Annotated in this window: 108 protein-coding genes, 1 tRNA gene, 1 other RNA gene and 3 pseudogenes (1 of these 113 cut by a window edge); 44 read left to right on the top strand and 69 right to left on the bottom strand. The window is 64.5% G+C overall.

Annotated features, from left to right (window positions below; translation table 11 throughout):
• The 7 genes from ACVILL_RS18120 to ACVILL_RS18090 form a co-directional block, all read right to left on the bottom strand.
• On the bottom strand, positions 1 to 300 hold the beginning of the coding sequence (locus tag ACVILL_RS18120; protein ID WP_456730298.1) for a WD40 repeat domain-containing protein. The gene continues 720 nt to the left of window position 1, outside the view; 300 of the gene's 1,020 nt are visible here — the first part of the coding sequence; its start codon is at positions 298 to 300; its stop codon lies off the left edge, out of view.
• The gene (locus tag ACVILL_RS18115) at positions 300 to 1,355 is read right to left on the bottom strand and encodes a CobW family GTP-binding protein (protein WP_456730297.1); all 1,056 of its coding nucleotides are present in this window, start codon (positions 1,353 to 1,355) and stop codon (positions 300 to 302) included. The genes ACVILL_RS18120 and ACVILL_RS18115 overlap by 1 nt, the downstream gene beginning before the upstream one ends.
• Before the next feature lie 54 nt (positions 1,356 to 1,409).
• The gene (locus ACVILL_RS18110) at positions 1,410 to 2,282 is read right to left on the bottom strand and encodes a metal ABC transporter substrate-binding protein (protein ID WP_456730296.1); all 873 of its coding nucleotides are present in this window, start codon (positions 2,280 to 2,282) and stop codon (positions 1,410 to 1,412) included.
• A gap of 5 nt (positions 2,283 to 2,287) precedes the next feature.
• The gene (locus ACVILL_RS18105) at positions 2,288 to 3,157 is read right to left on the bottom strand and encodes a metal ABC transporter permease (protein WP_456730295.1); all 870 of its coding nucleotides are present in this window, start codon (positions 3,155 to 3,157) and stop codon (positions 2,288 to 2,290) included.
• A gap of 5 nt (positions 3,158 to 3,162) precedes the next feature.
• Complete coding sequence (locus ACVILL_RS18100; protein ID WP_456730294.1) at positions 3,163 to 3,918, bottom strand: metal ABC transporter ATP-binding protein; 756 nt, start codon at positions 3,916 to 3,918, stop codon at positions 3,163 to 3,165.
• 4 nt (positions 3,919 to 3,922) lie between these two features.
• Positions 3,923 to 4,108, bottom strand: a complete 186-nt coding sequence (locus tag ACVILL_RS18095) for a hypothetical protein (RefSeq protein WP_456730293.1) — start codon at positions 4,106 to 4,108, stop codon at positions 3,923 to 3,925.
• Between the two features lie 717 nt (positions 4,109 to 4,825).
• Entirely contained in the window at positions 4,826 to 5,743 is a 918-nt protein-coding gene (locus ACVILL_RS18090; RefSeq protein WP_456730292.1) for a LysR family transcriptional regulator, read from the bottom strand.
• Between the two features lie 165 nt (positions 5,744 to 5,908).
• Between ACVILL_RS18090 and ACVILL_RS18085 the strand changes: the two genes are divergently transcribed.
• Together ACVILL_RS18085 and ACVILL_RS18080 are read left to right on the top strand one after the other, a co-directional pair.
• Positions 5,909 to 7,222: an MFS transporter gene (locus tag ACVILL_RS18085; RefSeq protein ID WP_456730291.1), complete on the top strand. Its 1,314-nt coding sequence runs from the start codon at positions 5,909 to 5,911 to the stop codon at positions 7,220 to 7,222.
• 21 nt (positions 7,223 to 7,243) lie between these two features.
• On the top strand, positions 7,244 to 8,317 hold the full coding sequence (locus ACVILL_RS18080) for a tartrate dehydrogenase (protein WP_456730290.1): 1,074 nt from the start codon (positions 7,244 to 7,246) through the stop codon (positions 8,315 to 8,317).
• 235 nt (positions 8,318 to 8,552) lie between these two features.
• Here ACVILL_RS18080 and ACVILL_RS18075 read toward each other — a convergent pair whose 3' ends face one another.
• From ACVILL_RS18075 to ACVILL_RS18030, 10 genes are all read right to left on the bottom strand, one after another.
• Positions 8,553 to 9,311, bottom strand: coding sequence for a serine O-acetyltransferase (locus ACVILL_RS18075; RefSeq protein ID WP_456730289.1), 759 nt, complete (start codon positions 9,309 to 9,311; stop codon positions 8,553 to 8,555).
• 148 nt (positions 9,312 to 9,459) lie between these two features.
• Positions 9,460 to 9,951: a DUF2852 domain-containing protein gene (locus ACVILL_RS18070; protein WP_021080144.1), complete on the bottom strand. Its 492-nt coding sequence runs from the start codon at positions 9,949 to 9,951 to the stop codon at positions 9,460 to 9,462.
• A gap of 130 nt (positions 9,952 to 10,081) precedes the next feature.
• Positions 10,082 to 10,795 carry a TetR/AcrR family transcriptional regulator gene (locus tag ACVILL_RS18065; RefSeq protein WP_456730288.1) on the bottom strand — a complete coding sequence of 238 codons (714 nt, stop codon included), beginning with the start codon at positions 10,793 to 10,795 and terminating at the stop codon, positions 10,082 to 10,084.
• Positions 10,796 to 10,900: 105 nt separating this feature from the next.
• On the bottom strand, positions 10,901 to 11,434 hold the full coding sequence (locus tag ACVILL_RS18060) for a dihydrofolate reductase family protein (RefSeq protein WP_456730287.1): 534 nt from the start codon (positions 11,432 to 11,434) through the stop codon (positions 10,901 to 10,903).
• Positions 11,435 to 11,627: 193 nt separating this feature from the next.
• Positions 11,628 to 11,993, bottom strand: a complete 366-nt coding sequence (locus ACVILL_RS18055) for a hypothetical protein (RefSeq protein ID WP_456730286.1) — start codon at positions 11,991 to 11,993, stop codon at positions 11,628 to 11,630.
• 138 nt (positions 11,994 to 12,131) lie between these two features.
• Positions 12,132 to 12,557, bottom strand: coding sequence for a YciI family protein (locus ACVILL_RS18050; RefSeq protein WP_456730285.1), 426 nt, complete (start codon positions 12,555 to 12,557; stop codon positions 12,132 to 12,134).
• A 155-nt stretch (positions 12,558 to 12,712) separates the two neighbouring features.
• The gene (locus tag ACVILL_RS18045; protein WP_456730284.1) at positions 12,713 to 13,129 is read right to left on the bottom strand and encodes a YciI family protein; all 417 of its coding nucleotides are present in this window, start codon (positions 13,127 to 13,129) and stop codon (positions 12,713 to 12,715) included.
• Positions 13,130 to 13,246: 117 nt separating this feature from the next.
• Positions 13,247 to 14,455, bottom strand: coding sequence for a serine hydrolase domain-containing protein (locus tag ACVILL_RS18040; protein ID WP_456730283.1), 1,209 nt, complete (start codon positions 14,453 to 14,455; stop codon positions 13,247 to 13,249).
• Positions 14,456 to 14,535: 80 nt separating this feature from the next.
• The gene (locus ACVILL_RS18035; protein ID WP_456730282.1) at positions 14,536 to 14,907 is read right to left on the bottom strand and encodes a nuclear transport factor 2 family protein; all 372 of its coding nucleotides are present in this window, start codon (positions 14,905 to 14,907) and stop codon (positions 14,536 to 14,538) included.
• Between the two features lie 143 nt (positions 14,908 to 15,050).
• Positions 15,051 to 15,704, bottom strand: a complete 654-nt coding sequence (locus ACVILL_RS18030) for a glutathione S-transferase family protein (protein ID WP_456730281.1) — start codon at positions 15,702 to 15,704, stop codon at positions 15,051 to 15,053.
• A 499-nt stretch (positions 15,705 to 16,203) separates the two neighbouring features.
• Here ACVILL_RS18030 and ACVILL_RS18025 point away from each other — a divergent pair.
• Positions 16,204 to 16,869, top strand: a pseudogene (locus tag ACVILL_RS18025) (methyl-accepting chemotaxis protein); the annotation flags it as partial.
• Positions 16,870 to 17,135: 266 nt separating this feature from the next.
• A complete protein-coding gene (locus ACVILL_RS18020) occupies positions 17,136 to 17,924 on the top strand; it encodes an SDR family NAD(P)-dependent oxidoreductase (RefSeq protein WP_456730280.1) in 789 nt (262 codons plus the stop codon).
• Between the two features lie 264 nt (positions 17,925 to 18,188).
• Here the strand turns inward: ACVILL_RS18020 and ACVILL_RS18015 are convergent, their stop codons facing one another.
• Positions 18,189 to 18,758, bottom strand: a complete 570-nt coding sequence (locus tag ACVILL_RS18015; protein ID WP_456730279.1) for a histidine phosphatase family protein — start codon at positions 18,756 to 18,758, stop codon at positions 18,189 to 18,191.
• A 6-nt stretch (positions 18,759 to 18,764) separates the two neighbouring features.
• Positions 18,765 to 19,517, bottom strand: a complete 753-nt coding sequence (gene cobS, locus ACVILL_RS18010; protein ID WP_456730278.1) for an adenosylcobinamide-GDP ribazoletransferase — start codon at positions 19,515 to 19,517, stop codon at positions 18,765 to 18,767.
• 153 nt (positions 19,518 to 19,670) lie between these two features.
• Between cobS and cobT the strand changes: the two genes are divergently transcribed.
• The 3 genes from cobT (at position 19,671) to ACVILL_RS17995 (ending at position 21,685) form a co-directional block, all read left to right on the top strand.
• Positions 19,671 to 20,684 (top strand): nicotinate-nucleotide--dimethylbenzimidazole phosphoribosyltransferase, encoded by a 1,014-nt coding sequence (cobT, locus tag ACVILL_RS18005; RefSeq protein ID WP_456730277.1) that lies wholly within the window; start codon positions 19,671 to 19,673, stop codon positions 20,682 to 20,684.
• A 174-nt stretch (positions 20,685 to 20,858) separates the two neighbouring features.
• The gene (locus tag ACVILL_RS18000) at positions 20,859 to 21,149 is read left to right on the top strand and encodes a hypothetical protein (protein ID WP_016842535.1); all 291 of its coding nucleotides are present in this window, start codon (positions 20,859 to 20,861) and stop codon (positions 21,147 to 21,149) included.
• 113 nt (positions 21,150 to 21,262) lie between these two features.
• A complete protein-coding gene (locus tag ACVILL_RS17995; protein ID WP_456730276.1) occupies positions 21,263 to 21,685 on the top strand; it encodes a hypothetical protein in 423 nt (140 codons plus the stop codon).
• A 220-nt stretch (positions 21,686 to 21,905) separates the two neighbouring features.
• On the opposite strand, the gene ACVILL_RS17990 is transcribed toward ACVILL_RS17995, so the two are convergent.
• The 6 genes from ACVILL_RS17990 to ACVILL_RS17965 form a co-directional block, all read right to left on the bottom strand.
• Entirely contained in the window at positions 21,906 to 22,316 is a 411-nt protein-coding gene (locus ACVILL_RS17990; protein WP_456730275.1) for a VOC family protein, read from the bottom strand.
• A 117-nt stretch (positions 22,317 to 22,433) separates the two neighbouring features.
• Positions 22,434 to 22,970 (bottom strand): SRPBCC family protein, encoded by a 537-nt coding sequence (locus tag ACVILL_RS17985; protein ID WP_456730274.1) that lies wholly within the window; start codon positions 22,968 to 22,970, stop codon positions 22,434 to 22,436.
• 31 nt (positions 22,971 to 23,001) lie between these two features.
• Complete coding sequence (locus tag ACVILL_RS17980; RefSeq protein ID WP_456730273.1) at positions 23,002 to 23,412, bottom strand: DoxX family protein; 411 nt, start codon at positions 23,410 to 23,412, stop codon at positions 23,002 to 23,004.
• 360 nt (positions 23,413 to 23,772) lie between these two features.
• A complete protein-coding gene (locus ACVILL_RS17975; RefSeq protein ID WP_456730272.1) occupies positions 23,773 to 25,050 on the bottom strand; it encodes an RNA polymerase sigma factor in 1,278 nt (425 codons plus the stop codon).
• The gene (locus ACVILL_RS17970; RefSeq protein WP_456730271.1) at positions 25,047 to 25,415 is read right to left on the bottom strand and encodes a YciI family protein; all 369 of its coding nucleotides are present in this window, start codon (positions 25,413 to 25,415) and stop codon (positions 25,047 to 25,049) included. Before ACVILL_RS17970 ends, ACVILL_RS17975 begins: the two co-directional genes overlap by 4 nt.
• Positions 25,416 to 25,602: 187 nt before the next feature.
• Positions 25,603 to 25,884: a hypothetical protein gene (locus ACVILL_RS17965; RefSeq protein WP_456730270.1), complete on the bottom strand. Its 282-nt coding sequence runs from the start codon at positions 25,882 to 25,884 to the stop codon at positions 25,603 to 25,605.
• 87 nt (positions 25,885 to 25,971) lie between these two features.
• On the opposite strand from ACVILL_RS17965, the gene ACVILL_RS17960 reads away from it, so the two are divergent.
• Entirely contained in the window at positions 25,972 to 26,937 is a 966-nt protein-coding gene (locus ACVILL_RS17960; protein ID WP_456730269.1) for a 2-hydroxyacid dehydrogenase, read from the top strand.
• Between the two features lie 157 nt (positions 26,938 to 27,094).
• Here the strand turns inward: ACVILL_RS17960 and ACVILL_RS17955 are convergent, their stop codons facing one another.
• From ACVILL_RS17955 to ACVILL_RS17940, 4 genes are all read right to left on the bottom strand, one after another.
• The gene (locus tag ACVILL_RS17955) at positions 27,095 to 27,574 is read right to left on the bottom strand and encodes an SRPBCC domain-containing protein (protein WP_456730268.1); all 480 of its coding nucleotides are present in this window, start codon (positions 27,572 to 27,574) and stop codon (positions 27,095 to 27,097) included.
• Positions 27,567 to 27,971, bottom strand: a complete 405-nt coding sequence (locus tag ACVILL_RS17950) for an ArsR/SmtB family transcription factor (protein ID WP_456730267.1) — start codon at positions 27,969 to 27,971, stop codon at positions 27,567 to 27,569. The genes ACVILL_RS17955 and ACVILL_RS17950 overlap by 8 nt, the downstream gene beginning before the upstream one ends.
• A 99-nt stretch (positions 27,972 to 28,070) precedes the next feature.
• Positions 28,071 to 28,718 (bottom strand): dihydrofolate reductase family protein, encoded by a 648-nt coding sequence (locus ACVILL_RS17945; RefSeq protein ID WP_456730266.1) that lies wholly within the window; start codon positions 28,716 to 28,718, stop codon positions 28,071 to 28,073.
• A 90-nt stretch (positions 28,719 to 28,808) separates the two neighbouring features.
• Positions 28,809 to 29,468, bottom strand: a complete 660-nt coding sequence (locus ACVILL_RS17940) for a TetR/AcrR family transcriptional regulator (protein WP_456730265.1) — start codon at positions 29,466 to 29,468, stop codon at positions 28,809 to 28,811.
• 94 nt (positions 29,469 to 29,562) lie between these two features.
• Here ACVILL_RS17940 and ACVILL_RS17935 point away from each other — a divergent pair, with 94 nt between their 5' ends.
• The gene (locus tag ACVILL_RS17935) at positions 29,563 to 30,207 is read left to right on the top strand and encodes a glutathione binding-like protein (RefSeq protein ID WP_456730264.1); all 645 of its coding nucleotides are present in this window, start codon (positions 29,563 to 29,565) and stop codon (positions 30,205 to 30,207) included.
• A 141-nt stretch (positions 30,208 to 30,348) separates the two neighbouring features.
• Here the strand turns inward: ACVILL_RS17935 and ACVILL_RS17930 are convergent, their stop codons facing one another.
• From ACVILL_RS17930 to ACVILL_RS17900, 7 genes are all read right to left on the bottom strand, one after another.
• Positions 30,349 to 30,816, bottom strand: a complete 468-nt coding sequence (locus ACVILL_RS17930) for a nuclear transport factor 2 family protein (protein WP_456730263.1) — start codon at positions 30,814 to 30,816, stop codon at positions 30,349 to 30,351.
• A gap of 196 nt (positions 30,817 to 31,012) precedes the next feature.
• Positions 31,013 to 31,462 (bottom strand): tol-pal system-associated acyl-CoA thioesterase, encoded by a 450-nt coding sequence (ybgC, locus tag ACVILL_RS17925; protein ID WP_456730262.1) that lies wholly within the window; start codon positions 31,460 to 31,462, stop codon positions 31,013 to 31,015.
• Between the two features lie 121 nt (positions 31,463 to 31,583).
• Positions 31,584 to 32,501, bottom strand: coding sequence for a metallophosphoesterase (locus ACVILL_RS17920; protein ID WP_456730261.1), 918 nt, complete (start codon positions 32,499 to 32,501; stop codon positions 31,584 to 31,586).
• Between the two features lie 171 nt (positions 32,502 to 32,672).
• Positions 32,673 to 33,722, bottom strand: coding sequence for a Holliday junction branch migration DNA helicase RuvB (gene ruvB / locus ACVILL_RS17915; RefSeq protein ID WP_456730260.1), 1,050 nt, complete (start codon positions 33,720 to 33,722; stop codon positions 32,673 to 32,675).
• Entirely contained in the window at positions 33,719 to 34,336 is a 618-nt protein-coding gene (gene ruvA, locus ACVILL_RS17910; protein WP_456730259.1) for a Holliday junction branch migration protein RuvA, read from the bottom strand. The genes ruvB and ruvA overlap by 4 nt, the downstream gene beginning before the upstream one ends.
• Positions 34,337 to 34,622: 286 nt before the next feature.
• Complete coding sequence (gene ruvC, locus ACVILL_RS17905; protein WP_456730258.1) at positions 34,623 to 35,150, bottom strand: crossover junction endodeoxyribonuclease RuvC; 528 nt, start codon at positions 35,148 to 35,150, stop codon at positions 34,623 to 34,625.
• A gap of 171 nt (positions 35,151 to 35,321) precedes the next feature.
• Positions 35,322 to 36,068 (bottom strand): YebC/PmpR family DNA-binding transcriptional regulator, encoded by a 747-nt coding sequence (locus tag ACVILL_RS17900; protein WP_028332817.1) that lies wholly within the window; start codon positions 36,066 to 36,068, stop codon positions 35,322 to 35,324.
• 213 nt (positions 36,069 to 36,281) lie between these two features.
• Between ACVILL_RS17900 and ACVILL_RS17895 the strand changes: the two genes are divergently transcribed.
• Together ACVILL_RS17895 and ACVILL_RS17890 are read left to right on the top strand one after the other, a co-directional pair.
• Positions 36,282 to 38,036: a methyl-accepting chemotaxis protein gene (locus ACVILL_RS17895; RefSeq protein ID WP_456730257.1), complete on the top strand. Its 1,755-nt coding sequence runs from the start codon at positions 36,282 to 36,284 to the stop codon at positions 38,034 to 38,036.
• Positions 38,037 to 38,139: 103 nt separating this feature from the next.
• Positions 38,140 to 39,564 carry a methyl-accepting chemotaxis protein gene (locus tag ACVILL_RS17890; protein WP_456730256.1) on the top strand — a complete coding sequence of 475 codons (1,425 nt, stop codon included), beginning with the start codon at positions 38,140 to 38,142 and terminating at the stop codon, positions 39,562 to 39,564.
• Positions 39,565 to 39,663: 99 nt separating this feature from the next.
• Here ACVILL_RS17890 and ACVILL_RS17885 read toward each other — a convergent pair whose 3' ends face one another.
• The 5 genes and pseudogenes from ACVILL_RS17885 to ACVILL_RS17865 all read right to left on the bottom strand — a co-directional run bounded on the left by ACVILL_RS17885 (position 39,664) and on the right by ACVILL_RS17865 (position 42,388).
• Entirely contained in the window at positions 39,664 to 40,488 is an 825-nt protein-coding gene (locus ACVILL_RS17885; protein WP_456730255.1) for a TIGR00282 family metallophosphoesterase, read from the bottom strand.
• Positions 40,489 to 40,490: 2 nt separating this feature from the next.
• Positions 40,491 to 41,070, bottom strand: a pseudogene (locus ACVILL_RS17880) (5-formyltetrahydrofolate cyclo-ligase).
• Positions 41,071 to 41,239: 169 nt separating this feature from the next.
• A non-coding RNA gene (gene ssrS / locus ACVILL_RS17875) (6S RNA) lies at positions 41,240 to 41,400 on the bottom strand.
• 287 nt (positions 41,401 to 41,687) lie between these two features.
• Positions 41,688 to 42,071, bottom strand: coding sequence for a cell division protein ZapA (locus tag ACVILL_RS17870; RefSeq protein ID WP_456730254.1), 384 nt, complete (start codon positions 42,069 to 42,071; stop codon positions 41,688 to 41,690).
• Positions 42,068 to 42,388: a DUF4164 domain-containing protein gene (locus ACVILL_RS17865; RefSeq protein WP_223966784.1), complete on the bottom strand. Its 321-nt coding sequence runs from the start codon at positions 42,386 to 42,388 to the stop codon at positions 42,068 to 42,070. The genes ACVILL_RS17870 and ACVILL_RS17865 overlap by 4 nt, the downstream gene beginning before the upstream one ends.
• A 335-nt stretch (positions 42,389 to 42,723) precedes the next feature.
• Here ACVILL_RS17865 and tkt point away from each other — a divergent pair, with 335 nt between their 5' ends.
• The 8 genes from tkt (at position 42,724) to ACVILL_RS17825 (ending at position 52,391) form a co-directional block, all read left to right on the top strand.
• Positions 42,724 to 44,706, top strand: coding sequence for a transketolase (tkt, locus tag ACVILL_RS17860; protein ID WP_456730253.1), 1,983 nt, complete (start codon positions 42,724 to 42,726; stop codon positions 44,704 to 44,706).
• A gap of 160 nt (positions 44,707 to 44,866) precedes the next feature.
• A complete protein-coding gene (gap, locus tag ACVILL_RS17855) occupies positions 44,867 to 45,874 on the top strand; it encodes a type I glyceraldehyde-3-phosphate dehydrogenase (protein ID WP_456730252.1) in 1,008 nt (335 codons plus the stop codon).
• A gap of 143 nt (positions 45,875 to 46,017) precedes the next feature.
• Positions 46,018 to 47,214 (top strand): phosphoglycerate kinase, encoded by a 1,197-nt coding sequence (locus tag ACVILL_RS17850; protein ID WP_456730251.1) that lies wholly within the window; start codon positions 46,018 to 46,020, stop codon positions 47,212 to 47,214.
• Positions 47,215 to 47,256: 42 nt separating this feature from the next.
• Complete coding sequence (fba, locus tag ACVILL_RS17845; protein WP_456730250.1) at positions 47,257 to 48,324, top strand: class II fructose-bisphosphate aldolase; 1,068 nt, start codon at positions 47,257 to 47,259, stop codon at positions 48,322 to 48,324.
• Between the two features lie 235 nt (positions 48,325 to 48,559).
• Complete coding sequence (locus tag ACVILL_RS17840) at positions 48,560 to 49,585, top strand: class I fructose-bisphosphate aldolase (protein ID WP_456730249.1); 1,026 nt, start codon at positions 48,560 to 48,562, stop codon at positions 49,583 to 49,585.
• The gene (locus tag ACVILL_RS17835) at positions 49,586 to 50,275 is read left to right on the top strand and encodes a thiamine phosphate synthase (RefSeq protein ID WP_456730248.1); all 690 of its coding nucleotides are present in this window, start codon (positions 49,586 to 49,588) and stop codon (positions 50,273 to 50,275) included.
• Positions 50,276 to 50,282: 7 nt separating this feature from the next.
• Entirely contained in the window at positions 50,283 to 51,371 is a 1,089-nt protein-coding gene (locus ACVILL_RS17830) for a tetratricopeptide repeat protein (protein WP_456730247.1), read from the top strand.
• A 225-nt stretch (positions 51,372 to 51,596) separates the two neighbouring features.
• Entirely contained in the window at positions 51,597 to 52,391 is a 795-nt protein-coding gene (locus ACVILL_RS17825; protein ID WP_456730246.1) for an inositol monophosphatase family protein, read from the top strand.
• A gap of 14 nt (positions 52,392 to 52,405) precedes the next feature.
• Here the strand turns inward: ACVILL_RS17825 and ACVILL_RS17820 are convergent, their stop codons facing one another.
• From ACVILL_RS17820 to ACVILL_RS17810, 3 genes are all read right to left on the bottom strand, one after another.
• Complete coding sequence (locus ACVILL_RS17820) at positions 52,406 to 53,545, bottom strand: AAA family ATPase (RefSeq protein WP_456730245.1); 1,140 nt, start codon at positions 53,543 to 53,545, stop codon at positions 52,406 to 52,408.
• A gap of 110 nt (positions 53,546 to 53,655) precedes the next feature.
• Positions 53,656 to 56,808, bottom strand: a complete 3,153-nt coding sequence (locus ACVILL_RS17815; protein WP_456730244.1) for a multidrug efflux RND transporter permease subunit — start codon at positions 56,806 to 56,808, stop codon at positions 53,656 to 53,658.
• A 6-nt stretch (positions 56,809 to 56,814) separates the two neighbouring features.
• Complete coding sequence (locus ACVILL_RS17810; RefSeq protein WP_456730243.1) at positions 56,815 to 58,020, bottom strand: efflux RND transporter periplasmic adaptor subunit; 1,206 nt, start codon at positions 58,018 to 58,020, stop codon at positions 56,815 to 56,817.
• Positions 58,021 to 58,557: 537 nt separating this feature from the next.
• On the opposite strand from ACVILL_RS17810, the pseudogene ACVILL_RS17805 reads away from it, so the two are divergent.
• Together ACVILL_RS17805 and ACVILL_RS17800 are read left to right on the top strand one after the other, a co-directional pair.
• Positions 58,558 to 59,545, top strand: a pseudogene (locus ACVILL_RS17805) (flagellar motor protein MotA).
• Positions 59,546 to 59,687: 142 nt separating this feature from the next.
• Entirely contained in the window at positions 59,688 to 60,716 is a 1,029-nt protein-coding gene (locus ACVILL_RS17800; RefSeq protein WP_456730242.1) for a peptidoglycan -binding protein, read from the top strand.
• A 356-nt stretch (positions 60,717 to 61,072) separates the two neighbouring features.
• Here the strand turns inward: ACVILL_RS17800 and ACVILL_RS17795 are convergent, their stop codons facing one another.
• A complete protein-coding gene (locus ACVILL_RS17795; protein ID WP_456730241.1) occupies positions 61,073 to 62,065 on the bottom strand; it encodes an aldo/keto reductase in 993 nt (330 codons plus the stop codon).
• Positions 62,066 to 62,174: 109 nt separating this feature from the next.
• Here ACVILL_RS17795 and ACVILL_RS17790 point away from each other — a divergent pair, with 109 nt between their 5' ends.
• The 4 genes from ACVILL_RS17790 (at position 62,175) to ACVILL_RS17775 (ending at position 65,773) form a co-directional block, all read left to right on the top strand.
• Positions 62,175 to 63,068 carry a LysR family transcriptional regulator gene (locus ACVILL_RS17790; RefSeq protein WP_456730240.1) on the top strand — a complete coding sequence of 298 codons (894 nt, stop codon included), beginning with the start codon at positions 62,175 to 62,177 and terminating at the stop codon, positions 63,066 to 63,068.
• A gap of 219 nt (positions 63,069 to 63,287) precedes the next feature.
• Positions 63,288 to 63,557, top strand: a complete 270-nt coding sequence (locus ACVILL_RS17785; protein ID WP_456730239.1) for a hypothetical protein — start codon at positions 63,288 to 63,290, stop codon at positions 63,555 to 63,557.
• A gap of 335 nt (positions 63,558 to 63,892) precedes the next feature.
• Positions 63,893 to 64,180 (top strand): hypothetical protein, encoded by a 288-nt coding sequence (locus tag ACVILL_RS17780; protein WP_456730238.1) that lies wholly within the window; start codon positions 63,893 to 63,895, stop codon positions 64,178 to 64,180.
• A 6-nt stretch (positions 64,181 to 64,186) separates the two neighbouring features.
• Positions 64,187 to 65,773, top strand: a complete 1,587-nt coding sequence (locus ACVILL_RS17775; RefSeq protein ID WP_456730237.1) for a hypothetical protein — start codon at positions 64,187 to 64,189, stop codon at positions 65,771 to 65,773.
• 57 nt (positions 65,774 to 65,830) lie between these two features.
• On the opposite strand, the gene ACVILL_RS17770 is transcribed toward ACVILL_RS17775, so the two are convergent.
• Positions 65,831 to 66,151, bottom strand: coding sequence for a PilZ domain-containing protein (locus ACVILL_RS17770; protein WP_456730236.1), 321 nt, complete (start codon positions 66,149 to 66,151; stop codon positions 65,831 to 65,833).
• Between the two features lie 321 nt (positions 66,152 to 66,472).
• Here ACVILL_RS17770 and ACVILL_RS17765 point away from each other — a divergent pair, with 321 nt between their 5' ends.
• From ACVILL_RS17765 to ACVILL_RS17755, 3 genes are all read left to right on the top strand, one after another.
• A complete protein-coding gene (locus tag ACVILL_RS17765) occupies positions 66,473 to 67,993 on the top strand; it encodes an AMP-binding protein (protein ID WP_456730235.1) in 1,521 nt (506 codons plus the stop codon).
• Between the two features lie 145 nt (positions 67,994 to 68,138).
• Positions 68,139 to 69,110, top strand: coding sequence for a S1C family serine protease (locus tag ACVILL_RS17760; RefSeq protein ID WP_456730234.1), 972 nt, complete (start codon positions 68,139 to 68,141; stop codon positions 69,108 to 69,110).
• Between the two features lie 112 nt (positions 69,111 to 69,222).
• Entirely contained in the window at positions 69,223 to 70,305 is a 1,083-nt protein-coding gene (locus ACVILL_RS17755) for a carboxylesterase family protein (RefSeq protein WP_456730233.1), read from the top strand.
• A 141-nt stretch (positions 70,306 to 70,446) separates the two neighbouring features.
• On the opposite strand, the gene ACVILL_RS17750 is transcribed toward ACVILL_RS17755, so the two are convergent.
• Complete coding sequence (locus tag ACVILL_RS17750; RefSeq protein ID WP_456730232.1) at positions 70,447 to 71,346, bottom strand: SDR family oxidoreductase; 900 nt, start codon at positions 71,344 to 71,346, stop codon at positions 70,447 to 70,449.
• A gap of 57 nt (positions 71,347 to 71,403) precedes the next feature.
• Positions 71,404 to 72,144, bottom strand: coding sequence for an SDR family oxidoreductase (locus ACVILL_RS17745; RefSeq protein WP_456730231.1), 741 nt, complete (start codon positions 72,142 to 72,144; stop codon positions 71,404 to 71,406).
• A gap of 119 nt (positions 72,145 to 72,263) precedes the next feature.
• On the opposite strand from ACVILL_RS17745, the gene ACVILL_RS17740 reads away from it, so the two are divergent.
• Positions 72,264 to 73,151: a LysR family transcriptional regulator gene (locus ACVILL_RS17740; protein ID WP_456734289.1), complete on the top strand. Its 888-nt coding sequence runs from the start codon at positions 72,264 to 72,266 to the stop codon at positions 73,149 to 73,151.
• A gap of 62 nt (positions 73,152 to 73,213) precedes the next feature.
• On the top strand, positions 73,214 to 73,420 hold the full coding sequence (locus ACVILL_RS17735) for a hypothetical protein (RefSeq protein WP_456730230.1): 207 nt from the start codon (positions 73,214 to 73,216) through the stop codon (positions 73,418 to 73,420).
• A 9-nt stretch (positions 73,421 to 73,429) separates the two neighbouring features.
• Here the strand turns inward: ACVILL_RS17735 and ACVILL_RS17730 are convergent, their stop codons facing one another.
• Both ACVILL_RS17730 and ACVILL_RS17725 read right to left on the bottom strand, forming a co-directional pair.
• Positions 73,430 to 73,732 (bottom strand): AzlD domain-containing protein, encoded by a 303-nt coding sequence (locus tag ACVILL_RS17730; RefSeq protein ID WP_456730229.1) that lies wholly within the window; start codon positions 73,730 to 73,732, stop codon positions 73,430 to 73,432.
• Positions 73,725 to 74,402: an AzlC family ABC transporter permease gene (locus tag ACVILL_RS17725; protein ID WP_456730228.1), complete on the bottom strand. Its 678-nt coding sequence runs from the start codon at positions 74,400 to 74,402 to the stop codon at positions 73,725 to 73,727. The genes ACVILL_RS17730 and ACVILL_RS17725 overlap by 8 nt, the downstream gene beginning before the upstream one ends.
• Before the next feature lie 74 nt (positions 74,403 to 74,476).
• Between ACVILL_RS17725 and ACVILL_RS17720 the strand changes: the two genes are divergently transcribed.
• Complete coding sequence (locus ACVILL_RS17720) at positions 74,477 to 75,088, top strand: CGNR zinc finger domain-containing protein (protein ID WP_456730227.1); 612 nt, start codon at positions 74,477 to 74,479, stop codon at positions 75,086 to 75,088.
• Positions 75,089 to 75,123: 35 nt separating this feature from the next.
• Here the strand turns inward: ACVILL_RS17720 and ACVILL_RS17715 are convergent, their stop codons facing one another.
• The 6 genes from ACVILL_RS17715 to ACVILL_RS17690 all read right to left on the bottom strand — a co-directional run bounded on the left by ACVILL_RS17715 (position 75,124) and on the right by ACVILL_RS17690 (position 78,924).
• A complete protein-coding gene (locus ACVILL_RS17715; protein ID WP_456730226.1) occupies positions 75,124 to 75,801 on the bottom strand; it encodes a DsbA family protein in 678 nt (225 codons plus the stop codon).
• A gap of 36 nt (positions 75,802 to 75,837) precedes the next feature.
• Positions 75,838 to 76,575, bottom strand: coding sequence for a sulfite exporter TauE/SafE family protein (locus tag ACVILL_RS17710; protein ID WP_456734288.1), 738 nt, complete (start codon positions 76,573 to 76,575; stop codon positions 75,838 to 75,840).
• A gap of 134 nt (positions 76,576 to 76,709) precedes the next feature.
• A complete protein-coding gene (locus ACVILL_RS17705) occupies positions 76,710 to 77,432 on the bottom strand; it encodes an LrgB family protein (RefSeq protein WP_456730225.1) in 723 nt (240 codons plus the stop codon).
• Positions 77,429 to 77,815, bottom strand: coding sequence for a CidA/LrgA family protein (locus ACVILL_RS17700; RefSeq protein ID WP_456730224.1), 387 nt, complete (start codon positions 77,813 to 77,815; stop codon positions 77,429 to 77,431). Before ACVILL_RS17700 ends, ACVILL_RS17705 begins: the two co-directional genes overlap by 4 nt.
• Positions 77,816 to 78,037: 222 nt before the next feature.
• Positions 78,038 to 78,484 (bottom strand): PaaI family thioesterase, encoded by a 447-nt coding sequence (locus ACVILL_RS17695; RefSeq protein ID WP_456730223.1) that lies wholly within the window; start codon positions 78,482 to 78,484, stop codon positions 78,038 to 78,040.
• 5 nt (positions 78,485 to 78,489) lie between these two features.
• Entirely contained in the window at positions 78,490 to 78,924 is a 435-nt protein-coding gene (locus ACVILL_RS17690; RefSeq protein WP_018269668.1) for an acyl-CoA thioesterase, read from the bottom strand.
• 178 nt (positions 78,925 to 79,102) lie between these two features.
• Here ACVILL_RS17690 and ACVILL_RS17685 point away from each other — a divergent pair, with 178 nt between their 5' ends.
• Complete coding sequence (locus tag ACVILL_RS17685) at positions 79,103 to 79,660, top strand: TetR/AcrR family transcriptional regulator (protein WP_456730222.1); 558 nt, start codon at positions 79,103 to 79,105, stop codon at positions 79,658 to 79,660.
• A gap of 50 nt (positions 79,661 to 79,710) precedes the next feature.
• Here ACVILL_RS17685 and ACVILL_RS17680 read toward each other — a convergent pair whose 3' ends face one another.
• The gene (locus ACVILL_RS17680) at positions 79,711 to 80,202 is read right to left on the bottom strand and encodes a hypothetical protein (RefSeq protein ID WP_456730221.1); all 492 of its coding nucleotides are present in this window, start codon (positions 80,200 to 80,202) and stop codon (positions 79,711 to 79,713) included.
• A gap of 179 nt (positions 80,203 to 80,381) precedes the next feature.
• Between ACVILL_RS17680 and ACVILL_RS17675 the strand changes: the two genes are divergently transcribed.
• On the top strand, positions 80,382 to 80,675 hold the full coding sequence (locus ACVILL_RS17675) for a PsiF family protein (protein WP_456730220.1): 294 nt from the start codon (positions 80,382 to 80,384) through the stop codon (positions 80,673 to 80,675).
• Between the two features lie 165 nt (positions 80,676 to 80,840).
• Positions 80,841 to 81,926, top strand: coding sequence for an AbrB family transcriptional regulator (locus ACVILL_RS17670; protein WP_456730219.1), 1,086 nt, complete (start codon positions 80,841 to 80,843; stop codon positions 81,924 to 81,926).
• 171 nt (positions 81,927 to 82,097) lie between these two features.
• Here ACVILL_RS17670 and ACVILL_RS17665 read toward each other — a convergent pair whose 3' ends face one another.
• Positions 82,098 to 82,670 (bottom strand): disulfide bond formation protein B, encoded by a 573-nt coding sequence (locus ACVILL_RS17665; protein ID WP_456730218.1) that lies wholly within the window; start codon positions 82,668 to 82,670, stop codon positions 82,098 to 82,100.
• Positions 82,671 to 82,777: 107 nt separating this feature from the next.
• Complete coding sequence (locus ACVILL_RS17660; RefSeq protein ID WP_456730217.1) at positions 82,778 to 82,966, bottom strand: hypothetical protein; 189 nt, start codon at positions 82,964 to 82,966, stop codon at positions 82,778 to 82,780.
• Between the two features lie 92 nt (positions 82,967 to 83,058).
• Here ACVILL_RS17660 and ACVILL_RS17655 point away from each other — a divergent pair.
• The 5 genes from ACVILL_RS17655 (at position 83,059) to ACVILL_RS17635 (ending at position 88,603) form a co-directional block, all read left to right on the top strand.
• A tRNA-Leu gene (locus tag ACVILL_RS17655) sits at positions 83,059 to 83,143 on the top strand.
• Positions 83,144 to 83,951: 808 nt separating this feature from the next.
• Positions 83,952 to 84,407, top strand: coding sequence for a DUF3788 domain-containing protein (locus ACVILL_RS17650; RefSeq protein WP_456730216.1), 456 nt, complete (start codon positions 83,952 to 83,954; stop codon positions 84,405 to 84,407).
• A gap of 230 nt (positions 84,408 to 84,637) precedes the next feature.
• Positions 84,638 to 85,093, top strand: coding sequence for a (2Fe-2S)-binding protein (locus ACVILL_RS17645; RefSeq protein ID WP_456730215.1), 456 nt, complete (start codon positions 84,638 to 84,640; stop codon positions 85,091 to 85,093).
• A gap of 4 nt (positions 85,094 to 85,097) precedes the next feature.
• On the top strand, positions 85,098 to 87,305 hold the full coding sequence (locus tag ACVILL_RS17640) for a molybdopterin cofactor-binding domain-containing protein (protein ID WP_456730214.1): 2,208 nt from the start codon (positions 85,098 to 85,100) through the stop codon (positions 87,303 to 87,305).
• 386 nt (positions 87,306 to 87,691) lie between these two features.
• Complete coding sequence (locus ACVILL_RS17635; RefSeq protein WP_456730213.1) at positions 87,692 to 88,603, top strand: helix-turn-helix transcriptional regulator; 912 nt, start codon at positions 87,692 to 87,694, stop codon at positions 88,601 to 88,603.
• Between the two features lie 164 nt (positions 88,604 to 88,767).
• Here the strand turns inward: ACVILL_RS17635 and ACVILL_RS17630 are convergent, their stop codons facing one another.
• The 4 genes from ACVILL_RS17630 to ACVILL_RS17615 form a co-directional block, all read right to left on the bottom strand.
• On the bottom strand, positions 88,768 to 90,363 hold the full coding sequence (locus tag ACVILL_RS17630; protein ID WP_456730212.1) for a GMC family oxidoreductase: 1,596 nt from the start codon (positions 90,361 to 90,363) through the stop codon (positions 88,768 to 88,770).
• Between the two features lie 258 nt (positions 90,364 to 90,621).
• The gene (locus ACVILL_RS17625) at positions 90,622 to 90,906 is read right to left on the bottom strand and encodes a hypothetical protein (protein ID WP_456730211.1); all 285 of its coding nucleotides are present in this window, start codon (positions 90,904 to 90,906) and stop codon (positions 90,622 to 90,624) included.
• 615 nt (positions 90,907 to 91,521) lie between these two features.
• Positions 91,522 to 92,412, bottom strand: coding sequence for a LysR family transcriptional regulator (locus ACVILL_RS17620; RefSeq protein ID WP_456730210.1), 891 nt, complete (start codon positions 92,410 to 92,412; stop codon positions 91,522 to 91,524).
• Positions 92,413 to 92,695: 283 nt separating this feature from the next.
• Positions 92,696 to 93,331, bottom strand: coding sequence for a response regulator transcription factor (locus ACVILL_RS17615; RefSeq protein WP_456730209.1), 636 nt, complete (start codon positions 93,329 to 93,331; stop codon positions 92,696 to 92,698).
• Positions 93,332 to 93,552: 221 nt separating this feature from the next.
• Between ACVILL_RS17615 and ACVILL_RS17610 the strand changes: the two genes are divergently transcribed.
• Positions 93,553 to 93,945, top strand: coding sequence for a response regulator transcription factor (locus tag ACVILL_RS17610; protein WP_456730208.1), 393 nt, complete (start codon positions 93,553 to 93,555; stop codon positions 93,943 to 93,945).
• Here ACVILL_RS17610 and ACVILL_RS17605 read toward each other — a convergent pair.
• The 3 genes from ACVILL_RS17605 to ACVILL_RS17595 form a co-directional block, all read right to left on the bottom strand.
• Positions 93,940 to 99,756, bottom strand: coding sequence for an AAA family ATPase (locus ACVILL_RS17605; RefSeq protein ID WP_456734287.1), 5,817 nt, complete (start codon positions 99,754 to 99,756; stop codon positions 93,940 to 93,942). The two genes, ACVILL_RS17610 and ACVILL_RS17605, sit on opposite strands and share 6 nt — an antisense overlap.
• A gap of 329 nt (positions 99,757 to 100,085) precedes the next feature.
• Positions 100,086 to 103,259, bottom strand: a complete 3,174-nt coding sequence (locus ACVILL_RS17600) for an efflux RND transporter permease subunit (RefSeq protein ID WP_456730207.1) — start codon at positions 103,257 to 103,259, stop codon at positions 100,086 to 100,088.
• Positions 103,256 to 104,497 (bottom strand): efflux RND transporter periplasmic adaptor subunit, encoded by a 1,242-nt coding sequence (locus tag ACVILL_RS17595; RefSeq protein WP_456734286.1) that lies wholly within the window; start codon positions 104,495 to 104,497, stop codon positions 103,256 to 103,258. Before ACVILL_RS17595 ends, ACVILL_RS17600 begins: the two co-directional genes overlap by 4 nt.
• A gap of 989 nt (positions 104,498 to 105,486) precedes the next feature.
• Between ACVILL_RS17595 and ACVILL_RS17590 the strand changes: the two genes are divergently transcribed.
• From ACVILL_RS17590 to ACVILL_RS17575, 4 genes are all read left to right on the top strand, one after another.
• Entirely contained in the window at positions 105,487 to 105,978 is a 492-nt protein-coding gene (locus ACVILL_RS17590; RefSeq protein WP_456730206.1) for an OsmC family protein, read from the top strand.
• 388 nt (positions 105,979 to 106,366) lie between these two features.
• A complete protein-coding gene (locus ACVILL_RS17585; protein ID WP_456730205.1) occupies positions 106,367 to 107,284 on the top strand; it encodes an NADP-dependent oxidoreductase in 918 nt (305 codons plus the stop codon).
• 185 nt (positions 107,285 to 107,469) lie between these two features.
• The gene (locus ACVILL_RS17580; protein ID WP_456730204.1) at positions 107,470 to 108,087 is read left to right on the top strand and encodes a nitroreductase family protein; all 618 of its coding nucleotides are present in this window, start codon (positions 107,470 to 107,472) and stop codon (positions 108,085 to 108,087) included.
• Between the two features lie 34 nt (positions 108,088 to 108,121).
• Positions 108,122 to 108,667 carry a carboxymuconolactone decarboxylase family protein gene (locus tag ACVILL_RS17575; RefSeq protein ID WP_456730203.1) on the top strand — a complete coding sequence of 182 codons (546 nt, stop codon included), beginning with the start codon at positions 108,122 to 108,124 and terminating at the stop codon, positions 108,665 to 108,667.
• Between the two features lie 215 nt (positions 108,668 to 108,882).
• Here ACVILL_RS17575 and egtD read toward each other — a convergent pair whose 3' ends face one another.
• From egtD to ACVILL_RS17560, 3 genes are all read right to left on the bottom strand, one after another.
• Positions 108,883 to 109,836 carry an L-histidine N(alpha)-methyltransferase gene (gene egtD, locus ACVILL_RS17570; protein WP_456730202.1) on the bottom strand — a complete coding sequence of 318 codons (954 nt, stop codon included), beginning with the start codon at positions 109,834 to 109,836 and terminating at the stop codon, positions 108,883 to 108,885.
• Positions 109,837 to 109,929: 93 nt separating this feature from the next.
• On the bottom strand, positions 109,930 to 110,343 hold the full coding sequence (locus ACVILL_RS17565; protein ID WP_456734285.1) for a cupin domain-containing protein: 414 nt from the start codon (positions 110,341 to 110,343) through the stop codon (positions 109,930 to 109,932).
• Positions 110,344 to 110,434: 91 nt separating this feature from the next.
• Positions 110,435 to 111,871: an MFS transporter gene (locus tag ACVILL_RS17560; RefSeq protein WP_456730201.1), complete on the bottom strand. Its 1,437-nt coding sequence runs from the start codon at positions 111,869 to 111,871 to the stop codon at positions 110,435 to 110,437.
• Between the last annotated feature and the right edge of the window lie 87 nt (positions 111,872 to 111,958).

Genomic DNA, 111,958 nt, shown 5'->3' with positions numbered 1-111,958 from the left:
GGTCGCGACCGTCGAGGTCTCGCCCTTGGCATCGATTGCGATCAGCTTGCCATCGTCACCGCCGGTGACGAGCCGCTTGCCGTCGGACGCCGCACACAGGATGGCGCCGAAATGCGTCTCGGTGCGTGTGATCTCGCCGTCGGCGGTCGCAATCGCGACACTCTCCTCGGCACCGACGAAGAAGGCACGCTCACCGAGGAAATGCACCGAGCCAACGGCCGCGCCGAGCGGAAGCGGCTTGACGCGGTCGGTGATCGACACGATGGAAGACGGGGCCTCGCCCGGATCGAACTCTTTCATCACGGGGTGATGCACTGCTCGAAGCCGTCGCGGATCGCCTGCTCCGGCAATTCGCGACCGATGAACACGACGCGGCTCTCGCGCTTCTCGCCGTCCTTCCATTTGCGCTGGTGGTCACCCTCCAGCATCATGTGGACGCCCTGGAACACGTAGCGATCGTCATCGCCGGTGAAGGCGAGGATGCCCTTCGAGCGCAGAATCTTCTGGCCCTCGGTGGCGACGAGGTTCTGCAGCCAGGGCATGAACTTGGTCGGATCGAGCGGCTTCTCCGAGCGCAGCGACAGCGATTGCATGTCCTCGTCGTGGTAATGCTTCAGGCCATGGCCTTGGCCGTGATCATGATGGTGGTGGTGATCATGATCATGGTGGTGATGATCGTGGTCATGATCGTGATCGTCGCCGGCCTCGAGGAAATCGGGCTCGATCTCCAGGATGCGGTCGAGGTCGAACGCGCCGCGCTCCAGCACGTCCGTCAGCCCGACCTGGCAGCGCTCCGTGCGGTGCAGCTTGGCATAGGGATTGATGCCGCGGATGCGCGCTTCGACCTCGGCGAGCTCCGGCTTAGAGACGAGGTCGGTCTTGTTCAGCACGATGACGTCGGCGAACGCGATCTGGTTCTTGGCCTCCGGCGCGTCCTTGAGGCGATCGCTCAGCCACTTGGCATCGGCGACCGTCACGACGGCGTCGAGCCGGGCATTCTTCTGCACGTCCTCGTCGACGAAGAAGGTCTGCGCGACCGGCGCCGGATCGGCAAGCCCGGTGGTCTCGACGATGATGGCGTCGAACTTGCCCTTGCGCTTCATCAAGCCGTCCATGATGCGGACGAGGTCGCCGCGCACCGTGCAGCAGACACAGCCATTGTTCATTTCGAACACTTCCTCGTCAGCGCCGATGATGAGGTCGTTGTCGATGCCGATCTCGCCGAATTCGTTGACGATGACGGCGTATTTCTTGCCGTGGTTTTCCGACAGGATACGGTTCAGCAGCGTGGTCTTGCCGGCGCCGAGATAGCCCGTCAGCACGGTCACAGGAATTTTTTGCGAAGCTTCAGCCATAACAACTCCGAGGAACTTGAAAGGCGCTCAATCCCCGGCAAGGAGGCCCTTGCCCTAGTCGGCGAGCGCGCTGGTCAGGGCCTTTATATTGTGCCTGACCATATCAATGTAAGTGGGTGCTGCGCCCTTTTCGCCCGTCAGACTGTCCGAATACAGGGTGCCGCCGACCCGGGCACCGGTCTCGGCCGCGATCCGCTCGATCAGGCGGGGATCGCTGATATTTTCGAGAAAAACTGCCGGAATTTTCGCGATCTTGATCTGGGCAATGATGGCGGCGATATCGCGCGCGCTGGGCTCGGAATCCGTCGACACGCTGAGCGGCGAGAAGAACGTGACCCCGTAGGCATCGGCGAAATAGCCGAACGCATTGTGGGTCGAGATCACCTTGCGCCGCGCCTCCGGCACCTTCGCCACCGCATCGTGCACCTCGCGGTCGAGCGCCTCGAGCTTGGCCAGATAGGCATCGGCATTGGCCTTGAAGACGCCTGCACGGTCAGGGGCCACGGCGATCAACCCGTCGCGAATGTTGACGACGTAGATCTTCGCATTGGCCACGGACTGCCAGGCATGCGGATCGTCGTGGCCGCCCATTTTCCGTGGCATGATACCCTTGGTTGCCACTGCGACCGGCGCCTTGCTGCCGGAGGCCTGCAGCAGCCGCGACATCCAGCCCTCGAAGCCGAGGCCGTTGACGACCAGGAGTTGGGCATCGGCGACCTTCTTGGCGTCCGCCGGCGTCGGTGCGTAGACATGCGCGTCGCCGCCGGGCCCGACCAGCGCCGTCACATCGACGTTGTCGCCGCCGACATTGCGCACCATGTCGGCGAGAATCGAGAAGCTCGCTACGACATTGATGCGATCGGCGGCGCGCGCCGGTCCGCTCGCCAGCACCAGCGCCAGACCAATCAACCCAAACAATCGCCGCATCGTCGTCATGCCTCGAGATGGCGGCCGGGAAACAGCTGCCGCACCAAGCCGCTGACATTGCCGAACAAGAGCGACACAATATAGAGCCCGGCCGCGATCAGGATGATCGCGGGGCCGGATGGAATCCGGGTCTGGTACGACAGCACCAGCCCGGCATAGCCCGACAGCATTGCGCTCGCGACCGCAATGCAGATCATCGTGGTGATGTCGCGCGACCAGAACCGCGCGATGCCCGCGGGCAGGATCATCAGCCCGACGCCGAGCAGCGTGCCGAGCGCATGGAAGCCGTTGACGAGATTGACCACGACCAGCGCGAGGAACGCGAGATGCGCCGGCGCGCCGGCCCGGCTCACGGTGCGCAGGAACACCGGATCGACGCATTCGATCACCAGCGGGCGGTAGATCACCGCGAGCACCAGCAGCGTGATGGTGGCGTTGACGGCGATCACCAGCAGCGTCTGGTCGTCCATCGCCAGGATGTTGCCGAACAAAACGTGCAGCAGGTCGATATTGGTGCCCTTGATCGACACGATGGTGACGCCGAGCGCGAGCGAAACCAGGTAGAAGGTCGCCAGTGAGGCGTCCTCCTTCAGCTCGGTGGTGCGGGCGACGAGGCCCGCGAGCAGCGCCACGGCAAAGCCCGCGATCAGGCCGCCGGTCGTCATCGCGAACAGATTGAGCCCGGACAGCAGGAAGCCGATCGCGGCCCCCGGCAGGATCGCATGTGCCATGGCGTCGCCGACCAGGCTCATCCGCCGCAGCATCAGGAACACGCCGATCGGCGCACCGCCGAGCGACAGCGCGATGACGGCCGCGAGCGCGCGACGCATGAACTCGAATTCGGTGAAGGGCGTGATCAACGCGTCGGTCAGCATCGGCGTCAGGCGGCCCGTGAGCGCGGATCGGCGGCGCAGGCCCCGGCGCTGTCGTCGAACGCCTCGCACATCCGCATCGCCACCATCAGATTGTCCGCCGTCAGCGTCTCTGCGGTCGGTCCCCATTCGACGGGACCGCGCGCCAGCAGCAGCGTTTCCGGGAAGTTGTTGCGGACCATGTCGAGGTCGTGCAGCGCAGCCAGCACGGTGCGCCCCTCGCCGTTCCAGCGCTTCACCAGATCAAGCAAATCGGCGGTGGTCTTGGCGTCGATGGCGTTGAAGGGTTCGTCGAGCACGATCAGGCGGGCGTCCTGCAGCAGCACGCGCGCGAACAGCATGCGCTGGGTCTGGCCGCCGGACAGTGTGCCGATCGGTCGGTTCTCGAAGCCGTTGAGGCCGACCGCGGCGAGCGCCGCCAGGATCTTCTCGCGCGCCGCCTTGCCGATGCCGCCGAAGAAGCCGGTCGAGCGCCACAGCCCGGTGCCGACGAAATCGAACACCGAGATCGGGAAGGTCCGGTCGATGTCGGCCGACTGCGGCAGATAGGCGATGTCGCGGTGTTCGAGCCCGTCGAGATCGATCTCGCCCGACAGCGGCTTGAGCACGCCGGCGATGCCGCGGAGCAGCGTCGACTTGCCGGCGCCGTTCGGGCCGATCACGGCCAGCAGCGCGCCGGCCTCGACCGCGCCATTGAGATGATGCACCGCCGGGTGACGGTCGTAGCCGAGGGTGACGTCGCGGAAAGTGACGAGCGCGCCCATTGGCTTACCTCATCGCCAACCAGACGACGGCCCACAGGCAGGCACTGACCGCGAGTGCGGCGGTGAGCCGGGCCGGCACGGTCATGCGCAGGATCGACCAAGGCGCCGCCTGCGCCGGGTGCGCTGATGTGCCGTGGCTATGGGCGTGGCCGTGGTGGTGGGTATGGTTGTGGGAATGCGTCTGTGCCATGGGGAAGTTGTTATATTATAACATAACGCGAGTCTACAAACGGGGAACTCATGGCCGGTCCGCAAAACCGGGAGAGATTTGAGCAGCACGGCGCCGCATCCCCCGGGATGGAACCACCGCTCATCAGCGGGGGTATTTGGATGGCGCACGGGCCTGCCCTGGATCGTGCCGCCGGCCGACCGGAGCGGCCGGAGGGCGACTGGTGCGCAGCTCACTCCGAGGTCGTCCCGGCGAAAGCCAGGACCCATAACCACCGCATTGGATCGTGAACGGGATCGTGGCCCCAGCATCGCGCAACAATGCGCAGTTGGGGTAATGGGTCCTGGCTTTCGCCAGGACGACGACGGCGGGCGCCTTTCGAGTCAAGATGCCAAACAGGCGGGTGTCATCACCCTCGCATGCGGGTGATCAGAGTCGCCCGAGTTCTGTCCATTCGTCGTCCCGGCGCAGGCCGGGACCTATACGCCGCGGCGGATGTTGTTGAGGGGACTCGTCGCTCAAGTGTCGGCCACCGATCAGCATTGGTGATTATGGGTCCCGGCCCCCGTGCGCAATTGCGCACTAGGCCGGGACGACACTGATTTTGTTGCGCGGCCGGTGAATCACGACTTTGCATTCTCTCGACGACCAATCGCCCGAGCTTTGCATTTCGTTCCATCCTCTGCCTTGCAGAGGACACAGGGAAAGCCGACGCGTCGCGTTGCGCAACGAAGCGCCTCACACCTCCCGCGCGTAGCTCTTCAGCCTCGCCTCCAGCACCGCGATCACCTGGTCGCGGACCGGGTCGCGGGAGCCTTTCAGCCAGGCGGCGGCGAGCGGCAGGCGGCCGGCGCTACTGCCGCGCTTGAGCCGCAGCGGAACGAACCGCACGCCGGGGATCGCCATCCGCGCGGTCCAGCGCGGCACGATGGCAACCCCGAGCCTTGCTGCGACCATGTTGACGATGGTCTGCTTCTCGTCGGCGATCTCCTGGATGCGCGGCGTCAGTCCGGCCTCGTCGAACAGTTTTGTCGTGAGATCGTGGCTGTGCGGCCGCGAGCGGCGCTCCGGCACGATCAGGGGCTGATCCGCGATATCCGGCAGCACGATCTGCTTGCGCCGCGCCAGCGCATGCTTGTGCGACAGCGCCACCACGGCGGTTTCCTGCAACAGCGGAAAGAACTCGATGCGGCGGTCGGGCCGCTCCGGCGGCCGGACGAACGCGAGATCGAGCGCGCCCGACAACAGCTTCGGCAGCAGCCGGATGGTCTTCTCCTCGAGCAGCTGCACGGCGACATCAGGATAGGCATTACGGACGTCGCGCAAAAGCGGCGGCAGCAGGCCGGCCGCGGCGCTGTCGATCGCGCCGATCCGGAAGCGCCGCACCTGCGGCTTGCGCAGCCGGCGGCGAAAGCCGTTCTCGATCGCCTCGGCGCGGCCGAGCAGCGCGCGTCCCTCGCGCAGCAGCACAGCCCCATCCTCGGTCAGCGACACCGCGCGCGTGGTGCGCGCGAACAGCCGCACCCCGAGATCCTCCTCCAGCAGCTTGATGTGGCGGCCCAGCGCCGACGGCATCATCTGCAGACGCTGCGCGGCGCGGCCGAAATGCAGTTCCTCGGCAGCCGCCACGAAGCAGCGAAGCTGGTGCAGTTCCAAGACGTGTTCCTGTGCGTTCCGGTCCGCCGTTTGGCAGTCACCGTGATTATATCATTTTTTTGTATAAACCGGCGCACCTTGAAGCGGAAGGGCGCGGCCTTCTAGGCTTTCCGCTGGTGCGGCGAAACGCGCCGTCCCAACAACAAGACGAACCGGGGAAAGCCCATGGAAAGCGAGCTTGGCACGCGCGTGTTGCGCAAGATCTCACTGCGCATCGTGCCGTTCATCATGCTGCTGTACTTCGTGGCCTTCATCGACCGCGTCAATATCGGCTTTGCCGCGCTGACCATGAACAAGGACATCGGCCTGTCGCCGACGGTCTACGGCTTCGGCGCCGGTATCTTCTTCTGGGGCTACTTCCTGTTCGAGGTGCCCTCCAACATCATCCTGCACAAGGTCGGCGCGCGGATCTGGATCGCGCGGGTGATGATCACCTGGGGTATCGTTTCGGCGGCGATGGCGCTGGTGCAGGGCGCGACCAGCTTCTACGTGCTGCGCTTCCTGCTCGGCGCGGCGGAAGCCGGCTTCTTCCCCGGCATCATCCTCTATCTGTCGTACTGGTTCCCGGCGCGGCAGCGCGCCGCAGTCACCGCGCTGTTCATGGCGGCAGCGCCGCTCTCGACCGTGCTCGGCTCGCCGGTGTCGGGCGCGCTGCTGGAGATGGACGGAATGCTCGGCTTCAAGGGCTGGCAATGGCTGTTCGTGCTCGAGGCCGTGCCCGCCGTGTTGCTCGGCTTCGTCGTGCTCGGCTTCCTGACCGATCGGCCGGAACAGGCCCGATGGCTTGCCGACGACGAGCGCGCCTGGCTGGTCAAGAGCATGAAGGCCGAGAACGACGGCAAGGCCGCGACCGCGAGCCACAGCATCTGGCGCGGACTTGCGGATCCGCGCGTGCTGGCGCTGGCGCTGGTCTATTTCGGCACCTCGGCGGGACTCTATACACTCGGCGTGTGGGCGCCGCAGATCATCAAGCAGTTCGGCCTGTCGTCGCTCCAGGTCGGCTTCCTCAACGCGGTGCCGGCGACGATCGCCGTGGCCGCGATGATCCTGTGGGCACGCCATTCCGATCGCACCGGTGAGCGCACCTGGCACGTGGTGCTGGCCTGCCTGATGGCCGCGGCGGGACTTGCGCTTGCCGGGATGTGGACCGGGCTTGTTGCCGTGATTGCGGCGCTGACGCTGGTCAATATCGGCGTATCCTCGTCGAAGCCGCCGCTGTGGAGCATGCCGACCATGTTCCTGTCGGGCTCGGCCGCCGCGGCCGGGATCGCCACCATCAACTCGATCGGCAATCTCGGCGGCTTCGTCGGGCCTGCGATGATCGGCTGGATCAAGGAACGCACCGGCAGTTTCGAGGGCGGCCTCTATTTCGTCGCCGGCCTCCTGGTGCTCTCGGCCGTGCTCACGCTGCTGCTGTCGCGCGCGCAAGGCGCGCCCGCACAATCCGAGCCGCAACCCAATCCCATGCGAACCCGCTAATCACTGATCCGGAGACAATTCATGCGTACCCATTCCATCGCCGCCATCCCCGCCGACGGCATCGGCCCCGAAGTGATCTCCGCGGGTGTCCGCGTGCTCGAGGCGCTGGCCAAGCGCTCAGGCGACATCAGCTTCAACGTCAAGACCTTCGACTGGGGCTCGGACTATTACAAGAAGCACGGCGTGATGATGCCGGCCGACGGCTTGGCTGAACTGAAGAAGTTCGACGCGATCTATTTCGGTGCGGTCGGCGCGCCCGACGTGCCCGACCACATCACGCTGTGGGGCCTGCGGTTGCCGATCTGCCAGGGTTTTGACCAGTACGCCAATGTGCGGCCGACCAAAATCCTGCCCGGCGTCGCCTCGCCGCTGCGCAATGTCGGCGTCGGCGATCTCGACTGGGTGATCGTGCGCGAGAACTCCGAGGGAGAATATGCCGGGATGGGCGGCCGCGCCCACAAGGGCCTGCCGGAGGAAGTCGGCACCGAAGTGGCTGTCTTCACCCGCGTCGGCGTGACGCGGATCATGCGCTACGCGTTCCAGCTCGCGCAGTCGCGGCCGCGCAAATTCCTCACCGTGGTGACCAAGTCGAACGCGCAGCGCCACGGCATGGTGATGTGGGACGAGATCGCCGCCGAAGTGGCGAAGGAATTCCCCGACGTGACCTGGGACAAGATGCTGGTCGACGCCATGACGGTGCGGATGACGCTCAATCCGAAGAGCCTCGACACCATCGTCGCGACCAACCTGCACGCCGACATCCTGTCCGATCTCGCCGGCGCGCTGGCTGGCAGCCTCGGCGTGGCACCGACCGGCAACATCGATCCGCAGCACCGCTATCCCTCGATGTTCGAGCCGATCCACGGCTCGGCCTTCGACATCACCGGCAAGGGAATCGCCAACCCGGTCGCGACCTTCTGGACGGGCGCGCAGATGCTGGAGCATCTCGGCGAAAAGGACGCCGCCGCGCGCCTGATGGCGGCAGTCGAAAGGGTGTGCGCGGCCGGCGTGCTGACGCCCGATGTCGGCGGCAAGGCGACGACCAAGGAAGTGACGGACGCAGTGATCGACGCGATCCATGGATCGAATGTGTGAGGGGCGGTAGCTCTCTCATCATGCAGTGAGGCGAGCACACTAGCAGGGCTCCCTCCCCCCTTGCGGGGGAGGGTTGGGGAGAGGGGTACCGCTTGCTCCGCCCTCCATTAGAAACGGCGATGCACGCTACGCAGGTTGATGCAGCGATATCGCACCTCGTCTATCTCGCCCCGGGGCCACCCCTCACCCCACCCTCTCCCACAAGGGGAGAGGGAGCCTGAGAGGCGTGCTCGCCTTACGCAGACACTCCCGCCTCCGCGCAATTGGTCAGCCGCGCCGGCACACCGACGGCGGTGCAGCCGGCCGGCACGTCCGACGTGACCAACGCGCCGGCGCCGATCTTGGCGAAGTCGCCGATCGAGAGATTTCCGATCACGGTGGCGCCAGCGGCGAGCAGCACGCCGTGGCCGATCTTCGGCGCACGGCGCGGATCATCCTGGTGCCGCGCAATGGTGACGTTCTGCAAAATCGTGACCTCGTCGCCGATTTCGGCCAACGCGCCGATGATGATACCGGTGCCGTGATCGAGGAAGACAGCCGCTCCGATCCGGGCCGACGGATGAATGCTGATCTGCAACTGATCCGCCGCAGCACTCTGCATCAACAGCGCGAGGTCGGGGCGATCGTGGCGCCAGAGCCAGTTCGAGATGCGCCAGGCCTGCAGCGCGACGTAGCCCTTGAAGTTCAGGAGCGGCGGCAGGAAACCCGTGATCGCCGGGTCGCGGCGGACGATCGCCGTGAGATCGGTGGCCGCGGCATCGATCAGGGCGGGCTCGGCCGCGTAGGCCTCGCGGGCGGTCCGCATGAACTGGGCGCGGTCGGACTCCGCGCGGCAGATAGCCCGGCCGATCAGGAAGGCGAGCGCGCCGCCGAGGTCGCCCTGATCGAGGATGAAGGCAGCCGACGCCTCGAGAAAGCGATCGGCAGCGATCGCGGCTTCCGCTTCGCGCCGGATCGCAAGCCAGAGATCGCCGGCCGTCATTGATCCCGCCATGGTCACCTCATCGTCCGACCCCTGACGATAGTGTGTGCATCACCAACGCAAAATGCAAACCGCCCGCTTGCTCATCGCAAACGGGCGGCTCAGGGCCATCAGGTTCTATGGGGGCACATCGCCTGAAGGCTAGCTGTACCTCGCGTGATCAGCTCTGCGGCGGCTGGTCGTTCGGCGGGGTCGGACGGGTCTTGTGCTGCGCCATGAAGGCGTCGAACTCTTCCTTGTCCTTGGCGTGGCGCAGGCGATCGAGGAAGTTCTTGAACTCGACCTGCTCCTCCTCGAGCCGGCGCAGCGTATCCTGGCGGTACTCGTCGAAGGCGCGGTTGCCGCTGGAGGGCGGGCCGAAGCCGCCGAACGGGAAGCCGCGGCGCTCCATGCGGCTCTTCATCCGCTCCATCTTGTCCTGCATGCGCTCCATCTTGTTCTGCCAGCGATCCATGTCGTTGTGACTCCAACAGGCCATTTTTCTGCTCCCGAGTGTGAAAAAGAGAAGGGCGAGACCGATCGGCCACCAGATCATGAAGCCAAGGATGATCCCGGCGATCTTCAGGGGATGCCACGGCGTCGCGTAGAAGTACGGGCGGTAGGGTTCTTCGACGGGGCCGCGCCAGCGATTGACATCAGCGGTGTAGGCCATTTCCTTCTCCATCACGGCATCACGCCGTTGTGAATGTAAATAACATTTACATAGGTAGCCCATCCCTTGGGAAAGTCAAGCAGCGCGGATGACGCACCCGTCGGATTATTTTTGGCCTGGCCGTTGAACCTTATTTCGGCTTGCCCCACGGGCCGGACTTCTCGCCGGCCAGTTTTTCGTCGGCGGCCGCGGTTCCAGGCCGCTGGTCGGTCCGGAAGCCGAGGCCGCGCAGATAGATCAGCACCTCGGCCTCGAGCAGATCCTCCGGCGACATCGGCAGCTTGCGCCGCGCGGCATCGCCGCGGCCGAACAGCGAGGCGACGCCGTGCGACATCGCCCAGATGTGCAGCGCCATCATCATCGCCGGCGGACGCGGCATGCCGGGTGGCGCCAGTGCCGCGAGCCGCTCGGCGGCGGCGCGGATGATCGCGAATGCGCGCTCGCTCGCGGCCATCAGGGTCGGATTCGAGTCGACCGGCAGGCCGGATTCGAACATCGCGGAATAGAACGCGGGCTCCTCGCGCGCGAAGGCGAGATAAGCCTTGCCGACCCGCTCGAACGCCGTGACGGTATCGGGACGGCCGTCGTCCCAGGCCTGCGTCAACAGCGATTCGAATTGCTCGAAGCCGCGCTGCGCGATGCTGGCGATCAATTCGTCACGGTCGCGGAAATGCCGGTACGGCGCGGCGGGGCTGACGCCGGCCATGCGCGCGGCATCGGCGAAGGTGAAGCCGGCCGGCCCTTTCTTCGAAATCAGGTCGAGGGCTGCCTGCAGCAACGCCTCTTTGAGATTGCCGTGATGATAGCCGCGCTCGGCGCGGCCTTGGTCCTTGCGCCAGCTCATGTGAACGGCTTTTACATGAGCCGGCGGTAAAGGTCACTAGCGCGAGGGTAGCAGGTCAATCAAGATTAACGGACCAAGTCCAAGCCGTCAGCCGACGCTGCATGGCTAGGCGGGGACGTAGGTCAACCTGATCGTGTTCTCGCCCAGCCGGTCGCTCGCCAGCAGGCGGAGCGGCGCGCGAGGGGCGGCGAAGAAGGGCTTGCCGCGACCGAGCACGACGGGACGGAGGTAAATTTGATACTCATCAATCAGGCCGAGCTCGGTCAGACCTCCCGCGAGCTCCGGTCCGGCGACTTCGATCTCTCCGTCGAGCCGGGCCTTCAAGTCGCGCACCGCCGCCGCTAGGTCGCCCGCGACCAGGGTCGCGTTGGGTCCGACCGACGTCAGCGAGCGCGACACGACCCATTTTGGCTGGCTCCGCCACGCGGCCGCGTAATCGCGCTCCTCCGCATTCCAATCGGGGAGATCGTCGTCCCAGTAGCGCATCACCTCGTACATGCGGCGGCCGTACAACATGCCGGTCACGCTGCGCACCTGCTCGATGAAATGACGAAACAGCCCAGGTTCTGGCGGCATTGGCTGGTCATGATCGACATAGCCGTCGAGCGACTGGTTCAATCCAAAGACGAGCTTGGCCATCGCGCGAGAACTCCACCTCAGGTTTTTCAAATCTGCCTGCGCCGGCCGACCTTGCGGCGACGTCGCTCTCGGGGCCGGGATGGCGGCTCTCCCCGCATCCGCGGAGAGAGCCGCCACCGGGCGCCACGCGCCACCTCTTCCGCGAGCGGAAGAGGCTCAGGGATTCTGCGACGATGTCCTGGCGTCCCGGCGCCTAACGCCCCGGGATCGGCAGCACCGGCATGATCTCGACGGCCTCGCCGGGGAAGATCGAGAAATGCGGGTGGTTCTCGAACAGCTTGGCCGCCGCCTCATGCGAGGGCGCGCGCACCACGGTGAAGCCGGTCATCAGATTGGCGATGTCGGCGGTGCCGCCGGCGCCGACCTTCTTGGTCTTGCCGAGCGGTCCGCCCATCTCGACGATCACGTCCTGGTGCCTCTCGACCCAGGCGCCCCAGGCGGCCATACCCTGCTGCTCCTTGGCGCGCCGCTCAGTCTCGGGCATCGCGTTCCAGGCTGCCATCCGCGAACCGGTCTTGCCGCCGCCGAGATAGACGGCGAGGAAGGTGTTGGTGCTCATCTTGCGTCTCCGTTGTGGTGGTTGGGTTGATCGTCGGTGCGTGGGGCGATGACGCCGTGCGGCGGCATCGCGTGTTGTCCTTTGTTTGCGCATGATCTTCTCGGAAAACCGCTTCACACTTTTCCGGATCATGCTGCGTCAGCGCAGCGCCTTGCCCCAACCGCCCTGCGGATGCTCGAAGGTCGCGGCGGCCTGTTGCACCTCCTCGGAGAAATCGGCCATCTCCTGCACCTGGCGGATCTCGATCATCTCGTTCGCGGTGGCCGGGCACTTCTTGGCCCACTCGACCGCCTCGGCGCGCGAGGCGACCTCGATCATCCAGAAGCCGCCGATCACTTCCTTGGCCTCGGTGAACGGACCGTCGATCACGACGGGGACGCCGGTGTCGAACTTGACGCGCGCACCTGAAGCCGGCGGATGCAGGCCCTCCAGCGTAATCAGGACGCCGGCATCCTTCAGCGCCTGATTGTATCGCATCATCGCGGCGACCCGTTCGGGGTCGAGCTCGAGCTTGGCTGGCGCGGCCTCGTAGCCGAGCGGGATCATCAGCATCATGAAACGCATTGGTCGGATCTCCTTATCTGTTGAAGCACTCGCAATCTTCACCCTCGTCATTCCCCGATGCGTCACCAGACACAGGCCCGGAATCCATGACTTGCGACGGCGGTCATGTATTCCGCGCTCAGCGCCTGCGCGATATCGCGGAATGACGTCGAGTGTCATTTCCTGCCTGCCTGCGCGCGGAGGCGCTCTTCCTGCTCGCGCAGCTCGGGCGTCAGCGCCTCGCCGAAATCCTCGGCCGCAAACACCTGGCGGATCTCGATCTCCGAGCCGCCGTTGAACGGCGCGCGCTTCATCCAGTCGATCGCTTCATCGAGCGACTTGGTCTCGATCAGCCAGAAGCCGCAGACCAGATCGCCCGTCAGGCCAAACGGTCCGCGCGACACGGTGCCCTGCCCGCCGGCGTATTTGACCCGCGCGCCCTTGCTGGTCGGATGCAGCCCCTCGCCGGCCTGCATCACGCCGGCCTTGACCATCTCCTCGTTGAACTTGCCCATCGCGGCGAGCAGCTCGGTGCTCGGCATCACACCGGCCTCGGTATCCTTGCTCGCCTTCACGATCACCATGAACTTCATCGTCCTGCTCCGTTGTCTCTGGGCCGATCTCAGCACCGGCACTCGGTTGAAAGACGATGGAGGATTTGCGCGACCGACACGGGCATTGAAATTATTTCCGAGGTCATTGACACCGCGCTAGTCGTCGATCGCCTGATAGGCGAGCGTCCAGAAATCGGTGAACACCGGAAGCGGCTGCGGTGAATCCATCATGCGCTGGGTCAACAGGATTCCGGTCATCGCCTCGCGCGGGTCGGAATACCAGGAGGTGCCGTAGCCGCCGTCCCAGCCGTAGCGGCCGGGCACGTGGCTGAGATCGTCGCGCGCGGTGAACACCGACAGACCGAAACCCCAGCCGCGGCCGGCGCCGAGCAGGAATTCGGATCCCCGCTTTTCGTCCGGCACGAGCTGATCCGAGGTCATCAGCTCCACCGAGGGACGCGACAGGATGCGCTCGGTACCGAGCCGCCCGCCATTGAGCATCATCTGGGCGAAGGCGTTGAAATCGTCCGCGGTCGAGACCAGCCCGGCGCCGCCATTCTCGAATAGCGGCGGCGCGGCATATTTGCCGGTCGCGGGTTCGTCGAACACGTTCAGCGTGCGGGTCGCGGGATCGCCGGCATAGCAGGTCGCAAACCGCGCCAGCTTGTGTTGCGGCACGTGGAAAGCCGTATCCTTCATGCCGAGCGGCCCGAAGATCCGCTGCTGCAGGAACTCCGCGAACGTGGTTCCGGCGACACGCGCGATCAGCACGCCGAGGATCAGGCTCCCCGTATTGTAGAGCCAGCGTTCGCCCGGCTGATAGGCCAGCGGCAGCGTGCCGTAGCGGCGCATCAACTCGTCCGGCGGAAATTGTGGAAACACCGGCCCGGGCGCGAAGCCGGCATCCGCGATCGCCATCTGGATCGGATAGCGTGCCGGATACATCGGGATCATGCCGAGCCCGAGGCGGAAGGTGAGCAGATCGCGCAGCGTGATCGCGCGCCGCGCCGGCACCGTGTCATCGACCTCGGCTTCGATGCTGCGCAACACCTTGCGGTCGGCGAGTTCGGGCAGCCAGCGATCGAGGGGATCGTCGAGCCTGAGCCGGCATTCCTCGACCAGGATCATCGCGGCGACCGCCGTCACCGGTTTGGTCATCGAGGCGATGCGGAAGATGGTGTCGCGCTGCATCGGCGGCCCGCCCACCGCCATGCGTCCCAGCACATCGGCATGGATCTCGCCGCGACGGCTGACCAGCGCCACGAGGCCGGGCACGTCGCCATCGTCGATACGGCGCGCCAGCACCTCGCGCATGCGGCCGAGCCGCGCCGGCGACAGCCCACTGCTCTCACTTGTGACCGACATTGTCAGGGTTTCCTTTGCAGAGTTCATGCTTACCAACGACGACGCCCGGACGAGCGCGCGATCGGTATCGCGAGGCTGACCTAGCGCTCCTGCCTGACGAGTTCGCCGTCCTGATACGACGGGCCGAAATAGACGTCGACGCGCGACACCTTGTCGCCGTCGAACACGAAGAATTCGGTGTTGCGAAAGCTCTTGCCGTCTTTGGCGACGCAACGATAGGTGACGAAGGCCTCAGCTCCGTCGACCATGATGCGCTCGATCTCGTGGCGGCCGATCCAGCCTGAGTCTCGCCAGCACTCGGCGAAATAGCGCGGCTTGTCGATGTTCTCGCCATAGGGCGTCGAGAAGCGGAAATCTTCCGCGAACGCCGCCTCGACGCTCGCGCGGTCATTGGCGAGATAGGCGGTGAAGAGGGAGCGGATGATCTCCGCCCTGTTGCCAGCTGCAGCCATGTCGTCTCCACATGCATCGCCCGGGCCTCCGGAGCGCCAATTGCTCCAGAACCCGGGCCTCAGGTGGAAGACGAATGGAACGGCGCGAAAGCGACATCGCGCCGTCATTTATTTTTCGGGACGGGCCGAACCAGGGTTCCCGGTCAGGACTCCCTGGGGAACATGCCGAAATAGGGCTCGGCCTCCTTGAGGACGCGGGCAAAGGACCGCCGTGCCTTCAGCCGCTCGAGATAGGCCGCCAGACGAGGATGGCCCTCTCCGAACGGCTCGACCTTGTCGCCGTAGAACAGCGCCGGCGCGGCGGAGCAATCGGCCAGCGAGAAGCGCTCGCCCATCATCCAGCCGCCATGGGCGAGATACTGATCGAGGATCACATAGGAGGTACGGATCTGCGTCCGCGCCTCGGCGACGCCATGCGGATCCTTCTTGTCGGCGGGCCGCAGCCGGTCGCCGACGACCTTCTGCATCGGCAGATGGACGTAGAGATCGAGGAAGCGATCGCGCAGCCGGGTCTGCAGCGCGAGCTCCGGGTCGTCAGGAATCAACCTGACGGCACCAGGATAGTGGCGGTCGAGATATTCGATGACGATGCTCGATTCAGGCACCGTCTCGCCGCGCGTCTCGTCGCGAAGCACCGGAAAGCGGCCGATCGGCCAGAGCGCGAGCAGCGCCGCACGCTCGGCGGGATCGCCGAGATTGACCATGTTCGGCGTGAATGGCGCGCCGTTCTCGTAAAGCGCGATCAGCGCCTTCCAGCAGAACGAGGACAGCGGGTGGTAATGCAGTGTGAGCGACATCAGAACTCCATCATGGAACCAGTGCCCCGAGGACGACGCGCAGACCGCCGTGCCGACATCTCGTGTGAGGATTATTTTGCCGTCGCGCCGGCGTGGAGGGCCGGCATCGACGCGGCGCGCATTCGTCGTGGATGCGCATCGAAGTGCAAAATCGATTCGTGAAACCGTCGGCAATATCAGACTTCGTAATAGGCCTATCAGCGTTGCTGAAGAGCACGCGTTCGGATCATCCGAATCAGACGAAAGTCGTCATCGATTTCCGCACGTAAGATTAGGTGAACATCGCATATCGACTAAGGAGGATAACGTGCACATCAAAAAATTCCTTGGCAAGTTGAGATAGATGTGCGCGCGGTGCAGTGCGTTATGCAGTCCGTGCCAAGCACGCGAGGCGCAGGCTTTACCGATGCTAAACGGCTCGCTGCAACCTTTCCGTGAGTTGCCACGATCCGCTTTTCCCCTCATCCCGTTTCATTGTTCGAACCTTCACGGACCCCTGATCGCCAAGGGCGGCCGCGAGATCTGGATCCAGGCCTCCTACAACCCGATCCTCGATCTCACGGCAAGCCCTACAAGGTGGTGAAATACGCCACCGACATCACCGCACAGGCGATCGGCCGCAAGAAGGCCGACAGCGCGCGCGGCCTGATCGAGGCGGTCGCCGCCGGCAGCGAGGAGATGAGCGCCTCGATCCGCGAGATCTCGGAGACCATGACCAAGTCGAAGCAGAACGCCGCGGTCGCCACCGGCCGCGTCGAGGCTGCCGACGGCCAGGCGCAGAAGCTCAACGCCGCAGCGCAGGCGATGAGCGGCATCGTCGAGATGATCTCGAGCATCACCGGGCAGATCAACCTGCTCGCGCTCAACGCCACGATCGAATCGGCGCGTGCCGGCGAAGCGGGCCGCGGCTTCGCGGTGGTGGCCTCCGAGGTGAAGAGCCTCGCCAACCAGGCCAAGCAGGCGACCGACACGATCTCCTCGGAGATCGAATGCGCTGAACTCGATCGCCGCCGCAGTGGCAAGCTCGCTGTCCGAGATCAAGGCTGCGATCGCCGGCGTCAACGAATACATCACCTCCACCGCCGCCGCGGTCGAGGAGCAGAGCATCGTGACGCAGGACATGTCGACCAACATGCAGCGCGCATCCGCCGAGTTGGCGGCGTAAGTCGCGGTGCGATCCTCGAAGGATGGCGGCCCGGGCTGGGGGCCGCGCATCCTTCGAGACGCGCCTTGCTACCAAGTTGAAAGAGCGTAACGGAACCACTGCCTCCCGTCATTGCGAGCGAAGCGAAGCAATCCACCTCGTCACACCGGGAGAGAGGTCGATTGCTTCGTCGCTATCGCTCCTCGCAATGACGGGGAGCTGGTTGACATCACGAGGTAAAGGTCGCAGACGGTCGGGACTTCCTGCCCGAACCGATGGACCTGCCGATGACATCCTCTGCACAGAAAGTCGCACTCGTGACCGGCGCCGCGCGCGGCATCGGGCTTGCAGCAGCGAAGCGCTTTCTCGCTGACGGCTGGCGCGTCGCGCTGCTCGACATCGAGGGGGCGCTGCTGGAGGGCGCTGTTGCGGCGCTGAAGCAGCCCGACGACACGCTGGCGCTGACCTGCGACGTATCGGATGCCGCTGCCGTGGCCAAAGCGATCACGGCGATCACGAACCGCTTCAGCCGGCTCGACGCGCTGGTCAACAATGCCGGCATTGCCGTGTTCACGCCGGTGCTGGAGACGTCGGACGCCGACTGGAGCCGGATCATGGCCGTCAACCTCACCGGCCCGTTCCTGTTCACCAAGGCGGCTGCGCCCTTGATGCGCGAGCATGGCGGCGGCGCGATCGTCAACATCACCTCGATCTCGGCGGTGCGCGCCTCGACGCTGCGCTCGGCCTACGGCACCAGCAAGGCCGGCCTCGCCCACCTCACCAAACAGCTCGCGGTCGAGCTCGCCTCGCTCGGCATCCGCGTCAACGGCGTGGCGCCCGGCCCGGTCGAGACCGCGATGGCCAAGGCGGTCCACACGCCGGAGATCCGCGCCGACTATCACGATGCGATCCCGCTCAACCGCTACGGGCTCGAGGAAGAGCTGGCGGAAGTGATCTTCTTCCTGTGCTCGGATCGCGCGAGCTACATCACCGGACAGATCCTCGCCGTCGACGGCGGCTTCGACGCCGCCGGCATCGGCCTGCCGACCCTGCGCGGCCAGCGGCGGAATGGGTGAGACTTCCATACAATAGGACACACCATCACCGTCACCCCCGCGCAAAGGCTTCGCCTTTGCGCGGGGGTGACGGGGCGCGCAGCTCTATCCGCGTCATTGCGAGCGAAGCGAAGCAATCCATCGCGCGGCATACGCGGAAGCATGGATTGCTTCGTCGCTTCAGCGCAAAATTGCTTTGCAATTTTGTCGCGAGCTCCTCGCAATGACGGGGTGAATAGCTTCACAAGCTCTCAGGATGACGGAATTTCCAGTGCCGTAGAGCGACTAGCGTCCATTCACCGCGACGACACGCCAAGCATTCTCGAGCCTGTCGATCCGCGTCAGCGACAGCGGGTCGATGACGAAGCGCAGCGCCAGTTCCGGCGCGAGTTCGAGCGCGATCGCGAGAATGGCGCGGATGGTGCCGGAGTGCACCACCAGCACGACATCGCCGGCCGGCAGGCGTGCCAGCCCCGCCCGCGCACGTGCGATCTGGTCGGCAAAGCTTTCGCCGCCCGGCGGCCGGTTGGTGCCCGGCGAATTCCAGAACGCGCGATAGGCTGCCGGGCCGAGCTCTTGCTCGATCTCGCTATGACGACGTCCGGTCCAGTCGCCGAAATCCTGCTCGCGGAATGCGTCGTCCTCCGTTGCCGCGAGGCCAAGCCGTGCCGCGGTCTCGCAGGTGCGCCGCGCCGGACTGCAGATCACGTGAGCGCCGCCCGGCAGCCGCGCTTGCAGTCCCGCGAAAGCCGCAGCATCGCCGAGGTCCGCGGGCGCATCGGGTGCGTGGATCACGCCGCGCGGTCCGTCTACCCGTGCGTGGCGGATCAGCCAAAGACGTGTCTCGTCATCCATCGTCGCTCATCCGAACCGCGCCGCCAGCAGCACCAGGATCGCGGTCTCCGCGACCTGTTCGGCGCCGCCGAGCACATCGCCGGTCTGGCCTCCGATCTGCCGCTTTGCCAGCAGTGCCATGACCAATCCGCTCGCGCCGGCCGCGATCGCAGCGAGCAATGCGCTGGCAAAGGGCAACGCCAGCAACGCGACCCCGAGCGCAATGGCGATCGCGACCGCTGCGATTGTTGCGTCAGGCTTTCCGGCATTGGCCGCCAGCCCATCGCTGCGCGCGTAAGGCAGGCTGATCGCGATCCACGGCAGCACGCCGCGGCCGAGCGCATGCGCGGCAATCAGGCACTGCACCACAAGGCCGTCGGGGATCGCCGCGAGCGCCGCAAGCTTGGTGGCGAAGCTCACCAGCAGCGCCAGCGCGCCATAGGTGCCGAGCCGACTGTCGCGCATGATCTCGAGCTTGGCCGCGACATCGCGGCCGCCGCCGAACCCGTCGGCGACATCGGCGAGCCCGTCCTCATGCAGCGCGCCGGTCAACAGCGCAGCCCCGCCGAGCGCGAGCGCCGCCGCGGCGAGATCCGGCACACCGATCGCCCGCAGCAGCAGGCAGAACAGGCCGATCGCAGCCCCGATGCCGGCCCCGACCAGCGGGAACAGCCGCTGCGCCCGCGCAAAACTCTCCGGTCGCGCACCGTCCGGATGCGGCATCGGCAGGCGGGTCAGAAAGGCGGTGGCGGTCCTGAGATCGTCGAGCCATTGATTCATGGTGAAGGCCTGGAAATTGGGCTAAAGCGCAACGAGATCGGACTCAATCTCATCGCGCTTTAGCTTCTTGTTTGCGCATGATCCATTCGGAAAACCGCTTCACAGTTTTCCGGATCATGCTTTAGTTTGCGGCCCGCTCGATGAGGGAATCGCATGCAGTTCAGTACTCTAGACGACATCCGCAGCTTTTGTCGCGACCTGCCAGAGGGCGACGAGGCCAGTGCTGCTGCCGCCACACAGCGCCAGCAGAACCTGACCAAGCCGCCGGGCAGCCTCGGCCGGCTGGAGGACGTCGCGATCTGGCTGGCGCGCTGGCAGCAGCGCGAGATCCCCCGGCTCGACCAGGTCACGATCGCGGTGTTCGCCGGCAATCACGGCATTGCCGAGCGCGGCGTCTCCGCCTTCCCGTCCGAGGTCACCGCGCAGATGGTGGCGAACTTCGCCGCCGGCGGTGCCGCGATCAACCAGATCGCAAAGCTCGCCGGCGCCGAGCTGCGTGTCGAGCCGCTCGAACTGGCACGGCCGACGCGCGATTTCACGATGGCGCCGGCGATGGACGGCGCCGATTTCCTCGTCGCCCTCGACACCGGCTGGCGCGCGGTGCCCGAGCAATGCGATCTGCTCGTGGTCGGCGAGATGGGCATCGCCAACACCACGGTGGCCGCGACGCTGTGCGCGGCATTGATGGGCGGGCGTGGTGCGCGCTGGGCCGGCCGCGGCACCGGCGTCGACGATGCCGGCCTGCTGCGCAAGCGCACCACGATCGATACCGCACTCAAGATGCATCGCAACCTGCTCGACGATCCGCTCGCCGTCGCGGTCGCACTCGGCGGGCGCGAGCTCGCGGCCATCGCGGGCGCTGTGCTGGCTGCGCGTGCACGATCGATCCCGGTGCTGCTCGACGGCTTCGTCGCGACGTCTGCGGTGCTGCCGCTGGCGCGACTTGCCCCCGACGGCCTCGCACATTGCCGCGCCGGGCATGTGTCGGCCGAGCTTGGCCACCGTGAACTGTTGCGGGAACTCGCGCTCGCCCCCCTGCTCGATCTCGAGATGCGGCTCGGCGAAGCGTCCGGCGCAGGGGTCGCGATCCTGCTGCTGCGCGCCGCGCTCGCCTGTCACGGCGGCATGGCGACCTTTGCCGAGGCCGGCGTCTCCGGCGCAGGCTGAGGCCAAAGGCCAACCGCACGGTTCCCCAAAAAGCCGGTGCATAGCCGTGGACATGGGCCGCAATCTTCGCGTGCGCAGCATGACCTGTGCGCGCCGGAGGCCTAACCTGTGCGTCGGTGAGGCGCCGGCCGGCGTCTCGACCAGCGCAACCAGATTCCGGGGAGAAATCACGTCATGTCGGGAGTCCTCATCAATCTGATCATTCAAGTCATCAGCGGAGCCGTCGGCGGCAATGTCGCCGCCGGAGCGGCCAAGAACATTGATCTCGGCACGCTCGGAAACACCATCGCGGGTGCGATCGGCGGCGGCGCCGGCGGACAGCTTCTCGGCATGCTGATCCCGCTGCTCGCCAATTCAGGTGCCACGCCTGACATCGGCAGCATCATCGGACAGGTGGCCGGCGGCGGCGTGGCTGGCGCGGTGCTGACGGCGATCGTGGGCGCGCTCAAGAACCGGGCAGCCTGAGCCGATCTGTAAAGGCGCGGGGGCATCGGTCTTGACGATGCCCCATTCCGGCGCGAGCCTGTGACCTCGGATGCGGCGGGACCCTGATCGCATCGGCGGCAGGAATTGCGCTCATGAAGATACTTGTCGCGGCGACAGCTCTCTGTGCAACGGTCGGCTGTGCGCAGGCGGATGTTCGTATCCTCGCCAGCCCCGGCGGCGAGGTTGGCCCGTTCCTCGAATTGTTCGACAAGGTTCGCGAATCCGGCGAGCGCGTGGTGATCGACGGGCCCTGCCTGTCGGCGTGCACGCTGGTGCTCTCGATGGTGCCGGGCGATCGCATCTGTGTGACGCGGCGCGCGGTGCTCGGCTTCCACGCCGCGCGTTCGATCGATCGGCGCGGTCGGACCTATGCCGAGCCGGAAGCATCCGAGGCGGTGCTGGAAGCCTATCCGGTACGGGTGCGCGGCTGGATCGTGCGCCGCGGCGGCCTGACCTCGCACCTGCTCTTGCTGCGCGGCCGCGATCTCGCCGCGATCTATCCGCGGTGCCGGTAGGGGCTGCTTGACCGGACGACCGACGGCGTTCGCGCCCCGTCATCCCCGCGCAAAGGCTTCGCCTTTGCCGCTGGAGGTGCGAGCGGAGCGAGCCTCGAAGGATGCACGGCCACCAGCCGGGCCGTCGATCCTTCGAGGGCCGCTGAAGAAGCGGCCACCTCAGGATGACGGTGATAGAGCGAGGATCGCAACGCCAAGACTGAAGTGGCCAGCTATCAGCCTACATCTGCTGCGGGCAGTTCACCATCCAGGGGATGCCGAACTGGTCGACGCACATGCCGAAGCCGTTGGAGAAGAAGGTCTTGCCGAACGGCATGGTGACCGTACCGCCTTCGGACAGCGCCTTGAAGCGGCGTTCGGCCTCCCCAGGATCCTCGACCTGCAGCGCGACGTGAAAGCCCTGCGGCTTCTGGAAGTGGCCGGGCGGGGCGTCGGAGGCCATGATGATCTCGCCGTCGATCGTGACGCGGGCGTGCATGATCTTGTCCTTCCAGCCGGGCGGGGTCTGCATCTCCGGACTGCCCTCGCCGTAGGGGAAGGTTTCCTCGATCCGCGCACCGAGAACCTTCTCGTAGAATTTCAGCGCGGCACCGCAATTGCCGTCGTAGGAGAGATAGGGGTTGACCTGCATCGCATGCTCCCTGGGGGTACGGGAGCCTCGTTCGGATCAAATCGGAACGGGGCTCCGGATTCTTGTTTTGACGCGTTTTCTTCACGCGAACCGATAACCACTTCGCTCGAAAACGCTCTATTCTTCAGTCAGCTTCTTCAGATTGGCGAGACCGACTTCGAAATCCCTGCCGATCATGTGATCCAGGTTCATGAACACCTGCATTACCTTCGACATGAAGACGGCCGGACCATACATGGTCCATGTGACGCTGGTCGCATCTCCCTGCGGCAGCATTGTGAACTCGGCGGTGTTGTGGCCCTCGAACGGCTTGATGAAGTCGAGCTTGATGACGATCTTCGACGGCGCGGAGGATTGCAGGATCTCCATGCGGCCGGCGCCGACATTCTTGTTCCCCTCCCAGGCATAGGCCGCACCCTGCCCGCGCCCGGCACCGCTGTAGATCCGCTTCATCGCCGGATCCCGGTTCTCATAGGGCGACCAGACCGTCCACTGACGGAAATCGTCGATCAAGGGAAAAATCCGCTCGGCCGGCGCCTTGATGCTGATCGCACGCGTGACCCGCAGCGTGCTCGGCTTGGTCGCCGCGAGAATGAGGATGACGGCAATCGCGACCGCGAGGATGACGGCGATGATGGCAATGGTCTCGAACATAAATGGTCTCCACAAGGATTGATTGAACAGCTTAGCGGCGGAACGGCAGTAGCGCGCGCAGATTGCCGTCGCGCAGATAGAGCCCGCCCCACAGCATCAGGCCGAGATAGAGCCCGAACAGCGTGTGGGTGAGCAGCGGGCTGCCGATCCGCACATGGGACGCGATCGCGCCGCCGAGATAGCCGGTGAGCAGGATGGCGCCGAGGATCGAGGTCGGCGGCACCGAGTACAACAGCGTGCAGACGATGGTGATGATGCCGAGGCTGCGCGCCAGCGCATCGCTCGCACCAAAGCCCATCTTGTCCATGGTCTCGGTGACGACGGACAACGGCACCAGCTTGATCGCGCCGTCGAACAGCAGGAACAGGATGACCACGCCGCTCATGACGCGGCCGGTGATGCGGGCGGGCTTTGAGACTTCGGTGTCGACGGTCGTCGGCATGACAGGCTCCGTAACGCTTGGTGATGCTCTCTGTCACCATGACGAACGGCGGGGTACGAGGCCGACAGATCGCGGGAAGAATTTTTGAAGAGTGCGACGAAAGCCGCGACCGCGCGGCCAGACTGTTAGAGCGATGTCGATGACCTCACCCGGGGCTTACCCCTCTCCCCAATCCTCCCCCGCAAGGGAGGAGGGAGCCTGACGCCCGCGCTCACGTCACGCGATCAGCTGGCGATGTTCTTGTTCTTATGTGAGGGACATACCGGCGGACGGGTTTCCTCCCCCCTTGCGGGGGAGGGCTAGGGAGAGGGGTGCCGCACGGCAAGCGTTCTCGATCTGCACGCTGACGACGCGCGGCCGCTACTTCGCCTTCACATTGCGCGGCTGGCTGTCCCGCATCAGGCGGTCGATATGCATGCGGATGTGGGCAGCCTCAGCCGTGGTGTTGGCGAGCGCGATGGCGCGGTCGAAGGCGACGCGGGCCTCCTCGTTGCGGCCGAGTTGCATCAGGAAGGCGCCGCGCACGCCGAAATAATGGAAGTAATTGGACAGCCGCGGCGCGAGGGGCTCGATCATCTCGAGCGCGGCTTCCGGCCCCTTCACCTTGGAGACCGCAACGGCGCGATTAAGTGTGATCACCGGCGACGGCTGCATGACCTCGAGCGCCCCATAGAGCAGGTCGATCTGGGTCCAGTCGGTATCCTCGGGCTTCTCCGCGCGGGCGTGAAGGGCTGCGATCGCGGCCTGCACCTGATAGGGCCCGCTGCGGCGGTGGCGCATCGCCTTGTCGATCAGCGCGAGGCCCTCGGCGATCAGCTTCTGATTCCACAAGCTGCGGTCCTGGTCGTCGAGCAGGATCACCTGGCCATCGGCATCGAAGCGCGCCGCGGCGCGGGCGTGCTGCAACAGCAATAGCGCCGTCAGCCCCATGATCTCCGGCTCGCTCTGGAACAGCCGCAGCAGCAGGCGGGCGAGCCTGATCGCCTCCTCGCACAGCGGCGAGCGGATTTCGGCGGTGTCGCCGCTCGCCGAATAGCCCTCGTTGAAGATCAGATAGATCATCGCCGCTACCGAGGCGAGCCGCTCGCTGCGCTCGACCGCGCCCGGCGTCTCGAACGGCACGTTGGCGTCGGCGACGCGCGCCTTGGCGCGGGTGATGCGCTGCTCCATCGCGGCTTCCGAGACCAGGAAGGCGCGCGCGATCTGCTTCACCGACAGGCCGGAGACGATGCGCAGCGCGAGTGCGATCTGCTGCGTCGCCGGCAGGTCCTTGTGACAGCAGATAAACAACAGCCGCAGGATGTCGTCGCGGTAATGCGAGCCGTCGAGCCGCTCGGCGATCTCCTCCTCGGCGTCGTCAAGATCGGAGATCGCCTGGTCGTCGTCGGGCAGCGGCTGCTGCTTCTTGGTGCGGCGGACCTCATCGATCGCGACGTTGCGGCCGACCATGATCAGCCACGCCGCGGGATCGCGCGGCGGGCCGTTCTGCGGCCAGCTTTTCAGGGCCCGCAGGCAGGCGTTCTGGAAGGCTTCCTCGGCGGTATCGAGATTGCGGAAGTAGCGCAGCAGTGCGCCAACCGCCTGGGGACGCGCAGATGTCAGCGCGGCGTCGATCCAGGCGGTGTCGGTCACGCTCACGCCTTGGCACTCCCCTGGTTGAAGTAGCCGACCGGGCGAATCTCATAGGTGCCGCCGGGATTGGCCTCGCCGAGGTCGCGCGCGATGTCGAGCACCTCGTCGAGGTTCTTGCCCTCGACCAGGTAGAAGCCGAGCAATTGCTCCTTGGTTTCGGCGAACGGGCCGTCCAGCACCAGCGGCGGGTTTTCCTTGCGCAGTGTGGTCGCCGCGGTGGTCGGCAGCAGCCGCGCCACCGGGCCGAGCTTGCCCTGCTTGGCGAGCTTGTCCTGCACGACGGACAATTTCTGCATGACCGAGGCGTCGTGCTCCTTGCTCCAGGAACCGACCATGTCTTCGTCATGATAGCAGAGGATGGCGTACAGCATCGAAAAGGCATCTCCGTTCATTGCAAGAACGAACGATTATGCCCGCTGCCGACAGGTGGAGCGAAAGAAATTTAGGTTCCGGATGCCGGCGATGGATTTGACGGACGCATCATTGGCGAGCCTCAACAGATCGAAAGATCGCGGCTCTGGCGATGGCGCGGCCATCACCATGACGAGAATGCTGCGATCACCAGTAGACGCCGTAGCGGGCGGCGATCCGGCGCGCCTTGGCCTCATCGCTCTCGGGGCGGCGGACGTGGCTCCTCTGCACCGGGCGAGACGCTTGCTGCCTCGGGGCCTCTGCCGACCGAGCCTGCGCCGGCTGGGCTTCGGCCTGGGCGGGAGCAACGGCCGGTTGCGCTTGCGCGGGTGTGTCGGCGTTTGCGAGCACCAGGCCGCGGGTCTGACCGGCTTGGGCCGTCGCAAAGGATGCGACGATGAAAGCCGAGGTCAAGATCAGCTTGCGCATAGAAGTTCTCCCCTGTTGATGGCAGGAGACTAGGGGCGGGCGAACCCGCTCTGTGATGTATGTCACATTGTTGTTGGAGGTATCCGGATGGGCAAGGGCGCACTCGCGCTGCTGATCAACGGCGGCTCGGAAAATTGGTCGTCGGCGCGCTGGAAGGCGCGGTTCGACACGGTCTGCCCGGATCGCCCCGTGGTGCTGCTGCCGGGCGGCGCGCTCGACCCCGCCGCGGTGCACTATGCCGCGGTGTGGAAACCGAAGCCGGGCGAGCTCGCTTCGTTCAAGAACCTGCGCGTCATCTTCAACCTCGGCGCCGGCGTCGACGCGCTGATGGCCGATCGCTCGCTGCCCGACGTGCCGCTGGTGCGGGTATCGGTCTCCGATCTCACCGACCGCATGACCGAATATGTCGTGCTGCATGTGCTGATGCATCACCGCCAGGAGCTTTATCTGCGCGAGTCGCAACGGCTGAAGCGCTGGGCGCCGGACTATCAATGGGCGGCCAACGCGATCACGGTCGGCGTGATGGGGCTCGGCACGCTAGGCGCCGCGGCGGCGCAGGCGCTCCGCGCGCTCGGCTTTCGCGTCACCGGCTGGAGCCGCAGCGAGAAGCGGATAGACGGCATCGCCTGCCATCACGGCGCCGAGGGGCTCGACGCATTCCTGCGCGAGACCAATATCCTGGTCTGCCTGCTGCCGCTGACGCCGGATACGCGCCACGTGCTGAACCGCGATGCGTTCGCAAAACTGAACCGCAACAGCCCCCTCGGCGCGCCCGTCATCATCAATGCCGGCCGCGGCGGCTTGCAGAACGAGGCCGACATCCTGCGCGCGCTCGACGACGGCACGCTGGGCGCCGCCTCGCTCGACGTCTTCGAGACCGAGCCGCTGCCCGAGGCGAGCCCGTTCTGGAGCCATCCGAAGGTGGTGCTGACGCCGCATAATGCCGCCGACACCGACGCCGACGAGATCTCGAAATACGTCGCGCAGCAGATCGCGCGCTTCGAGCAAGGCGGCGAGTTGGGGAACGTGGTCGATCGCAAGCGGGGGTACTAGCGCCGCCGTCACCCCATACAAGGTGTCGTCCCGGCGAAGGCCGGGACCCATACTCCGCGGCCCCTCATTGGGGCACGCGGGGAGACATCCTGCACATAATGATGTCCGGTGGTTATGGGTCCCGGCTTTCGCCGGGACGACCGGTGGAGAGGCCGCCTCAGCCGATCCCGGCAACCACCTCGGCGAGCCGGTCGTAGGCGGGCGCGACGCCCTTATCGATGCCGGAATTGAGATGGCCGTCACGCGCCTCCTTGGTCGGATGGCGGATGGTGGTGGTCAGCGTGGTGGTGCCGGCTTCCTCGACGAAGGTCGAGATGACCAGATACTCGTCACTGGTGAAGCCCGGCATCGAGAACGTCTCGCCGAATGCCAGCCGCTCTGGACGCACCACCTCGCGATAGGTGCCGGTGAGTTCATGCTCGATGCCCTCGGACGAGCGGAACACGAACCGATAGGCGCCACCGACCCGCAGGTCGACTTCACACACCGGCATCGTGAGCTGCTCGCAGCCAAGCCAGCGCACCAGATATTCCGGCTTGGTCATCGCATCGAACACAAAGCGCCGCGGCGCGTCGAACTGGCGCGTCATGGCGAATTCGAAATCCGACGGGGTCGTGATCCTCAGCGTCTTATCCACGCGTGCGTCCACGTTGCTTCTCCTGGGTTACTCTGACTTTGCGGTTACTGCGCGGTGGTGCCTTTGCGGCTTCCTCCGCCTTCATCTCCTCGAGCACTCCGTCGAGGCGGTTGAAGCTCTCGTCCCAGAAGCGGCGGAAATTCCCGAGCCAGCCGTCGACCTCCTTGAACGAGGCGGCCGCGATGCGGCACGGCCGCCATTGCGCCTCGCGCCCGCGCGAGATCAACCCGGCATGCTCCAGCACCTTCAGGTGCTTGGAGATCGCCGGCAGGCTCATGTCGAACGGCTTTGCCAGCTCCATCACCGAGGTTTCGCCGAGCGCAAGCCGCGCCAGGATCGCGCGCCGGGTCGGATCGGCCAGCGCCGCGAAGGTTGAACTGAGCGGATCGAGCGGCATGTACTTAGCTCATTGGTTAAATAACCTTTGGGTTAAGTACGCCCGAACGACGTCCACGTCAACGACCGATTTTGACCGCTGACGCCGGCGTGAATGATCTTAGGATTTGCGCGCGAAGGTGACGTGCGTGGCGTTCGGGCTCGCGACGTGCGAGACGACGGCATAGCCGAGCGCGGGCAGATCGATGCCCGCGAACAGATTCTCGCCCGAGCCAAGCAGCACCGGCGATAGCGCCAATTGCACCTCGTCGAGCAGGCGCGCCTGCAGGAACTGGCGCACCAGCGACACGCCGCCGCCGACCCTGATGTCCTTGTCCCCCGCAACCGCGCGCGCCCGCTCGAGCGCGGCGTGAATGCCATCGGTCACGAAATGGAACGTGGTGCCGCCTTCCATCTCGATGTCGGGCCGCGCGTGATGGGTCATCACATACACCGGCGTGTGATACGGCGGATTGTCGCCCCACCAGCCCTTCCAGGCATGATCCGGCCAGGGACCGCGGATCGGACCGAACATGTTGCGGCCCAGAATCCAGGCGCCGATATTTTCCATCGACTTGCGCGCGATCTCGTCGTCGAGCCCGGTGCTGCCGCCGTCCTGGCCGAAGGTCTGGCGGAACGTGCGGGTCTGGAGGAACCAGCCGGGCAAGACCATGCCGCCTTCGCCGAATGGATTTTCGAGGCTCTGGCGCGGCGCCGCGCCAAATCCGTCGATCGAGACCGAGAATGCTGAAGTCCTGACTTTTCCCATGAGATTCCGCTTCCGTGAGTGGGGAGACCTTACGGAAGACGGGCAGGAAAACCAGCACCCGACATTTGCTGCTGAAGAAATTTGCCGCTTCTATTTCGGCCCGCACATCACGTCGATGGCACCCTTCACGATCGCCTCGAGTTCCTTGCGTGGCACGCGGGCGCGGGCGCGGATTGCGATGGTGTGGATGGTGGCGGAGGCGAGATGCGCCAGCGCGGCCGGATCGGCGCCCTCAGGCAGCTCACCGTGCTCCTTGGCGTCGCGGAAACAGATGCCGAACGCCTTGTCGAGCTCGGTCAAACCCGCCAGCACCATGGCGCGGATGTCCGGGTCCGATACCGCTTCCGACGCTGCGGTCATCACGGTGAAGCAGCCGCGCGGGCCAGACTCGCCCGACAGATAGATGTCGAGCGCGATGCGATAGATGCGCTCCAGCCGCTCGCGCAGCGGCGCATCGGCGCGGAAGATATCGACCATCGCGCCGCGCGCGTCGTCGCGATAGCGCTGGTAGCTCTTGATGTAGAGCTCGCGCTTGTCGCCGAACGCGCCGTAGAGGCTCGGCCGGTTCATGCCGGTCGCCGCACTCAGATCATCGAGCGAGGTCGCGGCAAAGCCGTCGCGCCGGAACAGGTCGAGCGCCTTGCCGAGCGCGACGTCGGGCTCATAGGCGCGCGGCCGCCCCCGGCGCTTCGGCGCGACCGGCGTCGCGATTTTGGCAGCAGATGGCGGCCTCTTATTTTTTTGTACCACTTCGCATTAAATTCCTTGACGCCACCAATATTATCCAAGACAGTACAAAAATCAACAACGGCCGGCACGCCCGCGCCGGACACTGGAGGCACCCATGGACCTTTATTTCTCGCCCCTCGCCTGCTCGATGGCGACCCGCGTCGCGCTCTATGAAGCCGGCCAGCCGGCCAACTATCTCGAGGTCGATCCGAAGACCAAGCAGGTGCGCAATGACGGCACCGACTTCAACAAGGTCAACCCGCTCGGCCTGGTGCCCACGCTGCGCACCGACGACGGCGTGGTGCTGACCGAGAACGCCGCGATCCTGCAGTATGTCGCCGACCAGTTTCCGCGGGCCGGCCTCGGCACCGCGTCGAACGCCGAGCGTTCAAAGCTGCATCAGTGGCTGTGCTTCATCGGCACGGAGCTGCACAAGGGCCTGTTCCTGCCGCTGCTCGACAAGAAGGCGCCACCGGAAGCCAAGACCTATGCGCTGGATAAATACGTCTCGCGGCTCGATTATGTCGAGGATCACCTGAAGGGCCGCGACTATCTGCTCGACCATTTCAGCGTCGCCGACGCCTATCTCGTCACCGTCATCAACTGGACCATGGCGACGCCGCCGATCGAGCTTTCGAAATGGCCGGCGCTGAAGGCCTATTACGAACGCGTGCGCGCCCGTCCGTCGGTCGCGAAGGCGGTCTCCGAGGAGTTCGAGCTCTACAAGGCCGAGATCGCGCGACACAAGGCGGCGGCGTAAGGCGATCTCCCACCATGCGTCGTCCCGGCGAAGGCCGGGACCCATACGCCGCGGCCTCTCGATTTTGGGCGGTTGGAGTCGATACCTCGTGCGCCAATCTGTAGCGGTGGTTATGGGTCCCGGCCTTCGCCGGGACGACAACTAAAAGGGACTATGCCCCAGCCCCGGCACGTCGGCCGGACGCGGGCCGGGAGCCGGCCAGTAGAAGCGGCGGTCCTTCTCGGAGATCGCGATGTCGTTGATCGAGGCCTCGCGGCGGCGCATCAGGCCGTGCTCGTCGAACTCCCACTGCTCGTTGCCGTAGGAGCGAAACCAGTTGCCGCTCGCATCATGCCATTCGTACTGGAAGCGCACCGCGATGCGGTTGCCGTCGAACGCCCAGAGGTCCTTGATCAGGCGATACTCCTGCTCCTTCTCCCATTTGCGGGTCAGGAAGGCCACGATCGCCTCGCGGCCCTGAAATACCTCGGAGCGATTGCGCCAGCGGCTGTCCTCGGTATAGGCGCCAGCAACCCGAACGGGGTCGCGCGAATTCCAGGCATCTTCCGCCATGCGCGCCTTCTGCGCGGCGGTCTCGCGGGTGAAAGGTGGCAGCGGCGGGCGTGACATCGGCGATCCCTCGCGGTTGAGGCATGATCCGGAAACGTGTGAAGCGGTTTTCCCTCGCGACAAATGCCAGGGCGTTTGCGCGGAGATCATGCTCGAAAAGGAAGACAAAGTGCGATCAATCTGATCGCGCTTTGTCCCGCGTAAATCTAGCGCCGCGCCGCATGGAGTCGATGGGGCGTTTCCTATCGCCCGATAGCTAGGCCAGATCGGCCTTCATCAGCGCACGGATGGACTTCGGAATCGGCTGTGCCCTGCCCTGGCTGACGAAGGCAACGCGCACCTGCGCCTTCACAAGCACGTCATCGCCGCGCCGGACCTCCTGCGCGAGCATGATGGAGGCGCCCTTCACCGCGATCGGCCAGGTCACGACGTCGAGCATGTCGTCCATCCGCGCAGGCTTGAGGAAGTCGAGCGTCATCGAGCGCACGACGAAGGCGAAGCCGCCGGTCTCCTCCTGCGCCTCCTCGAACAGCGCGTTCTGTTCGGCGCCCATCAGACGGAGATGATTGGTGCGCCCGCGCTCCATGAAGCGCAGGTAATTGGCGTGGTAGACGATACCGGAAAAGTCGGTGTCTTCGTAATAGACGCGCACCTGCATATGGTGGCGGCCGTCACGGATCTGGCCGTCGATATGGGGTAAGGTCAATTGCGGCCCTCGATTGAGGTCGTTTGAGCATGATCTCTTCGGAAAACCGCTGCGCACTTTTCCGGATCATGCTTTGGAACGACGATCGTGTTGCGCAAATTCCTCGATCACGCAAGCGCGATCAGGACACCACCGGCCCTTTGGCGCCGAGCGTGACCTGCACGATCTCGGGCGGCACGCCGAGCCGGAACGGCATGATGCTGCAGCCGAGGCCGCCGGAGACCACGACGTCGCATTTCAGCTTGATATGGCCGTAGGCGAGCCGCATGCCGTGCTTGACCGGCACCGCCGGCGACCAGCCCAGCAGCCGGACCTGGCCGCCATGAGTGTGGCCGGACAGTTGCAACGCGACGCGCGACGGCACGCGGAGCGCGACGTCGGGCTCATGCGCGAGCAGGATCACTGGCGCGTCGTCGGTGACTTTTGCGAGCGTCGCGTTGAGATCGTCGACGCCGATGCGCCTGATCTCACGATAGCGCCGTGCCGGCAGATAGGCGAGCTGATCGCCGAGGCCTGCGAGCCAGAACGGGCGGTTATCCTTGGCGAGCCGCACCGCGTCGTTCTCGTAGACGGGAATGCCCGCGCGCTCCAGCGCGCGGCGGGCGACCGGCGTGCCCTGCCCCTGCCGCTGCACCGTCTTGTCTTCCCAGTAATCGTGATTGCCGAGCACCGCATGCACGCCGAGCGGCGCCTTCAGGTCCTTGAGCACCGCGGCCCATTCGGAGGCCGGGATGAAGCGCGTGACGTGACGCAGCCCGGCGACATAGTCGCCGAGCAGCACGATGATGTCGGCGTTCAGTGCGTTGGTACGCTCCACGATGTCAGCAATGCGATCGAGCGACATCCAGGGATCGCAGGCGTGGATGTCGGCAAGCGCGGCGATCCTGAGCGGAAAGTCGGCAGGCCATTGCCGCGGCGACAGGTCGTAACGCGTGAGCGTGAGCCGGACGACCGGCTCGCTCAGGCCGTAGGCCGCGGTCGAGGCGGAGGCGGCGGTCAATCCGCCGAAGCCGCGAAGAAGATGACGACGTGAAATCATGGACGTACGATCGGTGATGCCTGATCCATGATAGGCCCTTCGATTGGAGCGAAATTGGGCCGCGTTTGTGCAGACCGCCGGCAGAGACGTCGCAATGGTTAGTGAGCAAGGTTACCGGCACGCGCGACGCGCTGCATCAACACGTCTTTTCACGTCTTCGAGAGCGTGGGTTTAATCCTCGTCGCCATTGCCGCCGAACAGGCCGAACTGCGAGGGATCGCGGTTCGGCTCGGCGAGGCCGAGATGGCGGAAGGCATGCGAGGTCAGCAGCCGCCCGCGCGGAGTGCGCTGCAGATAGCCGCACTGAATCAGATAGGGCTCGATGATGTCCTCGATCGCATCGCGCGGCTCCGACAATGCGGCCGCCATGGTCTCGACGCCGACCGGTCCGCCGCCATAGTTCAAGGCGATGGTGGTGAGATAGCGCCGGTCCATCGCGTCGAGCCCGGCGCTGTCGACCTCGAGCGCGCTCAGCGCCCGGTCGGCAATGCCGCGATCGACGGAATCGGCATCCGCGGCCGATGCAAAATCGCGCACCCGGCGCAGCAGGCGGCCGGCGATCCGCGGCGTGCCGCGGGCGCGGCGCGCGATCTCGTTGGCACCATCGGGGCTCATGCCGATGTTGAGCACGCGGGCGCCACGGGTGACGATCTTCTCCAGCTCCTCCTCGGTGTAGAAATTGAGCCGCACCGGAATGCCGAAGCGATCGCGCAAGGGATTGGTGAGGAGCCCCGCACGCGTCGTCGCGCCGACCAGCGTGAACTTCGACAGCTCGATCTTCACCGAGCGCGCCGCGGGGCCTTCGCCGATGATCAAATCGAGCTGGAAATCCTCCATCGCGGGATAGAGCACCTCCTCGACCGCCGGGCTCAGGCGATGGATCTCGTCGATGAACAGCACGTCGCGCTCTTCCAGATTGGTGAGCAGCGCGGCGAGATCACCGGCCTTCGCAATCACGGGGCCGGAAGTGGCACGAAACCCGACGCCGAGCTCGCGCGCGACGATCTGCGCCAGCGTGGTCTTGCCGAGGCCCGGGGGCCCGACGAACAGCACGTGATCGAGCGCCTCGCCGCGCTTCTTCGCGGCCTCGATGAAGATCGAGAGGTTCTTGCGCGCCTGCGCCTGGCCGACGAATTCGGTCAGCGACTGCGGACGCAGCGCGGTGTCTCCGACATCGTCGGAGCGGCGTTCGGGCGTCACCATGCGGGAGGGCGGGTTCACTTCGACAATTCCTTAAGCCCCAGCCGGATCAGCTGCGCGGTCTCGGCCCTTTCACCGGCGCTGCGCGAGGCGGCGGCGATGGCGGCGGCGGCCTGCGGCTGGCCGTAGCCGAGATTGACCAGCGCGGAGATCGCATCCGTCACCGGGCGCGGCGCGCGGTTGTTGTCGATCGCGCCGGAGAGGTGCACCACCGCGGGATCGACATCGGCAAAGCCCGGCGCCTTGTCCTTCAATTCGCTGACGATGCGCTCGGCAACCTTCGGCCCGACCCCCGGCGTGCGCGCCACCGCGGCCTTGTCGCGCAGCGCGATCGCATTGGCGAGATCGGTCGGCGGCAGCGTACCGAGCACCGCAAGCGCGACCTTGGCGCCGACGCCCTGCACGGTCTGCAGCAGGCGAAACCACTCGCGCTCGTGATCCGAGCGGAAGCCGAACAGCTTGATCTGGTCCTCGCGGACATAGGTCTCGATCGAGAGCACGGCGGCTCCACCCGGCGACGGCAGCGCCTGCAATGTGCGGCTCGCGCAATGCACCTGATAGCCGACGCCGCCGACATCGAGGATTACATAATCCTCGCCGTAGGAATCGATCAGCCCCTTCAGCTTGCCGATCATCATGTGCTCCGGCGCTTGGCGCTCGCAGCGCGTTCAGTGAGGGACGCACAAGCGAAAGGGTTCCCTCCCCCCTTGCGGGGGAGGGTTAGGGAGAGGGGTAAGCCCCGGGCGCTGACTTCAGCGAAGTGACGAGGACCCAGCAACGAAGCGCGCGAGATAACTGGGCGCGGTGCGAGCGTTGTTCGCGCACTGCGTCGCACGGTCGCGCAAGCGGTACCCCTCTGCCCAACCCTCCCCCGCAAGGGGGGAGGGAGCCCGACCAGCGTGCCCTCCTCACTTGGGCCGATCATAGGTTTGCCACCCTGAGCCGCAGCGCGGTGCTCTGGCGGTGATGCGCGTGGGTGATCGCGACCGCGAGTGCGTCGGCGGCGTCGGCGGACGGCGGCTCGGCTTTCGGCAGCAGGATCTTCAGCATCACCTGTATCTGGTTCTTTTCGGCATGACCGGCGCCGACCACAGTCTTCTTGACCTGGTTCGGCGCGTATTCGGCGACCGAGATACCGAACATTGCGGGCGCCAGCATGGCGACGCCGCGTGCCTGGCCGAGCTTCAGCGTGGCGACGCCGTCCTTGTTGACGAAGGTCTGCTCGACCGCGGCCTCCGCCGGTCGGTAGTCGCCGAGCACGGCGGCCAGTCCCTCATGGATCGCCAGCAGCCGGCTCGCCAGCGGCAGATCGTCCGGTGGCTCGACCGAACCGCAGGCGATATAGACGAGACGGTTGCCTTCGGTCTCGATCACGCCCCAGCCGGTGCGGCGGAGACCCGGATCGATACCGATGATGCGGACGGGAGAGCGAATCGGCTGGGATGTCATCGGGTAGTGATACCGCCTGCGCCGGGAGAACGAAACACAAACGGAGGCGGCGTACCCGGGAAAGCTTTCGTGCCTCTGATCCGGGGCCTATCCCTTGAGATCGCATGCCGAACCATGGGTCCCGGCTCTGCAGCGCACCGCTAACGCGCTGCGCCGCGTCCGGGACAAGCGTCAGCCGCCCATTTTGGCGATCAACGCGTCGGACACCTCGAAATTGGCGAACACGTTCTGCACGTCGTCGTGCTCGTTGAGCAGGTCCATCAGCTTCAACAACTTTTCGCCGGTCTCGTCGTCGACCGAGACCGTGTTCTGCGGCTTCCACGTCAGTGCCGCCTTGCGCGGCTCGCCGAACTTCGCTTCCAGCGCTTTTGCGACCTCGCGGAAGGTGTCCTGGGAGGCATAGACCTCGTGGCCGCCCTCGCTCGACACCACGTCGTCGGCGCCGGCCTCGATCGCGGCGTCCAGCATCGCGTCATCGGAAGCGACCTTGGCGTCGTATTCGATGATGCCGGTACGGTCGAACATGAAGGCGACCGAGCCGGTTTCGCCGAGATTGCCGCCCGATTTGGTGAAGAAGGAGCGGATGTCGGAGGCGGCGCGGTTGCGGTTGTCGGTCAGCGCCTCGACGATGACGGCGACGCCGCCGGGGCCATAGCCCTCGTAGCGGATCTCGTCATAGTTCTCGCCCTCATTGCCCGCGGCCTTCTTGATGGCGCGGTCGATGTTGTCCTTGGGCATGTTCTCGGCGCGGGCCGCAACCACGGCGGCGCGCAGCCGCGGGTTCATCGCCGGGTCCGGGGTGCCGAGCTTGGCCGCAACGGTGATTTCGCGGGCCAGCTTGCCGAAAAGCTTCGACTTCTGGGCATCCTGCCGGCCCTTGCGGTGCATGATGTTCTTGAATTGGGAATGGCCGGCCATGCGACGTCTCTTCGGAGCTTAGGGTCTGAACAGGGTGGAAAACGCGGCCTTATAGGCCCCTCACGGTCAAAATCAAAGGTCGGCGGGGGAGCCCTCTGGCGGAAGAATACTACCGCATGCCGGAATATGAGGCACTTGTTAACCATGACTTCATGCCCCGATGCGAGGATCGCGCCATCTCGCCGCAACTTCCACAGCCCCCAAAGAGCCCCCATGGCGTTCGGTTTGTTTCGAAAGCAAGTGCCGGAGCCGGCCGCGCCGGCCGTCGCGCCGCAGGTTCCAGCCGCGGCCGCTGCGCCCGGCGTCTCGACTGAGACTGATTCGGCCAAGGAGATCCTGGAACTACTGGAACTCGAGCTCGGCGCGATGATCCGCCAGCTCGAGCGCGCCGCGAGCTCGGTCGCCGACGGCGCCGAAGCGACGGCCGGCAAGCTCGCGACCATCCGCGCCCGCACCGACGCGCTCACCGGTCGCAGCAGCGATGCGCAGAGCACCGCGACGACGTTCTCGGAAGCCGCCGGCCGTTTCACCCATTCCGCCGAGGGCATCGGCGCGCAGGTGCGCAGCGCGAGCCAGCTCGCCGACGACGCCGCGGCGGCGGCGCGCGAGGCCACCGCCAATGTCGATCGCCTGCGCGAATCCTCCGCCGCGATCGGCAATGTCGTCAACCTGATCGCGCAGATCGCGCGGCAGACCACGCTGCTCGCGCTCAACTCGACGATCGAGGCGGCGCGCGCCGGCGCCGCCGGCAAGGGCTTCGCGGTGGTCGCGACCGAGGTCAAGGCGCTCGCGGTGCAGACCCAGAGCGCGACCGAGGAGATCACCCGGAAGATCGAGGCGTTGCAGAAGGATGCCACCGGATCGGCGGACGCCGTGCACCGCATCTCGCAGGCGATCGAAAAGATCCGCCCGGTGTTCGAAAACGTCAACGGCGCGGTGGCCGAGCAGAACCAGATCACCGGCGAGATGGGCCAGAACGCGGCTTCCGCCTCCCACTTCATCGTCTCGGTCGGCACCAGCGCCGACGAGATCGACAGTGCGACGCGCGAAGCCGCGGCACATGGCGACAATGTCGCGAAGGCCGGCAAGGCCGTCACTGCGTTCGCCCAGAAGCTGAAAGCACGCTGCGCGGGGCTGCTGCGCCAGAACGAGCGCGGCGATCCGCGCAAGAACGAGCGCCTGCCCTGCAGCCTCAGGATCGAGATCACGACCGCGCGCGGCATCGTCATCGCGCCGGTCTACGAGATCGCGCTGGACGGCATCCTGATCGGCGGGCCCGATGCCGAGAAGCTCCCGGCCCATGAGACCCTGACCGCGACCTTGCAGGATGTCGGCGCCTGCCGGATCAGGATCGGCGACCGCTCCAAGGCGGGTGCACAGGCCCGCTTCGAGGCGGCGACCGCCGAGTTGCGCGAGAGGGTCGAAGACCGGATGTGGGCGATCCACGAGGAGAACGCCGAACTCGTCACCCGCGCGATGGAAGCAGGCCACGCGCTGAGCAAGATCTTCGAGAACGGACTGGCGAGCGGTGCCGTCACGCTCGAGGACATGTTCGACACCAATTATGTCGAGATACCCGGCAGCAATCCGGTGCAGTACCGCACCAAAATGCTGGATTGGGCGGATCGCGAACTGCCCGCCTTGCTGGAAGCGTTCCTCACCAAGGACCAGCGGCTGGCGTTCTGCGCCACCGTCGACCGCAACGGCTACCTGCCGGTCCACAACAAGATCTACTCGCATCCGCAGCGCCCGGGCGACGTGGCATACAACACCGCCAACTGCCGCAATCGCCGTATCTTCAACGATCCCGCAGGCCTCGCCGCCGCCCAGAACCAGCGCGCCTATCTCGTCCAGAGCTACGCGCGCGACATGGGTAACGGCACCACCGTGATGATGCGCGAGATCGACGTGCCGATCCGCGTCCGCGGCCGGCACTGGGGCGCCTTCCGCACCGCCTACAAACTCTGAGCAGTGCACGCTCAGGCAAGACCGCCTTCGCGAATCACGCTTTAGATCGGAATGGGGAATGCTGCGGCGGCGCGACGGGCCGCTGTCACGGAGGAAGTGCGAAATGTCGGCCGCGCAGCTTGCAGTTCTCGACACATCATCGAACCGGACGCTGGCCGAACGGCTGGTCGACCAGCTCGCCGACCGGATCGGCGGCCTCGGGGTCGAGCTTGCCGACATCGCCGGCAACGTCCAGGAGGTCGCGAGCCGCGTCGCCAACCAGTCGGAGCGGTTCCATCATTTGCAGGAGACCGCGCAGACGATGGTCGCCGCCAATCACGACATCGCCAATGCTTCCCAGGCGGTGCAAACGACTGCATCCGCCGCGGTCGGCCAGATCGCGGAATCGCGTCATGTGGTGGAGACGGCGGTCAGCCACATCGCCGAACTCGTCGCCGCCGTCGGCCGGATCGAGGCGCGGCTCGCGGCGGTCGGCTCCGCGCTGAGCCAGGTCGCCAAGGTTTCCGGTTCGATCGAGGCGATCGCCAAGCAGACCAACCTGCTCGCGCTCAACGCCACGATCGAGGCCGCGCGCGCCGGCACCGCCGGCCGCGGCTTTGCCGTGGTCGCAAGCGAGGTGAAGAACCTCGCCGAGGCGACCCGCCAGGCGACGCATCAGATTTCCGACACCGTGCGCGATCTCGACGGCCAGATCGGCAGCCTGATCGGCGAGAGCAGCGACGCCTCGCTGCGCGCCAAGAGCGCCGGCGAAGGCGCCCAGCAGATCTCGGGCATCATCACCCGCGTGCAGGAAGGCTTTTCATCCGTCGGCGCCGAGATCGGCAGCGTGGCGCGCGCCGCGACCTCCAATCTCGGTCATTGCGACAGCGTGATCGCGGAGCTGAACGAGCTCGCCAAGGGCGTCGATCTCTCCTCGCGCGACCTCAAGCACGCCGACGGACGCGTGGCAAAACTGCTCGAGCTCTCCGAGAGCCTGATCGTGACGATCGCCGACAGCGGCGTCGAGACCACGGATACGCCGTTGATCCGCGTCGTGATCGAGACCGCCAAACAGATCTCCGAGCTGTTCGAGACTGCGGTCGCGCGCGGCGAGATCACGCTTGCGCAATTGATGGACGAGAACTATCGCGAGATCGCGGGCACCAATCCGAAGCAGTATCTGACCGACTATGTCAGCTTCACCGACCGCGTGCTGCCCGCCATCCAGGATCCGATCCAGAAGACCGATCCGCGCATCGTGTTCTGCGTCGCCTGGGCGCGGAGCGGCTATCTGCCGACCCACAATCCGAACTACCGGCTGCCGCAGGGGCCGGACCCGGTCTGGAACAACGCCAATTGCCGCAACCGCCGGCTGTTCAACGACCGCGCCGTGAGCAAGGTCGCGGCCAACACAAAACCCTTCCTGCTGCAGACCTACCGCCGCGACATGGGCGGCGGCAATTTCGTGCTGATGAAGGACGTGTCATCGCCGATCGTCGTGAACGGCCGTCACTGGGGCGCGTTCCGGATGGGGTTCCGGCAGTCGTAGGTCCGTAGCCCGGATGGAGCGAAGCGCAATCCGGGAGCAGTCTTTCAATCGGCGAGAATCCCGGATTTCGCTGCGCTCCATCCGGCTACAGCGACCGCTCTAGGCCCAGAACCCCGGCACCGCGGGCTCGAGCCGCCCGCTGGCGCGCACCGGCGCGACCTTCACCGCGAGCCCGGTCGCATCGTCGGTCTCGACCGCGACGCCGCTGAGCGTCGCAACGCCGCCGGCCGGTTCGAAACGGCCGGAGGGAATGCCGGTGAGGAAGCGCTGCAGCGGCTCCTCCTTCTGCATGCCGATCACCGAATCATAATCGCCGGTCATGCCGGCATCGCTCATATAGGCGGTGCCGCCGGGCAGCACCTGGTGATCGGCGGTCGGCACATGGGTATGGGTCCCGACCACCAGGCTGACGCGGCCGTCGCAGAAGAAGCCGACACCCTGCTTCTCGGAGGTGGCCTCGGCGTGGAAATCGAGCACGATAGCGTCGCAGCCCTGGCGCAGCGGGCAGGCCTCGAGCTCGCGGTCGATCGCGCTGAACGGATCGTTCGAGGACGGCTCCATGAAGACGCGGCCGATCGCGTTCAAGACCAGCGCGCGCTTGCCGTTCTTGGTGTCGACCAGGGTGGCGCCGCGGCCCGGCGAATGGCGCGGGAAATTCAAGGGGCGGATCAGGCGCGGCGCACGCTCGATGAAGACCAGCGCCTCCTTCTGATTCCAGGCGTGGTTGCCGAGCGTGATCGCGTCGGCGCCGGCGTCGAGCAGCTCCTGATAGATCGCCTCGGTGATGCCGAAGCCGCCGGCGGAATTCTCGCCATTGACGACAACGAGATCGAGCGACCAGTCGCGGATCATGCCGGGAAGATGGTCTGCTATGGCGGTGCGGCCGGTCCTGCCGACGACGTCACCAACGAAGAGAATACGCAAGGCTAGGCACTCCGGAAATCGAACGTCTTGCGCTCCGTTAGCACATAATCGAGCGGGACGTCGTGCGACAGCGCCGGGATAGCCTTGGTTTCCTGTGCAGCAAAGGCAACCCCGACCCCGATCACGTGCTTGGCCTTGCGCAGATGCGCAAAGGTATAGTCGTAATAGCCGGCGCCATAGCCGATGCGGTGGCCGAGCTTGTCGAATGCCGCGAGCGGCACCAGCATCACGTCGGGATGCACCTCGGCCGCGGCCGGCGACGGCTCGGGAATGCCGAGCGGCCCGAGCATCAGCCGGTCCTGCGGCGACCAGCTGCGGAAGGTCAGCGACTGGCCGCGCGCATTGATGCAGGGCAACGCGAGCCGCGCGCCCTTGTCGGCAAGCTTCTTCATCAATGGCGCCGGATCGATCTCGCTGCGGATCGGGGCATAGCCCGAGATGATCATGCCTTGCGTGATCTCGAACGGCGCGCCGCGCTTGGCGAGCGCTTCGGCGGCAGTCGGCGCGCTGCTCGTCGCTCAGCGCGTCGCGCTTGGCGAGAGCAAGCGCCCGAAGCTCGGCCTTCGATGGAGCTGCGTGCATGATCCATCTTCCGCTGTCGTCGTCCGCGACAACGGACGATCCATCATTCAAGAGACGCTAGCTTTCGTAAGGCCAGGCCACGGCGCTCGACGCCTCGCATCGCGGGGCACAACACTGCACCAAAATCGAGCCGCCGCAGCGCGACGACAAGGCAATAGCAAAAAACCAGTGCGAAGCCGCAGAGGCCGTTGGAGCGCTCGATCCCGGAGTTCCCTACGAAAGTAGGTGGGCACCATGTGTCCGGGTCCACGGACCCGGCCAGGGACAGTTCCCTAAAGGATCGATAAGGCCCCGGGGATATATGGCTCCTGACGCACGACGCAGCTTCGCGGGGGCTAATCTAGCGATCGTTGCCCGACTTCGCTAGCGGTAAGGACGACGCGGTCCAAGCTGGCGTGACCTTCTTCACCCTCCCCTGGAGGGGGTCGAGACGAGCGAAGCTCGCTCTTGGGTCGGTGCGCATGAAGCGCAGCGGAATGCGCACCGGGGTGGGGTGATCTCTCAACACGGGCGCTGCTCGAGGGGGGAGACCGTCACCCCACCTCGCCGCTCATTTCATTCGCGTCAATCCTCCCCCTCCAGGGGAGGATAAGATGGCCCGATGCCGAAGGATACGATCACCCGATCGCGATGCCGCCGCCGATGGTGCGGTTGAGCACCTGCGTGGTGCGCTCAATCCGCTCGGCGGCGGCGTTGAGCGCGTTGGAGACGGCGGTCTGGGTCGCGCGGGCGCGGTCGGCGGCGGCCGTACGGGCATTGCGCAGCTGCTCGAGCTCTTCCTCGAGGCTGCGGATGCGCGCACTGGCATCGACCAGTTCGTCGCAGGCGGTGAGCGCCGCCATCACCGTGAGCCTGGCATCGCCGATCTCGCCGAACTTGCCGCGCAGGGATTCGACGCGTTGCTCGAGGTTTTCCGCAAGCTTCAACAGCCGCACCTCCTGGCCCTCTTCGCAGGCCATCCGGTACTGCCGGCCATTGATGGTGACGTTGATGTGGCTCATCTGCCTTCTCCGCCGTCGAGCACGGCGCGAATGGTGCCGATCGCCGCGTCGAGTTTTTCCGCGATGTCGCGATTGACGCGCTCGAGCTTGCGCGTCTTCACCAGCGATCCGTCGAGCTCGTCGGCAAGCCGCGAGCGATCGGCGCCGAGCGCCTGGATCCGACTCGCCAATTCGTTCTCGTCGCGGTCGGCCTCGCGGCGCCGCTCTACGGAGCTTTCCAGCGCATCGAGCGCGGCCATCAGCCGCTTGGTCGCAGCATCGATATCGGCAAGCGGTGCCTCGGTATTGCCAGACCCGTTGGCGAGACGATCACTCATGACACGCGGCGCGGACCTTTCAGACAGGTCGGCTGGGTAGCCGGTTGGAGAAAGCCTGCCGCACGGCAAAAGCGGCGGTTCGGCAAGCGTTTAGCGGACGAAATTTACGTGGCAAGCGAGGGAAGCGCAACGGCGGCGCAGAACTATGCACCGTTCAATGAAATTGGGCCATTTCGGGCAACTTTTCCCCGTTTTGGGGCGTTTCATCGCCTTGGACTTGCGGAATTGAGGTGCTAATCCACCCTCCAACCCGTAAGGCCACTCCACGCGCGTATCGCGGCTGCCCGCCCCGATGCGTCCAGCAATCAGCTCTCATTCCAGGCGGACTTTTCATCATGACGCAGGTCGATCACACCCGTATGGCCAATGCGATCCGTGGCCTTGCCATGGACGCCGTCGAGAAGGCGAATTCCGGCCATCCCGGCCTGCCGATGGGCGCCGCCGACATCGCGACCGTCCTGTTCACCCAGTTCCTGAAATTCGACGCCGCCGACACGGCATGGCCCGACCGCGACCGCTTCGTGCTGTCGGCCGGCCACGGCTCGATGCTGCTGTATTCGTTGCTGTACCTCACCGGCAACAAGGACATGACGCTCGACCAGCTCAAGCATTTCCGCCAGCTCGGGTCGCTGACGCCGGGACACCCCGAGAACTTCCACACCAAGGGCATCGAGACCACCACCGGCCCGCTCGGCCAGGGCATCGCGACCGCGGTCGGCATGGCGCTCGCCGAGAAGATGCTCGCCGCCGAGTTCGGCAAGAAGATCGTCAACCACCACACCTATGTGCTCGCCTCCGACGGCGACCTGATGGAAGGCATCTCGCAGGAAGCGATCGCGCTCGCCGGCCACTGGCGGCTCAACAAGATGATCGTGCTGTACGATGACAACGGCATCTCGATCGACGGTCCTACTTCGATCTCCGATTCCGTCGATCAGGTGAAGCGCTTCAAGTCCGCAGGCTGGGCCGCTGAATTGATCGACGGCCATGATCCGCAGGCGATTGCGGCTGCGATCACCCGCGCGCAGAAATCCAGCAAGCCCTCGATGATCGCCTGCAAGACCACGATCGGTTACGGCGCGCCGCACAAGGCCGGCACGGCGAAAGCCCATGGCGAGGCGCTCGGCGCCGACGAGCTCAAGGCCGCCAAGGAGAAGCTCGGCATCTCGCTCGAGCCGTTCTCTGTGCCCGACGACGTGCTGAAGGCCTGGCGCGAGGCGGGTGCCCGCGGCGCCGCCGAACACAAGGCATGGGATGAGCAGTTCGCGCAGCTCGGCAGCCGCAAGCGCGCCGAGTTCGAGCGCCGCATCCGTCACGAGCGGCCGCAGTCGCTCGCCAAGGGATTGCGCGCCTTCAAGAAGGGACTGTTGGAAAATCCGCTCAACGTCGCGACCCGCAAATCGTCGGAAGCTGCGATCGAGGTGATCGCGGCTGCGATGCCGATGGAATTCGTCGCCGGCTCGGCCGACCTCACCGGCTCCAACAACAACAAGGCGAAGTCGGCGACGGCGTTTGGCGCCAAGACGCCGAAGGGCCGCTTCATCCATTATGGCATCCGCGAGCACGGCATGGCGGCGTGCCTCAACGGCATCTTCCTACACGGTGGCTTCGCGCCGAACGGCGCCACCTTCCTGGTGTTCACCGACTACGCGCGCGGCGCAATGCGCTTGTCGGCGCTGATGGGCACCGGCGTGGTCTACGTCATGACCCACGACTCGATCGGTCTTGGCGAGGACGGCCCGACGCACCAGCCGGTCGAGCACCTCTCGGCGCTGCGCGCGATGCCCAACATGCGCGTGTTCCGTCCCTGCGACGCGGTCGAGACCGCCGAGTGCTGGGAACTGGCGCTCAACCGCATCGACGGACCGACGGTGCTGGCGCTGACCCGCCAGAACCTGCCGCAGCTCCGCACCACGGCGCCGAACGACAACCCGTGCAGCCACGGCGCCTACGAGCTGGTTGCGGCCCAGGGCGACGCAAAAGTGTCATTGTTCGCGTCCGGTTCCGAGGTCCAGATCGCGGTCGAGGCACAGAAGCAGCTGGCCGGACGCGGCATCGCGACGCGCGTCGTATCGGTCCCGTCGCTGGAATTGCTGCTGGCGCAGCCCGCGGAGCGGCAAAATGCCATTATCGGCAACGCTCCGGTCAAGATCGCGATCGAGGCGGCGGTGCGCTGGGGCTGGGATGCCGTGATCGGCCACGATGGCGAATTTATCGGCATGCACGGATTCGGTGCGAGCGCCCCGGCGAAGGACCTTTTCCCGCATTTCGGCATTACTGCTGAAGCCGTCGTTAACGCTGCCACGAAGCGCGTCTGACGCTGGCCTGACACCCGCGGGCCAAGGTTGAGCTTGTCGTAAAAAAGGATTACCAAAGCTCCATCTTTTCCGTCCGCGCCCGGCCGAACCGGGCGTTCCGCCGTAAAAACCTCGTGGGAGCCCTCCCGCGGGGCCGGCACCAGCTTTAGAGGAGACGAGCATGGCAATCCGCGTCGCGATCAACGGGTTTGGGCGTATCGGCCGCAACATTCTGCGCGCCATCGCCGAGTCCGGCCGCAAGGACATCGAGGTGGTCGGCATCAACGACCTCGGTCCGGTCGAGACCAACGCGCATCTCCTGCGCTTCGATTCCGTGCACGGCCGCTTTCCGGGCACCGTGACCGTCGACGGCGACACGATCAGCCTCGGCGACAACAAGATCAAGGTTTCGGCCGAGCGCGATCCCTCGAAGCTGCCGTGGAAGGCGCTCGGCGTCGACGTCGCGCTGGAATGCACCGGCATCTTCACCGCGAAGGAGAAGGCCTCCGCGCATCTCGCCGCCGGCGCCAAGCGCGTGCTGGTCTCGGCGCCCGCCGACGGTGCCGACGCGACCATCGTCTACGGCGTCAACCATGACACGTTGACCAAGGATCACATGGTGATCTCGAACGGCTCCTGCACCACCAACTGCCTCGCGCCGGTCGCCAAGGTCCTGAACGACACTGTCGGCATCGAGACCGGCTTCATGACCACGATCCACGCCTATACCGGCGACCAGCCGACGCTCGACACCCTGCACAAGGATCTCTATCGCGGCCGTGCCGCTGCGATGTCGATGATCCCGACCTCGACCGGCGCCGCCAAGGCGATCGGTCTGGTGCTGCCGGAGCTGAAGGGCAAGCTCGACGGCGTCTCGGTGCGCGTGCCGACGCCGAACGTCTCGGTGATCGACCTCAAGATCGTCGCCAAGCGCGCCACCGACGTCAAGGAAATCAACGAGGCGATGAAGCGCGCCTCCGAGCAGCAGCTCAAGGGCATCCTCGGCTACACCAACGCGCCGAACGTCTCGATCGACTTCAACCACGATCCGCACTCGTCGACCTTCCACATGGACCAGACCAAGGTGCAGAACGGCAACTTCGTGCGCGTGATGTCCTGGTACGACAACGAGTGGGGCTTCTCGAACCGCATGGCGGACACCGCCGTCGCGATCGGCAAGCTGGTTTAAGTTCGACTGTTCGTGATGCCCGGCCAAGCGCCGGGCATCTGCGTGTCTTGCCCTCGCGTTCGCGACCGCAACGGCCGCGACATCGGCAAGCGAAAGCGACGCCGTCCCTCGGACGGCTGTGTCCGGCCGCACAGGAAGCGCTCATGACAAAATCGTTCCGCACCCTCGACGACGTCAATTTGAAGGGCAAGCGCGTGCTGCTGCGCGTCGACCTCAACGTCCCCATGGAAAATGGCCGCGTCACCGACGCCACAAGGCTCGAGCGCGTTGCCCCCACTATCACCGAGATTTCCGACAAGGGCGGCAAGGTGATCCTGCTCGCCCATTTCGGCCGCCCCAAGGGACGCGATCCCAAGGAGTCGCTGAAGCCGGTCGCGGAGGCGCTGTCGAAGGTGATCAAGCGCCCGGTCGGCTTCGCCGAGGACTGCATCGGCGAGCCTGCGGCCAACGCGGTCGCGGCACTCAAGGACGGCGACATCCTCTGCCTGGAAAATACGCGTTTCCATAAAGAGGAAGAAAAGAACGACGCCGGCTTCGTCGCTGAACTCGCGAAACTCGGCGACATCTGGGTCAACGACGCCTTCTCCGCCGCGCATCGCGCCCACGCCTCGACCGAAGGCCTCGGCCACAAGCTGCCCGCCTATGCCGGCCGCACCATGCAGGCCGAGCTCGACGCGCTCGGCAAGGCGCTGGAAGCGCCGACCAAGCCGGTGATCGCGATCATCGGCGGCGCCAAGGTCTCGACCAAGATCGACCTATTGGAAAACCTCGTGAACAAGGTCGACGCGCTGGTGATCGGCGGCGGCATGGCCAACACCTTCCTGCACGCGCAGGGCGTTGCGGTCGGCAAGTCGCTCGCCGAAAAGGACCTCGCCGCGACCGCGCTGCGGATCATGGACAAGGCCAACGCCGCGAACTGCGCGATCATCCTGCCGGTCGATGCCGTCGTCGCCAGCCAGTTTGCCGCCAATGCGCCGTCGCATGCCTACGGCCTCGACGCGATCCCGGCCGACGGCATGATCCTCGACGTCGGCCCGCAATCGATCGCGCGCATCCATGCCGCGATCGACGATGCCGCGACGCTGGTCTGGAACGGGCCGCTCGGCGCCTTCGAGCTGACGCCGTTCGACCGCGGTACCATGGTATCGGCCAAGCACGCCGCCGAACGCACCAAGGCGAAGAAGCTGATCTCGGTCGCCGGCGGTGGCGACACCGTCGCGGCGCTGAACCAGGCGGGCGTGGGCGGCGATTTTTCCTACGTCTCGACCGCGGGCGGCGCGTTTCTTGAATGGATGGAAGGCAAGCCGCTGCCGGGTGTCGAAGTACTGAAACACGGCTGAACCAGATCAAATCCGCGAACTAGCACGACAGGGAGAAATGGAATGGCTCGCATAACGTTGCGGCAACTGCTCGATCACGCGGCCGAGCATGATTACGGCGTACCTGCCTTCAACATCAACAACATGGAACAGGCGCTGTCGATCATGGCCGCGGCCTCCGAGGTCGACGCGCCCGTCATCATCCAGGCTTCGCGCGGCGCGCGGTCCTACGCCAATGACGTCATGCTCAAGCACATGATGGACGCCGTCACCGAGATCTACCCGCAGATCCCGGTCTGCGTGCATCTCGACCACGGCAACGAGCCCGCCACCTGCATGACCGCGATCCAGGCCGGATTCACCTCGGTCATGATGGACGGCTCGCTGAAGGCCGACGGCAAGACCCCCGGCGACTGGGACTACAATGTCGGCGTCACCAGGACGGTGACCGGCATGGCCCATCTCGGCGGCATCTCGGTGGAAGGCGAGCTCGGCGTGCTCGGCTCGCTCGAGACCGGCATGGGCGACAAGGAAGACGGCCATGGCGCCGAGGGCAAGCTGTCGCATGACCAGCTGCTGACCAATCCGGACGAGGCCGTGAAGTTCGTCAAGGAAACCAAGGTCGACGCGCTGGCGATCGCGATGGGCACCTCGCACGGCGCCTACAAGTTCACCCGCAAGCCCGACGGCGACATCCTCGCCATGAACGTGATCGAGGAAATCCATCGCAAGCTGCCGAATACGCATCTCGTGATGCACGGCTCCTCGTCGGTGCCGCAGGAATTGCAGGAGATCATCAACGCCAATGGCGGCAAGATGAAGCCGACCTGGGGCGTGCCGGTCGCCGAGATCCAGCGCGGCATCAAGAACGGCGTGCGCAAGATCAATATCGACACCGACAACCGGATGGCGATGACCGGCCAGATCCGCAAGGTGCTGAAGGACAACCCGGAAGAGTTCGATCCGCGCAAGTATCTGAAGCCGGCGATGGAGGCGATGACCAAGCTGTGCAAGCAGCGCCTGCAGGAGTTCAACACCGCGGGCCAGGCCAGCAAGATCAAGAAGGTGCTGACCCCCGCGGAAATGGCCAAGCGCTACGCCGCCGGCCAGCTCGACCCCAAGATCGCGTAACGAGGATCGCCTGATCTGTATCCCTCCCTCTCCCCGCTCTTCGCGGGGAAAGGGTTGGGGTGAGAGGCTGCGTCAACATCCGCGGTACCAGACGAGTTCGCGGAGAGTCCCCCTCACCCGGATCGCATCCAAGTTAAATCTACTCCGATCCCGGCCGCGACGAACGTTTTCTAGGCATTTGCCCGAGAACCGCCTATTTTGGTTTGCAAAGGCAATGCTCTGGAGGACACTCCCCATGAACCTCGCTGACCTCAACAAAATTGCGCTTGCCATGGTCACCCCGGGCAAGGGCATCCTCGCCGCCGACGAATCCTCCGGCACGATCAAGAAGCGTTTCGACGCCATCAAGGTCGATTCGACCGAAGACAATCGCCGCGACTATCGCGAGATGCTGTTCCGCTCGCAGGAGGCGATGAGCAAGTACATCTCCGGCGTCATCCTCTACGACGAGACGATCTGGCAGACGGCCCGCGACGGCACGCCGCTGGTCAAGCTGATCGAGCAGGCCGGCGCCATCCCCGGCATCAAGGTCGACGAAGGCACCCAGGCGCTGCCGAACTGCGCCGGTGAACTCGTCACCGTCGGCCTCGACAAGCTCGCCGAGCGGCTGAAGAAATATTACGAGCGCGGTGCACGGTTTGCGAAGTGGCGCGCCGTGATCGATATCGGGCCGCGAATCCCGACCCAGACCGCAGTCCGCGTCAACGCACACGCGCTGGCGCGCTACGCCGCGCTGTGCCAGGCCGCGCAGATCGTGCCGATCGTCGAGCCGGAAGTGCTGATGGACGGCGATCACGACATCGACCGCTGCTATGAGGCGACGCAGCGGGTGCTGAACCGCACCTTCCAGGAATTGCGGGTGCAGCGCGTCGCGCTCGAAGGCATGATCCTGAAGCCGAACATGGCGATCTCCGGCAAGAAGTGCCCGAAGCAGGCGTCGGTGCAGGAAGTGGCCGAGAAGACCGTCCGCCTGCTCAAGAGCTGCGTGCCTGCCGCGGTGCCCGGCATCGCCTTCCTCTCCGGCGGACAGAGCGACGAGGAAGCGACCGCGCATCTCGACGCCATGAACAAGATCGGCCATTTGCCCTGGAAGCTGACCTTCTCCTATGGCCGCGCGCTGCAGGCGGCGCCGCAGAAGGCGTGGTCCGGCAAGCCTGACAACGTCCCCGCCGGCCAGCGCGCCTTCTCGCATCGCGCCCGGATGAACGGGTTGGCGAGCACCGGCAATTGGGAAGCCGGCCTCGAAAAGCAGGCGGCATAGTTGGCCACCAAGCCCGTTCCGCCGCGGCCGGCGCCGCGCCTCTACCTGGCAACGCCGCCGGTCGACGAGCCCGCACAGCTTGCGGCCGAACTGCCGGCCCTGCTCGCCGCGGCCGATGTCGCGGCCGTTCTGGTGCGGCTGCGCGAGACCGATCCGCGCAGCATGATCTCCACCATCAAGACGCTGGTGCCTGCGATCCAGAACGCGGGCGCGGCGCTGCTGATCGACGGCCATCCCGATATCGTGGCCCGTGCCGGCGCCGACGGCGCGCATCTGAGCGGCGTCGCCGCGATGGGAGAGGCGATGCCCTCGCTGAAGCCCGACCGCATCGTCGGCGTCGGCGGCCTTGTGACGCGCCACGATTCGATGGCCGCGGGCGAAGCCGGTGCCGACTATGTGCTGTTCGGCGAGCCCGACGCCAAGGGACAGCGGCCCTCGCGTGAGGCGATCGCCGAGCGGCTGGAATGGTGGGACGAACTGTTCGAGCCGCCCTGCGTCGGCTTTGCAACCTCGCGCGAGGAGGCCGAGGCGTTCGCGGCGGCCGGTGCGGATTTCGTGCTGGTCGGAGAATTCATCTGGTCCGATCCGCGCGGCGCCAAGGCGGCGCTGGTCGAGATCGGCGACGCGATCGCGCAGCCGCATGCCGGCGCATTCGGCAAGGCCAGGGCCGAGGGAAACGCCGAGGGATGACGCCGGAATGAAATGCCTGCGTCCGATAGGTGTTGCGCTCGGCGGCATGATGCTGGCGAGCGGTGCGATGGCGCAGCTGTCGATCACGCCGCCGGCACAGACGCCGCCTGCGAAGAAGGAGGCTCCGAAGCCGAAGGTGCATTCGCCGGTCGCGAAGAAGCCGACGCCGAAGCCCGCCGCAACAGCGACGCCGAAGCCGGGCGCATCGGCGACGCCCACTCCGACGCCCTCTGCGACCCCGACGCCGGACGATCCCAATGTCGACCTGGTCTACGGCGCCTATCAGCGCGGCATGTACAAGACGGCGTTCGACCTCGCGACGGCGCGCGCGCAGAACAACAACGACGCCAAGGCAATGACGATGCTGGGCGAGCTCTATGCCAACGGGCTCGGCGTCAAGCGCGACTATGCCAAGGCCGACGACTGGTACAAGCGCGCCTCCGATGCGGGCGATCGCGAGGCGATGTTCGCGCTCGCAATGATGAAGATCGCGGGCCGCGGCGGCACGGTGGACAAGGATGCCGCGGTCAGACTGCTGGCCTCGTCGGCCAAGCTCGGCGAGCCGAAGGCGGCCTACAATCTCGCGCTGCTCTATCTCGACGGCCAGACCCTGCCGCAGGACCTGCGCCGCTCGGCCGAGCTGTTGCGCATGGCCGCGGACGCCGGCAGCCCCGAGGCGCAATACGCGCTCGCGACCTTCTACAAGGAAGGCACCGGCGTGCCGAAGGACCTCGAAAAGGCGGCGCGGCTGCTGCAGGCCGCCTCGGTGGCCGACAATGTCGACGCCGAGGTCGAATACGCCATCGCGCTCTACAACGGCACCGGCACGCCGCGGAACGTGCCGGCGGCGGTGACGCTGCTGCGCAAGGCGGCCCGGCAGAACAGCGCGATCGCACAGAACCGGCTTGCCAATTTGCTGGCGGTCGGCGCGGGCGTGCCGGTGGACAAGGTCGAGGCCCTGAAATGGCACACCGTAGCCAAGGCCGCCGGCAAGACCGACGCCCAACTTGACGACATCCTGGCCGATATGAACCCGGAAGACCGCGCCAAGGGCGAGGCAGCCGCGCGAAAATGGATCGGAAACAACGTCAAATGACGCCTTGACGGCGCCACTTCCAGAGGGCACCCAGTCCGAAGCCCAGGTGGCCACGTTCCGTTCTTTCTCGCCCGTCATCCTGAGGTGCGAGCGAAGCGAGCCTCGAAGGATGAACGGCCCGGCCGTTGGCCGTTCATCCTTCGAGACGCGCGTCCCGCGCTCCTCAGGATGACGGGACTACTTGGGTCGGCCCTCCAGCATAATCGCACCGAAGAAATCATCATCATGCTCTACTCCGCCCTCATCAACGTCATGGTCAAGGCCGCGCGCCGCGCCGGCCGCAGCCTCAAGCGCGACCTCGGCGAGATCGAGCATCTCCAGGTGTCGCTGAAGGGGCCGGCGAACTTCGTCTCGCTCGCCGACAAGCGCGCCGAGGAGATGCTCTACACCGACCTCGAAAAGGCCCGGCCCGGTTACGGGTTCCTCGGCGAGGAAGGCGGCCAGCGCGAAGGCTCGGACAAGAGCCACACCTGGATCGTCGATCCGCTCGACGGCACCACCAACTTCCTGCACGGCATCCCGCAATTCGCGATCTCGATCGGGCTCAAGCGCGAGGACACCGTGATCGCGGGCGTGATCTACAATCCCGCCAATGACGAGCTCTACATCGCCGAGCGCGGCAAGGGCGCGTTCCTCAACGACCAGCGGCTGCGCGTCGCCGGCCGCCGCCAGCTCAACGAATGCGTGGTCGCCTGCGGCCTGCCGCATATCGGCCGCGGCAGCCACCAGCTGGCGCTGCAGGAGATGGCCGCGCTGCAGAGCAAGGTCGCGGGTTTCCGCCGCTTCGGCGCCGCCTCGCTCGACCTCGCCTTCATCGCCGCCGGCCGGCTCGACGGCTATTGGGAGCGCAATCTGCAGGCCTGGGACGTCGCAGCCGGCCTGTTGATGGTCCGCGAAGCCGGCGGCACCGTCTCCGGCATCCAGGGCAATGACGACCCGCTGCAGACCGGCCACGTCGTCTGCGGCAACGAGTTCGTGCACGGCGAGCTGATCAAGATCCTGAAGCCGCTCGGGCAATAGCGCGACGGCGAGATCTATTCGTCGTCGTCATCATCGTCATCGCCGTCTTCCCCGTCGCGAAATTCGCCGCCGGCGGTGAGGCCCTCGATGGCCGTGGCGCCCTTCGCCTTGATCACCCGGCGCAGCGGGACCGAACTCTCGCTCCGCAACGCCTCCATCAAATGGTCCGAATGGGTGACGATCCAGACGTCGGCGCGGCGCGAGGCCTTGGCGATCAGCCTGGCCAATGGCGCCAGCAGCGATGGATGCAGGCTGGTCTCGGGCTCGTTCAGCGCGATGAACGGCGGCAGCCGATAGCCCATGAACGCCGCGAGCAGGCAGATATATTTCAGCGTCCCGTCGGACAGTTCGTGCGCCTTGAACGGCCGCGGCATGTCCGGCAACTGCAGCTCGAATTCGCACCGCCCGTTTTGCTCCCAGGCCCGGAGCTCGGCGCCGGGGAATGCATCCTCGATCGCATCCTGGAGGTCGGCAGCATCTTGCCTGATCGCGTAGAGCGTCGCCAGCGCGGCGGCGAGATCGCTGCCATCGGCGCTCAGCGAAGGAGTCGTGATCGCGAGACAGGGCTTTCGGATCGGCGACGCCGGATCGGTGCGAAAGTCGTGGTAGAATCGCCAGCTCTGCAACGCGTTCCTGATCAGACTGACTTCGGGGCCTGCCTGTCCGTCGAGGAAATCGGCGAGCGCGGTTTCGGACGGCAGCACCGCATCCCTGTGCTCGCTCCAGGCGCCGCTCTCGCCGCGGATACTGACGTGTGAATTGGTCCGCTCCATCAGCAGGACTTTGCGCTTGCCATGGGCCGTCTCAATGCGCTCGGACTTGATCATCGGCTCGCCGGGAAACGCCGCCTCGACCGGGCCCGGATGTCCGAGCTCGATCGAATATTTGATGTTGTCAAATCTGGCCGCCAGTCGCAGCCGTCCATCCTCGCCCCGCCGGCGCATGCCGGACCAGCAGACCGAGTTCAATCCACCTTCGTCGGCGATGGTGCGGGTGATCCGCCCGGTTGCCGCGTCACGCAGCAGCGACAGCGACTTGTAGAGATTGGATTTGCCGACGCCATTCTCGCCGACGAAGACCGACAGCGGTTGAATGGGCATGAAGAGCCGCCGGATCGAGCGATAATTCGAGATCGCAATATCGCTCGGCCGCATCACATCCCCTCAATCCCCGGGTTGCCTGCTCGCCCCCCGTTCAATCCAGAGGTGCAATCTGGATTGACTAAATTGGGAAAGCAAGCCGGAAGCGCCTCCGATCTCGGACATCAATGACCGATCCTTGCCGGCGCGGGCGGCCCGTAGACCTCAGGCTTCTCGACCTTCTCGCGGTCACCGCCGAGCACGCGCTGCACGCTGACGAAGAACACCGGCACCAGCAGCAGCGCGAGGATCACGACCGCGATCATGCCGCCCATCACCGAGGTGCCGAGCGCCTGCTGGCTGGCGCCGCCGGCGCCGGTCGCGATCGCCATCGGCAGCACGCCGCAGACGAAGGCAAGGCCGGTCATCAGGATCGGGCGGAATCTGAGACTGCACGCCTCGATGGTCGCCTCGACCAGCGGCTTGCCCTGGGCGCGCAGATCCTTGGCGAACTCGATGATCAGGATCGCGTCCTTGGCGGCGAGACCGATGATGGTGATCAGGCCGACCGTGAAGTACACGTCGTTGGACAGCCCGCGCATCGTCGCGGCCACCACGGCGCCGAGAATGCCGAGCGGAATGGTGAGCAGCACCGCGAGCGGAATGGTCCAGCTCTCATAGAGTGCAGCGAGCAGCAGGAACACCACCAGCACCGACAACGCGAGCAGGAACGGCGCCTGCGAGCCCGACAGCTTCTCCTGCAACGACTGGCCGGTCCATTCATAGCCGAAGCCGCGCGGCAGCTTGTCGGCGAGCCGCTCCATTTCCGCGATCGCGTCACCCGAGGTGAAGCCGGGCTTGGCCTCGCCGGAGATGCGCACCGCCGGATAGTAGTTGAAGCCGGCGATCTGCGTCGGCCCCTTCGACCATTCGATGGTGGCGAAGGCCGAGAACGGCACCAACTGCCCGCGGCTGTTCTTGACGTTGTAATTGAGGATGTCGTCCGCGTTCATGCGGCTGGTCTTGTCGGCCTGCACGATGACGCGCTGCATCCGCCCGCGGTTCGGGAAGTCGTTGATGTAGTTCGAGCCGAGATTGGTCGAGATCGTGTTGTTGATGTCCTCGAAGGTGACGCCGAACGCACCCGCCTTCTCGCGGTCGATCATCAGGTTGACCTGCGGCGCCGGCGGCAAGCCTTCGACATAGACCTTCTGCAGGATCGGGCTGGCATTGGCCTCCGCGATCAGGCGGTCGGACGCCGCGATCAGCGCCGCATAGCCCTTCTGGCCGCGGTCCTGCAGGCGGAACGAGAAGCCCGAGGAGTTGCCGAGATTGTCGATCGGCGGCGGCTGCAACGCCGAGATCCTGGCGTCGCGGATCGACGACAGGTCGCGGTTGATGTCGGCGACGATCGCCGCGGCGGAATCCTTCGGGCCGCGCTCCGACCAGTCCTTCAGCGTGATGAAGGCTTGCGCGGTGTTCATGCCCTGGCCAAGGAAGCTGAAGCCGGTGAGGAACGTGACGTTCTCGATGCCGGCGCGATCCTTCAGGTATTTTTCGACCTGCTCGACCGCAGCTTCGGTACGCGCATAGGACGACTCCGACGGCGTCTGCACGTCGGTCGTGATGAAGCCCTGGTCGTCGACCGGCAGGAAGCCGCCGGGCAGCCGGACGAAGCCGTAGGCGACGCCTGCGAACAGCACGGCGTAGATCAGCATCACGCGGCCGGTCCGCTTCAGCATGCCCTGCACGGTGCCGACATAGCCGCCGCGGCCAGAATCGAGCACACGGTTGAACCAGCCGAACACGCCCTTGCTGGCATGGCCGTGGCCTTTCTGGACCGGCTTGAGCAGGGTCGCGCACAGCGCGGGCGTCAGCGACAGCGCGAGCAGCGCCGAGAACGCGATCGCCGCCACCATGGTGACCGAGAACTGGCGGTAGATGATGCCGACCGAGCCGGGGAAGAACGCCATCGGCACGAACACCGCCATCAGCACCAGCGTGATGCCGATGATGGCGCCGGTGATCTGCGACATCGCCTTCTTGGTGGCTTCCTTCGGCGGCAGGCCCTCCTCGGCCATGATGCGTTCGACATTCTCGACCACGACGATGGCGTCGTCGACCAGGATGCCGACCGCCAGCACCATGCCGAACATCGTCAGCATGTTGATCGAGAAGCCCGCGATCATCAGCGTGGCGCAGGCCCCCAACAGCGCCACCGGAACCACGATGGTCGGAATGATGGTGTAGCGGATGTTCTGCAGGAACAGGAACATCACGACGAACACCAGCACCACCGCCTCGACCAGCGTCGACAGCACCTTCTCGATCGAGGCCTTCACCACCGGCGTGATGTTGTAGGGAATTTCATAACTGATATTGGCCGGGAAGAAGCGCGACAGCTCCTTCATCTTGGCCTCGACCGCGCTCGCGGTCGCCAGCGCGTTGCCCTTCGGCGACAGCAGCACCGAGAGACCGGCGGTCGACTTCCCGTCCAGGCGCGTATTGAACTGGTAGCTGAGGCCGCCGATCTCGATCCGCGCGACATCGCGCAGCCGGACCGTCGAGCCGTCGGCATTGGCGCGCAGGATGATGGCACCGAACTCATCGGGCGAGGACAGTTGCCCCTTCACCAGCACCTGCGCGGAAATCTTCTGCGTGTCGGTGCTCGGCTCCGCGCCGATGCTGCCGGAGGCGACCTGGGCGTTCTGCGCCGTGATCGCCTTGTTGACGTCGTCGGCGGACAGGCCATAGCCGACCAGCCTGGCCGGGTCGATCCAGACCCGCAGCGAGCGTTCGGTCGAATAGAGTGTGGCGCGGCCGACGCCGGGAATGCGGCGCACCTCGCCCAGCACGTTGCGGATCATGAAGTCGCCGAGGCCCACTTCATCCAGCGAGCCGTCGGTCGAGTTCAGCGTGATGATCTGCAGCACGGCGGAGGAGGCTTCCTCGACCAGAATGCCCTGCTGGATCACGGCGCGCGGCAGCCGCGCCTCGACGCGCTTGAGGCGGTTCTGCACCTCGACCGAGGCCTGGCTGGTGTCGGTGCCCGGCTTGAAGTTGGCGATGATCTCGACCTGGCCGAGCGAGTCGGAGGTCGATTCGAAGTTCAGGATGTTGGCGGCGCCGTTGAGCTCCTCCTCGATCAGCCGGGTCACGCTGTTGTACAGATTCTCCGGCGACGCGCCGGGATAGCTCGTCGAGATCGAGATCGAGGGCGGCGCGATGATCGGGTACTGCGCGACCGCGAGCAGCGGGATCGAGATCGCGCCGATCAGACAGATGAACAGCGCGACGACCCAGGCGAAGATCGGCCTGTCGATGAAGAAGCTGGGCATGTCGGATCACCGCACCGCGTGCGCGGTCTGCGGCGAATCCGTCGTTGCCGCGGCAGCGTCGATCTCACGCCAGGCCAGCGGCCGCACCTTGTCGCCGGCGGCGAATTTCTGGAAGCCCTCGACGACGACCTTGTCGCCCGCCTTCAGGCCCTCGGTCACGAACCACTGGCCGCCCTGCAGCGAGCCGGTACGCACCGGCTGCACCGCGACGTGATTGTCGTTCTTGACGACGAACACCTCGCTGCCGCCGCCGCCATTGCGCTGGATCGCCTGCTGCGGCACGGCGATCGCGTCGCTGTCGATGCCTTGCTCGATCAGCACGCGAACATACATGCCCGGCAGCAGGATGCGATGCGGGTTGGGGAATTCGCCGCGCAGGGTCACCTGCCCGGTATAGGCGTCGACCTTGGCGTCGGAGAACAGCAGCTTGCCCGGCACCGGATAGATCGAGCCGTCGTCGAGCACGAGACGCACCTTCATCGCATCGGGCGCGATGCGCTCGAGGTCGCCGCTCTCGAAGGCGCGGCGAAGCTGGTTCATCTCGGTCACCGACTGCTGGAAGTCGGCATAGATCGGATCGAGCTGCTGGATGGTCGCAAGGCTCGCGGCGTCGTTCTGGACGACGAGCGCGCCTTCGCTGATGACAGCAGCACCGATGGTGCCGTCAATCGGCGCACGGATCGTCGCATAGTCCAGGTTGAGCTTCGCACGCGCGACGTCGGCCTCACGGCCCTGCACGTCGGCTTCGGCCTGCTTCAGGTTGGCGATCGCCTTCTCGTTTTCGGCCTCGGAGGTCGCGCGCTGCTGCGTGAGCGTCGCAATGCGGCGAGCCTGCAACGCGGTCTGCTCGAGCACCGCCTTGGCGCGTGACAGCGCCGCTTCGGTCGACTGCACTTCGACTTCGAACGGGCGCGGATCGATCTGGTACAGGGGGTCGCCGGTCTTCACCTCGCTGCCTTGGTGGAACATGCGGTTGACGACGATGCCGGAGACGCGCGGGCGCACCTCGGAGACGCGGGTCGGCGCGATGCGGCCCGGCAGCTCGCGCACCATCGCGCGCGCCTGCTGCTTGACGGAGACGACACTGACGTCCGGCTCGGGTGCTTGTACGGCAGCCGTTGCGGTGTTCGGCTCGTCGCAGCCAGCAAGCAGTGGCGCCGTCACGGCCAGCATCAGAGCAATGCATGCCGATTGCGCGCGAAGTCCAGACATTGAGATGATCGCCCCTGATTAGGTTTGAAGAAACGAACGGCGATGTCACAGCGACACCGCTCGTTTTGCTGCGTGGAAAATAAAACCCGCTTGCTGCGACGCAAAGCGTTTGTCGGGCGGCTCATTGTCACACAAACCTATCATCCTGATTTTACGGCATGTTTTATCTTGTCACTGCATTGTGAGCGGGTTCCATCGCAGGCTGTGGGAATGCGTTAAGCATAGCATGAGCCGGAACCTCACTATTTGACCCCGCGCGGAATGCCGCACCTCGCAACAACCATACGATCGGACCGAATCAGCCCACGTCGTGCTCGCTCCACCCAGCGATGCGTGCAAACCATCCTCATCTCGCGATCTGCGGGTGGGTGCCTACGACCTCGGCGGATGGTGGATGCGCCGCCCGGCCGAAAAAGCTGCGCAAAGCTGCAACAGCTCGCCCGGTCTCAACGATCCGCCTTTGGATTCGGCTTTCCTCACTCCGCCGCTGTGCCATATTGCTGGCAGATGCGGCCTTCGCGAACGGATGATCCGGCAATGCCCCCTTCCCGATCCGAGATGGAGATCGAGCTGAGCAAGCTGTCCTCGCCCAGGATATTCCTGGTGCGGATGCTCGTGTTCCTGGTGCTCTGCGGCCTGGTCGGGGTCGTCCTGTACAAGCAGATCGTCACCGCCTTCTTCGCCAATCCCGGGCTGAACGCGCTGATCGGCGCGGTGCTCCTGATCGGCGTCATCCTGGCGTTCCGCCAGGTGATCCGGCTCTATCCCGAGGTCGCCTGGGTCAATAATTTCCGCATCGCCGATCCCGGCCTTGCGATCGAGCGCCGTCCGACGCTGCTGGCTCCGATGGCGGCGATTCTCGGCGGCGAGCGCTCCGGGAGGATGTCGATCTCGCAGCAGACCATGCGGCATCTGCTTGATTCGATCGCAACCCGCCTGGATGAGGCCCGCGACATCTCGCGCTACATGACCGGCCTCTTGGTGTTCCTCGGCCTGCTCGGCACCTTTTGGGGCCTGATCGAGACGGTGGGCTCCGTCGGCAAGGTGATCGACGGGCTCAAGGTCGGCGGCGACGCCGGCGCGCTGTTCGATACGCTGAAGGAGGGGCTGGCCGCCCCGCTCGGCGGCATGGGCATCTCGTTCTCGTCGTCGCTGTTCGGCCTCGCCGGCTCCCTGATCCTGGGCTTCCTCGATTTGCAATCGAGCCAGGCCCAGAACCGCTTCTATACCGACCTCGAGGACTGGCTCGCCACCACCGTGCGCGGTATTTCCGGCGAGGGCGCCGCTGCCGGCGGCGCCGATTTGCAGGGCGCGATCGACCGGCTGCGTGCCACCTTCGAGGAAGGCGGCGGCCGCGGCACTACCGCGGCGATGGCCAATCTCGCCGAGGCGATCCAGGGGCTGGTTGCGCATATGCGCACCGAGCAACAGATGATCCGCGAATGGGCCGACGGCCAGGGCGAGCAGAAACCGCGAGATCAAGCGGCTGCTCGAACGCCTCGCCCGCCAGCCGGAGAAGAGTTAGGAGGGCGCGGCTCCGGACACCGCGCGGCACCAAGTGCTGCACTGCCGAGCCGGGGCTCACAGATTTTGATGAGTTCCGGCTCTGCGCCGCAGTCTTGCGCGCTGCAGCGCGTCCGGGACACGACAGTTGAGGAGAATTCTTGATGGCCCTCGCCCGCTCGCGTCGCAGCGAATCCGGCTTCAACTACTGGCCCGGCTTTGTCGACGCCTTGTCGACGCTGGTGCTGTCGATCGTGTTCCTGCTGTCGGTGTTCCTCGTGGTGCAGTTCTTCCTGTCGCAGGAGGTCACCGGCAAGGACAAGGCGCTGGAGCAGCTCAGCGCCAAGATCGCCCAGCTCAACGACCTGCTGTCGTTGGAGAAGCTCTCCAAGCTGACGCTCGACGACCAGGTGGCGCAGCTGCGCGCCGGCCTCGCCTCCGCGGAAGGCGAGCGCGACCGCATGAAGGGGCTCTATGAGGGGCTCGCCAATTCCGGCAACGACGCGCAGGGCCGCGCCAACGAGCTCAACAAGGCGCTGGAGTCCGAGAAGGGCGTGTCGTCGCGCGCGCTGGCGCAGATCGAGGTGCTGAACCAGCAGATCAGCGCGCTGCGCCGCCAGCTCGCCGCGCTCGAGGAGGCGCTCGACGCCTCCGAGAAGCGCGACAAGGATTCGCAGAGCCGGATCGCCGATCTCGGCCAGCGCCTCAACGTCGCGCTGGCGCAGCGGGTGCAGGAACTGTCGAAATACCGCTCGGAATTCTTCGGCCGGCTGCGTGCGATCCTCGGCAACCGTCCCGATATCCGCATCGTCGGCGACCGCTTCGTGTTCCAGTCGGAAGTGTTCTTCGACACCGGCCAGGCCACGCTGCTGCCGGAGGGCAAGACCGAGCTCGAAACGGTGGCGAGCGCGCTGATCGATCTGGACAAGCAGATCCCCCCCGAGATCGCCTGGGTGCTGCGGGTCGACGGCCACACCGACGTGCGGCCGATCAACAGCCCGCTGTTCAAGTCGAACTGGGAATTGTCCTCGGCGCGCGCGATCTCGGTGGTGCAGTATCTGGTCTCGCTCGGCGTGCCGGCGCAGCGTCTGGTCGCCGCCGGCTTCGCCGAATTCCAGCCGCTCGACACCGCGCAAACCGAAGAAGCCTACAAGCGCAACCGCCGCATCGAGCTGAAGCTGACGGAACGCTGATCGCGCCGTGGGGTTGGCGGTAACGCACCAACCATCCGTCGTCCTGACGAAAGCCAGGACCCATAACCACCGCATTCGGTGATGAAGCGGAATGTGGTCCCAGCCTCGTGCAACAACGAGCATTCGGGGTAATGGGTCCTGGCCTTCGCCAGGACGACAGCGATTGTGCGGCACGGCCTGCATCCACAATCCTTGCCCCTGCCTAGTGCGCAATTGCGCACGGGAGCAGGGACCCATCAACCACCGGGTTGTATTGTTGAAGAGGCTGTGGCTCCAACCTCGCGCGACAATTGCCATTAGTGGTTAAGGGCCCCGGGTCAAGCCCGGGACGACACCGAGTGTGTGGCTCGACTTCCTCAGCGCCCGACCATCCCGAGCAATTGCTCCGGATAGCGCGCGCCCTGTACCTCGACCGCGGCGACCGCCTTGCCGATGTCAGCGAGATCGGCGGCGGTCAGTTCGACGCGCGCGGCGCCGATGTTTTCCTCGAGCCGGTTGAGCTTGGTGGTGCCGGGGATCGGCACGATCCACGGCTTCTGCGCCAGCAGCCAGGCCAGCCCGATCTGAGCCGTCGTCGCGCCCTTGCTCGCGGCGATGCTGCCGAGCTGATCGACCAGCACCTGGTTGGCGCGGCGGGCCTCCGGCGTGAAGCGCGGCACGAGGTTGCGGAAGTCGTCGCTTGTGAATGTCGTGGACGCGCTGATCGCACCGGTGAGAAAACCGCGGCCGAGCGGGCTGTACGGCACGAAGCCGATGCCGAGCTCTTCCAGCAGCGGCAGGATCTCCGCCTCTACCCCGCGCTCCCACAGCGAATATTCGCTCTGCAAGGCGGTGACCTTCTGCACCGCGTGGGCGCGGCGGATGGTTTGCGCACCGGCCTCCGACAGGCCGAAATGGCGGACCTTGCCGGCGGCAATCAGGTCCTTCACGGCGCCGGCGACGTCCTCGATCGGCACATTGGGATCGACCCGATGCTGATAGAACAGATCGATCACATCGATGTTCAACCGCTTCAGCGAGGCGTCCGCGACTGCCTTGATGTGCTCGGGCCGGCTGTTCAGCGAGCGGTGCCGCTCGGCCATGGTGCCGATGTCGAAACCGAACTTGGTGGCGATCACGACCTGGTCGCGGACCGGCGCCAGCGCCTCGCCGACCAGTTCCTCGTTGACGAAGGGGCCATAGACCTCGGCGGTGTCGAAGAAAGTGACGCCGCGCTCGACCGCGCCGCGGAGCACGGCGATGCCCTGCGCCTTCTCGAGCGCCGGGCCGTAGGCGAAGCTCAGGCCCATGCAGCCGAGGCCGATCGCCGAGACGTCGAGGTTGCTGCTACCTAGTCTGCGTTTCTGCATGATGTCTCTCCGCATCGATAACTGGAATTGGTCGCTGCGGGATTTAAGGCGTGCAACCGCCGGCCATTAGACGTAGAAATCAGGATGGACTTATGAGCAGGGTTCATGAATGCCGCGGCATGACGTCAATGACCTGATCGCCTTCCTCGCCGTCGCGCGCGACCGCAGCTTCACGCGCGCCGCAGCAAAGCTCGGCGTGTCGCAATCGGCGCTCAGCCACACGATGCGCGCGCTGGAGGAGCGGCTCGGTGTGCGGCTGCTGACCCGCACCACGCGCAGCGTCGCGCCGACCGCAGCCGGCGAACGGCTGCTAGAGGGCATCGGCCCGCGTTTCGAGGAGATCGAGGCCGAGATATCAGCGCTGAGCGCTTTGCGCGAGAAACCCGCCGGCACCATCCGCATCAACGCCGGCGAGCACGCCGCCGAGACGATCCTGTGGCCGGCGCTGGCGGATTTCCTGCCGCGCTATCCCGACATCAAGGTCGAGCTGACCGTCGACAACGGGCTCGCGAACATTGTCGCGGAGCGCTTCGATGCCGGCGTTCGCCTCGGCGAACAGCTTGCGAAGGACATGATCGCGGTGCGGATCGGTCCGGATTTCCGCATGGTCGTGGTCGGCGCCCCGTCCTACTTCAAGCGGCACGAGCGCCCGAAACGGCCGCAGGACCTGACGCAGCATGCCTGCATCAACATCCGCCTGCCGACGCATGGCGGCATCTATGCGTGGGAATTCGAGCGGCGCGGCCGCCCGCTCAAGGTCCGCGTCGACGGACAATTGGTATTCAATAGCGCCACATTGCGGATCAAGGCGGCGCTGGCCGGCCTGGGGCTCGCCTATGTCGCCGAGGATCAGGTGCGCGCGCAGATCGCCAAGGGCCAATTGATCCAGGTGCTCGACGACTGGTGCGCGCCGTTTCCCGGCTATCACCTCTATTATCCAAGCCGGCGGCAATCCGCGCCGGCCTTCGCGCTGCTGGTCGATGCGCTGCGCTATCGCAGCTGACCGTGACCGGCAGCGCACTGAGGGCGCCGAAGGACCGCTCGCTTGAGACTGTCCCAGCGCAGCTCCGTGATCGTCGTGGAGGTGCACCACACGGACATTTGCTTCACTGGCCGAGCGCTCCGGGAACACATCCAGCGCGGATGACATTATATTGGTGATGTAATCTCGCGGGCTCGCTGTGGATCCCGCCAAGCTCACCATGCCATCTCGGAGCAGCACATGCTCAAGAACAGAATTGCCATCATCCTCGCGGCCGCGCTCGCGCTGGCGCCGGTCCCGCTTCTCGCGCAGGTCACCGGAGGCAGCGCACCGCCGCCGCAACCGGGCGCCCGTGCCGCCCCGTCGAACGGCGTCGGCGGCAGCGTGATTCCAAACCAGGCCAGCACACGCTTTGCACCGTCGTCCGGCAGCAGTGCCGGCAGTGCGGCGCCGGCCGCTCCCGGTGAGCTGGGTACGAGCGGCAATCTCAACAATCAGACGAAGCGCTGACCTGTGCACGGTTCCGTGAGTAGCTGACGTTGCTTCGTGCGCGCCCGGCGATGACGTCGCCGAGCGCACCGTTCGACGATGGGTCAGATTCGTGGCGATGGAACCTTCAGATGGAACGCGATCACGGTCGTTATTGAGAGGCGCCAATCGGCGGCATATCGCCGCACAAGCGGGGTTGACGGTTGATTTCTTCAAATCCACAGGTTGTATGTTACCGAACGCTTCCAACGTGTAACTGAACATTAACAGGCTGCACGCGACATGGTCGCGTGACAACCACAGGTAATGTAACAGAATACCACAACCTCGGACGAACGCTCGGTGCAGTGCCCTGGGTGCCGATCGTGCTGTTCCTGGTCGGCGCGTTGGCGATCTTTCATGCTTCCGGGTTCCGGCACGTCGCGATCGATTGCAATGGGCTCGGCCCGATCTGCGCGGTCCTGCCTGCAGCCTATCTCGCCGCGCGGGGATTTCGCATCCGGTTCGTTCAGACGTTCCCGGACGTCTGGGTCCAGAACGTGATCATGGCCATCGCCTGGTTTGCGCTGCTGCCTGCGACCAAGGCGCGGGCGCATGGTCGCGCCTTCCAAATTCACTGCGCGCCAACGGACCAATTGGAATAGCCGCCGATGCACGCGCCCCTGGCCAAGACGTCTGCCGGCGACGTTCAATTGATGCGCGAAGCGGCCTGGCCATGGCTGGCGACCGCGGTGGTGCTTGCGATCGTGCTGCTGGCTCCCCTTCTCGTCATCGACGTGCCGCCGCTCACGGACTATCCAAATCACCTCGCGCGGTTCTTCATCCTGGCGCATCCGGACGATCCGATCCTCTCGAAGATGTATGCGCCGCATTGGACGATCCTGCCCAATCTCGGCATGGACGTCATCGGGGCCGGGCTGCTGCGCATCACCGATACGCACACGGGCGGCCGAATATTGCTGGCACTGAGTCTGCTCGCGCCGGTGGGCGGCGCGGTCGTGTACCATCGGGTCGCTTTCGGCTGCCGTTCCTATTGGCCGCTGGCGTCGGGACTGGTCGCCTACAACGCAGCCTTCTTCATGGGCTTCATGAACTTCCTGCTCTCGCTGGGGCTGGCGCTGATCGGTGCGGCCGCATGGGTCGCGCTGCGCCGGCGGAATCGTTCCGGGTGGAAGACGTTGGCCGGCGCGATCGCCGCGGTCGCGACCTTCTTCACCCACATCTTCGGACTCGCCTTTCTATTCCTCCTGATCGGTGCGGAAGAGGCAGCGGAATTGCGGCAACGCTGGTCGTCGGGCACGGTCACCGCGCGCGATTTTATGAAGGCCGCGATCCCGATCCTGGCCGCTCTCGCTCCGGCGGCCGTGCTGTATCGACTCAGTCCATTCGGCGACGCCGCCACGTCGCTCGGCGCGTGGCATGCGATCGTCAAATTGATGCGGCTGTTCAGCGCGTTCACGATACCGAGCGTCGAGCTGACGATCGTGACCGCTGTCATCGTTATCGTCGCGCTGGTCGCCATGCGTCGTCATCTCGCATTTGCTCCGGGGCTGCGGCTTGCGATTGCCGTGCTGGCAATCGTCTACATCGCCGCGCCCCTGCGGATGAAGGGAGGTTCCTACATCGATCTGCGGGCTGCGGTCATGATCGCGTTGCTGCTGTTCGCGGGCGTGCAGCCACGCATCGCGCGGCGCGAGGCGATGATGTTCGGCGTTGCTGTCGCGGCCTTGATTCTTGTCCGCTCGGCCCATGTCGCTGCGACGTGGATGGACAGCCGGGACGACCTTGCCGACCTGCGCGCGGCAATCACCGGCGTCGAGCCCGGTGCGCGCGTCCTGGTCGCGACGGGCTCGTCGGGAGAGCGGACAATGGCGCCTCCGGCGCGACGCACGCTGCCCGGCATCTACCGGCTGACCAACCACCTCCCGGCATTGCTCGCCGTCGAACGCAGGGCGTTCTGGCCATTGTTGTTTGCCGACCCGGCGCAGCAACCGGTGACCATTCTTCCGCCGTTCGATCGAATGTCTCACCCGCTGACGGAGCCGGTCGACTGGCAGGTGCTGGCCAACGAACCGTTCTCGGCGGAAACGCTGCGGTGGGCGCGCTACCTCGTCGGCTGGCGCTCGAATTTCGACTATGTGCTGCTGATCGACCCCAAGCCCGGATTTCAGACGATCGAGAAGCTCTCGCCGCTCCATGACGGCGAGTTCGCAAAGCTCTATCGGGTTGATCGCTGAACCGCCGGGTACGGTCGCGCCGTATCGAACGGGCCGCCGAACGGCAGGGCCTTTCGGCTACACCGCGCCGGCCGGCTCCGCGGCCGGTTCGTCCGGCTTGGCCTCTGCCGTCACGAATTTGAGCCCGTAGGTCTTGCCGCGACGCCAGACCACCTCGCAGGGATAACGCTTGGCATGATCGGCGAGCAGCGTCAGCGCGAGGCGGTCCTTCACTTCGAACTCGACCTCGGTGGTGATCTTGGCGCCGCCGGGCGAGATGTCGACCACGGCGCAGGGGTTCTCGGTCGCGCCGTCATCGACCGTGATCCACGCCGCACGATTGTTGAGCTGGCGCCGCGGCTCGCGACTGACCTTGATCCGTGCACCATTGCTCGCCATCGTCGTCGTCCTTGAAAACATTGGTCATTGAAAACTTGCAAGACCGCGCAGGTCGATCGACGCGCCCGGCACATAACCGCACCGGCCACAATGGCGTCCCCCCGTAAAGTCCGGCTTAGCGCGATCGCTTGAACTTTACCGGAATCTTGACGGGGCTTTTAGCAAACAGGAATTCTACAACTCGATCAGCAGGATACCGGCCAGATGGGCAGCCGTCGGCTTGACATGACGGCCGCACTGTTGGTGAAGTGGCGACCGTGGCTCCGGTCACATCCTGCAACAAGAGCGCTTCAAGCCGCCTCCCTCTGACGGAAACGACCCATGCTGATCCCCATAGCCGACGTGCCGCGCTGGTATGCCGAACGCAAGCCCGCGGACGCGATCGCCGTCAGCCACGGCGCGGATGCGCTGACCTGGCTTGAGCTCGAGCGCCGCGCCAACGCGCGGGCACGCGCCTTCAAAGCCAAGGGCGTCAAGCCCGGCGACTTCGTCGCGATCGGGCTGCCCAATAGCAACGCGTTCTTCGAGACCACTTTCGCGGTGTGGAAATGCGGCGCGACGCCGACCTCGCTGTCGTGGCGGCTGCCGCGCGGCGAGGCCGCCGCGGTGCTCGACATTCTCAAGCCGTCGCTGGTGGTCGGCGGCGAGGCCGACTGGAATGCGCCGAATTCGCTGCCGGTGAATTTCGTGCCGGAAGGATTTTCCGAGGAGCCGCTCGATGCCCCGATCGCGCGTTACTGGAAGGCGATGACGAGCGGCGGCTCGACCGGACGGCCGAAGGTGATCCTCGATCACAACCCCGCCGTGATCGAAACCACGGCAGAGCCGACGCTGGGCATTGCGCGTGACACCTCGCTGCTCAATCCCGGGCCGCTCTATCACAACGCGCCGTTCATCCTCTCGCATTTTGCGCTGTTCGGCGGCGGACGGGTGACCGGCATGGTGAAGTTCGACGCCGAGGAGACGCTGCGTCTGATCGAGCGCGAGCGCGTGCAATGGGTCAACTTCGTGCCGACCATGATGCACCGGATCTGGGCGCTGCCCGACGAGGTGCGCAACCGCTACGACGTCTCCAGCCTGGGAATCGTTTTTCACATGGCAGCGCCGATGCCGCCATGGCTGAAGGAGAAGTGGATCGAATGGCTCGGGCCGGAGCGGATCTGGGAGCTCTATGGCGGCACCGAGCGGCAGGGCGCCTGCGTGATCTCGGGCGTCGAATGGATGGCGCACAAGGGCTCGGTCGGCAGGATCGGCGAGACCGCGCGCTTGCGCGTCATCGGCGAGGACGGCAACGACGTTGCGCCGGGCGAGACCGGCGAGATCTACTTCCTGCCCAATGACGGCGCCGGCTCGACCTATCACTATCTCGGCGCAACACCGAAGCGGCGGCCCGACGGCTGGGAATCGCTCGGCGATATCGGCCGGCTCGATGCGGAAGGCTATCTCTATCTCGGCGACCGGCTCGCCGACATGGTGCTGCGCGGCGGCGCCAACATCTATCCGGCCGAGGTCGAGGCCGCGGTCAGCGAACATCCCGAGGTGCGCTCCTGCGTCGTGGTCGGATTGCCCGATCCGGAATTCGGCCAGCGCGTGCATGCGATCCTCGAACTCGCAGACGATGCCGATGCACAAGGGATCGCCGACGGCATGGGCGACTTCCTGAAGGACCGGCTCAGCCGCTACAAGCATCCGGAAAGCTTCGAACGCGTCGGCACCGCGCCGCGCGATGATTCCGGAAAGGTCCGCCGCACCATGCTGCGCGACGAACGCGCCGCCTGGATCAAGGACAACCGCGCCTTCCGGATCATGCCGGCGCGCGCCGCGGCAACAAAAAGCGAATAGATTCATCTATCTTGCGAGGGGCAGGTCTGCACGCCAGATGAGCTGTGCAGGCCGCCGCGCAGGGTATATCATTCCATCTTCCCTGCCGGCATAACCTCAGATTACCTTGAGGTTCCAGCGCGCCCTGCACGCCAGGAGATCCCAGATGCCCCCCACGACCGAACCGAAAGTGCCAGCGGCCTTTCAGCCCCGCCCCGAAGATTACCGCTACGATCTCGATCGCGCGTTGACGAGTGTGGTCGGGCTGCATTCGATCATTCCCCCTGACGCTTTCAGCGCCGACACGCTCGGCACCGAGCGCGCCGGCTACGGCGTTCTGATCGACGACGGGCTGGTGCTGACGATCGGCTATCTGATCACGGAAGCGGCCACGGTGTGGCTGCATCTCGGCGACGGCCGTGCGGTCGAGGGCCACGCGCTCGGCTTCGATTTCGAATCCGGCTTCGGCCTGGTGCAGGCGCTCGGCAAGCTCGATATCGATCCGCTGCCGATCGGAAAGTCGGCCGCGACGCAGGTCGGCGACAATGTCGTGCTCGCCGGCGCCGGCGGCCGCACCCGCTCGGTGGCGTGCCAGATCGCTGCGAAGCAGGAATTCGCAGGCTACTGGGAGTATCTGCTCGACGAGGCGATCTTCACCCATCCGTCGCATCCGAACTGGGGCGGCACCGGGCTGATCAACAATGCCGGTGAGCTGATCGGCATCGGCTCGCTGCAACTCGAACGCGAGCGCACGGGCCGCGCCGAGCATGTCAACATGATCGTGCCGATCGATCTGCTCAACCCGGTGCTGAGCGATCTGCGCAAGTTCGGCCGTGTCGACAGGCCGGCGCGGCCGTGGCTCGGCATGTACACGACCGAGATCGATAACCGCCTCGTGGTGGTGGGCGTCGCCAGCAAGGGACCGGCGGCGCGCGCCGAGCTCAAGACCGGCGACGTGATCCTCGCGGTCGCCGGCGACAAGGTGACGAGCCAGACCGGCTTCTACCGCAAGCTCTGGTCGCTCGGCGCGGCCGGCGTCGACGTGCCGCTGACCGTCTATCACGAGGGCGTCACCTTCGACGTGACGTTGACCTCGATCGACCGCATGAAGCTGTTGAAGGCGCCGCAGCTGCACTGAATGATATCGTGCTCTCGCGGCAGTCTCGTCTCACCTCTCCCACTTGCGGGAGAGGGGGCGCAGCTTTTGCACGGCTACAGCGCCGATCCAATGACAAGGAAGGACAGCAACGATGAGCGAGGCCGTGGTTGACGACATCGTGGCCGTGCTGCCGCCGCTGTTGCAGACGCTGGAATCGCTCGCCTTTGTCGCGCGCAACCTCAACCCGCCGGACTTCGACCGCGTGATGCAGATCGCGGGCGAACCCGAGGAGGCGTTGCAGACGGTGCGGCCGCGGCTTGCCGACTGGCCGGAGAAATTCGCGCACATCAGGACCGCGCTTGAAGCCGCGATCGAACCGGCGCTGGCCGGTTATGCGGGGCTGCGCGCCGTGCAGAACGGCGAAGGCGATCTGGTCGGCGTGTTCCGCGCGCTGCGCTATCTGCCGCGGGCGCAGGAGGCGCTCTATCCGCTGACCGAGCTGCCGCCGGTCAGCGGCTTCTTCATCGCGCCCGACTTGCGCGAGGATGCCGAATTGCAGGCGAAGCTCGCGGCCACACCCAACGCCGACACCGGCATCTTCCATGAGCGCAACGAGCCGGGCAGCCGCGGCGGCTTCTCGATGTATGTGCCGGAATATTATACCCCGGATCGCGCCTGGCCGCTGGTGATGGCGCTGCACGGCGGCAGCGGCAATGGCCGCGGCTTCCTGTGGAGCTGGCTGCGCGATGCGCGCAGCCGCGGCGCCATCCTGGTGGCGCCGACCGCGACCGGCCAGACCTGGGCGCTGATGGGCGAGGACATCGATACGCCGAACCTCAACCGCATTCTCGACCAGGTGTGCGCGCGCTGGAAGATCGACGAGACGCGCATGCTTTTGACCGGCATGAGCGACGGCGGCACGTTCAGCTATGTCAGCGGGCTCGACGGCGCCTCGCGCTTCACGCATCTGGCACCGGTCGCGGCGACCTTCCATCCGCTGATGGCGGAAATGGCCGATGCGGAGCGGCTGCGCGGACTTCCGATCTTCATCACCCACGGCCGGCTCGACTGGATGTTCCCGGTGCAGACCGCGCGGCAGACCCAGGACCTGCTGTCGGCCGCCGGCGCCAGGGTCGTCTATCGCGAGATCGACGATCTCAGCCACACCTATCCGCGCGAGATCAACGCGGAGATCATGAAGTGGCTGAATGATGAACAGGCCGACCGCGCTTAGAGCATCGTCGGTTGGCGCCGAGTTACACGGCTCTATCCCCGTCATTGCGAGGAGCGAAGCGACGAAGCAATCCATGTTTCCGCCTGCGGCGCGATGGATTGTTTCGCTTCGCTCGCAATGACGTGGATAGTATCTACCTCGTTACTTGTTCACCCGCGGCTTGAGCAGGTCTGCGAAGCCGACCCGGTGCAGCATCTCGTTGCGGACGCGGTCGATCACGCCGAAAGCAACCTCGGCGCCGTCCTGGGTCGGATCGATGTGGATGCGGAACGGCCGCTTGCCGAACGGCGTGTCGACGACCTCGACGATCGCATCCGCGACCAGCGAGGCATCGGCATCCTCGGGCACGATCGCCGCAAACGCCTTCATGATCTCCTCGCCGAAGCCGGCATAGGGACCGGCTTCATATTCGGCGACGCGGGCCTCGTCGGCGGGACGGCCGGAATGCGCGAAGTGGTTGGTGCCGCCGGTGAAGGCTCCGGGCACGATGATCGAGGTCTCGATGCCCCAGCGCGTGAGCTCGCGGGCATAGATCACGGCCATCGCGTCCATGCCGGCCTTCGCCGCGAAATAGGGTGCGAGATAGGGCGGCGTGCCGCCGGCCGAACTCGAGCTCGACACCCAGACCACGAGTCCCCTGCCCTGCTTGCGCAGCTGCGGCAGGGCCGCGCGATTGACGCGCTGGGTGGAGAGCACGTTGACGTCGTAGAGCTCGGCAAGCTGTTCGGGCGTGAACGCCTCCGCCGGACCGAACACCATGTGGCCGGCATTGTGCATGACGACGTCGAGGCGGCCCTCCTCGGCGACGATCTGCGCAATCGCCTTGTCGACCGACGCCTGGGAGCCGACATCGAGTTCGAGCGAGCGCAGGTCGACATTGTTGTCGCGAGCGAACTCCTCGATATCGGCGACCGCGGCGGCGTTGCGGCCGGTTGTGTGGCGCATCGAGGCGTAGACAATGTGGCCTGCCTTGGCGAGCGCGTTGGCGGTGAGGCGGCCGAAGCCGCTCGACGCGCCGGTGATGACAATGACCTGTTTCATGACACTTATCCTTTTGAAGCCGGATTGAACGATCGTTGTGGTGAAGACGCGAAGACGTCAGACCAGGCCGCCATTGACGCGCAGGGTCTGGCCGTTGATCCAGGAGCCGTCCGGACCGGCGAGGAAGGACACGGCGCCTGCGACGTCGTCGGGCGTGCCGAGCCGCTCCAGCGGCACCATCTTGGCGAAGCGGTCGATCAGTTCGTCCGACTTGCCGTGCAGGAACAGGTCGGTCGCGGTCGGACCGGGTGCGATCGCATTCACGGTGATGCCGCGGCCGCGCAATTCCTTGGACAGGATCGCGGTAAGCGATTCGATCGCCGCCTTGGTCGCGACATAGATGCCGTAGGTCTCGAGCTTGGTGCCGACGACGCTGGTCGAGAAGTTGACGATGCGCCCGCCGTTGCGCAGCCGGCGCGCCGCCTCCCGCATGGTGTTGAAGCTGCCCTTCAGGTTGACCGCGACCTGCTGGTCGAAGCTCGCATCGTCGCTGTCGGCGATCTTGCCGAGCTTCATGATGCCGGCATTGTTGACCAGCACATCGACGCCGCCGAACGCCGCTTCCGCCGCGTCGAACATGCCGCGCACCGCACTGGGATCGCTGACATCGGCCTTTGCGGTCAGCGCCCGGCCGCCGGCGGCCTCGATCCGGTCGGCCACCGCCTGGGCCGGCTTGACGTCGCCGGAGTAGTTGATGACGACGGTGAAGCCGTCCTTGGCGAGGCGTTCCGCAACCGCCGCGCCGATCCCGCGCGAGGCGCCCGTCACCAGAGCTACCTTGTTGGTTTGGTTGGTCATTTTCAGTCTCCCATCGGGTTGGGCGGCCAAGCCGCGTTCGATGGGAGGACGCTACGCCTTGGCGTTTGCCGGATAATCAGGCATCTTCCGGCATCACTATTCGCATCTATCGGATAATAATGGACCGTTTCGACGCGATGCGCGTGTTCACCCGGGTGGTCGAGCGGCGCAGCTTTTCGCTGGCCGCCGACGATCTCGGCCTCCCGCGCTCGACGGTGACTGACGCAGTGAAAGGGTTGGAGACGCGGCTCGGCGTGCGGCTGCTCGAGCGCACCACGCGCACGGTGCGCCCGACGCTCGACGGCGAGGCGCACTACCGCCGCTGCCTGTCGCTGATCTCGGACCTCGAAGACGCCGAGGGCGCGTTCGGCGGCGCGCGGCCGAAGGGGCTGTTGCGGCTCGAAGTGCAGGGCACGCTGGCGCGGCATTTCCTGCTGCCGAACCTGCCGGGTTTTTTCGCCGAGTACCCGGACATCGAGATCAACATGAGCGAGAGCGATCGCTTCATCGATCTGATCCGCGAAGGCGTCGACTGCGTGCTGCGCTTCGGCCGGCTGCCCGACAGCGACATGATCGCGCGGCAGGTGACGATGCTGGAGCGGTTGACATGCGCCACGCCGGACTATTTCGCGCGCTTCGGCACGCCAACCGATCCGTTCGCGCTCGACGGCCATCGCATGATCGGCATTCGCTCGCTGACGACGGGCCGCCTGCGGCCGATGGAGTTTGTGATCGACGGTGCCGTGAAGCAATTTCCGCTGCCCGCACCGATGTCGGTGACGGGACCCGAAAGTTATCTGGCGAGCGCCAAGCTCGGCCTCGGCCTCGTGCAGGTGCCGCGTTTCCATGCTGAAACGGATCTGGCAAACGGAACACTCGTTGCAGTGCTGCAGCAATGCCCGCCGCCTTCGGTGCCGGTCAACCTGCTCTATCCGCGCAATCGCCAGCTTTCACCGCGCGTGCGCGTATTCATCGATTATGTGATGCGCGTGTTCGCGCGCAGTTGATCGGCCGCCGGAACCACAGCGAACCCCACGACGTTATCCTGGTAATACCGGAGGGATATGCGATGCGGACGTTTTTCGGCATGATTCTGGGCGCGCTGCTGCTGATATGCGGCGTCTATGTCTACGATTCGATGCGAACATCGAGCGCGGCCAATGGCGAGGTGGCGCAGGATACGCGCACCATCGTCAATTGGGACGTCGCGGCGCATGACTGGAACCTGCTGAAGACGCGCACCCGCGAGCAGTGGGACAAGATCGCGTCGAAGTAACGGCTGACATCACAGTCCGATAGCGGACGCCCCCAAGGCCGCGCTGAACCCGGCTCCCAGCGCGGCCCATTCCCTCGCCGTGATCGCCATGGTCACGAGCGCGACCACGGTCCCGACGAGGCCTGCCGGCCCGCCTGACAGGCAGCCGCCAACAATGAATGCGATGAACAGATTGCCGGGCGCAAGCCGCAGAAACCGGGCGGCGATACCGTCATCGCGCATCGATGCGGCAAGGACGTATCCGCCGGCGCGCATCGCGTAGCACGTGACGCCGAGGATGCAGATGACGCCGAGCACTCGCAGGTCATCCATCGGTCCGCTCCATCATGCTCACGAGCGTGCCGCATCCGCCTCCAATCAGCATCGACCATCCGGGATCCACGAAGCGGGCAACGAGCAGCGCTGCGACGGCCGAGGTCAGCCACGGCCAGGGCGATCTCACGTTCCTCCACTGGCTGGGCAGCAGGGTCGCGATGAACATCGTCGGCAGCAACGCGGCGGCGAGCCTGAGCGGTTCGCTTGCCGCGAGCGGGGCGGCATAGGCGAGCGCGGTGCCGCCAACCCAGCCGACCGCCATCGGGAGGCTCGATCCGAGCAGATAGCCTGCATCAGGTCCGTTGCGGTCCGCGTCTGAGTTCGTCATCAGCCACGACGCATCCGCCAGCAGAAACAAGGTCGGCAGCATCTTCCGGGGCGGCAGTCCGCCAAACAACTGGCGCAGATGGGCGCCCATCAGTAAGTATCGCGAATTCGTGGCAATGCAGGCGACAACCATGGCAACGATCGGCAGCGGATGAGCCCACATGCTCAGCGTGATCGCTTGTGCCGTGGCGGAGTAGACCAGCAGGCTGAACAGAATTGCGTGTGGCGCCCCGAGCCCAAGCCCCTTGTAGGTCAGTCCCATCACCAGGCCGGCGGCGCCGTTGCTGAGCAGAAAGGGCAGCGCCGCGACCAGGCCGCGCCGGAATCCGGCGGCGGTCATCGTTGGGGTACGTGGGAGGAGTCGCGCACTTGTAATGGTCATGACCATTAGATTAGACTTTGTGAGAGGCCGTGATGTCAAGAGATCCCACGCGGGCAGCGACGCAGTTCTTCGGTGGACGGGTCTGCCTTGACTTCGCGAACACGCTGGACTGGCGCACTTCGGACGATCCGCAGGAGCTGATCCCTGATTACGCGGCGCTGTTGTCGTGGTGCGAACGCCGCGGGACCTTGCCGCTTGCCGCGATCCGAAAACTGAAGGCGCGCGCGGCAAGCAGCGAGGCTGCGGCCGCGATGCAGAAGGCCCATGACCTGCGCCGCGACATCTGGACCATCTCGGATGCGCTGCGCGGCGGTCGCAGCGCGGACCTTCGTCTGGTCAATCAGATGCTGTCAGCGGCGCCGCGGCAGCCCGACCTCGTGCGGCAGGATCGCGGCTATCGCCATGCGCTGGCGGGCAACGACGTGACGGAGCCGCTATGGCCGGTGCTGTGGTCGCTGACGGCGCTGCTGGCGTCCGACGACGCCAGGCGCATCGGATGCTGCGAGGCCGATGGCTGCGGCTGGTTCTTCGTCGACGAGAGCCCGAACCGGACCCGCAGATGGTGCTCGAGCGAAGTATGCGGCAATCGCGAGCGCGCCCGGCGCGCCTATGCCAAGCGCAAGGGCCCGTCCAAAGCGCGATGACGATTCAACCTGATCTCATCGCGCTGTAGCGCACCTTAGTTCTGCTCGGTCTTGCGGCCCATATTGGCCTTGCGGGCGTCGGCGATCGCCTGCTCGAACTGGTCCATGCTGAGCACGCCCGGCACGCGATACTTGCCGACGATGAATGACGGCGTGCCGTTGAAGCCGAACGCCAGCGCCTGCTCGTTGTTGCGCGAAAGGATCGCGTCGATCGCCTTGGCGTTGGTGTCGAGATCCTTCTTCAGCCTGTCCATGTCGAGGCCGGCGCCCGAGAGCAGCTCGGCGATGCGCGGCTCGCTGATGCGCGAATTGACCGAGATCATCGCCTCATGCGCGGCTTCGAACTTGTTTTGGTACTTCGCCGCCAGCGCCATCCGCGCCGCGACCTTGGAGACCGGCCCGAGGATCGGCCAGTCCTTCAGCACGAGGCGCACCTTGCCGTCGTCCTGCACTACCTGGCGGAGTTCCGGCGCGAGCTTGCGGCAATAGGGGCAATTGTAGTCGAACCATTCGACGATCGTGATGTCGCCCTTGGCATTGCCGATCACCGGAATATCCGGATCGCGCAGCACCTGGCCCTCGGTCAGAACGTTGTCGTCCTCGGCGCGCGCGCCTCCCGCGGCCAGGAGCGCGATGCCGGCGCCGAACAAGCCGAGCGCATCACGGCGGGTGGCGCGTGCGTTGATCAGGGGCGATTTCGTCAGGTGGTTCATGGCTGGCTTTCGCAAGGGCTGCTCGCCCTTCTACGTTCAGGACACATTGATGTTACGCAGCAGCATATAGATCGCCACGACAATAATCACGGTCGCGAACACGATATTGAGCGCGCCGCGCCGTTCCGACAGGTGCCGGGCGCTGCGTGTGCCCAAAAGGCCACCCGCGATGCCGCCCGCGACGAATAGCCCCGCCAGTCCCCACGACACCAGCCCTGACCACGCATAGCTCAGGGCCGTCGTCATGCCGAAGACGGTGACGGCCACCAGCGAGGAACTGACCGCGTTCATGATCGGCATCCCGGTCGCCAGCATCAGGGCCGGCACGATCAGGAAGCCGCCGCCGATGCCGAAAAAGCCCGACATGGTTCCCGTCGCGAGCCCGAGGCCGATGATCGCCGGCGTGTTGTCCCTGGAGATCTTGACGTCGGTCAGGCCGGCGCGGGCGCGGGTCTTCAGCATCAGACTCGCGATGACAAGCATGACCAGCGAGAATAGGGCGAGCAGCTTCTGCCCCTCCAGCATCTTGCCGAGGATCGAGCCGCCGAATGCACCCAGCATGCCCGACAGCGCGAACACCAGCGCGCAGGACCAGACCACGGTGCCGCCGCGGGCGTGGTTGGAGAGGTTGATCGCGGCGTTGGCAGCGACCGCGATCGCCGAGGTGCCGATCGCGACATGCGGCTCGGGCACGCCGACCACATAGACCATCAGCGGCACAGCCAGGATCGACCCGCCGCCGCCGACCAGGCCCAGCGAAAAGCCGACCAGCATGCCGGATGCCAGTCCAAGCACGCTCTGAGTTGCGGAGAAGACCAAGGGGAACAGACTCGCGTTTGCGGCCGCACCCTAGAAGGATTTGCTATTCCGTGCCATACCAATAGCACAAAACTGCCCTGCAACCGGCGTCAGCGCAGCAAATATGTCACGGCCAGCGGCACCAGCAGCGAGGTGACGAGCGCGTTCAGGCTCATCGCGATGCCGGCAAAGACGCCTGCGACCTCGTCGACCTGGAAGGCACGCGCCGTGCCGATGCCATGCGCGGCGATGCCGGCGGCAAAGCCGCGGCCGCGGAAGTCGGTGATGCCGGTGAAGTTCATCAGCGGTGTGACGATGATCGCACCCATGATGCCGGTGAGGATCACGGACACCGCCGTCAGCGAGGGATCCGCGTGCAGAGACTCGCTGATGCCCATGGCGACGCCGGCGGTGACCGATTTCGGCGCCAGCGACAGGATGACGTTGCGCGGCAGGCCGAAAGCCTGCGCCAGCAGCACCACCGAGACGATCGCCGTCAGCGAGCCGACCGCGAGCGCAACCAGCATCGGCAGCACCGCGGCCGCAACCCGCCGGCGGTTCTCGTAGAGCGGCACCGCAAGCGCCACCGTCGCCGGCCCGAGCAGGAAGTGCACGAACTGCGCGCCGACAAAATACGTGGTGTAGGAGGTGTCGGTCAGCAGCAGGAACAGGCCGATGATCCAGAGCGAATGCAGCACGGGATTGGCCAGCGGATGCCGCCGGGTCTGCAGCGACACCGCATCGGTCACCGCATAGGTCAGGAGCGTCACCGTCAGCCAGAGCAGCGGCGATTGCGAGAGATAGACCCAGAGCGAGAACGGATGGTCGCTCACGTCGTCTCATCCTCGCGCGACAACAGGCTGCTCGCTGCCACGAAGGTCGCGACCGTCGCCAGTAGCGTGACGATGACCGAGACCGCGAGGATCACCAGGATCGCGATGCCGTGCTCGGCGAGCAGGTCGAGCTTCTGCACCACGCCGACGCCGGCCGGAACGAACAGCAGCGAGAGATTGGCGAGCATGCCGCGGCTGGCGCTCTCGACGCCGTCATTGCCGAGCGGCCCGCGCGCGAGCGCAGGATATCGGTCGCGCGCCAACAGCAGCAACAGCAGGAGCACGAGGCCGACCACCGGACCCGGCACCGGCACGGCGAGCGCGCGCACGGCAACCTCGCCAACGAGCTGACAGAGCAGGATCAGGCTGAGGCTGGCGATCATGACAGGGCGCTCACGCGATACATGCGCCTATCAGGTTGCTGCGATGGTGGATTGTCAATGCGCCGGTCTGCACATAGTCGCGTCATTGCGAACCAACGGGTCGGCGCAAAGCGCCGCCCGATGACAGGCTCAGCGAAGCAATCCATAGTTCCGCAAGGGGAGACATGGATTGCTTCGTCGCCATCGCTCCTCGCAATGACGGCGTTGCATTCTGGGGGTGAGCTACCCCTCCCGCCGCTGCAGCGCCATCAGCGTGCCGCTCATGGTCGCGACCAGGGTTTCGACGCCGTCCTGCACGGCATAGGCGTGACCGTCGCAGACGGTCAGCGTGCGGCCGGGCTTGACCACGACGCCGCGGAACACGAACCGCTCGCCGCGCGCCGGCGCCAGCAAGTTGGTCTTGAACTCCACGGTGAGAATGTCGGAACCTGCGGGCATCAGCGTGAAGGCGGCGATCCCGCAGGCATTGTCGAGCCCCGCGGTGATGACGCCGGCATGCACGAATCCGTTCTGCTGGCAGAACTCCGGTGCGTAGGGCATCGCGAGATCGACCTCGCCCGGCTCCATCCGCGCGATCGAGATGCGAAGCGTCTGCATCGCGCGCTGGCGCGCGAACGTCTCGGCCGCGACTGCGCGGTAATCGGGGTTCTTCGGTTCGAAACGGGGCATGGCGGTCACGCGCTCACGGGTTCTGACGGGACCAGATGCGGCATCGCCGCGTAGCGGATCGCCGGCGCAAACGGCGCCGCCTTGCGCGCGGCACGATCGATATGCACGGCCGCGATCTCGCAGGTCGCGGCGATCTCGCCGGTCTCGGCGTTGCGCATCTCGTGCAGGATGCGAATCGACTTGTCGCGGAACTCGACCAGCCGGCTCTTGACCTCGACGAGGTCGCCGGCGAGCAGCTCGCGCTTGTAGGAGATGTTCTGCTGCACGGCGGCCATGCCGCGGCCGGACTCGCGCAGATAGCTCGGCGTCAGGCCGAGCCGCGCGAACATGTTCCAGCTCGCCTCGTCGAACTTGCCGACATACCACATGACGTTCATGTGGCCGATGTGGTCGCAGTGCCAGGGATAGACCGTACCGCGATAGGTCGCCTCGCCCTCCATTCTGCTCCTCCTTGATTTTGATACGGTAGCGTATCACTGGCGAAGCGGGCTAGCAATACGGTACCGTATCAGAGCATGGTCCGGAAAAGTGCGAAGCCGTTTTCCGATAAGACCACGCTCAAACAAGAGATTATGCGCGGTGACGGTGTCATCGCGCAGTGCGGTACGCGGAGATCACATGACTGAAAGCAAGGGCGATGTCTGGGTTGCGGCCGGCTTCGCGGAACTCGCGCATAGCGGCATCGACGGCGTGCGGGTCGAGGTGCTGGCGAAGAATCTCGGCGTCACCAAGGGCGGGTTCTACCGCCGCTTCAGGGATCGCGCCGCGCTGCTCGAGGCCATGCTGAAGCGCTGGCGCGACGGCCGCATCGCGTCGATCGAGAAGCAGACCGCGCTCGACGGCGCCAGCGCGCGCGAGCGGCTGAAGGCGATCATCACGCTTTATTCGGAGCGCATGAACGCCGAGGCGATGGCGGTCGAGCTCGCGATCCGGCAATGGGCGCGCACCGACGAGGCTGCTGCGGCGGCTGCCGCCAGCGTCGATGCTGCCCGGCTGAAGCAGGTCGGCCAGCTCTATCGCGCCACCGGGCTGCCGGCCGAGGAGGCCGATGCGCAGGCCTTCCTGTTCTACTGCTTCATCTTCGGCCAGAGCCTCTTGTTTCTCGAACGCGGCCCGCGCAAGCGCGCGCAACTGCTGGCGCAATCGGCGGACAAGCTGCTGGCTGACGGCCAATAGAAAAGCGGCCGGCTTGCGCCGGCCGCTCCCGAAAACGCGTAGCAAAGAACTCAGGCGCCCTTCAGGCGCTTGTTGCATTCGCTGTAATAGCCGCCGCCCTTCTGGATCCACTTCAGGCCGCCATTGCCGCCGGTGGTCTTGTTGGCATTGTACTGGTCGACGCAGGTGTGCATGCGCTGCTTGCCTTCGGACTCCTTGGCGTATTTGGGATCGACCGCGTTCGGGAAGACGGCGTTGCCAGTGGCGGCCGGCGCGGCGGGCGCCGCAGCGGGCGCTTGCTTGGCTTCCTTCGGCGCGGCCGGCGCGGGCGCAGCAGCAGCGGGCGGCGGAGCGGCAGGCGCCGCAGCCGGCGTCGCGTCGGCACCGCATTGCGCCTTGCGGAAATCATTCCACTTCTGGCCGTTGAGGGTGCCGGCCGACTTGGCCGCCTGGTACTTGGCGCTGCATTCCTGCGCGGTCAGGGCCTGCGCCGGCGCGCTCGCCGCAAAGGCTGCAAAGCCCGACACCGCAATCACACACAACAATCTGGTCTGAATGGTCATCCCTGGTCTCCCTTGGGGGGCATTAACTTAAGATCATTATCCTAGCGCAACCCCGACTTGCAACAACGTGCGGACGCGCCTGCATGTGAAAATATTGTGGCGGCAGGACCTCCGCATGTTCATCCGCGGTTCAGCATCGCCGCGCAACGTTTCGGCCTCCTTCCCTCACGAGGTGCCCCATGAAGACAATTTCCTCGCTCGCGACCGCAACCGCCGTTGCCTCCCTGCTGCTGATGGGCGGAGCTTTCGCGCAAACCGCCGCGCCCGCCGCCAAGGACGCCGCTCCCGCGGCCACGACCCAGACCAAGGCGCCGAAGGAAGCCAAGCCGCGCAGCGCCGCCTCGCTGGATTGCTCGAAGCAGGCCGACGAGAAGGGCCTGAAGGGCAAGGAGCGCAAGAAATTCCGCAAGGCGTGCATCAAGGAAGCCGGCGACAAGTCGGCAGTGCCGGCCGCCGCCCCGGCGACCAAGTAATAAATCTCAGAAAGTAAGCGCGCTGCTCTCGCCATTTGCGGCTCGAGCAGCGCGTGCGCTACGCACGTTCCCGCGTTCTTGTTGCCGTCATAAATCTGCCGGCGGCGCATTGCTGCACCGCGCGGTTGCAATTGTCCCGCGGGTACGAATTTGCCATAAGGCGGCGTGACTCAGATCCGCGCTTCGATGGCACTGGCCATTCCCGACCGCAGCAAGGTCCTGAACGGGCTCGAGACGCTCGTCATCGGCGCCGGCGGCGGCCTGCTGTTTTTCTGGGCAGGATTGCCGGGCGGGCTGATCTCGGGGGCGATGACCGCGGTCGGGATCGCAGCACTTGCCGGACGGCCGCTCGCGGTGCCGCCGGTGCTGACGCAATCGGTGCTGCTGTTGCTCGGCATCTCCCTGGGCTCGCTGATGTCGCAGCAATTGCTGCAGCACATGAGCTCCTATCCGCTCACCATCGGCCTGCTGGCGCTGGCGACGTTCTGCTCGACCTTCGGCTCCAGCCTTTATCTGCAGCGCGTGCATGGCTGGGACCAGACCTCGGCCTTCCTCGCCGGCAGCCCCGGCGCGCTTTCGCAGATCACGATCCTCGCCGCGGAGAAGGGCGCCGACGTCGCGGCGATCGCCGTGGTGCAGACCATGCGCGTCATCATCCTGACCGCGGCGCTGCCGCTGGTGCTGGCGCTGACCGGGGTGACGCGTGCCGCACCGCCGCCCTTGCCGACGACGGTCGCCTCGCCGTTCGGCCTGATCGCCCTGGTCGCCGCATCGATAGGCGTCTCGCTGCTGCTGCGCTGGATCAAATTCCCCGCAAGCTGGATGTTCGGCGCGATGCTCGCCTCCAGCCTGCTGCACGGCTCCGGCCTGATCGATGGCGGCCTGCCGCCCTGGCTCCGCAATATCGCGCTGGTCGGCATCGGCGCCATTATCGGCACCCGCTTCGCGCGGATGAAGACGTCGACCCTGCTCAGCCACGTCAATGCCGGGCTCGGCTCGTTTGCAATCGCGATCGCAATCTCCGCCGTGTTCGTCGCGGTGATCGCCTTCACCACCCAAGTGCGGCTCGCCGACGTCGTGGTCGCCTTCGCGCCCGGCGCGATGGACGCAATGCTGGCACTGGCGCTGACGCTGCACATCGACCCGATCTTCGTCGGCGCGCATCACCTGTCACGGTTTTTGTTCGTCACCATCTCGACGCCGGGCATCATCCATCTGTTCGGACGGCCGCAGGACGATGTCGACGATTAGGTGCTCTCGGTCCCGTCATCCCAGCGCAACGGCTTCGCCGTTGTCGCTGGAGGTGCTCGCGAAGCGAGCCTCGAAGGATGAACGGCCCTGTCGGTGGCGGTGCATGCTTCGAGACGGCCGCTATGCGGCCTCCTCAGCATGACGGATCACGGGAAGCCGTGCCTTTTGACCTCAGGCCTTCGCTGCCCGCACCACACCCCAGCCGGCGATCGCGGCCATCAGCAGCGAGATCAGCACGTTGTAGCCGGCAAGCGAAATGCCGAGGAAGCGCCACTGCACCTCGTCGCAGCGGACCACCTTGACCTTGTCGAGCTGGTCCAGCAGCGAGCCGGCCTTGCCGAAATCCACCAGCGGGCCGGTGCAATCGGTCGGCCCGGGCCAAAAGCCCCATTCGACGCCGGCGTGATAGGCGCCGAGGCCGGCATTGGCGAGCGCGGCGAGACCGAGGATCAAGAGTCCCGCGAGCAGCACCGGGCGCGCCGCGCCGCGGGCGGCCGCAAGCGCCACGACGACGCCGAGCGGGACCGCGAGATAATACGCATAGCGCTGCTCGAGGCAGAGCGGACAGGGCATGACCTCCAGCACGAGCTGGAAGAACCAGGCGCCGGCCAAGGTCACTGCTGCGATCACGGCGATCGCCAGGGCCGAGGTCAGCGCCGGATTGCCAATGGCGGAAGCATGCGACGGATGGGCGGTGGCGGTCGTCACGGCGGTCCTCCTGCGAGCATCATCACGAAAGGTCATGCCCCCGCTCCATGCTCGATCCGGGTGGTATCGCGCGAAAATACCGCTGTCGAGGCACGGGACAATCACATCCGCGCGGGTCGACCGTGACGGACCGCCCGCCGCGGTCAAATCGCGTTCAGCCGATGATGCGCGGGCACGCGCAGACCCCACCGGGTCATCTCTGCCTGCAACTCATCGGAAAAGAAAACGATCGGGTTGAGCAGCCTGCGTTCGTGCCAGAGATGGGACGGATCGCCTTGCGTCTCCCCCGCGGCACGCGCCTTGCGAAAATTGGCTGCCGGAGCGCGGGACATCCCGTCCGCGCGGGTTGACCGTGCCGGACCGCCCGCTATAGTCCGCCGCGCTTCGCGACCCCGGCCGTATCCCGGCCGAGATCATCGCGAATGCCCCTGTGGCGGAACTGGTAGACGCGCTCGACTCAAAATCGAGTTCCGCAAGGAGTGCTGGTTCGATTCCGGCCAGGGGCACCAGCGAAAAATACAAGAAAAAACAATTACTTAATACAAAAATTCGATCCGTCTTGTTTTCAGGGAAATTTTCGCGGCGCGTGTGAAAACACGAGTAAAATTTCGCAGTGGCAAACCGGAATCCGAGTACATTTTGCGTACATCACTCCGTGTGTGCAACTGCCGCCATCCGTTTTGTTTGGTGCCGGAGAGACAAGCGTTCACGGCGAGTTCGCCATTCCGGAACAATGGATTTGAGCAGAAGGCGCGCAAGAACGATGGCGCGCGCTAACCCAAGTTGACTGCCGCCCCGCCCGACCGAAATTCGACAAAGGCGCGTCGAGCGCAGGCAGACTTCCTCCGCTCGCAATTTCCGCGAAGTCGGTGTCGGCGTCCGAGACGCGCGCTATGGCGTTCTCGCGGTGCCTGCCAGGATGCTTCAGACCCGGCAGGAGCAAGCTAATGCAGCACCATCCCAACTAAGATCCAGCCGGGGAGCGAACTGCGGTGCAACCGTCGGCACCTCGGCAAGCTAAGCAATGCTTGTCGCTCACGACGCGCTGGACAGACCACAATCGCTTGTCGACAAGCGCTGTCTCGTCCTGAAGGAATGGACAACAAGTCCCGAATACGTGTCCGCAAATCCGCACGCAAGATTCCCGCGTTGACGGGTAGCTGGCCCATGCGCCAATGGCGGAGAGAGGAACTTCCGATTCCGCCACGGAAGAAATATCAGGCGCAACACAAGTTCAATCCTCAGGAACATGGCAACGCAATTTGCGCGGAAGCTCAAGGGAGAGCCGCTAAGTCGTAGTGAAAGGAAAGGAAAGGAATGGAACAGTCCCCCCAGGTCGGCGACAGGATCACCGACAAATCAGCCTCGCCCGATGACAGCATTGTCCGCGGCTGGATCGGACCGGGTGCGTTCAAGCATTGGACCCACCTGCAGAACTGGATCGAGAAATTCTACCCCGGCATTTTCGCACCGGAATGGCTCTATGGCGGCAAGAAACGCGGCTGGTCGCTGCGCTACAAGAAGACAAAGGCGTTCTGCACCCTCCTGCCGGAATACAAGCGGTTTTCGGCCGTGGTGGTCTTGGGGAAAGCGGAACGAGAAAAATTTGAAGAGCGGCATTATGTGTGGCGCTCGCAGTTGATCAAGCTTTATGATGAAGCCAAAACATACCCAGACGGGAAATTCCTAACAGTTGCGATCTCATCCGCAGATGATCGGCATGATGTGACGGAGCTTTTGACTATGAAGCGCCCTCCACAATCGCGCCGTTGAATGTCGCGGAAATCTTAGGTTTCGCGACCGAATCGGCGACTTTCGGAAGCGAAGTGGAATGCTGCACCGCTCGTGCCGGTGCGTCGCGGCTGCATTCCCCGTTGCTATAGACACCATACATACTGGCTATTGGAAAGCTTCGCCTCCTGCTGCGATCGTACCGCTTTCGCGGATTCAAGAGTGACGTTGATTGACTCACTGCTCACTCCCAACGCGCTCAAGAGGCATCCATGGCTTTCACACTAAAGATCAACGGCTCACGCCATGAGGTCGATGTCGACGGCGATATCCCTTTGCTGTGGGTACTGCGTGACGTCCTCGGCATGACCGGGACCAAGTTCGGTTGCGGCCAGGCGCTGTGCGGTGCCTGCACCGTGCATGTCGATGGTCAGCCGGTCCGCTCCTGCCAGACGTCGATCGATAGCGTCGGCAACAGCGCGGTCATCACCATCGAGGCGATAGGGCGCACGCCGCAAGGAGCCGCGTTGCAAAAGGCCTGGCTGGATCTGGAGGTCGTGCAGTGCGGCTACTGCCAGTCCGGCCAGATCATGTCGGCGGCGGCATTGCTCAAGGATACTCCGAAGCCGAGCGATGCGGATATCGACGCGGCGATGTCGGGGAATGTCTGCCGTTGCGGCACCTATCAGCGCATCCGTGCGGCGATCAAGCAAGCAGCGGGAGTTTGAGCTCATGGATAGGCCGATTCTGAAGCACCGCGCCGAAGACGAAATGGCGATTTCACGGCGCGCGTTTGTTCGGGGCGCGGGTTTGATGCTCGGTTTTGCGCTGACCGGTGCCGGCACGGAGCCTGTGTTCGCGGCGCCTGCGTCGCAAGTGGTCGAAAGCGAGGTCACGGGTACCTTCGCGCCGAACGGATTTGTCCGAATCAATCCGACCGGCGCCGTGACCCTGATCATGCCCATGGTCGAGATGGGACAAGGGGTTTACACGTCGCTCTCGATGCTTCTCGCGGAAGAACTGGAAGTGAGGCTTGACCAGATACAGGTACAGCATGCACCGCCAAATCATGCGCTTTACGTCAATTCGATCATAGGCATTCAGAATACGGGTGGTTCCGCCTCCATCCGCGCCTTCTGGACACCGCTTCGCCAGGCGGGTGCGGTGGGCCGCAATTTGCTGATTGCGGCGGCCGCCAAGCGGTGGAATGTCGATCCGGCGACTTGCCGCGCCAGGAACGGCGTCGTGTCGGATGCCTCGGGTTCGAAGCATCTGAGCTACGGCGAGCTTGCGGAAGCTGCGGCAAAATTGCGTGTGCCGCCGGCGGCTAACGTCAAATTGAAGGATCCGAAGGATTTCACACTGATCGGCACGCGTGCCAAGCGCGTCGATTCTCCGATAAAGGTCGATGGACGCGCGCTCTACGGTATCGATACGCGACTGCCGGGCATGAAGGTCGCGGCAGTCGCTATTTCGCCTGTGCTCGGTGGCAAAGCGAAGACGGTGAACGAGAAAGCCGCGCTGGCAGTGAAGAATGTCCGGCAATTCGTCAACATCGGTGAAGCTGTCGCGGTGGTGGCGGATCACACGGGTGCGGCGAAGAAGGGGCTCGAGGCCGCCGCCATCACGTGGGACGATGGCCCGAACAGCAAGATCAGCAGCGCCGATGTCGTAAGGCAATTGGAGGAGGAATCGAAGAAGCCGGGCGCTGTTGCCCGTAACGTCGGTGATGTAGGGAAGGCGCTTGCGGACGCTGCGCAACGGGTTGACGCCGTCTATCAGGTGCCATTCCTGGCCCATGCGACGATGGAGCCGATGAACTGTACTGTTCATCTGCAGAAGGATCGCTGCGACATTTGGGTCGGTACGCAAGCGCCTACGATCACGCAGTCTCAGGTCGCCGAACTCACCGGCCTGCCAAAGGATGCGGTCAAAATTCACAATCATCTGATTGGCGGCGGCTTCGGTCGAAGGCTGGAAGCCGATGGCACGATTCTCGCCGTCAAGATCGCCAAGCACGTCGACGGCCCGGTGAAGGTGATCTGGAGCCGCGAGGAAGACATCCAGCACGATATGTATCGGCCCTACTATTTCGATCGGCTGTCGGCCGGACTTGATACGGCTGGCCAGCCGGTCGCCTGGACGCATCGGATCGCGGGCTCCTCGGTCATGGCGCGCTATTATCCCCCTTACTTCAAGGACGGATTGGACCCCGATGCCGTAGAAGCCGCGGCCGAGCCGCCCTATGCGCTGCCCAATATCCATGTCGACTTTGTCCGGGTCGAGCCCCCTGGTGTCCGGACGTCCTGGTGGCGCGGCGTCGGACCGACTCACAACGTTTTTGTGGTCGAAAGCTTCGTCGATGAGCTCGCTCATGCCGCGAAGCAAGATCCCGTCACCTATCGCAAGAGATTGCTTGGCCACAATCCGCGAGCGCTCGCTGTTCTGTCGCTTGCGGCGGAAAAATCGGGATGGGGATCACCCCTTCCGACGCGGCATGGCCGCGGAATTTCGGTACAGTTCGCATACGGAAGTTACACTTCGCAAGTCGCCGAAGTCGAGGTGGGCATCGATGGCTCTATCAAGGTCAAGCGGATCGTCTGTGCGATTGATTGCGGCATGTACGTCAACCCGGATACGATCGAAGCACAGATTCAAGGCGGCACGCTTTTCGGCCTGACCGCCGCTCTCCATGGATCAATCACTTTCAAGAATGGACGGGTCGAGCAGAGCAATTTCGACAGCTATCTGCCGATGCGTATCGACGAGGTGCCAGTGGTGGAGACGCACTTGATCAAGAACGCCGAGGCTCCGGGTGGTGTTGGTGAAGCTCCGACAGCCATCGTTAGTGCTGCAGTGACCAATGCGATCTTCGCCGCGACCGGCAAGCGTGTACGCAGCCTGCCGATCGATAAGGATTCGCTGAAGTCGTCATCCTAGTCCTTGCCCGTCATCCCGCGTGACGGCTTTCTTAGTGCGCTCATCGCATGCCGCGGTGGCGTCGAAGACTTTCTCGTCAGCCATCCCGACCTGAAGGCGGTTCAGGATTGATCTGCAAGAGTTTCACTTCCATACTCCCGTACTCTGATCATGATTGCGCCATGGGGCACGGGAGGAAAGTCGGTTAGTGGTACGAGCGAGAATAGCGACGCCCTCGCCGACCCTTGGAGAACAGGCTTAGCAGCACTAGCGGCGCCGGTAGACAGCAATAAAGGGCCACTGTCATGCACACGAAAGCGGTTCCAAGGCAGGCTCTCGCCAGACAGAACGTGTTGCTGCCCACGGGTTCCACTGTGAAATTGTCTACAACGGACCTCGACAACCTAATGCAGGCGCTCGACATCAATGTCGTCGCGCTAACTGAGATACTGGTGCCACACGGCCACCGAGTGCAATTTGGGACGATTGACGTACCCGGAATCCACTACAACTTGAGTGGCGTGGGACGCATATCGATCAACAGCGGACCGGCGATACCGTTGAGCCCTCATTTGCTCATCATCGTACCGCCAAACACTCCGTTCATGATCGAAGTTGACGGTGGGAGTGGCCCACCGAAGCTCATTTCGAAAGACTGCTGGACCCATCAAGACGGCATTCTCCGCGTCGCGGCGCCGAATGAGCAACCCGAAATCGTCCAAGTATGCGGTTTTTTTAATGCATCCTTTGGTCAGTCGGTGAGGCTGTTCGGAGAACTCCGCGAACCGGTGATCGAGCAATTCGAGCCGGCGGACAAGATCGACCTGAAGCTTCGCGAGGCTATGGACGAGTTGCTGCAGCAAGAGGTCGGCGTTGGAGCCATGACAGCGTCTCTGCTCAAGCAGATCGTCGTCTCATTGGTGCGTCGGTCCCTCAGGTCATCCCAGCGGTGGACCGAGCGATTCTCGATACTTGCCGACAGGCAGGTCACCCGTGCTTTTGCGGATATGGTCGCGCGGCCGGGAGCAGCCCATTCAGTTCAAAGCTTGGCGCACAGTGCAGGATTGAGTCGCTCGGCGTTCATGGCTCGCTTCTCGGCCATCTTTGGACAATCGCCGATGGCCATCTTGCGAGACTTGAGGATGCGCCAGGCCGCAGTCGATTTGACGACAACGACGATGCCGATCGACGTCGTTGCTCTTAATGCGGGGTACGAGAGCCGTTCAAGTTTTGTGCGGGCTTTTCGAAAGGCGTACAAGCGAGATCCGAGCGACTATCGGCAGATGGCCAAGGATGGCAAAGCCGGCGCAGGCATTTGAGAAAGAGGCGCCGATAACAAGATTGACAGGCTTAGGGGCAACTGCGCGAACGGTAGCACGAACTTTGTCTACGCTGCCCAGCCCAAGCCGCGGAGAGCATCTTTACCGGCGAGCGCGGGCGGAGGACTACGGCCGTCGCTGCCGCCAGCTTGTGCCAGAACTCCTTAAGTCCCCTTCAAATCCTCGACCAACATCGCCGTCGCGTGGCGTGCGAGCGCCTGGGTCGGGGCGTTGGTATTGCCACTGGTGATGTTCGGCATGATCGAGGCGTCGATCACCCGAAGGCCGTCGACCCCGCGGACCCTGAGCCTGGCGTCCACCACCGCTCGCTCATCCTGACCCATCCGGCACGTTCCGACCGGGTGCCACATCGTCGTCACGACGCGCTGCACCCATTCGCCGATCTCCGCGTCCGACTGGATATGCGGACCGGGATCCATCTCTTCCTCGATCACCGACGCCAACGACTCCTGGGCCATAACCTCGCGGATCGCCCGTACTGATTCCACCGCGGCCCTCAAGTCTTCCGCCTCACCGATGAAGTTTGGGTTGATCAGGGGCATCGACGTCGGGTCGCTATCGGCCAGCCGCACCCAGCCGCGGCTCTTGGGCTGAAGCACCACGAGCTCGAAGGTGACGCCCGAGCGGCTGCCCGTCGGGCCGAGTTGCTCGTTCAAGATGATAGGAGCGTGGTAGCATTGGATCGTGGGGTCGGCGGCGAAGTCTGACGGGTTCCAGTGCGTAACGGTCTCAATGCCGTTGCCCGACGCCGGGCCGTCCTTGGTGACGAGATACCGCAGGCCGGCCTTAATCGTGCCGAGTCCCTGAGCGGCAGCCTGATAACCGAGATCGCCCTTCACATAGGCACGAACCGGGACCATCGGGTGGTCATGGAGATTTTCGCCAACTCCCGGAGAATCGACGGCCACCGCGATGCCGTGCCGCCGCAGCTGCTCGGCCGGTCCAATGCCTGAGTGCATGAGAATTTTGGGGCTATGGACGGCCCCGGCCGACAGCACGACCTCGCCGGCCATGATCCTCTCGAGGCCGCTGTCTTTCAGTTCGATGCCGACAGCTCGTTTGTCCTCGACAAGAATTCGAATGACGGTCGAGTTGATGAGAAGAGTGACGCGGCCTGAGGCGAGGTGCGGACGCAAATAAGCGTCGACCGCGCTGCACCGGCGTTGATTTCCGACCGTCGACTGAACGGGCGAAACGCCGATCTGGCTTTCGCCGTTATAGTCGGGATTATAGGGAATCCCATATTCCTGGAACGCTTTGAGGCAATATTGGTTCAGGTCGTTGATGCCCTTGGGCAACTGGACCGCCAGACCACCGTTGATACCGTGATATTCGTCGTGGAAGGTGTCGTTGCGCTCTTGTGCCATGAAGACGGGAAGCAGGTCTTCATAAGACCATTTGCCGGTGTCACCGACCGCATCCTGCCACCCGGCGAAGTCGCGCACCTGGCCACGGACGTAACACATCGCGTTGATCGAGGAGCCGCCGCCGAGCACTTTGCCTGAGCGATATGCTCTCTTCTTACCGTGCTGGGGAACCGTCTCGTGCTTCCAGACATGTCTGTCGTGGACCAAGATATTGGCGAAGCCGGCGGGAATGTGAATGAACGGATCGCGGTCCATGTCGCCCGCTTCGACCAGCGCGATCGACGCATCGGTGTGTTCGGCGAGATAGCTCGCGACGACGCAGCCGGCCGCGCCCGCGCCAACAATGACGATGTCGTACCTCTCCTGGGGCATCTGCAACTTTCTCTTTCGCACCATGTTTGGCCCAATCAACGCCCCGGGTGCCGCGCTGTCGCGGCGCTTGATCCGGAGATTGATTGGACCTTGCTTTTGAAGAGTGACCTTGCAACTCCGGCGAGGGAAATCACCTCTCGCCATCGAGTCGATAGACGATCGTTATTGTCGCTTACCGCGCCGCATGACGCGGTTCGAGGAGACCGCCAAGCACCTCGATTCCGTCGAGGCGCAGCAGGTGGAACGTCGTCGCCGCCTTCAGGCTGCAGTGCGCCTGCCCAATGTCGAACGCGTAGCGACCGGCTCCTCAGGCGCGTTCAAGACTGACGTCGTGAGCAGGACGGCAGCAGCGAGGACCCAATAGTACCAGGCGTCAAGCCCGGCGAATTGGAAGGCAAACGGGGCGATGATGAACACCACGCCGACGGCGCGATCGACCCAAAGGTGCAGCCAGTAGGGAATGATGCGGACGAGCCCGGTAGGATGGTCGGTCAGAGCGGCCAGGAGCAGCGCGGCCACACCGGCAACGACTGAGAGCCACATTGCGGCCGGCTCGCTCTTGCCAAGGTCCAGCACGCTGCGATCAGGAAGATCGCGACGGGATAGTCGATCAAATAAGCATGAATGGACCTGGTGATGAAGCGAAACGACATCGCTGTCTCCTACTCGTTTGGATTTGTCTGGTTGCTTGAGCGGGTCCTTACGGCGTGGAGAGTGCATCACCAATATGATGATCAGGACGATCGCGCCGCGCTGCGCTGCAAGCGCTCAATGCAACCGTCACAGGTCGGCCCCGCTGGACGAACAGTAAGCAGGCACGCGAACTATTAGAAATGCCCGGTCGTTATCGTTTCCATTCCACCTCACCCAGCGCCGAGGAGGCCGGATTAGTGTGTCGTCGGTCACCAGTCCGAGAGCGGCCCGATCTTTCCGGAATGCGAATGAACGGTGTGGTCAATTGGTTCGAGAGGGGTGCTCGCGAGCCTTCCTTACGCTACGCTTTCTGCCGGTTTGGAGTGGCTCACTTCTATCGACCGGCCGACACGTCAGCCCTCGAACAGCGTCGCTTGCTTCATGCGCGGCGCGTTGGGGGGCTTTTGAAGTAGCAACGGCGGACGCATGCGCGCGCATGCCGTCCTCAGACACTGAACCGCGATTTCATGCCGTTCGCACAACGGCTGACCAGTCGCGAAGGCGCGTGACCTTGACGAAAGCGTCAAGCGCCGGCGAGTAGCGGCGCCCCTGCACGGCCAGTAGCCGCACCTCCCGCGAAGCCAGGTCGCCTTCGAGCGGGATAGTCTTGAGCATCGGAAGGTGCGGCATGTGCTCGGGCGCGAGTATTACGCCGAAGCCAGCGGCGGCCATGTGTTGCAGGTGCAGGTCGTTGCCGCTGCGGTGCCCGAGGTGGAGCGGTTCCTCGGGGAAATAGGCCTGCTGGATCTTCGCTACCACGTCGCAGTCGGCGCGTTCCAGCAGGATCGTCTCACGGAGGTCGTCGATGCCGATCGAGGGACGGTTTGCCAACCGATGTGTCGGCGCAAGGACCGCGACGTAGCGCTCCTCGAACAGCGACCAGTCGTCGATGCGGTCAGGCATGTCCCGCACGTCCCCGACCATTGCTGCGCTGATCTCCCCCTTGAGCAAGAGGTTGACGAGCTTCTCTGCTGCTCCTTCACGCAACTCGACGTGAAGTCCGGGGACGCCCTTTGCGGTCTCCGCGATCGGATCGAGGACGAGCGACGCCGAGATGGAAGGAGCAAGGCCGATCTTCAGCGGCGCGACCTCCTTGCGTTGGAAATCCTGGGCCTTGCGGCGCACCGTCTCAGCTGAGACGAGTGTGCGCTCCAGCATCGGCAGGACTTCCTTTCCAAGGTCGGTGAGCTGCGTCAGCCGGCGCTCGCGGTAGATCAACTGGCCGCCGAGTTCCTGCTCGAGCTTCTGCACCCCCTTGGTCAGCGCGGGCTGCGCGACATTGCACTGCTCGGCTGCGCGGGTGAAGTTGAGTGTAGACGCGACGGCGAGGAAATAGCGAACCTGATGAAGCTCCATCGTTGATCCTCCGTCAAGTCGCGGCGAGTCTTGAGATGCTGGCGATGACCCGACACCCATCGCATCTCATCTTGACGGCCTGGGCTATTGCGGTCGATTCCGCGAAGGTACTGTGAAGTTCACTTGTTGCTGATTGTGCTAAGCGTTCGCTTAGACGCAAGAACGTAAACCTCGCGCACCCGGATCCGCTAGCCGGATGGGCACCAAAAGGAGATCGCGGCGCAGCAAGATGCCGCAGAAATGCCCCCCACACACGAAAGCGCGGAGTAAGCACCTTTCGGGCTCAGGAGTTGTGCAGGTGATGCAGATCCTTATTGAGAATGTCCGCCATTCGGCTGAGTTCGGGAAGCGAACGCGCCTTCATCTTCCGCATCAAGTTCACGCGATGCACCTTCACCGTAGATTCGGAGATGCCGATATCGTTGGCAACTTGTTTGTTGAGGCGACCGGCCACGACGCCGAACATGACTTCACGCTCTCGGGAGCTGAGCGTTTCGAAACGCTGCTTGAGCGCAGCCACCGCGCTCTCACTCTCTCGACGGGCACGATCGCGAGCGAGGCCGGCTTCGACGGCATCAAGGAGATCCTGATCACGGAACGGCTTTGTAAGGAACTCTATCGCGCCACCCTTCATCGCTTGCACGGTCATCGGCACGTCGGCGTGTGCCGTGATGAAGATGATCGGCACTTGCCTGTTTGCGGCAACGAGGTCGCGCTGAAGCTCAAGACCGCTGCGCCCTGGCATTCTCACGTCGAGCACCAGGCAAGTAGGACCGTCCGGCGGATCGGACTGGAGAAAATCGGGAACCGACGAAAATTGTCGGGCAGGTAAGCCAACGGTCCGCAACAGACGCACGACCGAGTCGCGAAACTCGGGATCGTCATCGATAACCAAGACACTGGGATTTGCCTCACCCACTCTCGGCATCCTGCATCGGAAAAGCGCATTTTCCCTATCACCGTTTGTCACTCTACGCCCAATCCATCGTGATGAACAATCTTTGATGACTAGGCGGTTAGCCGAATGCCTAAGCCATCGCTTAGGCGCGGCGACATTGCGTTATAGGGTAATGTCAATGACATTAGGTTGCATGCTGCGCGAGTTGCCCCGCCGGTCCGCGGAGGTGCCCGGAATCCGCAATGTCGAACCGTACACTGATAGCAATCGTTGACGATGATCAGCCCTATCGTGAGTCAATGCGAAAACTCATGATGCTGCTGGGCTACACCGTCGAAGCGTTTCCGTCAGCGGCCGATTTCTTGGCATCGCGGGTCATGCCGGAAACCGCCTGCTTGGTCACCGACGTTAACATGCCCGGAATGACTGGGGTCGAATTGCACAGGTATTTGGTCGATGCAGGGTACGCGATTCCGACGATCCTCATTACCGCCTACCCGGATAAGGTCGTCAGGGATCAGGCTCTAAAGGACGGGGTTGTTTGCTATCTCGGCAAGCCAGTGGACGAGGACAGTCTCGCGCGGTGCCTACGTTCGGCCCTGCAGTCCGGTACACCGATTGACGACAATCTATGAGTCGTTGTTCGCCGGCAGGGTAAACTGAAACACGGCCCCGCGAGGTTCATTCGGTTCCGCCCATAGCTTGCCCTCATGTGCGAGGATGATGGAGCGGCATATCGACAGCCCCATCCCCGTTCCACCGGACTTCGTGGTGTAAAAGGCGTCGAAGACTCGATCGAGATCTTCCGGATCAATGCCCGGCCCCGAATCGCGGACCGCCACGAGGACGCTGGTCTGATCCTCCTCGGTGCTGATCAACAGCTCTCTTGCCCCTTCCTCAACCGAACTCATTGCTTCAGCCGCATTCAGGATCAAGTTCAGCAAAACCTGTTGCAGCTGAACGCAATCCCCCATGACCGGAACCAATCCATCTGCAAGCCGCGTTTGGACCAAGACGCCATTCCTGTGGATCACGCTTTGTGCCAGGACGATCACTTCGTTAGTAGCCGCATTGAGATCAAAGCGCTCCTTTCGCGGAGGCGCTTTCTTGATGTGATCGCGCATCCGTCCGACGATATCCTTGGCTCGGTCCGTATCCCTGACAACGCAAGCGAGGGCTTCCATTGTCTCATCCAGATCTGGCGGATTCATCTCCAAGAAGCGCATTCCTGCACGGGCGTTGTTACGTGCGGTAGCGATCGGATGCAGTATTTCGTGAGACAGCGAAGCGGCCAATTCTCCCATCATGCTGACGCGGTTCATGTGGGCGAAATCCAACTCGAGCTGACGCAGCTTTTCACGTTCGTCCTGTGACCGCCTCCGCTCCGTCACATCGACAGTGGTGGTGATAACCTCGGCCAGCTTGCCCCGTGGCGAAAACACATGATAGCTGGTTCCTTCGACCCACTTGATTGTGCCGTCAGGCAGGAGGAGTCTGAACTCGGCAATGAAATCCCTTTTCTGGCGCACCGCCTCCTGGACCGCTCCCCAAACTCTGTCGCGGTCCTCTGCGTGAATGCGTTTCCACATGCTTTTTTGAGTTGGAAGGCCTTGCAGCGGATCAAATCCCCAGATCCTGTAACTCTCGTCCGACCAATAGAGGTATCGCATCGTTGTCGCGTTGTAGATCCAGTTGCCGGTGCGGCTAAGTCTCTGTGCCTGGCTAAGCGCTTCCTCGACGCGCTTGCGCTCTGTCAAATCGAGCACGAAAGCAAGCCCCTCGTCGCCTCCTTCCTTGAACAGAGCGGCGCCAATAAGCACAGGGACCCGGCTGCCGTCTTTCCGAACATATTCCTTCTCGAAGGGCTGAACTTTCCCGGTTGAGTTCAGTTCCGCCTGAGTCAGCATGTCGCGCTCGCGCCATTCCGGCGGGGACAGATCGGGCCAGCGCACGCGCCCCGAAACCAAGTCCTCACGGTCATATCCCAGGATGCGCAGAAGCGCGTCATTGGCTTCAAGAATTCGACCTTCGCGGTCGGCAATGAGGATTCCAATAATGTTCGCGTCGACCAAACGCCTAATCTTCCCTTCGCGATCTGCGACGTCGCGATACAGCTGCGAGTTTTCGAGCGAGATTGCTGCCTGCGACGCAAGTACCTTCAACACTGTGACGCGGTCAGGTGTGAAAGCGTGCGCCGTCAGGTTGTTTTCGAGGTAGAGTACACCTGCCAGTCTGCTCTGTTTGAGCAATGGCAGGCAGAGAATTGAACGGGCGTGATGCCGATGAATGTAATGATCAGCCGAAAACGGGTTGGCGGCTGCGGCATCGTGGAGAAGAACGCTCTCTTTCGTCCGGACCACGTAATGTAGGATGGACTCCGGCAGATCGGCAGCGGTTACACCTGCTTGTCGCTGACCGACGGTCACCGTATTATTGCTGGTCGTGACTTCCGCCTCAATCCGATAGCCATCACTTACCGCAAGAAGCAACAGACCTCGCCCGGCACCCGCGTGTTCAATCGCTGTGCGCATCAGCGTGTCGATCAGCTTTTCCGGAACGATCTCGCCCGATACGGCCTGCGAGACCTTGATAACAGTAGCTAGATCCAGTTGTTCGCCGGTGGGGCCGGCAACCGGCTTTTCCTCCCTGAGGTGCGGATACAGTTCGTCGAGTTGGCGTACCTTGCCGTCAGCTCCCCAACGGATGTATGCATACCGTGCGTCCCGCAGGTAGGCATGCGCGATCTTCTTGAACCCGCGAGCAGCATAAAAGCGTGCGGCGGATTCGTTGGCGAGCGCCTCGTTGTGGACAAAGCCGTGCATTTGTGCGGAGTGGATAGCGTGCTCGTAAAGATGTTCGGCATCGACCGCGCGGCCTTCGATCCGGGCGATCTCCGCCCCGACGAGTGCGGCACGGTTCTCGAAGTTGTGCGGGCACGCCGTCGCCCAGACCTCGAGCTGTCGGTGGTGCGCGGCCAGTGCTCTGACGTGCTCCTGCTGTTGGCCGGCTGCCGCAGGGTCGCAGGACGCTGCCCTGGCGAGCGCACTGTAGAAGTGATATTCCGCGCATTCGAAGAAAGACGCTGATGTCGGCTGCAGCCGTTGCGCCCTCAAAGAGGCCTCGAGGGCACCCGCATAGTCATCGGCAAAGAGGCGTGCCTGCAGCTTTCGGGTCCAATACGAGCCCGCGGCCAACGCCAAATCCGGGTTGCTGCGGAAACGGGCCTCCAGTTCGAGTTCGTCAAACTGCCCATCGTCAAAGCAACCGAAGATCGGCGTCAAGCCGCGGAGTGTCCGTATCAGCCCAAGCTGGCCGGCGATGGAGTCAATCGCAAAACCGAACCGTATGGTCCGCGCGAACGCGAGACCGTGCTCGACCTCGACTTGCGCGTTATCGAGCGCATCTCCCGCCGCGAGAAGATACGTGTTCAAGTGGGTGTAGTAGTACGCCGCAAAAGTGAGGTCGCCGGCCTGGCTTGCCGTCTCAAACGCACGCCGCAGCAGGTCACGACCTTCCTGGACGTGTCTTGTCCAGAACATGAGTAAATATCCAAAATTCAAATAGGTCCTGGCCTGGAAGCGCTTAAGCCCGCGCTGCTCGACCAGTTCATAGCCGAGACGGCCGAATCGAAGTCCCGCCTGGTAGTCGCCGAATTCCGGTCCAGCAAGCCTGCCAAGCACTGCATAGGCGTAGCACGAGCCGTCACAATTGCCGCCCTCAAGGCTGAGATTGACGGCTCGACAGATGACCATCGAACGTACGTTCGCATCCGTATAGTGGGCCGGCGGCCCGAGCTTTGTCAGGACATCGACGGTCGCGAGCGACGCGGCATTGCTCATCAAAGGCAGATCAATGAGGCTTTCTATCGTGCGGGAACCGAGTTGGGACCAGATCCGATCATACTCGCGCCGAGCCTCGTCTTCCGTCGGGTGCGGCGACCAGTCGATGCCCAGGTGACGGAGATAGTCGAGACCGACCGCGATCGCGCGGCTGCCCTGATCCAAGGTCGTGTAAAGATCCACCTGCAGGCACGTGACGCGGGCCCGCTCGATCGTCGTTGCGGAACGGGCCGACAGCACCGCCAGGCGCTGCTCAGCTTCCGCCAGTGCACCCGTGAGGAATTCACATTCGGCCCGGTGCAGCTCCAGCTCAAAGATCAGGTCGTGCCGGCGCTCCCAGGGGTCCCCCGGCAGCAGCGCCGCGCCGCAGGACAGGTAGTTCAGCGCTGAGCCATACGCTGTCGAGGTCTTGGCGCGCCTGCCTGCAACTAGATTCAACTCTGCGACCCGCTCGAGCTCCTCAATTGACGTGATGAGATGCGAGCCACGGTTAAGCTGATTGACGATTTCGAAGATCGTCTCCTCCAGCTTCTCCGGAGAGGTCTCGGCTGCGAGCAGTATCCCTATTCGAAGATGGGCTTCGGCACGCGATTCCTCCGCGATCAAGGAGTAGACAGCTTCCTGAACACGGTCGTGAAGGAACCTGTAGGAATTTTCCGAACGAAAGATCAGTCCTGCTCGCACCGCCTCCCAAAGCCGGCCATGCACCTCCTCCTCGGAGTCCTGGTAGACGATCCGCAACATGGTGAACCCGGCGTCGTCGCCGAGGCAGGCGAGCGTTTGCAATGCGCTCCGGGTTTCGGCGGACAGGCGGTTCAGCTTCCCCACCATGAGGTCCACCACATTGTCGGTGTAACCCTTGGCGTGGATGCGACTCAGGTCCCAGCGCCATCGTGCCTCGCCATAATCGAAAGTGAGCAATGCTTCGTCGGCGAGCGCAGAGATGAACTGAATAGCGAAAAGCGGATTACCGGTTGTCTTCTCGTGGATCAACTGTGCCAGCGGCGCGACTCTCTCTGGCTCGCTGTGAACGGAATCCGCGACCAAGTGTCCCAAGGTTTCACAGGTCAGGGGTGCCAAGACGATGTCTTGTAGTATCGCTCCAGCTTGGCGCATCGCGTCGAGCTTGTGCATCAGCGGGTGGGAGGGATCAATTTCGTTGTCACGGTAGGCACCAATCAACAACAGGTTCTGTACGTCCGGCCGGGTCAACAGATCCTCGAGCAAATCGAGCGTTGCAGCATCGAGCCATTGGAGATCGTCGAGGAACAGGGCGAGTGGATGTTCCGGCCGCGCGAATACGCCGATAAATCGCCGGAGTACCAGTTGAAATCGGCCCTGCGCATCCTGTAGCGGCAGTTCAGGGACCGGAGGCTGTTCGCCGATGATGTGCTTCAATTCCGGGACGAGATCAACGATCAGCCGACCGTTCGGTTCGAGCGCCTCGAGCAGCGCCTCCCGCCATCGCCGCAGCTCCGCTTCGGTCTCGCTCAAAAGCGGTCGGATCAGGCTCTGAAAGGCCTGCGCAAGGGTGGCGTAAGGGATGTCGCGCTTGTACTGGTCAAACTTGCCCGATGCAAAAAGACCGCGGGGCAGAACAAGCGGCTTATGAAGCTCGTTGACGAACGCGGACTTGCCGATGCCGGAATATCCGGAAACCAACACCAACTCCGGCCTGCCGCCGGCGACGATACGGTCGAAGGAGGCAACCAAGGTACCGATCTCGGCCGTCCGACCATACAGCTTTTCAGGGATCAGCAGCCGGTCCGGGGTGTCGTGTTCCCCAGGTGCGAATTCGTCGATATCGCCTCGGGCCTCCCATTCAGCAAGGCAACGCCGTAGATCGATCTCGGCGCCTGTAGCCGTCTGATAACGCTCCTCAGCAGTCTTGGCGAGCAGCTTCATAATGATCGCAGAGACCGAGCCTGGGAGGTTTCTCAGCCGCTCGTTGGGCGGCACCGCTGGTCTTGCAATATGACAGTGCACCCATTCCATCGGATCGGCCGCCGTGAAGGGCAGAACGCCCGTGAGCATCTGGTACAGCGTAACGCCGAGGGCGTAGAGATCGCTGCGGGCGTCGACCGAGCGGTTCATCCGCCCGGTTTGTTCTGGTGCCATGTAGGCGAGCGTACCGGCGATGGTCTCGGGCGGCTCGGGCGCCTGCCGCTCGCGAGACAAGCGCGATGCGATGCCAAACCCGGTGAGCCGCACGTGTCCGTCCGCGCAGTTCACGACAACATTGGCTGGCTTAATGTCTTTATGGATGAGCCCACGCTGATGAAGCTTGCCCAGAGCCGACGTAACAGCGATACCCAGGGTCAAGCACGCCCCTATCTCCATAGGGCCATCGAGCAAATGGTCGAGCGGCTCGCCGGCCTGATCGTCCAGCACCAGCACGGTCCGTCCGGCGTCGCGCATGAGAGCCAGCGGCCGCGCGGCCCATGACCCATCGAGCTCATCTTTCAGCTCGTATTCGTGCGTGAGGCGATCGAGCTCTGACCGAGACGGGTGATCGGCGGCAACGGCGACGAGCAGTACAGCGAGCCGGTTGCCATTGTCGTCCAGTCGCCAGCCGCGGCTGAACACACGCTCGCCATCCTCCCACATCAGCTGAGAGCCATCGTCCGAGCACACGACGTTGAGCGGCTGCCGCACCACCTGCGAGACTCCGGCGTCGAGTTTCACACACGCGCCCTTTCCGGCCCAGAGAGAACGTACCCCGCCGGCCGAGAAATGTCAGTCATCCGTTGGTCGTGCGGACGCGGAACCTTCTCCTTCAGCAGCAATTTAGCCATTTGGAGCCACTTGCCCGACTTTATTCGTGCGCGCACCACACGCGGGTCAACGGCCGTTATCCCGCTCATCTCTCATAGGCCTTAGGGTCCGCGCGACGGAGATAGGCGTTCGGGCTTCATCGCATGTCGGCGAAGAGCGGCTCATTCCGCCGCCGCCGTCGTCCGGGAGGCCGACCTGCCCTCGTTCCTTCCTTCGGCGAGGTTGCGCACCACCATGTAGAAGATCGGCGTGAACAACAGGCCGAACAGGGTGACGCCGAGCATACCGAAGAATACGGCAACGCCGACCGCCTGGCGCATTTCCGAGCCTGAGCCGGTCGACACCACCAGCGGCAGCACGCCGAAGATGAAGGCGAACGACGTCATGAGGATCGGCCGCAGCCGCAGGCGGCAGGCCTCGATGACCGCTTCCAGCCGGGGCCGGCCCTCGAGCTCGATGTCGCGGGCGAACTCGACGATCAGGATGGCATTCTTGGCCGCCAACCCCACCAGCACCACGAAGCCGATCTGGGTCAGGATGTTGACGTCTTGCCCCATGAGCCGTACGCCGATGGTGGCCGCGAACAGGCACATCGGCACGATCAGAATCACCGCAAAGGGCAATGTCCAGCTGCCATATTGCGCAGCCAGCACCAGATAGACGAACAGCACGCAGATCGGGAACACGTAGAGGCCGGCATTGCCGCCCGTCACTTGCTGATATGACAGGTCGGTCCACTCGAAGGAAAAGCCGCTTGGCAATGTCTTGTCGGCCAGTTGCTTGATGGTGTTGAGGGCGGTCGCAGAACTCACTCCGGGCGCCGGCTCACCTTGCAGTTCCGACGCCGAGTAGAGATTGTAGCGCGCGACACGATCAGGTCCCGAGACGTCCTTGAAGTCCACCACGCTGCCGAGCATCACCATGTCGCCGGCCGCATTGCGCGTGCGTAGCCGCGCAAGGTCGGCGGTTTCCTTGCGGAATGGGAGATCTGCCTGGGCGGTGACGTGATAGGTACGTCCGAACAGGTTGAAGTCGTTGACATAGGTCGAGCCGAAGTAAGTCTCGATCGTGTCGGTGATGCTGCCAATGGGGATGCCGAGCTTTTGCGCCTTGATGCGATCGATATCGACAAACAGCTGCGGCGTGTTGGCTGTATAAGGCGAGAACACAGAGGTCAGGTCTGGCGACTTCCGTGCGGCGGCGACGAGTTCGTTGGTCGCGGCCGCGAGCAATTCGGGACCTCGTCCTTGTCGATCCTGGATGCGGATGGCGAAACCACCGCCGGTGCCGATGCCGGGCACAGCAGGCGGCGGAATGACGATGATGAAGGCGCCCTGGATCACCGACAGCCGTTTGCGCAGATCGGCCGTGATCACGCTGGCCGACAATCCCTTCTTCTGTCGTGCCTCCGGCTCGTCGAACACCGGGAACAACGCCGCGGCGTTGCCGGCCTGCGTACGTGTTGCGCCGGAGAAGCCGCTGAACGCCCCAACACGGACGATACCTGGCGTATCCAGCGCAATCCGCTCGATGTCGCGGACCACCTCGGCGGTGCGTGCGAGCGACGCGGCGCCCGGCAACTGCACCGAAATGATGAGGTAACCGCGATCCTGCGCCGGGATGAAGCCCTGCGCGGTGGTGGCGAGCAACCAGCCGGCGCTGCCGATCAACGCAATATAGAGCAACAACATCGGCGCTGAATGTCGGATCACGAAGGATGCCGTCGCCGCATAGCCGCTCGACAGCCGGTCGAACATGCGGTTGAAGACTCCCGTGAAGACCGACCAACCGCGCGCGATCACGTTCCAGCGCGCCGGCGGACGCTTCTTCGCGTGCGGCACCAGGATCTGCGAGGCCAGCGCGGGTGACAGCGTCAACGAGCAGAAGCAGGAGATCGCGGTTGCGACCGCGATGGTGACGGCAAATTGCTGGAAGAACTGCCCGGAAATGCCGCCAAAGAATGCCGTTGGCACGAACACTGCGCACAGCACGAGCGCGATCGAGACGAGTGCACCACCGACCTCCTCCATGGTCTTGAGCGCCGCCTCGCGCCGGCTCATACCTTGCTGAAGATGTCGCTCGACGTTTTCGACCACCACGATCGCGTCGTCGACCACGATGCCGACCGCGAGCACCAGACCGAACAGCGTCAGATTATTGACCGAGAATCCGAGCACTGCCATCACTGCGAAGGTTCCAACAAGCGATACAGGGATCGCGATGATCGGAATGATCGCAGGCCGCCATCCCTGCAAAAACACCAGCACCACGATGACGACGAGTGCCATCGCCTCGTAGACCGTCTTGATCAGCTCATGCACCGATTGGGTGATGAATTCGGTGGGGTTGTAGCCGATATTGTAGTCGAGGCCCTTGGGAAAACTCTCCTTCAGCTTCGCCATGGTGGTGGAGATCGCCTTCGCCGTCGCGAGCGCATTCGATCCGGGCCGTTGCGTCACCACCATCGCGACCGCCGACTTTCGCAGGATGCGGCTACTGGTGGCATAGGACAGCGCGCCGAGCTCGACGCGGGCAACGTCGCGCAGGCGCACGGTACGGCCGTCGGAGCCAGCCTTCACCACGATGTCCTCGAATTGCCTGATATCTTTGAGGCGGCCGGTGAAGACGAGGTTCGGCTGGAATGCGCGGTCGGCGATCGGCGGCTCCGCCATCTGACCGCCGGTGATCTGCAGGTTCTGGGCCCTGACCGCGGCGACGACGTCACTTGACGTCATGCCCAGATTGGCGATCTTGTCAGGGTCGAGCCACAGCCGCATCGAGTAGTCGCGCGCGCCGAACATCTGGATGTCGCCAACTCCGTCGAGCCGCAGAAGCTGGTCGCGCACCTGCAGCAGCGCGTAGTTAGAGATGTAGAGCTGGTCGAACGTGTCGTCGGGCGATAGCACGAACACGGCCATCAGAATGTCAGGCGAGTTCTTCTGCGTGACGACGCCGTTGCGCTGCACCTCTTCCGGCAGTTGCGGCTGCGCGATCGCGACGCGATTCTGTACCAGTACCTGAGCTTTGTCGAGGTCGGTGCCGAGCTTGAAGGTGACGGTAATGGTCAATTGGCCGTTCGAGGTCGCCTGGCTGTACATGTACAGCATGTCCTCGACGCCGTTGATCTGCTGCTCGATCGGCGCGGCGACGGTGTCGGACACGGCCTGCGCCGAAGCGCCCGGATACTGCGTGGTAACCGTGACGGTCGGCGGCACCGCCTGCGGATATTCCGAGACCGGCAACGTCTGGTAGGCGATCGTGCCGACGATCAGGAGAACGATCGACAGCACCATCGCGAGGATGGGCTGGTTAATGGAAAGCCTGCCGAGATTCATGGCTTCGCACCTGCCGGAGCTTTTTCTCCTGCCGGAACCTTGGCACCTGGCGCGGGCTTGTCGTCCGCCCCAGCCTGCGCCATTTTCGGCGTCACCTTGGCCCCGACGCGGGCGCGCTGCAGCCCGTCGACGATCACATGGTCCTCCGGCTTCAGACCTTCGCGGATCACGCGCAGGCCGTCATCGAGCGGACCGAGCTCGACAGCTCTCGCCTCGACCGTGTTGTCGTCCTTGACCACGAACACGATCTTGCGCGACTGGTCGGTGGCGATGGCGGTATCGGGGATCAACAACGCCTCATAGGGCGAGGAGCCGATCAGGCGGACGCGGCCGAACTGGCCGGGCAGGATCGACAGATCATGGTTCGGGATCACCGCGCGGCTACGCAGCGTTGCGGTCGAGACGTCGAGCCGGTTGTCGAGGAAGTCCATCTTGCCTTCATGCGAAGGCTTGGTCTCGCCGGTCAACGCCACCTGCACCGGGTTCGCAGTGTCACGCGAACTCGGCCGCCGGCCTTCGAACCACAGCTTGCTGTTACGCTGATAGGTCGCCTCGTCGACGTCGAAATAGATGTAGATCGGATCGAGCGACACGATCGAGGTCAGCAGCGTCGCGCCGCCCTCACTGCCCTGCACCAGGTTGCCGGGGGTCACCAGATGCCGGCTGACGCGGCCGGTGATCGGCGCCACCACATGGGTGAATTCGACGTTGAGCTGGGCCGCCTTCAGTCCACCGTCGGCCTGCGTTTCGGCCGCAAGAGCCGCCTGCAACGCCTGTCGGCGCTGGTCGACGACCTGCTCCGAGACTGCACTGGTCTGCACCAGTGTCAGTCCACGGTCGAGTTCGCGCTTGGCAAGCTCCTCTTTGGCCCGCGCGTCGTCGAGTTGGCCCTGGGCCTGCAAGGCGGCCGCCTCGAACGGGCGCGAATCGATGGTGTAGAGCAGATCGCCGGCATGGACGATCGCACCGTCCTTGAACTCGACGCTGTTGACGAAGCCGCCGACCCGGGCGCGAACCTGGACCTCCTCGACCGCCTCGAAACGGCCGGTGAACTCGTCCCAATCAGTGACCGTGCGCTTGACCGGTTGCGCGACCGTCACCGGCGGCGGTGGAGGCGCGGCCGCCTGCGATTGAGCTTTCTCGTCGCAGCCAGCGAGCGCCAGCGCCAACAGCAGGCCGACAGGTGCGTAGCCGAATCGTGGAAGGCGAAGAAACGAACTGCGATCGAGCCCGAGCACTGGAGCCCGATGCTCCGTTCTGTCAATCGTACTCACTTCCATCCCTCCAAGGACCTAGGGTGTTGCAATCGAACTAGTCAGCTTGCACTGTCACCGCGGTATCTCTCGATACAGGCAGGAGCATTGGCGCCGCTGTTTCCAATGACGATCGCGGACTTGATTCAATGACGCGGCCGACAGATCGCTGACCCCGGCCGAGACCCGGACTCGACCTCTAGCCCAACCGAATCGTCGTCAGATTGGAGGCGAATGCCTGCCAAAAGCACTTCGTCCACCGTGCCGCTTCCGCCACTGCGACGGGGTCGCGCCGCCAATCTTCCGCTGCCGCAAAGGCCTCGCCGGGTCGTAATGCCTGCGTGACCGTGGTGCGACGATTTCGATCGTGTCGTTGCCTTGCATATCGACCTTCTGCCGTTTTGATCTTTCATCGCGTTTTGCGCGTCGATCTCGGAACTGCAGGTTTCGGCTCGACGATGCTTTGGAGAATGACCGCGCAATGCCGGCGGGGGAAATCACCTCTCGCCATCGAGTCAATAAACGGTCGTTATTGCCGATCGCCGCGCGAGCGTGACACCACAGCAAGAAGTACCGCAAGCCGGATGGCACTCGAAGCCACGGCACTTTTATCCTGCAGAGGCGGACGCAACGCGTCCGGTCATGCGGAAAGTCAATTGGCGGCAGATGGCTGAAGGCACGATCGCCCGGCGCGAAGGCGGGACTGGCTATCGTCACCTGAACGGAAACACGATTATGCCCGCCGAGCCTGTTCACGGATTTGCTCACTGGAGGTCTCGACGCACACCTCACGCCGAGCATTCCTGACGGCTATGGATATGATACCTTTACCCGAACGATCGTGGGATTTACTTGCTGAAGGCGCCGGCTGGACGCGGGCACCAAGGTCTCGAACGCTCTGAGATCTATTTTGCGCTGACGTGAACATTCGTCGAAGCCGGCGGATGAATCATTCAAACGATTGGGCCACAATCATGACCAAGATTCGCGAAGTCGTCGTCGCAAGCGACCCCACCAACCATGGTGCGCTGGTGTGCCATGTCGGCGATTCCCGGTTTCCTGTCGGCGGCCCAGACGGCGCGGGGCACATGTCTTCTGGTCCCAATCCGTACGACCTTCTTAGCGCATCTCTCGCGGCGTGCACTGCTATGAGCGTTCGTTTTCAGGCTCGGCGCCAAAAACTTCCGCTGGAGCGGGTGGAGGTGAGCGTCAGCTTCTACCATGGCGCCCAAGGCAAGAGAGACTCGTTCGAGCGTATCCTGGTGCTGGGCGGAGAACTCGACGCGCAACAACGCGCCTTCTTGCTGAAAGCCGCGGACCTCTGTCCCGTAGGTAAAGTTCTCGGCGCCAGTGCGGATATTAGCACGCGCCTGGACGTTGCTGCGCCCGGCCGCAACGAAAGCCCTCGGGCTAGTTACGAGGATGATCTGACTGAACTCTCGATCCCGAATATTACCCCGGATTGAGCGTCCCTCACGCCACCGATCTCCGGCTCGATGAACAAGCCATGGCCGATCGCGCCGAAAGAGGCCCTGTCGTCGGTGGGAGCGTGATCCCCCGACCTCCTCGGATCGAGGAAGATCTCGCGCAACGTTTGAGCCGTCGCGACGCTCAATCCCAGGCGTATCTCGCTATCCCAGGCACTCCATTCTCCGTCGTCCTTTCTTGCCTTCTTCCAGCACGACCGCAGCCCCCGGCAGCGGCTCGTTGAGGGCAATTCGGCCGACTCTTGGTCTGAGCCAAGCCACGTCGATGGCATCGATTCCATAGCCACAGGTCATTGGACCATCGAATTTCGCGGTCGTACTTTTTGTTCGTCTGCAAGGAAGGACCACGCACACAAGGAGATGGACGATGAAGGCAATCGTCGTAACGGAGCAGGCTGCGGGAACGACTGGGATGACGCTCGTGGAGCGGCGCGAGCCGCGAGCGGCGATCAACGACGTCGTCGTTCAGGTTCATGCATCAGGATTTGTCCCGACAGAGTTGGCGTGGCCCTCGACCTGGACCGATCGCCTCGATCGTGACCGAACTCCATCGATCCCTGGCCACGAGCTGGCCGGAGTGGTGACCGCTCTCGGGTATGGCACGACGGGACTGTCGGTGGGACAGCGAGTGTTCGGCCTCGCGGACTGGTATCGCGACGGCACACTGGCCGAGTATCTGGCGATCGAGGCTCGCAACCTCGCGCCTCTGCCGGGCGACGTCGACTTCACCGTCGGCGCGAGCCTGCCGATCTCGGGCCTGACCGCGTGGCAGGGATTGTTCGAGCACGGCCGCCTTCAGGCCGGGCACAGCGTCCTTGCGCACGGCGCGGCCGGCGCAGTCGGGTCGATGGTGACACAACTCGCGCGAGAGGCTGGCGCCTACGTCATCGGCACCGGGCGTGCGGCCGACCGTCAGAAAGCGCTCGACTTCGGCGCGAAGGAGTTTGTCGACCTCGACAACGACACCCTCGAAGACGTCGGCGGAGTCGATCTGGTGTTCGACGTCATCGGCGGCGACATCGGGAAGCGTTCCGCGCGCCTGATTCGAGCTGGAGGAAAGCTGGTGTCCATCGTCGGACCGGCAGAGGCACGGCCCGCCGACGTCCTGGCGATCGACTTCGTCGTCGAGTCCGATCGTGCGCAGCTGAGCGAGATCGTTCAGCGGGTGCGGGACGGACGGCTGCGGACGAACATCGGCACGATCGCAACGCTCGACGATGCCGTCGCGGCGTTCAATCCGACCAAGCGGACCGGCGGGAAGACGATCATCCGCGTTCGTCCGTGAACGACAAACGCCCTTCGAGCATGCAGCCGGCTGTGTCCTGTCAACGAGCCGGGGCAACTTGGCAAACGACCCGTGGACCCCGGCACGAGATGTCGGATGTCGAACGGGCTTCGTGCCCGCGGCATTTCCAGCAAGGCCAACCCGTCCCTTCCCGCATAGGAATCACCATGACTAACGGAATCACCATGACCAACGCCGTCATCGAATGCATCCTGAGCCGCAGCGCCACCAAGTACTACGACCCGACCGCCGCCCTGAGCGACGGGCAAATCCACGAGCTGGTGCGGATCGGTACCACCGCGCCGACATCCTTCCACTTGCAGAACTGGCGCTTCATCGCCGTGCGCACGCCGGAAGCGAAAGCACGGCTCAGTCCGATCGCCTGGAGTCAGCCCGCTATCACCGAGGCAGCCGTCACCTTCATCATCTGCGGCCAATTGGCCGATTCCAGCGTGGTACCGGAGCGACTGGCACCGCTGGTGAAGGCGGGCATCATGCCGGCAAAAATGGTTCCGGAATGGGAAATCCCCGCACGTGATCTGTACATGGAGTACCCGCAGCGCCAGCGCGACGAGGCCGTACGCACCGGCACCTTCGGCGCGGCGGCGATGATCTACGCGGCCCGCTCGCTGGGCCTGGGTTCGACGCCGATGATCGGCTTCGATGCCGAAGCGGTGCACCGCGAGTTCGGACTGACCAAGGACGAAGTACCGGTCATGCTGTTGTCCGTAGGGGCTGAGCGTCCGGGAAACTGGGCACAAAAGCCGCGCCGTCCCGTGGCTGATGTGTTGGATCTCGTTTGACCGTCTGTGAACTCAGCAATTTATGGAGCCTGCGATGCCAAGAAGTGCGGCTTTGAAGCCGGAACGAGTGCCGGCCGATTCGAAACCGACCCTCGATATGTTCACCAAGAACATCGGGTTTACGCCAAACATGATGTCGACCTTCGCGGCAAGTCCGATCGCGTTCAACTCATGGGCCACCCTGCTCGGCTCGCTAAGCAAGGCGCTCGACGTGAAAACCCGCGACAGCATCGGCCTCGCGGTCTCCGAAGTGAATGGCTGCGACTATTGCCTGACGGTTCACAGCTTTACGGCCGAGCACATGGCCAAGCTGCCGGCGAATGAAATCATTCTGGCTCGGATGGGCCATGCCAGTGACCCCAAGCGGGATGCCGCCATCCAGTTTGCGCGCAAAGTCATCGTGACCCGGGGCAAGGTCAGCGACGCCGATCTGAAGGCCGTCCGAGATGCCGGCTACACGGATGCGAACGTCATGGAGATAGTCGCGCTGGTTGCGATGTACTCCCTGACGAATTTCTTCAATAATGTCTTCGATCCGGAGAAGGACTTTCCCGTTGTTGCGCCGGCTGGCGCGATCTGAGCTCGATCCAGGCGCAACGCCCACTTCCAAAGGGTCTTGGAGCTTTGAGTTGATGCGAACGTAAAGCCAAGGCCACTTGTTCATTAACGAAACCAGCGAGCACGTGCGGAACTAACTCGAACGTGCCTCGCCTTCGGCAATGTTTCTTGGTCAAGCCGGTGCGCCCATGATGTATGGCCATGAGGCCGCCTCGAACGACGACCAGACGCAGTTGTTCAGTCGCGAATGAGTCCGAACAGGCCGAATAGCCCATCCGTATCCCGCCAAACCTCGACAACTCTCCATCCGCCGGAGCGGGCGAGCCGCGCGAAACTCTCCGCAGTATATTTTCGTGAGCTCTCAGTGTGGATAGTTTCCGACGCTCTGAAATAGAAGGTGTGCCCGCAGAGCGTAACGCGCTGATCGCATAGGCTGACCAGGTGCATCTCTACGGCTTTCTCGATCTCGTTCCAGCGCGCCACGTGCTTGAACTGCTCCAAACGGAAGTCTCCGCCCAATTCGGTGTTGATCCGCTCAAGGAGGTTGAGGTTAAAAGCGGCCGTCACACCCGCACTGTCGTCATAAGCACGCAGAAGCCTATCTACGTTTTTCTGGAGATCGACACCGATGATGGCACGTCCGTTGTCGCCCAGGTGTCGCCCCATCTGCGTAAGCAAGGTCTTCGCCTCGATCGTGTTCAAATTCCCCATCGTCGAACCCGGGAAAAATCCGGTCCTGGCGCCACCGCAGCCATCAAACGGAACTTCAAATACATCCAGGAAATTGCGCTCGATGGGGCGAACCCAGAGCGATGGGAAGCGTGAAGCGATCCTCTTCGATGTTTCTGCGAGGAAGGCGTCGGCGATGTCGATCGGCACGTAGCCCCGCGGATCACGCAGCCCCGCCAGCACAAGCTCCGTTTTAACGCCGGCTCCCGCACCATACTCGATGAGAATGGCGCCAGACTCTACAAAATCGGCGATATCACTCTGCCGCTCTCGCAGGATCGACGTTTCCGCTCGAGTCAGGTAATAATCATCCAGCCTTGTTATTTCTTCAAAGAGTGCAGATCCACGCTCGTCGTATAACCAGCGGCTCGGCAGTGTCTTCACATCAGCGGATAATCCGGCGACGGCGTCTCGGGCGAATGCATTTTCAACTGGCTCAATGCTGTGATTGGCGTGAAGCATATTTTCCGCTTTCGGTGACACGGCGGATGACGGCCGCGGTAAACTCGCGGTCGATATCATCACCGTGAATTCTTGCTTGGCGCAGCGAGCAGGTTATTTGACGGGCGTCGTCAACTGCTTATCATTGGCGTCGAGGACGAAGACAGCGAGCAGCTTTGCCGGCTCTGTCTTGCTCGCGTTGCGGCTGATCGAATGAGTCGCGCCCGGCGGTTCCGACCAGCCCTCGCCTGCCCGATAGATGCGCGTCTCACCGTCATTCACCTTCGACTCGATCGCCCCCGAGATCACGTAAGCGTAGATGAATGCCGACTTCGCGTGCGTGTGGGACGGAGAGGCCGCGCCCGGCACGTAATCGACCTCCACGGCGACCAGCGACTTGCCAGGGATGTTGGGAATGGCCGCCCCGAATTTCTTTGTGACGGTTTCCGCTTCGCTATCATGGGCGTGGATAGGGCCGGCCATCGAGAAGGCCGCGCAGGTGACGGCGATAATGGTTCGGATATTCACGAGCTTTCTCCTTCTGCCCACAGGTTGGTCTTCGTATTTCATTGTTCCCTTCCGGGCCTTGCCGGTTTGCTGATTGCAGAGACCGAACGGATCAGGCTCTCGGGATGAAGTCGAGGTGAGGCCCCGGCTCGATAATGAACACTGCGAGCGTAGCGAGAACGCAGGCGACCGCGGCGACGGCCATCGCCATATGAAATCCCGAGAAAAGCTGAGGACCGCCCTGCTGCAGGACGCCGCCGAGCAGGGCAATGGCAAAGAGCGCCCCGGCGCGCGAGACCGCGCCGTTGACGCCAGACGCGGTACCGGCGCGATCGGGTTCGACGGAGGTGAGGACGAGGGTCGTCAACGGCGCGATCGCCGAACTCATGCCCAGCGCCAGCAACAGGATACTGGGAAAGATATCCGTCCAATAAGTCGCGTTCGGACCGATACGAAGCGCCGTCGCGCATCCCAGGGCGGCGACGGCGCCGCCGGCGAACAATGGCAAGCGGCGACCGAACTGGCGGCAGAGCATGCCAGCAAGCGGCGAGATCACAGTAATCAACACTTGCAGGGGAATGAAAGCCAAACCCGCCGCCAGCGTTGGCAGATGCGCACCCCGGATCATCACGAACGGGATCAAGGTTAGCGTGACAGTGAATGCGCCATAGAGGAGCGCGGTGAACAGGTTCGCACCGACGACCGACCGCGAGGCGAAGAGAGACGGCGGCAGCATCGCCTTGTCGCCTGATCGCCGTTGACTGACGATGAGGCCGGCTAAGCCACCCAGACCGACGATCAGGGTGACGACCACCCAAATGTTCAGAGCCGAATCGTTGGTTAGACTTGTCAGCCCCGCGCCAAGCCCACCGAGCCCGATTGTCGAAAGGATCGCGCCACCGACGTCGACCCGGGCTTGGCTGGTCGGCGTGTCCTTGGGTATCCACGCGGCGCCGACGGCCAACGCACCGGCGACGACGGGCAGGAGCATCAGAAAGGTCGTCCGCCATGACCCGTGATCAAGGATCGCGCCGGCGATCGCAGGCGCGACGCCGCTGGCGACAGCCGCCGCCGCGGACCAAATGCCGACCGCACGGGCTTTCTTGTCGGCGGGAAAGGCCTGCCCGAGCACCGAAAGGCCGTTCGGCAGGATCACGGCTTCGCCAACGCCTTGCAGGAAGCGGCCGACGACGAGCGGCGCGAAACTCGGCGCAAAACCAATCGCGGCCGCGCCCAGGCCGTAGAGAGCGATCCCTCCTAGGAAGATCCGCTTCTGTCCGAACCGGTCACCGAGAGCGCCGGCGACCAAGGTCAGGGCCGCGAGCGGCAGGAGCTCGGCGTTCATCACCCACTGCAGGTCGAGCGGCGACAGGCGCATGTCTCGGCCAATGGCCGCAAGCGCGACCGTGACGATGGCACTGCTGACGAACACGAGGCAGCCGCCCAGACTCGACGCGGCGAGCACCTTGGTGCCGCCCTGCGCGCCAACGACCTCAGGCTCGCAGAGTGCCAGGCCACGGTCGGTCAGGATCAGGGACGCGCTGCTCACGACCTGATCCCTCAGGTGACGTCACGCGACTCACGGCGCGCAAACCTATTGGCGAGCAGCCCGAAGCCGAGCCGTCGTGTCCGTTCG

Source organism: Bradyrhizobium sp. USDA 3364 (genome assembly GCF_054056355.1).
This window is presented reverse-complemented; position numbering and strand designations above follow the sequence as displayed.

What these genes read in the sequence shown, in the direction of transcription:
- ACVILL_RS18115 (WP_456730297.1), bottom strand. Translation starts at nt 1,355, where the DNA reads ATGGCTGAAGCTTCGCAAAAAATTCCTGTGACCGTGCTGACGGGCTAT.
- ACVILL_RS18110 (WP_456730296.1), bottom strand. Translation starts at nt 2,282, where the DNA reads ATGCGGCGATTGTTTGGGTTGATTGGTCTGGCGCTGGTGCTGGCGAGC.
- ACVILL_RS18105 (WP_456730295.1), bottom strand. Translation starts at nt 3,157, where the DNA reads ATGCTGACCGACGCGTTGATCACGCCCTTCACCGAATTCGAGTTCATG.
- ACVILL_RS18100 (WP_456730294.1), bottom strand. Translation starts at nt 3,918, where the DNA reads ATGGGCGCGCTCGTCACTTTCCGCGACGTCACCCTCGGCTACGACCGT.
- ACVILL_RS18095 (WP_456730293.1), bottom strand. Translation starts at nt 4,108, where the DNA reads ATGGCACAGACGCATTCCCACAACCATACCCACCACCACGGCCACGCC.
- ACVILL_RS18085 (WP_456730291.1), top strand. Translation starts at nt 5,909, where the DNA reads ATGGAAAGCGAGCTTGGCACGCGCGTGTTGCGCAAGATCTCACTGCGC.
- ACVILL_RS18080 (WP_456730290.1), top strand. Translation starts at nt 7,244, where the DNA reads ATGCGTACCCATTCCATCGCCGCCATCCCCGCCGACGGCATCGGCCCC.
- ACVILL_RS18075 (WP_456730289.1), bottom strand. Translation starts at nt 9,311, where the DNA reads ATGGCGGGATCAATGACGGCCGGCGATCTCTGGCTTGCGATCCGGCGC.
- ACVILL_RS18070 (WP_021080144.1), bottom strand. Translation starts at nt 9,951, where the DNA reads ATGGCCTACACCGCTGATGTCAATCGCTGGCGCGGCCCCGTCGAAGAA.
- ACVILL_RS18065 (WP_456730288.1), bottom strand. Translation starts at nt 10,795, where the DNA reads ATGAGCTGGCGCAAGGACCAAGGCCGCGCCGAGCGCGGCTATCATCAC.
- ACVILL_RS18060 (WP_456730287.1), bottom strand. Translation starts at nt 11,434, where the DNA reads ATGGCCAAGCTCGTCTTTGGATTGAACCAGTCGCTCGACGGCTATGTC.
- ACVILL_RS18055 (WP_456730286.1), bottom strand. Translation starts at nt 11,993, where the DNA reads ATGAGCACCAACACCTTCCTCGCCGTCTATCTCGGCGGCGGCAAGACC.
- ACVILL_RS18050 (WP_456730285.1), bottom strand. Translation starts at nt 12,557, where the DNA reads ATGCGTTTCATGATGCTGATGATCCCGCTCGGCTACGAGGCCGCGCCA.
- ACVILL_RS18045 (WP_456730284.1), bottom strand. Translation starts at nt 13,129, where the DNA reads ATGAAGTTCATGGTGATCGTGAAGGCGAGCAAGGATACCGAGGCCGGT.
- ACVILL_RS18040 (WP_456730283.1), bottom strand. Translation starts at nt 14,455, where the DNA reads ATGTCGGTCACAAGTGAGAGCAGTGGGCTGTCGCCGGCGCGGCTCGGC.
- ACVILL_RS18035 (WP_456730282.1), bottom strand. Translation starts at nt 14,907, where the DNA reads ATGGCTGCAGCTGGCAACAGGGCGGAGATCATCCGCTCCCTCTTCACC.
- ACVILL_RS18030 (WP_456730281.1), bottom strand. Translation starts at nt 15,704, where the DNA reads ATGTCGCTCACACTGCATTACCACCCGCTGTCCTCGTTCTGCTGGAAG.
- ACVILL_RS18020 (WP_456730280.1), top strand. Translation starts at nt 17,136, where the DNA reads ATGACATCCTCTGCACAGAAAGTCGCACTCGTGACCGGCGCCGCGCGC.
- ACVILL_RS18015 (WP_456730279.1), bottom strand. Translation starts at nt 18,758, where the DNA reads ATGGATGACGAGACACGTCTTTGGCTGATCCGCCACGCACGGGTAGAC.
- cobS (WP_456730278.1), bottom strand. Translation starts at nt 19,517, where the DNA reads ATGAATCAATGGCTCGACGATCTCAGGACCGCCACCGCCTTTCTGACC.
- cobT (WP_456730277.1), top strand. Translation starts at nt 19,671, where the DNA reads ATGCAGTTCAGTACTCTAGACGACATCCGCAGCTTTTGTCGCGACCTG.
- ACVILL_RS18000 (WP_016842535.1), top strand. Translation starts at nt 20,859, where the DNA reads ATGTCGGGAGTCCTCATCAATCTGATCATTCAAGTCATCAGCGGAGCC.
- ACVILL_RS17995 (WP_456730276.1), top strand. Translation starts at nt 21,263, where the DNA reads ATGAAGATACTTGTCGCGGCGACAGCTCTCTGTGCAACGGTCGGCTGT.
- ACVILL_RS17990 (WP_456730275.1), bottom strand. Translation starts at nt 22,316, where the DNA reads ATGCAGGTCAACCCCTATCTCTCCTACGACGGCAATTGCGGTGCCGCG.
- ACVILL_RS17985 (WP_456730274.1), bottom strand. Translation starts at nt 22,970, where the DNA reads ATGTTCGAGACCATTGCCATCATCGCCGTCATCCTCGCGGTCGCGATT.
- ACVILL_RS17980 (WP_456730273.1), bottom strand. Translation starts at nt 23,412, where the DNA reads ATGCCGACGACCGTCGACACCGAAGTCTCAAAGCCCGCCCGCATCACC.
- ACVILL_RS17970 (WP_456730271.1), bottom strand. Translation starts at nt 25,415, where the DNA reads ATGCTGTACGCCATCCTCTGCTATCATGACGAAGACATGGTCGGTTCC.
- ACVILL_RS17965 (WP_456730270.1), bottom strand. Translation starts at nt 25,884, where the DNA reads ATGCGCAAGCTGATCTTGACCTCGGCTTTCATCGTCGCATCCTTTGCG.
- ACVILL_RS17960 (WP_456730269.1), top strand. Translation starts at nt 25,972, where the DNA reads ATGGGCAAGGGCGCACTCGCGCTGCTGATCAACGGCGGCTCGGAAAAT.
- ACVILL_RS17950 (WP_456730267.1), bottom strand. Translation starts at nt 27,971, where the DNA reads ATGCCGCTCGATCCGCTCAGTTCAACCTTCGCGGCGCTGGCCGATCCG.
- ACVILL_RS17945 (WP_456730266.1), bottom strand. Translation starts at nt 28,718, where the DNA reads ATGGGAAAAGTCAGGACTTCAGCATTCTCGGTCTCGATCGACGGATTT.
- ACVILL_RS17935 (WP_456730264.1), top strand. Translation starts at nt 29,563, where the DNA reads ATGGACCTTTATTTCTCGCCCCTCGCCTGCTCGATGGCGACCCGCGTC.
- ACVILL_RS17930 (WP_456730263.1), bottom strand. Translation starts at nt 30,816, where the DNA reads ATGTCACGCCCGCCGCTGCCACCTTTCACCCGCGAGACCGCCGCGCAG.
- ACVILL_RS17920 (WP_456730261.1), bottom strand. Translation starts at nt 32,501, where the DNA reads ATGATTTCACGTCGTCATCTTCTTCGCGGCTTCGGCGGATTGACCGCC.
- ruvA (WP_456730259.1), bottom strand. Translation starts at nt 34,336, where the DNA reads ATGATCGGCAAGCTGAAGGGGCTGATCGATTCCTACGGCGAGGATTAT.
- ruvC (WP_456730258.1), bottom strand. Translation starts at nt 35,150, where the DNA reads ATGACATCCCAGCCGATTCGCTCTCCCGTCCGCATCATCGGTATCGAT.
- ACVILL_RS17900 (WP_028332817.1), bottom strand. Translation starts at nt 36,068, where the DNA reads ATGGCCGGCCATTCCCAATTCAAGAACATCATGCACCGCAAGGGCCGG.
- ACVILL_RS17895 (WP_456730257.1), top strand. Translation starts at nt 36,282, where the DNA reads ATGGCGTTCGGTTTGTTTCGAAAGCAAGTGCCGGAGCCGGCCGCGCCG.
- ACVILL_RS17890 (WP_456730256.1), top strand. Translation starts at nt 38,140, where the DNA reads ATGTCGGCCGCGCAGCTTGCAGTTCTCGACACATCATCGAACCGGACG.
- ACVILL_RS17870 (WP_456730254.1), bottom strand. Translation starts at nt 42,071, where the DNA reads ATGAGCCACATCAACGTCACCATCAATGGCCGGCAGTACCGGATGGCC.
- ACVILL_RS17865 (WP_223966784.1), bottom strand. Translation starts at nt 42,388, where the DNA reads ATGAGTGATCGTCTCGCCAACGGGTCTGGCAATACCGAGGCACCGCTT.
- tkt (WP_456730253.1), top strand. Translation starts at nt 42,724, where the DNA reads ATGACGCAGGTCGATCACACCCGTATGGCCAATGCGATCCGTGGCCTT.
- gap (WP_456730252.1), top strand. Translation starts at nt 44,867, where the DNA reads ATGGCAATCCGCGTCGCGATCAACGGGTTTGGGCGTATCGGCCGCAAC.
- ACVILL_RS17850 (WP_456730251.1), top strand. Translation starts at nt 46,018, where the DNA reads ATGACAAAATCGTTCCGCACCCTCGACGACGTCAATTTGAAGGGCAAG.
- fba (WP_456730250.1), top strand. Translation starts at nt 47,257, where the DNA reads ATGGCTCGCATAACGTTGCGGCAACTGCTCGATCACGCGGCCGAGCAT.
- ACVILL_RS17840 (WP_456730249.1), top strand. Translation starts at nt 48,560, where the DNA reads ATGAACCTCGCTGACCTCAACAAAATTGCGCTTGCCATGGTCACCCCG.
- ACVILL_RS17830 (WP_456730247.1), top strand. Translation starts at nt 50,283, where the DNA reads ATGAAATGCCTGCGTCCGATAGGTGTTGCGCTCGGCGGCATGATGCTG.
- ACVILL_RS17825 (WP_456730246.1), top strand. Translation starts at nt 51,597, where the DNA reads ATGCTCTACTCCGCCCTCATCAACGTCATGGTCAAGGCCGCGCGCCGC.
- ACVILL_RS17820 (WP_456730245.1), bottom strand. Translation starts at nt 53,545, where the DNA reads ATGCGGCCGAGCGATATTGCGATCTCGAATTATCGCTCGATCCGGCGG.
- ACVILL_RS17815 (WP_456730244.1), bottom strand. Translation starts at nt 56,808, where the DNA reads ATGCCCAGCTTCTTCATCGACAGGCCGATCTTCGCCTGGGTCGTCGCG.
- ACVILL_RS17810 (WP_456730243.1), bottom strand. Translation starts at nt 58,020, where the DNA reads ATGTCTGGACTTCGCGCGCAATCGGCATGCATTGCTCTGATGCTGGCC.
- ACVILL_RS17800 (WP_456730242.1), top strand. Translation starts at nt 59,688, where the DNA reads ATGGCCCTCGCCCGCTCGCGTCGCAGCGAATCCGGCTTCAACTACTGG.
- ACVILL_RS17795 (WP_456730241.1), bottom strand. Translation starts at nt 62,065, where the DNA reads ATGCAGAAACGCAGACTAGGTAGCAGCAACCTCGACGTCTCGGCGATC.
- ACVILL_RS17790 (WP_456730240.1), top strand. Translation starts at nt 62,175, where the DNA reads ATGCCGCGGCATGACGTCAATGACCTGATCGCCTTCCTCGCCGTCGCG.
- ACVILL_RS17785 (WP_456730239.1), top strand. Translation starts at nt 63,288, where the DNA reads ATGCTCAAGAACAGAATTGCCATCATCCTCGCGGCCGCGCTCGCGCTG.
- ACVILL_RS17775 (WP_456730237.1), top strand. Translation starts at nt 64,187, where the DNA reads ATGCACGCGCCCCTGGCCAAGACGTCTGCCGGCGACGTTCAATTGATG.
- ACVILL_RS17770 (WP_456730236.1), bottom strand. Translation starts at nt 66,151, where the DNA reads ATGGCGAGCAATGGTGCACGGATCAAGGTCAGTCGCGAGCCGCGGCGC.
- ACVILL_RS17765 (WP_456730235.1), top strand. Translation starts at nt 66,473, where the DNA reads ATGCTGATCCCCATAGCCGACGTGCCGCGCTGGTATGCCGAACGCAAG.
- ACVILL_RS17760 (WP_456730234.1), top strand. Translation starts at nt 68,139, where the DNA reads ATGCCCCCCACGACCGAACCGAAAGTGCCAGCGGCCTTTCAGCCCCGC.
- ACVILL_RS17755 (WP_456730233.1), top strand. Translation starts at nt 69,223, where the DNA reads ATGAGCGAGGCCGTGGTTGACGACATCGTGGCCGTGCTGCCGCCGCTG.
- ACVILL_RS17750 (WP_456730232.1), bottom strand. Translation starts at nt 71,346, where the DNA reads ATGAAACAGGTCATTGTCATCACCGGCGCGTCGAGCGGCTTCGGCCGC.
- ACVILL_RS17745 (WP_456730231.1), bottom strand. Translation starts at nt 72,144, where the DNA reads ATGACCAACCAAACCAACAAGGTAGCTCTGGTGACGGGCGCCTCGCGC.
- ACVILL_RS17740 (WP_456734289.1), top strand. Translation starts at nt 72,264, where the DNA reads ATGGACCGTTTCGACGCGATGCGCGTGTTCACCCGGGTGGTCGAGCGG.
- ACVILL_RS17735 (WP_456730230.1), top strand. Translation starts at nt 73,214, where the DNA reads ATGCGGACGTTTTTCGGCATGATTCTGGGCGCGCTGCTGCTGATATGC.
- ACVILL_RS17730 (WP_456730229.1), bottom strand. Translation starts at nt 73,732, where the DNA reads ATGGATGACCTGCGAGTGCTCGGCGTCATCTGCATCCTCGGCGTCACG.
- ACVILL_RS17725 (WP_456730228.1), bottom strand. Translation starts at nt 74,402, where the DNA reads ATGACCGCCGCCGGATTCCGGCGCGGCCTGGTCGCGGCGCTGCCCTTT.
- ACVILL_RS17720 (WP_456730227.1), top strand. Translation starts at nt 74,477, where the DNA reads ATGTCAAGAGATCCCACGCGGGCAGCGACGCAGTTCTTCGGTGGACGG.
- ACVILL_RS17715 (WP_456730226.1), bottom strand. Translation starts at nt 75,801, where the DNA reads ATGAACCACCTGACGAAATCGCCCCTGATCAACGCACGCGCCACCCGC.
- ACVILL_RS17710 (WP_456734288.1), bottom strand. Translation starts at nt 76,575, where the DNA reads ATGCTGGTCGGCTTTTCGCTGGGCCTGGTCGGCGGCGGCGGGTCGATC.
- ACVILL_RS17700 (WP_456730224.1), bottom strand. Translation starts at nt 77,815, where the DNA reads ATGATCGCCAGCCTCAGCCTGATCCTGCTCTGTCAGCTCGTTGGCGAG.
- ACVILL_RS17695 (WP_456730223.1), bottom strand. Translation starts at nt 78,484, where the DNA reads ATGCCCCGTTTCGAACCGAAGAACCCCGATTACCGCGCAGTCGCGGCC.
- ACVILL_RS17690 (WP_018269668.1), bottom strand. Translation starts at nt 78,924, where the DNA reads ATGGAGGGCGAGGCGACCTATCGCGGTACGGTCTATCCCTGGCACTGC.
- ACVILL_RS17685 (WP_456730222.1), top strand. Translation starts at nt 79,103, where the DNA reads ATGACTGAAAGCAAGGGCGATGTCTGGGTTGCGGCCGGCTTCGCGGAA.
- ACVILL_RS17680 (WP_456730221.1), bottom strand. Translation starts at nt 80,202, where the DNA reads ATGACCATTCAGACCAGATTGTTGTGTGTGATTGCGGTGTCGGGCTTT.
- ACVILL_RS17675 (WP_456730220.1), top strand. Translation starts at nt 80,382, where the DNA reads ATGAAGACAATTTCCTCGCTCGCGACCGCAACCGCCGTTGCCTCCCTG.
- ACVILL_RS17665 (WP_456730218.1), bottom strand. Translation starts at nt 82,670, where the DNA reads ATGACCTTTCGTGATGATGCTCGCAGGAGGACCGCCGTGACGACCGCC.
- ACVILL_RS17660 (WP_456730217.1), bottom strand. Translation starts at nt 82,966, where the DNA reads ATGTCCCGCGCTCCGGCAGCCAATTTTCGCAAGGCGCGTGCCGCGGGG.
- ACVILL_RS17650 (WP_456730216.1), top strand. Translation starts at nt 83,952, where the DNA reads ATGGAACAGTCCCCCCAGGTCGGCGACAGGATCACCGACAAATCAGCC.
- ACVILL_RS17645 (WP_456730215.1), top strand. Translation starts at nt 84,638, where the DNA reads ATGGCTTTCACACTAAAGATCAACGGCTCACGCCATGAGGTCGATGTC.
- ACVILL_RS17640 (WP_456730214.1), top strand. Translation starts at nt 85,098, where the DNA reads ATGGATAGGCCGATTCTGAAGCACCGCGCCGAAGACGAAATGGCGATT.
- ACVILL_RS17635 (WP_456730213.1), top strand. Translation starts at nt 87,692, where the DNA reads ATGCAGGCGCTCGACATCAATGTCGTCGCGCTAACTGAGATACTGGTG.
- ACVILL_RS17630 (WP_456730212.1), bottom strand. Translation starts at nt 90,363, where the DNA reads ATGCCCCAGGAGAGGTACGACATCGTCATTGTTGGCGCGGGCGCGGCC.
- ACVILL_RS17625 (WP_456730211.1), bottom strand. Translation starts at nt 90,906, where the DNA reads ATGTGGCTCTCAGTCGTTGCCGGTGTGGCCGCGCTGCTCCTGGCCGCT.
- ACVILL_RS17620 (WP_456730210.1), bottom strand. Translation starts at nt 92,412, where the DNA reads ATGGAGCTTCATCAGGTTCGCTATTTCCTCGCCGTCGCGTCTACACTC.
- ACVILL_RS17610 (WP_456730208.1), top strand. Translation starts at nt 93,553, where the DNA reads ATGTCGAACCGTACACTGATAGCAATCGTTGACGATGATCAGCCCTAT.
- ACVILL_RS17605 (WP_456734287.1), bottom strand. Translation starts at nt 99,756, where the DNA reads ATGTGGGAGGATGGCGAGCGTGTGTTCAGCCGCGGCTGGCGACTGGAC.
- ACVILL_RS17600 (WP_456730207.1), bottom strand. Translation starts at nt 103,259, where the DNA reads ATGAATCTCGGCAGGCTTTCCATTAACCAGCCCATCCTCGCGATGGTG.
- ACVILL_RS17590 (WP_456730206.1), top strand. Translation starts at nt 105,487, where the DNA reads ATGACCAAGATTCGCGAAGTCGTCGTCGCAAGCGACCCCACCAACCAT.
- ACVILL_RS17585 (WP_456730205.1), top strand. Translation starts at nt 106,367, where the DNA reads ATGAAGGCAATCGTCGTAACGGAGCAGGCTGCGGGAACGACTGGGATG.
- ACVILL_RS17580 (WP_456730204.1), top strand. Translation starts at nt 107,470, where the DNA reads ATGACCAACGCCGTCATCGAATGCATCCTGAGCCGCAGCGCCACCAAG.
- ACVILL_RS17575 (WP_456730203.1), top strand. Translation starts at nt 108,122, where the DNA reads ATGCCAAGAAGTGCGGCTTTGAAGCCGGAACGAGTGCCGGCCGATTCG.
- egtD (WP_456730202.1), bottom strand. Translation starts at nt 109,836, where the DNA reads ATGCTTCACGCCAATCACAGCATTGAGCCAGTTGAAAATGCATTCGCC.